This window comes from Candidatus Lokiarchaeum ossiferum (assembly GCA_025839675.1).
Classification (GTDB): Archaea; Asgardarchaeota; Lokiarchaeia; order Sigyniarchaeales; family Promethearchaeaceae; genus Lokiarchaeum; species Lokiarchaeum ossiferum.
In genome coordinates, this window is the sequence record CP104013.1 from 692,057 (window position 1) to 807,399 (window position 115,343).

Genomic DNA, 115,343 nt, shown 5'->3' on the forward strand with positions numbered 1-115,343 from the left:
GCTTGGTCAGCCAAAATTGCAATAAAACTACCATGAGAGCATTCATTGACATTAGTAATCCATATTGCTGATTAGTGAAGGATAAATCTTCGATTAGGAACACGGAAAGAGTGGAATTCATTTGCATATATGCTAAACCCATTAAAGCTGAAACAAAAACAAAAATCATAAATCGCCAATTTTTAAAAATCTCTCCATAACCAGATTTCGTTTTTTCAGCTTTCACTAAAGTTGATGCGACATCTGGTAAAATGTCATTTGTTTCTATCTTTGGAGGACGGGTTTCGGGGACTTTAAGTACAAAAATTATCGCTGTTATGAAACTAGAAACAGCATCACCGATAAATAACCATTTGAAATCAAAGGATGATAATAATCCTCCCAAAGCGGGGCCAATAGCCGCAGATAAGTTGAAAATTACGCGTAAAATGCTAAACCCTTCAGGTCTCTTTTCTACAGTCAGCACATCCGCTAACATTGCCTGCCGAGCAGGACCACCAATTGTACCCAATAAACCCATAATTCCAATTAGAATATAGATCATATTAACATTTGAAATAAATACAAAAGTTAAACTAAATATACCACTGGCCATTAGGCCAAAAAGCGCACATTTTTTTCTTCCTATTTTATCGGCAAGAGAACCTCCAATCATCCCACCAATTAAACTCCCAATTGCCGAGATGATGAAAACTATTCCTACACCTACCATAGAAAGTCCAAAAACTTGACTCATATAGATGTAAATGAAAGGTCCAAGCATATAACTACCAATTTGATCAATAAAAGTGGCGAAGGTAATTACCCAAAAGGATTCGGGAAACTCGTTGTAGGTTTTTTTTATATTAGCAAACATATTTTTATCCTTCATATAATTTTATATAATTATTCGAAAAAAGCAAAACAAATAATAGGATGACTCAGCGTTTTATTTGTTTCTATTACTTCTTAGAGTGATCTAACCCATGCGGGTTTTTTCTTTATTTTGGATAATATCCAAATTTTTCTGAGATTAATCGTTTTGTTAGTCTACATCATAGAATTCTATGTTTTTACAATCTACAAGTGTGGAAAGTAAAACTAATTTAGGGAGAATATTTGGAATTCTTACACCATGACAACCTACTATTTTGTTGATACATTTTTGAAAGGTTTCTTTATCGACATTGGGAGTAAAAGTAAGATTTTGAATACCGACAAAACTGATTTGGTTTTCGGGTTCTTCAAGATCTTCTTTTGAAATAGTTAGATCCACATGACCAACTATGGAAAGAGGCATTTTATTCACAGATCTCAAGGTTCCAGCGGAAATTTCTGGAAAATCTTCATCAAATGAGTAAACTACATCTTGCATTAATTTAGTGATTGCAATTCCAACATTCATATCTAATTTTTTTGTCTTATTTACAAATTGCTCATAGACATCCGCATTAACCCCTCGTATAGAGATAGATTTCAAGTTTTCTTCGTTGAAAAAATCATCTGTAGCAAAGGGTTCTCGAAAATTTTCATTTGAGTTTTCATCTGACATTTTGTTTCACCATTTTATTTGATTTCATGTAAGTGTGATTACATGTTTGCATGTATAACATGTAACCATTGTTAATCATCCTATTTAAATCTTTATTTCCTTCAGAGACACATCATCAAGCTATTTTAGTTTTTAGTTTAGATATACTATATATGACATCCAATTTCTAAAATATCCCGTAATAGATGCGCGATCTCTTAGTATTTGGAATATCCAAGACGTATCGGGAATTACTTGATGATGTTATTTCATTTTTATTATCATTCATTTTACCATCAAATCATTTTTTCTTATTAAGTCGCCATCCCAGCCCTTTTGATTACAGAATATAGACTCATTATGGGAATGATCTTTATTTCGGATAGCACTCATAGATAATGGTTGTTACCAGTATCAAAATAATCTATAGAGGTCTGATAAAATATTCAGAAAAAAAAAATATGAAAAATCAACATTTAAGCTAAAACATCAGTTTCGGCTATAGATTCACAATTCAAGTCATCATTTGATTTTTGATCATTCTTCATTTGTACAAAGTAATCTTTCGTCACAAAATAAAGAATAATGTAGCCAAAGGCAGCAATAAAAGTCAAGCTTGCTCCAAGATACCACAAAATTCTTCGATCCAGAGAATCCATAATATAACCCGCACCTATTGGCCCAATTAGCATAACAACCATCTCTAGAACCATATATACGGCATTATATCTTCCCCGTTCATTTTCTGGGGCAAAATTTGCAGTAACAGTTTGATTGAAAGGTTCAGCAATCATCTCCCCCACGGTAATAACAATCATGGCGATAAAAGCAAGTGGGATAGTTGTTATAAAGCCGTACATCCCAAAGCCAATCCCATATAAAGCACTACCGACCGCCATCATAATTAAGGCTGGAAACATCTTAATTTTTTTCGTTAACCAAAATTGGATCACCACTACAATGAGTGCATTCATGGAAATTAATAATCCAAATTGCTGTTCTGAAAAACTAAGATTTTCAAGAAGAAATATAGAAAGAGTTGAGGTAACTTGCATGTAAGTTAAACTCACTAAAGCAGACACAATGATGAAAAGTAGATAACGCCAATTTTTGAAAACTCTACCATGTCCAGATTTCGATCGGTTTTTTTCATCTGCAACGGAAGGAACTTTTGATGAGATTTTACGAATTTCTTTCTTGATCGGATGAGTCTCGGGAATTTTTATCACAAATATTATTGCCGTAATAAAACTTGTTATAGCATCCCCTATAAATAACCATTTGAAGTTGTAGGAAGATAACAACCCACCCAATGCAGGTCCTATTGTGGCAGCTAAATTGGCAACAATACGCAAGATACTAAATCCTTCAGGTCGTTTTTCTACCGTTAAAATATCTGCAAACATTGCTTGACGGGCAGGTTTTCCAATTGACCCCAAAAATCCCATTATTCCCACCAGTAAATAAACAAGTTTAGCACTAGAAAGGAAAACAAATGTTAAACTGTACATACCACTTACCAATAATCCGAAAAGGGCACATTTCTTTCGTCCAACTTTATCACTAAGAGATCCACCGACAATGCCCCCAAGAATGTTTCCAATTCCCAAAATAATATAAACAAAACCGACTTCTACCATCGATAAGCCAAAATTCCAACTCATGAAAATGTAAATGAAAGGCAATATCATGAAAGTCCCAATACTATCTATAAAACTGGCCAGAGTTATAATCCAAAAAGATTGGGGAAACCGTTGGTAGGTTTCTTTTAATTTTGAAGTCATAAACATATTATCTCCTAACTATATTGAGCATTAAATTTAGTTTAAGTTTTTTTTGTATGGGTAATTTTCCTGTGGTTAACTTCAACTTAAGAACTTGCAACCATGCAATCATATTTCTCTTTAAATGTGAAGGGAAAAAAAAAAATTTTAAGCTAAAACATCAGTTTCGGTTAAAGATTCACTATTCAAGTCATCAAGTGATTTTTGATCATTTTTCATTTGCTTAAAATGATCTTTCGTGACGAAGTGCAAAACAACGTAACCAAAGGCAGCAATAAATGTCAGTAGTCCGGCAATATACCACAATATCTTACGATCCAGATTATCCATAATTGCCCCTGCACCAATTGGCCCTAATAACAATGGAATCATCCCTACAAACATATAAACAGCATTATATCTCCCTCGTTGATCTTCAGGTGCAAAATTGGCAACCATTGTTTGATTGAAAGGCGCAACAACCATTTCTCCAATGGTTATTATCACCATAGCACCAAAAGCTAAGGGGATGGTTCCAATAAAACCATACATACCAAATCCAATTCCATAGAGTATATTTCCTACTGCCATCATTATAAGAGCGGGAAACATTTTTATTCTCTTAGTTAACCAAAATTGGATCATAACTACCATAAGAGCATTCATTGAAATGAGCAGACCATATTGCTGATTTGTAAATGATAAATCTTCAATAAGAAAAACAGAAAGGGTAGAATTCATTTGCATGTAAGTTAGACCCATTAAAGCTGAAACACAAACAAAGATCAAAAATCTCCAATTTTTGAAAACTATTCCATAACCAGTTTTTTTCTTTTCTGTAATCATTTCGTTTGTGGTTACTTCTGGCATAACTTCATTTACTTCCATCTTTGCAGGATGGGTTTCAGGAACTTTGATTACGAAGATGATTGCAGTAATGAAACTCGAGATAGCATCGCCAATAAAGAGCCATTTAAAATCAAAAGATGAGAGCAATCCCCCTAATGCAGGCCCAATTGTAGCTGATAAATTTGCCACAATTCGCAAAATACTAAATCCTTCAGGTCGTTTTTCAACAGTCAAGACATCTGCAAGCATAGCTTGTCGAGCAGGCCCACCTATTGAACCTAGCAGCCCCATTATTCCAACGAGAATGTAGATCGTATTAACATTAGATACAAATACAAAAGTTAAACTAAAACCGCCACTGACCAACAAGCCAAATAGTGCACATTTTTTTCGTCCCAATTTATCGGTAAGAGATCCACCAATCATCCCTCCAATCATGTTCCCGATTCCGACAATTATATAAATTAATCCAACTTCCATCATAGATAACCCAAAAACTTGACTCATATAGATGTAAATGAAAGGTCCAATCATAAAACTTCCAATATTGTCAATAAAACTGGAGAATGTAATCACCCAGAAGGTTTCAGGGAACTCGTGGTATGTTTGTTTCATTTTTGTAAACATATTATTATCCTTCATATTATTTTATTTGAAAAAGAAAAAAAAAACTAATAGAACCATCAATTAGCCAAAACATCAGTATTGATAGGTGATTCGATAGGTATTTCTCTACTATTTTCTTCTGTAGAAGTTTGTTCTTGATTTGACTGACTGAAATATTTTTTGGAGGTAATATAAAGGAAGAGATATCCTATTGCTGCAATAATGGATAAAATACCCGATAGATACCATAAAATCTTACTATCCATATTATCCATAATTGCACCAGAACCTACTATCCCAAACAACATAGGGAAGATACTCGACCAGCCATGAACTGCCATATACCTCCCACGTTTATCTTCAGGCGCGAGATTTGCAGCAATTGATTGAGAATAGGGGGCAACAACCATCTCACCAATTGTTATAATTACCATTGCCAAGAAAGCAAGAGGAATGGTCCCAATAAAGCCATACATCCCGAAACCAATTCCATATAAAATATTACCCGCAGCCATCATAATTAGCGCTTGAAATCCTTTGATTTTGTGAGTTAACCAAAATTGCATCACAACAACCATAAAAGCATTCATGGAAATCAGCAACCCATATATATTGAGGTTAAATCCCAATTCTGCAGTAAGAAATACGGGGAGAGTAGAAATCATTTGCATATAGACTAAGCTCATAATAGCAGAAATAAAAACAAAAATCATAAACCGCCAGTCCATGAATACTTCTTTATAACCCCTATCCGATTTTTTTTCTGGAGGGACTGAAGATTGATTTTCAGAGGTCTCAACATTCTGTTCATCCGAATTCCTTTTAGTTTCAGGAACTTTAAACACAAAGATTACTGCGGTTATGAATGATGTGATTGCATCTGCTAAAAATATGAATTTAAAGTTCGTTGCCGCGAGCAATCCACCTAAAGCAGGACCAATCGTGGCAGAAAGATTAACAATGACACGTAATATTGCAAAACCCTCAGCCCTTTGTTCTTTAGGAAGAATATCTGCAAGCATTGCCTGCCTAGCAGGTCCACCGATTGCCCCTAAAAGACCCATCATACCGACAAGAATGTAGAGTGCTGTCACCGTATGGATAAAAATGAATCCTATTGAAAAGAGTCCGCTAATTAGCAATCCAAATAGTGCACAAATCTTCCTTCCAATTTTATCAGTTAAAGCCCCTCCAATCATCCCTCCAAGCATATTCCCAACTCCAACAATGATAAAAACAAGACCAACTTCCACCATACTAATTCCAAATGCTTGAGTCATATAAATGGCGATAAATGGCATCATCATAAAACCTCCAATTTGATCAATAAAACTGGAGAATGTGATAACCCAAAATGTTTCCGGAAATTCTTGAAAAGTTTGTTTCATTTTTGTAAACATATTTAATTCTACCATATCATTTTTTCCCAAAATCCACTGTTTTGACAATAGAGTAATTGATTTACGAAATAGAAGAGATTTGAAGTAATAACTTCTGACAATTCAATAAATTTTAGTTTATGATATAATTAGGGTGTGTATAATATTTAAACATGTGTAATTCAGTGTGTATTATTTATGTCTTTTTTTAACACAATATAAAGTAAAAGGAGTCCAGTATTTGCCAAGGAAAAAATTCAAATTTCAGTTAGGTTTTTTAAACCTCTCTGAATATTGTTCATTTTTTTTAACCAAATATTCATTTCTCAAGTACTTCAACATTAAAGAAGAATGAATTTTAGCTTAACTGGAAAAGAAAAATGTATGACAAAAATCACTTTTTTTTCTACAAAATGGCTCATTAAACGACAATATTTTAGTTGTTCCGTGGCATAATTTATATTCATCATACACAAATTAATAGCATGGCTTTTGATCCAGTGTACTATAGCTTTATGGAATATTTTACCTTAGTTTTATCCATTATTTTTTTATTTTATACAATCATTCCCTTAGCAAAATATATACAACGCAGAAAAATTATGGCGCTGTATTTTGCGTTATCAAACCTTACTTACGTAATTACTCTTGCAGTCACGTATGTAGGGATAGTTACTTCTTTGGAAATGGATGATAAAAGTCCAAGTTTCATGGCAAGTATGTTTGTAATGAATATATGCATGATTTGTGGAGGGTTTTGTTTATATTTATTCTGTTCAAAACTTGCTTCCATAAACAAGAAAAAAGTTCTCACAGTAGGAATAATTGGGCTAGCATTTCTGGTCTTTTCAAGCTTACCTATTAATAATTGGATGGATCCGACTTCAAAAGGATTTCAGATCAAATACATATCATTCCTCTTGTTGACAATCTACAGTATAGGAGTATATTCTTCCATTATCCGCATTTTCGGTAAAGATCTAAAAAATTTGACCGAAATGAGAGGTCAATATCGTTCAATTGTTTATGGATCAATTTCATCAATGCTTTTCTTTGTTGGAATGTTAGTGAGATCCGCCGCTGCAATCAATTCAATATTATATAACGCAATAATCTGGTGTATTTTGGTTATTGGAGCCGGATTTTACTTCTTTGGGTTCATTCAACCAAGTTTAAAGAAAAAAGTAAAAGAATCAAAGGATGCTGATTTAGAAACAAAAAATATTGAGATAGTGAATTAATTTTTTTGATTAATTTTTTTGATTTCTATTTTTCTATTCATTTTTTGTTAGCCTTTTACTTCTTTAGTAGAATTTGAGACCTATTTAAAAAATTAGCTCTCAGATAATCAAAAAATAATCCAGAATTAAGAAATTAGAAGGTGTTTCATCGAAATAGGAAGATTCAAGACAATTATGTTTAAATTTGAACAGAATTCGTTAAAGAAAAAATACATTTCTCTTTACATATCGGAAGATGTGAACGCATCGAGCATCCTGAACATGGATATACTTTATTTTGATTTATATCTTTTGTGTCTTCGGAATTCATATTAATTCACTTCTATCTTATATATTGATTAAATGTACTTATCCAATTATATTGGAAATAATAATAAAAAAAAGTTAATATTTTTATCAAAATGATTATATCAAGGTAAGTAGGACTATAATCAGAATTTTATATCCTAATACTCATTATGTGATGTTAAACGAATAAATATCTTCTTTATTGGTTCAAAATGATTCAATTCGGATTTAATATGAAACTGTAGATACAAACCTTTTAAATTGAAACTACATTCAAAACTGTATAAACAAAATTATCTGAGGGATAAAAGATGGTATTTTTGAGGTTACAAGAAAATTTAAGTCAATTAATTGAAACACTGGAGAACAAATACACAAAAACAGAAGTTTTTCCAGTATATTCTCACATTAGTGGAGAGAAAGATAATACAGCGGAAATAACTTTTATTTTACATCCTAAAACACAAGAAAGTGTGAAGAACAAGTTAAAAATCAAAGATGTAAACAAATTTTTTAATACATGTGTCCAAAAAAAAAACCTACCAAATTTTGAAGACAAAATGTTCAAGAAGATGGTTAATTTTTTTACACAAAATAGGAAGGAATATGAGTTACCTCGGGAAAAATTATTATACCTTCTAAAGCGTCAAGATGCAGGGTTATCACTGAAAAAGTGGATTACTCAAAACGTGTTATATTCTTTTAATAATTTGGATTATCCAGTTGCAAGTATAATTCAAAACGATACGGAAGAAGCATACTGTGCCATAATTTGCTCCTACGATATGAAGGAAGATGGACTTCTTTTGATGTTAGAGGATAAACTTGCAGAAATTTTACAAGAAAAATATAAAGGAACAGAAGGAATCCCAGAAAAAATTGCTTCAGATGAAACAGAATCTATTTTAGAAAAGGAACCTCCAATTGAAAAAACCGAAAAAAATGTTGAGAAAATTCCAGATATAAAAAAATCGGAAGAAATTGGCGAAGACGTCAAAGAATCCAAAGAAGTTGAAGATGCTAAAAAGAGCCCAGAAGCAAAAATCAACGAAAAAAAGAAACCAGAAGCAAAAATCAGTGAGAAAAAGAAAGTAGTCACAAAAAAAATGGGGTTATTTGGGCCGATCTTGACTACTGTGAAGGATACTGAAGAACAGGAAAACGAAAATAAAACTATCGGGACTAAGGAAAAAGAACAAATTCCAGTTGAGGAACATTTAACTTCAGCAGAAAAACAAAAACTTGCTCGAAAAAGTTTGGCGCAAAGAAGAATGAAGCGAAACAAAAAATAATAGTATTAACTTGGTAGACGGGTCGTTAACACAAAGTAAAAAGAAGTCTTTTTTTTTTCCTATTTCATTAGATGGGACAGGGTTTTTAGCGATAATAATAAATCGAAATACTATGAACGTTTTTACCTAAACGAGATTGAATAAAAAAAAATCCTTTCATATTAAGATATTATTCACTTTTTGTTGAGATTTTGAGCGGACAATATAAAGGACAAAACCCAATTGCAGATGTTACTAACATAATTAATCCAAAGATTCCCAGTACGATAGGTAACCAATTTAGATTACTAATACCTATAATCACTGCAACTACAAGCAAAATCAAACCAAGAACTAATCGAATTAGTCTGTCAGTTTTTCCCATGTTTTTTTTCATGATAGATCACTTATTATATAGACTTAATGAAGCGATTACATATAGAATCCTCGCTTAAAATTTGTTTTCTTTTAATGAAAAAAACATTTCAAATATAACACAAAAGAGGTATTTCAATTATTTTTGTTAGCCTTCCGTTAGAGGTAAATTGATAGGATGTCTAAAAAAGAGAGGAAAAAGAAGAAGAGAGAGATTTATTTAAGTTGAACGATTTTTTTGAAGGTTTGAACAATTTCACGTTCAGAATGGTAAATCGGGATTTTAATTTCTTGAAAAATCTTTTCTGCTTCAATTAATTCATGATATTCACCAAATAACCAAATGAATATAGGTTTTTGGTGTCGAGCCATGATTTCTTTCAAAAGATTCCAATCGACTTTCCATGCAGTTGCATTATGATATGCTGCAACAAACGCAGCATTTATGCGAGGACTTGATAAACCAATATCAATGCAATCTAATAAGATTCGTTGATAATCTCCTTTAGCATTTTCAACGGCAGGCCAATAATCAATAAGAGCATACTTATTAGGGGCCATCCAAGGAGGATATAATTTGGCGAGGTTTGAGTAGGTTTCATCATCTAAAAGTGGAATTTTTACTCCATATTTTTCGCTCCAATCTGCCATAATTGCTCCCGCTGCCCCAGAAATAGTCACAACACATGCAGATGCATCATAGATTGGTTTGATATTGGTATCCTTCATGAATGATAATGTACGTGTGATATTAAACAAATCCCAAAAATCATCCGCTTGGATACAGTGGCTTTGCGCAATAACCGCTTTTATCAACTCGGACTTTTCCGCTAAAGCCCCGGTATGAGAAGTTGTTGCATTTGATCCAATGGATGATAATCCACTTCGTAACAGAACAATTCTTTTTCCATAGTTTTTATACGCTTCATTACAAAGTTTAATAAAACGCCTTACATCTCGGAAGGATTCAATATACATACCGATCGTGGAGAGATCTTTATCATGAATTAAATACTCTAAAATATCATTTTCATCCAAATCCATCTTATTGCCAATAGTTATGACATAGCGAACACCCAAGTTTGGATTTCGGCTTGTAAAATCGGGATAATATGCACCATTAATGAACCCTGATTGAGACACAATTGCCAATGAACCAGCTTTTGTTTTACCCATGGGTATAAAAGAAGAAAAGAAGCCTTCACCATCTTTTTCAACGAATGTGATACCAGTACAGTTCGGCCCTAAAACACGAATCTTTGTAAAATTTTCAGTCAGAGCTATGATTTGTTCTTTGAGTTTTTTCCCTTCTTCTCCAACTTCACCGAATCCAGCAGCCTCAATGATTGCTCCTTTTACCCCTTTTTGAATGCAATCTTTTAGCACTTGAATTGCCTTCGAACTGGGAATATACAATATCGCCAATTCTACAGAACCTTCTACTTCCGTTAAAGAAGTATATAATTTACGTCCAAGAATTTCTCCCCCTTTAGGGTTGATTGGGTAGATTTTTCCCTTGTAGTTATGATCAATTAAATTTTGAACAAGTTTATAGCCGCTTTTATTTGGATTGGTTGATGCTCCAAAAACAGCAACAGATCTTGAATGGAAAAAAACATCCAAGTCGGTTGATTTATTTTGATCGGTCATTATGATCTAGCTTTTTGTTGGCAATTTATAAAGTTTCTTGGAGAGGGATTTCTATCCCATCCATTTCATCGCATTTAATATGATAAGGAAGAAAAAAGGAACCATTTGAAAAAATTAAGATGTAAAAAATCCATTTTTGGTGTCAAACCATTTAGAAACTTGTTTTGGAGGTGAATAATCTTCAAGATAGGTAAAAATCTCCGAAACAGAGCTAACAATATGAAATAGCTCACGATAACTCGGTTTTGCAAAGTTTTTTTCCATAATAGATTGAAATTGAGCAAGCATTGGTCCGTAGAAATTATCTAAATTAAAAATAATGATTGGTTTGGAATGATAATTTAATTGTTTCAAGGTAATCACTTCTAAAAGCTCTTCTAATGTTCCAAAACCCCCAGGAAGAATTAGAAAAGCATCAGCTAAACTTTCCATCTTCGCTTTACGAGAATGCATATCATCAGTTACAAATAACTGGTCTAATTCATCAAAAGCAGGAACATTTTCATGAATAGATTTTGGAATTACTCCAATAACCTTTCCCCCATGATTTTTCACAGTTTGAGCCACTTTCGCCATCATACCGACTTTTCCACCGCCATATACAAGATTATAATCATTTTCAACCATTTTAATACCAATATCTTGCGAGAGAGAATAGTAAAATTGTGATAGGGCATCACTGGAAGAGCAATAAACAGCTATCCATTTTTCCATAAACAAAATAGATTTTGATTTTATTAGAAAATTTGGGTTTATCTCTAAATGGTGGATATCGTGGGATTAAAAAACATGAATATTTTTATAGGAAATTTCCTTTTACGGATTAAGTTAAATCTAAGTATTAGATTTGGGGAAATATATGTCAAATAGAAGTCAATTTTGTCCAGAATGTGGAAGACCACTTGGTATTAATGATGTCTGCGAAAATTGCGGTCATAATATCAATCTACAAGTAGAAACGCAAGAAAATCTTTCGTCTCCAGCTGAAAAGAAAGAGAACGAATCAATCACAAACCAAACCCATATAAATCCGCATAGACATCTGTGGAATCCAATTGAAAAAGTTGTAGTTATTTTGGGAACATATGGATGGATCTTTTCAGCAGCAATCTCATTGTTATTCCTTATACTATCATTTATTGGAGTAATTGCGAGTTTTTCGGCAAATTTTCTGATAGACTTGTTATTTTCGGGTTTTGCATTATTTTTGAGTGTTCAATATGGAAAAAAATTCGCAGAAAGAGTTAAAGCTCGTGATTGGTACTACATCGTAAATAATGTGTGGATTATTGGTAGCTTTCGGATTCCAAAAATGTTGGTAATCGGTTTAATTTTAGTACCTTTGTTAAATTGGTGGGGAGGATGGATTATTTTGCTTCCCGTAATCGCTATTACATTTATCGGACCGGTTCCAACGCAATGGTCCGTAACTAAAAAAAATAATTAATCCCTCTATCAGATAATGGAGAGATTTTTTTTTTTTAATTCTAATTTATGGGTTTTTATCAAATACTTACTTCTTTAAGATAAAAAGACACATGTGACATTAAAATTAAATATTCTATTTACAAATAAAATACAAATTAAAATGAGTAAACATGAGTCAAACAATTCAATTCTGCCCCGAATGCGGAGAACCCATTATTAATGCAGAAAATTGCAAAAAATGTGGATATAATAGCGGTAAATCTAAAACCGATATCTCCTACATTAGTGAGAAACGACTTAATCTGTGGAAAAAAATCAAACCATCAATAAAATGGATTGGCACATATTCTTGGTTTTTTACAAGCATATTTGCTTTTACGTTTTTAATTATTGGATTTATCCGAATCTTCACGAGAAATTCTCTTTGGAGTTTCATTTTCTGGGGTCTCGCCTTCGGATTATCACTATACTTCCTGAAGCCCTACTCAGAAAAGTACAAAGAAGAACAATGGTATTATTTAGTCAATGATGTCTGGGTTTTGGGAAATCTTAGATTACCTAAGCTGTTAATCCTATCTCTATCAATTGATATACTTTTGCTTGGATTTGGAGGGTTGATCACAGTAATCCCGATTGTTTTAGTTATATTTCTTGGTCCGACCCCATATCATTGGTTAACGGACACAATCCAAGGTGCCTCTAAACCTCCAAAAGAACCAAAACTCAAGAAAGAAAAAAAAGTAGTAACAAAAGAGAAACTGGTAAAAGCAGAACAAGAGCAACCTAAAGAAAAGAAGAAGAAACCAGTTGACAAAAAACCAAAAAAAGAACAAGAGATAAAAAAAAAAGTCCAGAAAAATTCATCAGAAAAGAATGATAAACAAGCCCTATATGATAAATTTAATGCGGAAACAGGTAAAAAGGCAATATGGAAAAATGCAGAAACTAAAGCATATATTGCTTGGGAAGAATCCCAAAATAATACAACGAACGAATAGTGGCCTTCTTTTGTTTCAAATTGTGAGTTGTACCAATTTTTTTCAATAATTTTTCAATGACATTAGGAGCATATTGAAAGAATATGGAATTCGAAATATTGCATTGTTCATCATTTAAATGATATATTGAGATATTTATCGAATAACGTAATATTTAGATAAGAGGAAGTTTCAATTTTAGTATAAGATCATATTCAGATATCACAAATTTTTAAGATAGCTTTGAAAAGCCCCTGAAGCATGAAAGTAGGATAAAACTGAAATTTTTTTTAGGTAGAAAGACTTTGTTTAATTATCTAACAATTGATTGGAATTATAATTTCTAACGATTAGGTGAAAATGCATGGCAAAATGTCCAGAATGTGGTGGGGAAATGATATCTAAGTCCAAAAGGAAAATTTGTGAAACTTGCGGATTGAGTTTAACTGGAAGTCAATACGATAGCGCATGGGATAAAATTCGAGATAGCGCCCGAGATGAAGAAGATACCTCAAGAAAACGTAATCGCGAATATCTGAATTGGTATGAAAGTTCGAAAAACTAATTCTTCCCGAAAATGCAATTATGATTCATAAGCACTTATCCTTTTTTTTAATCTATTTCTGTGCCATCAACCCCAACCATAGTATTTAAGAAATTAATTAAATAAGATTAAATATACCCTAAATGTTATTTTATGTAGAGCTTAAGAAGAAAATTGATCAGAACAATCGAATCAATGACATATTTATAAGTTCTATTTGAAAAATTTGCATTATGTGATAGGAATGGATGAGGATATCTTCGATAACATACTAAGAACAGAATCTGTGTTCAAGAATCAAAAATCATTGAACCAAGCATGGGTTCCTGAAAAAGATCAGAAACTTCTTTGTCGAGATGATGAAATTAAAAGGCTTTTGGCAATTCATCGTCCTATAATTGATGCAAAAGGAGAATTTTCTGTAAATACTCTGATTTTGGGTAAAGGGGGCATCGGAAAAACCTTAACAGCTCGATACTTTGGAAGGAATTTTCGTCGAGTTGCTTTAAAACATGAAGTAAAAATTACGGTAGAATATTACGACTGTCTCCAACATCGAACGAAAAGTTCCATTCTCCGAAATATTTCAGAGAGGTTACATTATAGCGCAGGACATGGTTATTCGGATAACGAAATAATGCAACAAATTCTAAAGGAATTAAAAAAACGCAATGAATCGCTACTTATCATTTTAGATGAAGCCCATAACCTTTCTTCCGAAGATATTCTTGCTTTATTGAATGCATCCATAGGATTTGGTGAAAGTAATTCACGATTTTGTATAATATGCGTATCCCGGCCAACAGATTGGTATAAAGTTGATAATGAAAAAATTTCAAGTCGAATGCAAGATAAAATTTCAATGGAACCCTATGCAAAAGAAGAAGCCCAAAAGGTTTTAAAATATCGGAAAAATTTGGCCTTTCGCGAGGGCATTATAGAAGATTTTGTTTTAGAATTAATTGCTGATATTGTAGTCGAAAATAAGAACATGCGCACAGGCATAGATATAATGAGGGCTTGTGGGATTCGTGCAGACGAAAAAAGATTATCCCAAATTGATTCGGATATGATATTGGAATCTCGAAATGATATAAATCCTACTTTCCGAGGGGATATTGTTGATCAATTGAAAATGCATGAAAAATTAACACTATGGGCAATTGCTCGCACTTTACAAATGTCTCAAAATCCATTTACCAAAGTTGAGGCCGCATATGAAAACTATCAGGTTTTATGTGAAGAATTAGAGACTAAAGCTCATGTTCCCATGAGTTTTCGAAAATATATTCGAAATTTAGCAGATGTGAAAGCGATCTACAAAGATTATCTAAATCCAACTAAAGACAAGAAAGGAAGACAATTGCAGATTAAATTAACCGATATTAGTGCTGAAAAATTGATCGAATACTTTGAAAAATCAGTCCCTCGCCCTGATTAGTTTATTGAATTTTTTCTCCTGTGATTTCATTTGTATCTGGATCCATAAAGAATTCGAAATCGAAATGTACATGCTGGATCTGGACTAATTCTTCTAACATTTTTATTACAACTTTCATATCCTTTGGTCGATCTGCGGGCTCATATTGAGACATCTTCTTAACAACTTCATTATATTCAGTCGGAATATACCAATTTATGCTTTTTGGACTTAAAACATAATCATCGTTATTTAAAATCTCAGAATCTTCTCGCATTATCCCGCCGGTGAAAACAAAATACATTAAGTGGGATAAATAATAAATATCTGAGGCGGCAGTAGGCATATATCCAAATTTAATTTCTGGAGGTGCTCCTTTTTGAGTAATGGGAATATCCATAGGCATTTTATCAGTCATGTATGGTTTGGGAGTATGAAAAATCCATTCTTCTCCAACATATTTTGATATTCCCCAATCGATTAAAACGGGCCAAAAATCATGAAGGTCATCTTCATCTTCTTCTTTAATGATGATTATGTTATTCAGAGAAAAATCGCGGTGGACAATAAATTCATGGGAATGACAATAATCTAAATGTTTAGCTAAGGGAATGAAAATATTTCTAACAATACTGGACAAATCAAGATTTTCCAACCCTCGAGATGACTGAATAAATTCGCGATAAAAATCCAAAAATGTAATCCCTTTGATCAAAGAGAGTACCACATAATATTCTGGAGTTTGCAAATCTTCTTTCTTTTCATAGTGCAAGACTTTAACACAATGATTTCCGCAATTGGCTTGAGCAATAGTATTTAAGACTTCATTATCAAAGAACTCAGCACAATCATTTTTTTTTGTATATGGATCATAATATTGCTGATAAACAAATTCTTTTATTGCCACTTCTTCACCTGTTTCGGCATATTCGGCGAGAAATACGGTGGAGAGTCCTCCCTTTCCTAAAATTTTTTTTACATTGAATGTGAATCCATCAATTTCTATAGATTTCCCAATCGTAATCGGCATTTAAATTCTCCATTTAGTTTACTCAGACAGAGTAATCCCACTCAGTGCGGCAAGCTTTGCAATAGTATTTTTTTGCATATTTTTTTACAGGAAAATAGGCGATAACTTTCTTTTTATTTTCTTGTTCAGCAAATTCTTGTTTGTCACATTTCGGACATTTAATTGCGCCATCAGATGGATATTCAATAGTTTGAATTCCATGAGTAGGGGCTTGAGATGAAGATATGGTAGATTTTGGAGATTTTGAATTTTCTGGTTTTGAATCTGAAGTTGAAATGGATTTTTCTTTTGTATCAGAGCGTGATTTCAAAATATCCGATGGTTTTCTGGAGACAACATCTTTAGGTGGTGATTGACGAGAAGAAATTTTTTCTTGAGACTGAGCTAATCCCGGGGAGATATAAGAAGATTTCGTAGTGGATGTGTTCGATCTAGTATCTTTATCTGGTAGTGTTTGCATGGAAATCGATTGTGAAGAAGATAATTGTTCAATTATCTGATCAATTTTAGTTTCGATGGAATGATTCTGTTTGCCCAAAGAAAACATACCATTTTTCAGTTGACCCATCAATTTTTCGGGGGATAAGGGGGCCGCTTTTTCTTTTTCAATTAAGTCATTTAGTTGTTTTTGAAGATCACTATTTTTTTGTTTTTCTTCAGCTAAGGTTAGTTTCATTCCTTCGATATCTGTTGCATAGCTTTTTGAAGATTCCTGCAGATTGGAAGCATTTTGTTGAGAATTCTCAAGTTCCTTTTGAAGCGTGATAATTTTTTGAGACAATTCTTCAATTTTTTGATCTTTTTCGATATTTTGTGAGGTAAGAATATCAATGGTTGTATTTGCTTCCATTTTCCCCGTTTGATCAGATGAAACAGAGGCGTTCTTTAGTTCATCAAGCTCTACTTGTAATGCATTTATTTCCTTTTTTTGCTTTAATACTTGTCCCCTCAATGCATCCTTCATTTTAGCGAGTTTTGCAATTTCATCTTCTTTGATTTTAATTAATTCTTCCATAATTTCTTCCTCAAACTCTTTAATCTTGAATAAAAATCGGTGTGAAAAAATAAATAGTTTTCCTAATCCTTTAATTATTTTGATTTAAATAAATATTGAAAATATTGTATAATTGCCACTCTTCATAAATTTCTTTCAAATTTCTTACCTCCGACAATTTTTGTTTATATCCTTAAGGATTTACAATCTATTGAATTTAATAGTCAAAATTAGATGGGTAAATCATCCCATTAAAAGAGATCTAGATAAGAAAGATTAAAAAGCGTCGAAAAATGCTTATTTCACAAAAAGTAATTTGTGATTCCATGACTAAACCCATAATGTCTGACCATTTTATAGACCGAAAGCCTTCAGATATCAGAGCCGCGCAGATTGAGTTTGCAAAAAGGACTGATAACGTGAAAGCCATTAATGTTGCCATCGGAAATGTAAGTTTACCTATGCATCCTGCATTATTCAAAAGAATGTCGAATTTAGCAGATGATTCTAGCCCATTTAATAAAGGAGTATTAAAATATACTGCTACGGTAGGGATGAAAGAAACAAATCAAGCAATTTTGAATATAATTGCAGCAAGTAATTTCAAAGTTGACAACTTGTATTCTCAAATTACAGATGGTGGGAGCCACGCTATGGAACTTGTAATAATTGGAACATGTGGTGCAGCCGGAACTTCGGAAAAGCCATTGATGTTAATTGATGCAGCCTATACAAACTACTTATCCATGGCAAAACGAACTGGAAGAGCTACAGTTTCCATCTCAAGAAAATTACAAGAAAATGGGAAATTTGCACTCCCCGACATTTCGGAAATCGAAAAAATGATTGAAACAGAAAAACCTGGTGCATTGGTAGTAATCCCTTATGATAATCCTACTGGACACTTCTATGATCACCAAACTATGATAGAACTTGGTAAATTATGTGTGAAATACAATCTTTGGATGATTAGCGATGAAGCATATCGGGAATTATATTACGTTGATACTCAAACTTCAAGTATTTGGGGTTTAACAAATGATAACGTTCCAGGAATAGAAGGAAGAAGAATCAGCATAGAAACTGCGAGTAAGGTTTGGAATGCATGCGGATTGCGCATTGGAGCATTAGTTACGGATAATTATGAATTCCATGAAAAATGTGTTTTTGAGCAAACAGCCAATCTTTGCGCCCCAGCTATTGCTCAATATATAATGGGAGGTTTAGCTCATGAAACAAAGGAAGATTTACAAGCTTGGTTTTTAAAACAGCGAACATATTACAAGGAAATTGGACAAGCTTTAATAGAAGAATTTCATGAATGGGTTCCAAGTGGAATTATTTCCAGCCCAGATGCATCACTTTATTCTGTAATTGATGTTCGAAATATTGCAAAACCAGGATTTGATTCATCCGATTTTGTGAAATATTGTACTAAAACAGGAAAAGTTGAGATTGACGGTACAGAATATACATTATTAGTTGCCCCAATGTCAGGATTTTATAAGGTAAAAGAAGGACAACCAAATCCAGGGAAAACACAAATGCGCGTAGCCTACGTAGAGACATTAGAAAAAATGCGCTTAATCCCAGAACTATTTGCAAATTTGTTTAATCAATTTGAATCACAACGTACTTAGGTTTCGTTTTTTCTTATTTCCTTTTTTTCCTAGAATATTAAGGAATTCTTTTTGGAATTTTTCCAATATATGGTCTATTTACTATTGCACTTTTTCTAATTATTTGAGCAATTTCAATAAAATTATGGATACATTCATATATGAACCAACCAAAAATCGCACTTATGGGTTTAGATAATGCAGGGAAGACATCAATAGTAAGGGTGTTAAGTAGAGAATTTGAAAATATAAGCAATTTATCGCCCACTACTGGTATTGAACGTCATTATTTAGAGTTGTTGGATACGAAAATAATGATCTGGGATTACGGAGGTCAAAAATATTATCGCGAACAATTTCTAAAATCCTCTAAGATTAACCTTTCACAAACAGATGTATTATTGTACGTGATTGATATTTTAGATAGTGAAAGATATGAAGAGTCATTAGATTATTTAAAGCACATTTTTCAAAGACTTTTTGAGAACAACCACCAGTTTCATTTTGGAATTTTATTTCATAAATTTGATAACATTGAAGATACAACTTTTCGTGACTACATGAAGAATTTGCTCCACGAAATAGTTAAAATGTTAGGAAAGTCTCCAATTCCAATCGAATTTCGGAAAACTACCATTAATAATCCTCTATCTATTATCGATTCCATATCAAAAATGATTTTTAAATTTGAAGGATTTACAAACCCAATATCAAATTCATTAACGATTTTTGCAAATAAATGGAATTTGAGCAGCATTCATTTATATGCAAGTAAAAAAATTGAATTGGGATCTTATTCAGTAAAGAAACCCCCTACTTCAGAAGTAAAAAAGGAATTACTTGCGTTTATAAAAAAGTATGATACAATTTTAGATGTCGTTTTTAAGTTAGAAAAAGAAATTAGACAAGAAACTTACCATTTCACCAAATTCTATTTGAATACAGGCAATATCCCTAATCCTATTTATTTAGTTTGGTGTTCAAAAGTTTCTATGTCAAAGAAATTCGAAAATGGATTATTTAGCCTTAAAGAATCGATTAAGACACTTTTATCAAATATTAACATAAATCAACCGATGTTAAATTAACAAATTTTATAATTTTTTTACTTGTAGCATTATTATTTAAAAAAATGACTCTATTTTGAGATATGAAAATTTGAATAGCATTACAAGTAGTATGATCCCTTGATATGATAAATTAATGAAAACACTAAAAACAGCAGAATTTTTTCTTAGATCATCTTAAAGAAAGAAATTTTAAGCTGAAACCAAGTTGCTTATCGAAATATATCTCAGAAAAAATAGCTATAGTGTCCCTTTTTAAATCATTCATTTTTTATTCTTTTTGCTCTATATAAACAAAATCGATTTTTTATACAAAGGTATTTAGAATCAAAAACACTACGTTTTTCATTATTCAAACAAAAAAAAAAAAAGTGATATAAATGAAGTTTAAAAAAATTTCTTCCCTTGCAATGCTTTCTTTAATATTTATACTTCCTGCATTAAATTCAATTACCCAGATCTCACCTCGCACAGAATTTTTTGAACCAGTCAGTATTTTACCAGATGAGAGATCAATTAATAATCCTTTATTAAAATCAGCAGCATCCGCATATCCGTGGTGGAATGACACCTACGAATACCGTATCCCGGTTGTGTTAAACCCTAATGGTGTATCACATGATAATGCACCGATAGAATTTCGTATAGATTTCGCTTCAATTTTAGACGTTTCAGGTAATCCCATCTCAGACGAACATGTTAATACAACAAATATCCAAGTTATAGAGCAGACGACATCAGGAGGTTTCACACAATATGTTAATCAATATGATCCACTACCACTTTCAAATGGTGACGAAGGAGAAATCGCCTGGATTATCGATCAAACAGGATTTAGCACCAATAAAACATTCTTTATTTATTTTTGTTTAGGAGATACTGATAAATATGGTGATCCAGTTTATGATTCGCCCTATTCCCGCAGTTTATCGGATGACCCTATTCGATTGTTCCATAATGGATTTGAAGAAGGAACTGTGGCGCCATTAGATCCATTTATGACATATAGTACGGATTATGGAGCAAGTACAGTAATTTTAAATGATTATACAACAGGAATTCAAGGAGAAGGTGCTTTAGAGATACAAGGTGATATATGGGCAATGCAAGCATTACCTGCATCAATAGATACGACAGATCCAACATATTCAAATCTTTTTTTAACCTATCAAGTTCAAGCTTATGGTTTAATCAATAAATTTGATTATATGGCCATGGGAGTAGCCGCTTCAGAAAATGATTTTTATTGGCGTGGATATCAACATTGGGGAGAAGATTCCCATGTAAATTTGTATTCTGACTCCATTTCAAGTGCTAATGTTTGGAATTATTTTGCTATGGATTTACAAACGACTGTTGATTATCCGGATGGATTGGTAAATTATGTTTTATTTATACTGGAAGATAGTGACATAAAGAGAAACGATGATAATCGATTTTATTTTGATGATATTTCAATCTGGAATCAAGAAGTTGGACAACATCAGACAACTGATGTAGAAGTAGATATTCAAGCACTTGAGATACCATTTGCGAGTATTAACCTTCTTGTTTTAGATTCTGATGGGAATGCGCTTCCAAATGCCAATGTTGAAATGAAAAAAAGCGGTGAAGAAATTTATTATTATGGAACTACTGATGAAAACGGTCAAATTTCATTTACTGATATAGATTCAAGTCAAGATTATGATTTTACTCTAAATTATTCCACCCAAGGCATTGAAGCTGCTGAAATTTTTAATATTGCATCGGAATCTTTCAATAGTGATTTACAAGATATTACTATCTTTGCCGATATATGGACGATGAATTACAGTGTCACGGATTATGATGGTGATATTTTCAATGACGGCTATGTTGTGCTCTACAATAATACTGCAGCTCAAGAACCAGTCGGTAATGTCACTTTAGATGGTAGTGGCAATTCAATAATTCGATACTCCAATAAAACGGACAGCTATAACTATAGCGTCTTTTATGATACGAATTTGTTCGACCAAGGAACCTATGCAACAAATCAACTTGAAATTGCCTCAGATCTCATCAGTTCAACCCAAAATGAATTAGTCAGCGCAAATATATCTACATTGACATTCAATGTATCTGGCTACACTTCAACAGATACAAGTTCCTTGGGATATGCGTCTTTAGAAATTACAAATGGTACTTATGGGGATTCAATTGCAAATATCACAACCGATTCTGCAGGATTTGTTGATTTTTTGTATTTTCGATCAAATAACTCAGTATTAAACAATTATACTATGCATCTTAAATTTTTAGGTGGAAATCAATCAATAAACGCAACAGATACACCTCAACGGTCGCCTAAACTTGGTGGTGAATGGCAAGATTACCTCAATTTTAGTCTTGATACAAAAATGACAAAAGATATTTTAGTTGATTTTCTCGATGATGTTGAATATTCAACGAACATCACAGCCGTATCATTTTCTTCAGGAGCCAATTTCAACCCAGATTGGGGAGAACTCTTAGAATTCCAGGTTAATTATACATCATACGATGGAGATTCTGTAATTTTAACAGATCCCGATACAATAGAATATGAAATGTATGATACAGCCTTGAATTTAGTGAAGAGTGGAACTTTAGTGAAGCATTTAGAAGGTATTTATAATTTAACTTTAGATTCATCCGAATTTATTGCAGGTTTCACATACAGGTTAGATTTTATTGCCTATAAGTCGGGTTATCCATCTCCAACAAATACTCCAAATGCCATTATTAAAATTGAAAAGTTAGGAACTACATTTGAAATATATGACGCATCAACAGGTTTAGCGATAGATGGACAAACAATAAATAAAACATGGGGGGAGATCTTTGATGTGGAAGTAGTTTATAAATTACAAAGTCCTGAAGAAGAATTATCAGGAGCAACTGCAATATTGGATTGGGATTATGATGTGGAAGCATCCATGGTTGAGCAAAACTATGCGGGATTTACCAATTATACATATTCCGTAAATACATCTAAATCTCCAACGACAGGTCTATTTGATTTCGATTTAACTGCAGATTTATTGAACCATACTTCTTTAGCTTCTTGGTTTAGATTAGAAATCCTTGAAATTCCCACTGCAATAAATCGGGATGCCTATACAGATCCGATTACCCTATATTGGGAAGAAAATTTCACGATGTCCTTGAATTATACCGATACTTTCAATAACGTGGGTATTGAGGAAGCTTATCTTTACTACAATATTGTTGGTGACCCAGATTTCAATGAATATCCAATACCGGAAACAGGAACATCAGGAATCTACGAGATAACTTTGAATTCCACATCTTTTGGAGAAGCTGGAACTTATACATTCCAAATTGTTGGGCAGAAAACGAACTATGAAAATCAACAATTATGGATTTCGGCAGTAATAAATATTGTCCCAACGATACTTACAGCAGAATCAATTGAATTAACACCCTATTGGAATCAAAATTTTACTTTGTCCTTGAATTCGACAGACACTTATTTTAATCGAGCGATTAATGATAGTTCAATTACCTATTCTGTTTCTGGTCCAGCGAGCTTTAGTGAATCAGGTGAGATAAATTTTGTAGGGAATGGAATCTATGAAAAAGAATTCAACACAACCCACTTTAACCAAGCGGGATTATATACTTTTCAACTTGAATCAACCAAAAATCAATATGAATCCCAACTACTGACAATCACCGTAGAGATTCAAATTGTTCCCACTACCTTATCTTCAAATCATAATGATGATAAAATAACAAAGCCATTAATTTCCGCACCATTTGACATTTCGGTGCATTTTGAGGATGTATTAAATTCTTTAAATATATCTGATGCCACTGTGTCATATAGTGCAACCGGCCCAGAAAATTTTGCTGATTCAGGAACAATGATACATGTTGGAAATGGAAATTACAATATTTCGGGCATAGATCCTGCTACTGATTATGGTTCAATAGGAACCTACTCATACCAGATAATCGCCACCAAAAATCAATTTGAAACACAATATATTACAATCACAATAAATATAGGGATAATTTCGACAAATCTTACATCCAACCATCAGAATAATGAAATAAGCGTGTATTGGGATGAAGATTTCACACTTAGCATAAATTTTCTGAAATATGATGACAGTACACCTATTAGTGGAGCAACAATCGCCTACGTGATAACAGGCCCGAGTAGTTATAGTAGTACAGGAATTTTAGATTATATTAGTGATGGTATCTATTCTCAAGATTTTGATACCAATGTTGTTTATTCGACCGCAGGTACCTATACATTTGTCATTTCAACGAATATATCAGGATATGAATCTCAGCAAATCACAATTTCCTTGACGATTGAAACAATTCCAATGAATTTATCCACAAGTAACACAGAATTGACTATTTTTTGGGAAGAAGATTTTACTCTTTCGGTAGATCTTGCCGATGGAAGAAATTCAAATGCAATCACATCGGCGTTAGTGAGTTATTCAGCTGCAGGAACAGGAAGTTATTCGGATATAGGAACACTCACTCATGATGTGGGAAATCCGGGCACATATCGAATCACATTTAGTACTCAAACATTTAATCAAGCCGGTATTTACACATTTAGTATTTCAGCAACAAACCAATATCATATTGAACAATCGCTAACGATTACTATCAACATAAATACTCGAGAAACAGCGATTTCAACACCTAGTACTGAAATTGGAATTTCATATGATGATAGTTTTTATTTGAATATTACATTCACAGATGTTTCATATCCAGCAAGTCCGACAGGTATAAGCGGTGCAACAGTTAGTTACAGTGCATCCGGACCAAGTAGTTATACAAGAGTTGGGATATTAACCTACAATATTAATGGAAACTATTTAATCCAATTTAACGCTTCTGAAGATTTCCCACAAGAAGGGACATATAATTTCTTAATTACTGCGACCAAAAATCAATATGAAACTCAACAAGTCTCGATAACAGTAAATATCAATATTATTAATACTACGCTGACGGCCACTGAAGATTATATTAATAAAATTGCAGGAGAATCATTCACACTTTCCGTTTTATACTATAATGTTACGAATGGAGAGACTCCAGTGAATGGCGCCACTGTATCATATACACTATCAGGATATTCTGGTGCATCATTAACTGAAGATGGAGCAACGGGAAATTATTCCATCCAATTGAATGCAGATGATTTCGGAACTGGCACATTCACTTTCCAGATTACAGCCACTAAAAATCAATTTGAAACTCAACAACTCCTGATAACCGTTGATATAGGGTTAAATGCAATGAACTTGACGGTTTCTCTAATTGAGAATCCAGCCCAGATATATTGGAATGACAATTTCACCCTGAGTGCAGAATTGAAAGAAGACGCAGACTTTGTTGATGAAGCTATTGTATCCTATTCGGTTATTAACTATCCAAATATTAATGGAACTTTTATGGAAGGTACCAATATATATACAATTGAGTTCAATTCTTCCTCTTTCCCCGAAGCAGGTTCGTATTCGTTTGAAATTGAAGCAACAAAAACAAATTACGGAACCAGAACAAAAACAATCATAGTCATTATTAAGATTGTTCCAACGAATTTCACCTCATTGCACGTGGAAGATACGATTAATGCCCATTGGGAAGAAGATATCACGATCTTTGTCAATCTGACAGATATTCAAGACACTAACAATGCCATCAACATAACGGATGCAAGCGTTACCTATACGGCAGCAAGTTTAGCCGCCTTTAGTGGCCCGTTGACACATTCGACAGGAGGTTTGTATTACCTTTCCTTTAATGCGAATGATTTTGGTGGAGCGGGATCCTACACAATTAAAATTACTGCCCAAAAAAATCAGTTTGAAACCCAACAACTCACCATTACGGTGATCGTTGAAATTTTGCCCACAATTTTGGTGAATGAAAATAGTGATTCGGTCGGCTATTGGAAAGACGAAGTCACCTTTTCATATAATTTTACCGAAACTTTTACTTCCACACAGATAACTGACGGTGTGATATTATATTCGGTGGAACAGATCCCATCTCTCACAGGGACATTAATACATCAAACAGAAGGTATCTACACCGTTTCATTAAATACAAGCCAATTTTTGAGTGCTGGAACCTATACAATTCACCTTGAAGCCACTAAATTCCAATATCAAACCCAAACTAAATCTCTCACTTTAACGATTTCCATTTTACCCACTAATGTTTCTATTATTGCGGAAAATGTTGTTGTTTATTGGGAAGAGAATTTCAGCCTCTTGGTAGGATATGCTGATACCCATAATGATATTAATGTAACCGATGCGATTGTTTCATCCAACTTAGTAGGAAGTACATTGTATAATAACTTATTAACCTACATTGGAAATGGATTGTACTTGTTAGAATACAACACAACAGAATTCCCAGATGCAGGGAACTATACGTTCCAAATAAATCTTGGAAAAAATCAATATGAATCCCAACAAACATGGATCTATGTGCAAATTAATATTCTTCCTACTCACATTTCCTCTGAAAATGAAAGTATTGTAATTTACTGGGAAGATTCCTTTACATTATCTGTTGACTATGTTGATACACACAATAATAATCGATCGATAAGCGGAGCAACTGTAGCATTCTTACAAAGTGGGGAATCTGTTTATAGAACTATGAATTATCAAGGAGATGGAACTTATACTTTTGTTTTGCAATCAGATATTGATTTTACAGAAGCGGGACCTTATGAATTTTTAATTGAAGCTAAAAAGGATCAATATCAAACGCAAATATTTTGGATCGATGTTGAAATTTTGATTGTCCCAACAAATGCGAGTTCTAACCACAATAATAATAAAATTAACAAAGAACTTGTCGATTCATTCCAAATCTCAATCAATATGGAACAAATAATTGAGGTGCTTAATCCGATAGGGATCCCTGATGCAACAGCGACATTCAGTGTATCAGGACCAGAGGGATATAGTGCTCAAGGATCCTTATCCCATATTGGATCGGGAATTTATAATAGTTCGATAATCCAAGCGAGTGCAGAATATGGCGGAATAAAAGGAACTTATGTCTACCAGATTACAATTACTAAGAATCAATATGAAACTCAATATTTGACAATTACTGTTAATATTGCAGTAACTCAAACAATTTTGACCACGAATCATCAAAATGATGAAATTAATGTGTATTGGGATGAAGATTTTGTCTTGAATGTAACTTTCTCAGTATTAGAAGATACAGTTCCTATTACGGAAGGTACAATATCTTTTACAATGACTGGACCTGGAAGCTATACAAATTCAGGTAGTTTAACCCATATGGGCTCAGGCGTCTATGAAAAGCCCTTTGATACAGATTCAGTATTTACATTAGCAGGTACATATACATTCTATCTCACTGCAACAAGGTTAGATCATGAAACCCAACAAAAATCAATATCTCTAACAATATCAATAATACCTACTAACTTAAGTTCGATTGTAGGTTCTTCCGTTTCCCTATTTTGGGAAGAATCGTTTACGATTGCTGCTAATCTAACAGATGGTAGGGACAATACACCTATCACAAGTGCATTACTGCAATATACTGTCACAGGTACGGGAGATTATTCAGATGTGAATATACTAATTCACCAAACAGATGTTCCAGGAACATATAATCTGACTTTTAACTCGATTAATTTTGGTCAAATTGGAACGTATAATTTTTTGGTGACTTCCACTAAATCCCATTATGTTTCCCATCAATTCACAGTGACTGTACATATTTTAATCCGAGAAACTGATTTTATGGCAGAAGAAACAGACATTGATATCACCTATGATGAAAGTTTCTTGATCAACACAACATATACAGATATTTCCCATCCAACAATTCCTCAAGGAATTTCTGGTGCAACTATAAGTTACACCGCGACGGGAGATAATAGTTATGTCATGGTGGGAGAATTGACTTATATTACAAACGGGCAATATGGATTTACTTTTATTGCAGATGTGGTTTTTCCTCAAGAAGGAACCTATTCATTCCAAATAGTTGCAGAAAAGGACAACTATGAAACAAAACAATTGACAATCACGGTAAATGTCATTGTAGTTTCCGCAAACTTGAGTGCATCTGAAGAATTGATTTCAAAGAGTTGGGAAGAAAACTTCACCTTAAGTATTTTGTATACAAATATCACAACTCCAGGAAGTCCATTGGGGATTGAAGGTGCCACAGTGTCTTATACAATTTCTGGATTGCCTGCATACTCAGGATCCCTTGAAGATGTGGGTTTGGGAAGATATGAACTGGAATTGAATACAAGCGATTTTACAGAATTTTCTGATTCAGGAACATATGTTTTTCAAATTACTGCTGAAAGAAATCAGTTCCAAACAAAACAAATCTTGATCTCCCTTGAAATGGATTTAAAACAAATGAATGTTACAATAACGCTTGTTCAAAATCCAACTCAGATATTTTGGGGGGATAACTTCACTCTAAATGCAGATCTTAAAGAAGAAGAAGGATTTGTTACAGGAGCAACTGTTTTTTACACTGTTTTGGATCATCCTACAATATTCGGAAATTTCTCTGAAGGTGGGAGTTTATATTCAATTCTGCTAAATTCGACTATTTTCCCAAATGTTGGTTCATATACCTTCGAAATTGAAGCATCAAATGACGGCTATGGAACACGGACTAAAACATTTGTTGTTGAAATTAAAATTGTACCAACGGAATTACTTTCTTTACACATAGACGATACAATCGAAGCATATTGGAATGATCCTATTACCATGAGTTTTCAATTCACCGATATTCAAGATGAAATATCTCCCACATTCATTACTGGAGCCAAAATTACATACACTGCTACTAAATTAACACCCTATACTGGCAATTTAACTTATCAGGGTGATGGAATTTATAGCTATTCATTCAATGCAAGTGATTTTGGTAAATCTGGAACCTATTCAATTCAAATTCGGGCAACTAAAAATCAGTATTTATCACAGCAACTTGTTTTAACTGTTGAGGTCAATATCCTTGAAACCAGTTTGGAAACTGATGCTTTGAATTTGGATGCATTTTGGTTAGACGAGGTGAATTTTACGGTTTCCTTCCAAGATGTTACAAACAGTGAAATGATAACAAATGGAAATATAACCTTTTCAGTATCTCAGGTTCAAGGGTTAAATGGAACAGTAACTCATATGAATTCTGGAATCTATTCCATAACATTGGATACAACACAATTTCTTAAAGCAGGGGAATATACCATTGTATTTGAAGCGAAAAAATTCCAATATGAAACCCAAACATTATCCTTCATATTGGACATAGTAATACTTCCAACAGCCTTTACTACTGATCAATACAATATTAATATTTTATGGGAAGAGAACTTTACCATAACAACTCATTATTCAGATACGGAATATGACAATAATATTAATGATGGAGAAGTAAAATTCACAGTGGGTCAAGTTTCAGGCCTTTCAGGAAATCTTACAGTAGAAGGAAATGGAAATTATAATATAGAATTAAGCTCTACGCAATTCCTTGGGGTGGGAACTTATTCCATTTTTATTCAAGCAACAAAATACCAACATCAAACAAGAGATATTTTAATTTATTTAACAATCAGTCGAATTGATACTACTATCAATCAATCGATTTTCTTACAAAGTGATGTTGTTATGAATGTTACTACTTCAAATGTATTCCATTTCAGTTATATTGATCAATATGATCGATTTATCGAGAATGCAACAATCGCTTATTACGAATTACAAAATGGTAATACGATAACTTCTGGCACACTTGAATACCTCGGAAATGGAATCTATGAACTCGATTTGGATCTTGAATTGAAACCGGTGGGGACTTATTTGATAGTTATTCATTTGGGAATTGAAAATTACTACGAACGAGCTGGGTCTATCAGTTTAAAAATCATCAATAAACAAATATCATTATATCTACCAGAAACATTAATTGATAAAAATATCGAACAGCCAGAAGGAGAAGATATTGTTATCGAATTTGAACTCTTTGATCCACTCGCGAATGGACCTCTAACAGGAGCAACGGTTTATATGGTTTACAGAAATCAAACATTTTCACTAGAAGAAATTGATAATACTGGAACATATCGCTATATCATTGATACATCATCAGCTGAATACAATGCATTCTTTGCTGCTGAAAATGACATAGCAACAATTTTTGTGGAGAAAGCCAATTACACAATGCCTTCATTCGATATAGGTATTTCTATTACTCCTCCAGAATACAACTTTGGAAATGTCGGAATTCCTAAGGTTTTTATAATCATTGGGAGTGCTGTAGGATTACTTGCAATAGCAGTTTATGGAACAACCAAATATGTAAAATATCTAACCATTCCTTTGATTGTGAAGCAATTAGCGAGTACACGTAAGGCCATTTCCGGAAATAAAGCAATTGAACGGATAGTAATAACCCATACGGCTGAAGAAGAAATCTATGAACTATTTGCCAAAGATTGGGAAATGTTGGATATAGATTTGAAAGAAGTATTGGAAATAAATAAAAAGGCATCAAATGAGTTAAAAAATCTAACTTCAGAAGATATGCCACAAGGAGGATATTAAAATGCCCTTAGGAATAGAAATCATGCACTGGGATGAACGATTAGGCGCAGAAGTGTACTGTACCTATCCTGATACATTGGATATTCAAGAAAAAACATTAATGCAATTGTATTCACAACATGAATTCACAGGTGATTCGGGGATGGTAAGTATAATGACGGGGTCAACCAATATCGCTTCTTATTATACCGGTCCAGAAACCGCAATTTATATCATTTTAGTTTTGAAAATTGAAGAAGATGGAGATACTTTTGAAGAAGGATTGGTAGAAATATCACGGCAAATAATGTCAAATCTTGATACTGAAACCCTACGATCTATACTTCCCCCGTTATTTCAACGATTATCGGTGTATCCATCTTTAAATCCAGAACAAAAACTCGCGTTAATATATAGTAGCGAAGTAAAACGGATGATTCTGAAACGAATGCATGAAGAAATAATACTGACAAAATCAGAATTAGCCATTTGGCTTAAAGATCAACATAAAGACATGTTTGTTGATTTAGATAATATAATTACGAGTTTGATAAAAGCTAATTTAGTGAAATCATCCTCAGTTAAAGGTATTTCATCAGATGTACTATTTTTAGCAAAGGATACTATGATGATTCGCAAACCTCCAGCTAATTTATTTAAAGATCCAGTTGATCACCACCTCCCAGAATCATTAAAAGCGGCCTATCAAGGAGAAGTAAGAGGATTCTTTCGAAATTACAAGCCTTCTGAGGATGATAACTTACTAATGATCGATAGAATCATCTTGAACCCCCAAATCTATGAAGTTTTGAAATTATTACGAGAAGCATTTGTAACAAAGAATGATATTGAAAAACTCCGGAAAAAAGGTGTGGATGATGTTGATGGAGTTTTACGGGATCTTTGGCAAACAAAAATGATGGGAGTATTTAAAGATGCCCAAGAGACTGAATATTATGGGTTAGTTTCCGATTTTTATATTGGTACTTATTATCCTCGCCATGCCCTTAACACAATTCGACATCAATATTCCCATAACGTTCAAAATCCAAATGCCTTATTGAAAGCTATTGAGATTATGCGAGAAGAATATCGTGCTATTGAAAAAGCAAAGAAGAAAAAAGAAAAGAAAAGTGAAGAAATAGTAATTTAACATTTTTTTTAAATTAACCTTCTATGTTTATTTATTTCCTTGATTCCAAGAATTTGCCATAATTATACAACTGTAGGATTATTTTAGGAATGTTTGTCGGTATTTCAATAACAGGTATTTTCGCTTTAATCATTTGTAATTGGAAATTATACCGAGTTTCATAAGCGTCAACTGTGTTACGATTGGGAGAAGGATTACAAAAAACAGGTTTATCAGTCGTTTGAATAATTTTTGTTAAGCTATCAATAGTCATTTGGCCGGCATCATCAATATCTAGCATTTTAGAGATAATATTGAAGCGTTCGGGTTCACGAACAAAAACAACACTACCAATGTTTCTATCCGCAAGAACGAGTTTAAATGCTTGGGCAAATAGACGAGGATCATAGCCATATTCACCCAGATCAATTGGATTGTTGAAGCTGGTGTTAACAGCAGGAAAAATCTGCCGCAATCCTTCAATAGTCTGAGGTTCAAAATCAGGAATAACTAAACCCATTTTTTCAAACATGTCAGTAAATTCCACTCCGATTCCACCTCCTGCCACTAAGATTGCCACGTTTAAATTTTGGGGAACATTTGGTCGTAATGCTGCAACTTTGACCAAGTCCTGAAAGAATTCAAAATGATCAGCTAACATAATTCCAGATTGTTTGCACATTGCCTTCCAAACATTATAAGATCCTGCTAATCCACCTGTATGAGATAACGTGGCTTGCACACCTCGATTACTTTGCCCCCCTTTCCAAAGAATAATCGGTTTTAAAGGAGTTATTGATTGTGCAATCTGCATGAACTCACGTCCATCCGGAATAGACTCTAGATACAAAGCAATTGTTTTGGTAATCGAATCATGCTGAAAATAAGTTAAAAGATCTGTAATGCTAATATCATAGGCATTTCCGATGGAAACCACATTATGGAACCCAATATTCATGGGGCCCAAAGTTAAATAGAGGCGCGCCATTGTTCCACCCGATTGAGCAACCCAAGAAATATTTCCTTTGCTTTGACACCAGTTAGGATAAATTGCGAGTTTTGAATAAGGATTTAACACACCAAGCCCATTAGGTCCAATAAATCGAGTATTAGATGATGCAATAGCATTTTTTAATTCAGTATCAAGATTTTTATTCCCTGATTCTCCAAAACCAGAAGTATAAATTACAGCAAATCTACAAATCTCATTGCATTGTTTCACTACCGTAGGAACAAACTTAGCACTAACTGCGATTATAGCTAAATCAATAGGTTTTGGAATCCTCGAATCCATTAAATCTGGGTATACAGGGAACCCAAATAATTCATCAAATTTCGGATTGATCAGATAAACATTTCCTCCCCCTTCAATATAACCAGAACTCTGTAAAGCTATTAAAAATTTGCTTCCTCCGAGTTTATTTTTAGAAGCACCTATTATTGCAATGGATTTCGGATAAAATAGTGCCGTAAAATCCTCATGGAGTTGGTCAAAGGTTTTAGAAGAGGTAGTCATTACTAGTACATATATTATCTTTCCATTTTTAAGCTTAATTTTACTAATTTCAAAAAAATTTAGCAAAATATTATAGAATTGTAAGAAAAAGGAATTGTAAATAACTCATTATCGATTCTTGTTAAAGAAAAAACGATAGCAATTTTTTTAATGCACGAAATAGACAAATAAATATGGAAAAAAACGAATTAATTTCAGATTACTTTGATATTGTTGCTGAAATTTCTTCGATATTAAAAGAAGAGAGAAGAAAATATGAACGTGATCCGGAATCATCTTTTTTTGATCCTTTTTCCATTGCAATTCATCACTTTTTAGGACAAATTCTCGCTTTCATGATTATTTATTTTTCATATTTTCCAAAAGGGGAAAAAAATAATGAAATTTTGAAATTAGAAGTTTTTAACCACCTTTTTCTAAAAAATGTCAGTTCGGATTCATATAATTTTAATCTTGAAGCCATGCACGCAATACTTACAAACGAAGTTGGGATAAAACCAACAGATTTACCGAAAATATTTCATGAAAAACAATATTTAATTCCAATCTATCGAATGCAGATATCTTCGAACTTAAAAGATTTAATTTTTAAGAAGATATGGGTAAAAACACAGATTTTTCCTAATGAATCATTTTGTAAAAACCAGCAAGCAAGCTATGAAAAATATCTAACACCAGCATTTTTAGGGGAAATATTTGAGTTACAACAACATAATTTGCAAAGAAAAACGATACAACAAGGAGTATTTTACAGTCCTATTTCAGAAATCCAATTCACGATCCTAAATCTCATTTATAAACATGTATCTCTAAATATCAGCAAGCCTCCAAAATATAATTCGCATGAGATTTCAAGTTGTCTTATAGCCATATTCACAGGGAAATTTGAAAAATCATCTGAAAATGAAGACCTCGTTGAAACATTATTTCAAAACTTCCAGAATATAAAGGTTTTAGATCCTGCATGTGGCTCAGGTTCCTTTTTGGTTCATTTTCAAGATTTTTGGCTTAAAATGTGGCAAGCAAGAAATAAAACAACCTCAAAGAGTATTTTACCCCCAAATTTTGTTGGATTTGATGTAAATCCATTAACCATTCTAATCGCAGACTTTCGGTTATGGATACGGTATTATTCCAATTTTCCCAAATATCTCCAAATTTGTTATCAGAGTATTAATTTTATGTGTGTTGATTTCCTAGTTAATGACTCAAAAACTCTTTTTTTAAATCAAAAATACGATTTCATCTTAGGAAATCCCCCATATATCCGCAATCGCGATATTAAGAATCCAAATTTATCTAAACCCATGAAAAATGAAGAATACCGCAATAAAATTCGTAAATCATTTCTCAATCTTGAATTATCGCACCCAATGGAAATCAATAGGTTTGATTATTACATCTATTTTTATTTACATTCCTTTGAAAAATTGGCCAAAAATGGCATTATTGGATTTATAGTATCAAATTCGTGGATGAGTGTCAAGTTTGGATATACTTTTCAGTCCTTTCTTTGTAAATATATGAAGATTCTAACCATTTCTGAAAATCTCTTTCGTTCTTTTTCTTCAGCCGAAATCAACACTGTTATTACGATTTTGCAGAAAAAACCTAAAGATTATCCTGCGGAATTATTAGAACGAAACCTTGCAGAATTTATTCAATGGAAACAACCTTATCAAACCTTGATTGTTAGTGAAAATATAAAAAAAATGTTTGACATACTTAACCAATCTGAGAAATTCGATCAGGATTATTCAATAGTTGATTCGACCAATTTCTATAAAATCAAAGAAAATTCAATCGGAAAATCATTTATTACCTCCCAAAAGACCCTATTTATAGGACCGGAACGAATTAATCAAAAAAGAATACAAAAGACCTATTTGGGCTACAATTGGACAAATTATTTCTTTAAAGCACCTCCAATTTATTATGAACTACTTTTAGCCTTAGGGAAAAAGACAATTTTTCTACAAGATTTAGTAAAAATTCGACGGGGTATTACCACCAATTGCAATGAGTATTTTATACTAACACATCTTCATGATCACCAGTATATCAATGGTTATGGGGATATTTTTGAATTACCCGATGATGTTATGGACCCCTTCTTAAATTCTCCCAAAGATTTGGTTCTTCCAGAAATTCACCTTCCAGAAATTAAGACATTTTTATTCAACACTCCATTTACAAAAACCCAGTTGAAAGCGAAAAAAATGACACAAGTTTTGAAGTATATCGAGTATGGTGAAACTAAGAAGATAAAAGTCAAACGGGGAGCAAAACGTGGTGAAAAACTTCAAGGAATTCACAATTTAGCATCATTTAAAAGCAAATATGATAAAAATCCGGACTCTTGGTACTCTTTCAAGGCATTTTCTCACAATGAATCTGTCAAATCTGAATTTTCAAAAGAAAAAAGAATAATTATACAAAAAATCTTTAATACCAGCTATAAAATAGCCTTAATAGATTCTGAAATCATTCCAAATAATACATTTTATGAACTTTCAGTCAAAAGGCCTCAAGAAAATAGCATAGATCTCATATTTTCAATTCTATTAAGTTCCTTGACATTTCTATCCATTGAATTACAAGGAAGAACTAATTTTGGAGGAGGTGCATTGGATACAGCAACATTTGACATTGGAAAAATCATAATTATTCATCCAAACCAATATTCAGAATCTGAACAAAGAAGTATCTTGAATGCTGCAAATTTAATTGCTAAAACAAAAATCCAAAATTCCAATATAGAATTCCAAAAACAAGTCCGGAGAAATTTGGATGAGATCATTTTAACCCCATTTAAAAATGAAACCACGATCCCCCAGTTATATGAATTAATTCTTGAGATACAGAATCAAAGAACCCAACGTTCTAAAACATTTAAGTAGGAATCCACCTTTACTCGAAATATAATAAAGAATTATTTTTAACTCAAACAACAAATAGCTATAACATAGTATGTTTTTCATAGATTTGCATTGAAATCTATTAAATAAAGTATTTTCAAAACTTCAAAATTAGTATGAATGGTGACAATATTGAACAAAAATCTTAAATTTCTAATGAAGCACCTGATTAAATACAATTTGTTTGATTATTATTATGTTTATTCGCAGAAATTCATAAAATTTTTCCATATCAAAGAAACAATGGATAGATGCACATATTGGATGGGCTGGAGAATATATCGCTTAATTGTCAAAAAATTATGGAAATGGGAATATCATGGATCAGCTAATTTTCCAAGCACTGGAGCATGCATTCTTATTGCAAATCATCATCATGCAATCGATCCTTACTTTGCGGGGTTGGGAATTTACCGCGAGGTTAATTTTTTAGCAAAAATATCACTTTTTAAAATACCCATAGTTCGTTCCTTAATAACAGCATTTAAAGCGATTCCATTAAGAAGAGGTGTTTCGGATCAAATTGCGATTCGAGTTTTAAAAGAGAAACTTGCTAATGGAGAAGTAATTGGAATGTTTCCTGAAGGATCTAGGACGAAGGATGGAACTTTGCAAAAATTTCACACAGGTACAGCAAGATTATGCTTAGAAATGAATGTTCCTTATTGCCCAGTAGTTATTTTTGGCAGTCAAGATTTGCATATTGGCAAAAAAGTTACAGCATTTGCAGGAAAACCGCGTTATCCCCCAGCAGGAATGTCATGTACGAAAGAAAATTGCAAGGTATTTACAGAAATCATGTATAACGACATGAAAAAACTTTTAGATGAAAAACAACTCATCATCGAAAAACAAAATCGGAATAATAGTCACCGTAAAAATAGAGATATTTTTCAACGAAATCTCTAAAAAATATTTTTATCTTCCCTTTTTGTCCATCACTCTCATCTTCCATGAATTTATATCTAACAGAATTATATCTAAGAGAATTTATTTCTTTTAAAAATCAGCAATTTTTGATTTCTATTAACATTCGTGGATACATTGAAACTTAGAGTGCACTACGAAGAATATCGGATAACCAATTCTAAAAAAAATTTATGGAAAAAAATTAAGATCCTCGCATGATCTTTTTAAGACGTTCGAGTTCTTTCAACATCTCTTCACGTAACCCTCCGAGACCTGCATTTCCTGTTGCTGCCGGAGGTCCACCTGCTGATGGAGCAGGGGGGGTTGCAGGACGGGTCGCAAATGAGGGTGCTTTTACAGCTCCAGGTGGCCCCGCAGGAGGTGCTCCAGGCATTGGAGGCATCTTTGGTGGAGGTGGAAGTGCCATTCCACCCGCAGGAGGAGTAGAAGGAGGTCCCGCTTTTGGTGGTCCCGAAGGTGGTCCTGATGGAGGTCCCGCTTTTGGAGGTCCCGAAGGTGGTCCTGATGGAGGTCCCGCTTTTGGAGGTCCCGAAGGTGGTCCTGCTTTTGGAGGTCCCGAAGGTGGTCCAGCTTTTGGAGGTCCTGATGGTGGCCCCGCTTTTGGAGGTCCTGAAGGTGGAGCTGGTTTTGCTGGAGTCGAAGAAGGTTTCACTTCTATTCCTGAAGCAGCAAAACTAGGCACGGATTCACCATTATCAGCCGTTTCAGTTGGTTTGCTTGTAGAAAGCATATTGAAAAGTAAAGAGGCAGCTTTTTCTCTAGCAGCACCCTTATTTGCAGAAACTGCTACAGGTGCAGCTTCAACAGAAACCGATGAAGTCCCAGTAGCTTCTTTGACTTCCCTCACACGTTTTAAATCTTTCTTAGCCTTGAATATAGATTTTTGAAATGATGTTAATGCTTTATTCGTACTTTCCAAAGTGTCTGAGAGCTCTTCAATTCCTTCTGTGAGAAACGCAATAATCTGAGTCAGTTTATCTTTAACCACATATAACATCTCGCTATTTTTGAAGTATTTTCTTGTAATTAAACGACTTGTTGGGATTCTTCCCAATAAATTCTATTCAAATATCAAAGAAATATTATAATTATGATTTGATTGTTTAAATTTATAAAATTTAGCCTTAGTTATCAATTTGAATTTAAATTTATAAAAATTAGCCTTAGTTATCAATTTATTAACAAATCTTAAATGAGATTTTCATTTTTATTGCTAGGGAAAAACTCATGTCAAACAAAAAAAATCAAGTAATAGTTGTTTCGGGCGCATCATGGGGTGATGAAGGAAAAGGAAAAGCAGTAGATTTCCTCTCATCCAAAGCAGATATTGTTGTTAGATTTCAAGGAGGAAATAATGCCGGACACACGGTGATAGTTGAAGGCAAAAAATATAAATTTCATCTTATCCCAAGTGGAGTTATCCAGAATAAAACAATCGTTATTGGAAACGGTGTAGTAATAGATCCAGAAGTGTTGTTTAAAGAAATTGAGATGTTGGAATCAGAAGGTTTCCATCCAGATTTGAAAGTAGCAGATACAGCACATGTAATATTCCCATTCCATAAGTTATTAGATGGATTAGAGGAAGATTCAAAAGGAAAATACGCCGCAGGAACCACTAAACGGGGAATCGGCCCAACCTATAGTGATAAAGCTTCTCGCTATGGAATTCGTGTCTTTGACATTCTAAATGAAAAAATCTTCCGACCGAAATTTGAAAGATTATATGAATTGAAATTAAAAATGTATAAAGTCCTTTCAGACACACCTAAAGACTGGGAATTAAACAAAGAAGAAATATTTAATCAATATATTGAATTTGGAAAAAGATTAAAACCATATGTTATTCAAACCGCATACTATTTAAACAAAGCCATTGATGAAGAAAAATACGTGCTTTTTGAAGGAGCGCAAGGGGCACTATTAGGAATAGATCATGGAATGTACCCTTATGGGACATCTTCAATCACATGGGCAGGCGGAGTTCCTGGAGGTGCAGGTGTTGGACCAACTCGAATAGATTATATTCTTGGAGTGATTAAAGCATATACATCAAGAGTTGGAACGGGACCAGTGCCTACAGAATTAGACGGGGATCTTGCACACCAAATTCGTGAACAAGGTCATGAATATGGAACAACCACAGGTCGACCGCGTCGGGTAGGATGGATCGATTTATTTAATTTAAAATACACATGTATGTTAAATAATTACGATGGACTAACCCTAACTCTTTTGGATGCATTGGCAGGAGTTGAAACCTTAAAAATTTGTACGGGATATAGACTTAATGGAGAATTACTGGATTCTTGGCCAATTCATTCGGAATTAATTGAAGAATGTGTTCCAGAATATATTGATATGCCAGGATGGGCCCCAAAAAGTGCTGAAGAATGGACAAAGATTGCAGAACAAGGATATGACGCCCTTCCCACGGAAATAAAAAACTATATTCAAAAAATTGAAGACATTTTGGGCCGGAAAATTGTAATTGTTTCAATCGGACCAGATCGAAAGGATACCATAATTCGTGAAGAAATTTGGTAAATAATGCCTTTTCTTCCTTTTTTTCCAATATATATCCATTTTAAATTATCTACTTCCCTTTTATCCCCATTGATCCATTAACAGGATAAAATTCAAATTCACAATCTTATAAGCCCATGCAATATTAGCTTAGATCATGGACACCAAAGAATATCACTTAGAACCATTGCCTTCATTTCGTGGGAGAAAAGGGCCTTTACTAGTGATTATCATGGATGGCGTTGGAATTGGCAAAAAAGATGCAGGAGATGCATTTTATCAGGCCCATCCAACAAATTTAAATACTTGGATGAGTGAAACAAAAGAAAAGGGATTATATACCGAATTACGTGCCCATGGTATTGCAGTAGGGCTACCTACCGATGGAGATATGGGTAATTCCGAAGTGGGACATAATGCATTAGGTGCAGGTCAAGTTTTCAGCCAAGGAGCAAGACTAGTTAATGATTCGTTAGAAACGGGTGAATTTTTTGAAACCGAAAATTGGGATAAAATTGTAGGTGAAACTGCTCGTACAAATCAAACAATTCATCTAATTGGATTACTTTCAGATGGTAATGTACATTCTCATATCGAACAATTATTTAAAATTCTGGACGGAATAGTTAAAACTGGTGTGAAAAAGATCCGGATCCACCCGCTCTTAGACGGAAGGGATGTACCGCCAGATTCTGGTTTACTTTTTATCAATCAATTGGAAGAAAAATTAAAATCTTTAGAAACTGACGGTAAAATTGATGCAAAGATTGGTTCTGGAGGCGGTCGGATGTATGTAACCATGGATCGATATGAATCCAATTGGGATATAGTAAAAAGAGGGTGGAATGCTCATGTCCGAGGTTTTGTTGATTCAATAGATATAACAAAGGATTACCCCGGTTATTTCACTTCAGCAACCAAAGCCATTGAAACTGCTCGAAAGGTCTATCCTGAAAAACAAGATCAATATAATCCGCCTTTTGTGATCGTTAATGATGAAAATAATCCCATTGGAAAGATGAACAATGGCGACGCTGTTATTAACTTCAATTTCCGAGGTGATCGAGCTATTGAAATCTCAAAAGCATTTATTTTTGAAGATTTCGCTTATTTCGACCGAATTTATACTCCCGATGTAAAATATTCCGGATTATTGGAGTATGATGGCGATGCCCATATTCCAACAATTTTCTTGGTCCCTCCCCCCAAAATCACGAACATTTCAGCGAAGTATTTTACAGCGATGAAAATTCCTTCTTTCGCTATTGCTGAAACCCATAAATTTGGCCATGTCACTTATTTCTGGAATGGAAATAACACAGGTTACATTAATTCGGGGTATGAATTGTATGAAGAAATAAAATCCGAACCAAATGAAATGATTGAATCTCATCCAGAAATGCGTGCAGATGAAGTCACGGAACGCTTATTGCAAATAATTCAGTCAAAAAAATATAAGTATATACGCGTCAATTATGCAAACGGAGACATGGTAGGGCATACGGGCAATATCAAGTCATGTATCCGAGCGGTAAAAAAGTTGGATGAATGTTTAAAAAAGGTGGTAGATGCGACATTAAGTGCAGATGGAATAGTTGTTATTACCGCCGATCATGGAAATGTGGAAGAAAAATTGGACAAAAAAGGAAATGTGAAGACGTCCCATACTTTGAATCCAGTTCCATTCTTTATTCTTGATTCAAATTACAAAGGTGAATATCAAGTCGATACATCAAAAATTGAAGAACCAGGTATTTCCAATGTTATTGCGACTGTTATGAATTTAATGGGATATCAGGCCCCAGGGTTTTATGAAAAATCACTAATAAACTTCAATTAATCTTTTATCAATTTTTTGATGAATATTTTTTTAAAGAGGACGGGTCTCAAGAGAAGTGGGTCGTTTTGTCACCCAAAAAGTGACTTTTTTATTTCTTTTGGTCTTTCATTTTTAGTGTTTATAGCTGTATCTTTGATTAAAATAGATTTGTTGGATAATCTACTTCACTATAAAAAAGAGCGGAAAAAAAAATGAATATGAAATTCAAAAAATTTCAGTTCTCTATTCATTTTGATTGGAGTATTTCTAATGTCCTAGTGTCAATCCTTTTGTCATTATAATTCGCATTTTTTTGAAATCGAAGGCTATTATCTATTAATCCAAAATGTAAATTTTTATAATTCCAATACGTGAAATTGATGTCATATTTTTTGATAAGGGTCATGATATCCCCTAACCACCGTGAGCGCACCTCGGGTTTTGCATACCCTATACATCCGAATTCACCGAGTAATACAGGAACTTGATGTTTCCTTTGAAAATCCAATACAGGTTGCCACATTGCTTCTATTCTTTGCAAATCCCATTTTCCCATTTGATTTTTAAAAATGAAGAAATCATGCTCAGATTCCTGTTTTTTCATTTCCCTTAAAATTGGGTCAAGATTAGGGATTTCTCCCGGATATTCTACATAGCCAGGATAATATTCTTGAATTAACCGAAACCATTCTGCTTTTTGATGGGTGACTAAAATTGGTTGATAAAAATGAAAACTATAGATGATTTTATCATCTTTAAATTTCTTTAAATCGGAAAATGTATCTACCTGACCCCACATATTGGATTCAACCACAATATAGTTATTCCTTGCATTCTTACGAATAATTGGGATGGTCTTTTCGACCAATTCATTCCATTGCTCGGGAAAAGGCGCTGTGGGTTCATTCATAACCTCAAACAGAACATTGTCAAATTTTCCAAATCTCTCAGAAAGTTTCTTCCAAATTTCAAAAAATTTTTGCTGTGATTCAGTCTTTGGATCCCATAAATCATTAGCATCGGATTCATTGTGATCAAAGCTATGACCCGGGGCTTTATGCAGGTTAAGAATGAGTTTTAACCCATATTCTTGAGCCCAGATAACACACTTATCCACAATATGGGCTTTTTTTTCAATCATAATTTCGTTTTGGGTGAAATCAAACAATTCAAAATAATCAATAGGAAGCCGAATAGTATTAAACCCCCACCGTTGGACGCGTTTAAAATCTTGCTCCGTTAGAAATGAAGCATAGTGATCTTCGCTCTTTTCTTCGATTTGGGACAAAAATCCCCCAAAATTTACACCATAAAATTTCATCATCATTCATTTAAATAGTTTTTGTATGACATAATGGAGGGTTTAATTTAAAATAATGGAAATTTGTGCCCTTACGGCTATTCCTTCGTTTCCCGATTTTCTATAGATAGATCCAATTTTTGATTCTGATTCGGAAATCCATATCAATGAAATTAAACTTGAAGATATCTCTGATTTAACTAAAAAACACAAAATTCAATGTTCTTATCAAGATAGTTCTCAATATTTAGAAAAATAAGCATCTCTAAATTAAATTATTTTACGGAAAATCAAATTTAACAGGTAATTATTGGCAGAAGAAAAGGGGCAATAGGTAAAAAATCTAAAAATGCTTAATTATTTTTCTCATTTTCCTTTTGAAAATCTTCGATCGTTGAAATAACGATTCCAGAATACATCATCGAAGGCCCTCCACCCATTAAACCAGTCACCATGCAAGCTTCTAACAGTTCATCACGGGTCGCCCCATAATCAAGAGCTTTTCGCGTATGATAAACAATGCACCACTCACATTGTTGAGCAACACTCACTGAAACCATAATGATCTGTTTTATTTTTGCAGATAATGCCCCATCTTTTTCGGCACTATGAATATACTGGGTAAATCCCTTTATTGCTTTGGGATTGAATGCATTTAATTGATTAAAAGTTTGTTTCGCTTCATCGTATAGAATTTTAGTGGACCTCATGAGGAATAAAGGAAAACATAAAAAATAAAACATTAGAAACTTAAGGCATTCTTTTGGCTAATATTGGAAAATCGTGGATAATTGATCACACTCATTGAAAATTAATTGGCTGTAATGTTCAAATCCTTCCAAAAATTTACAATACTTGTTCAAGAAAGATTTTATACGAAGAATCGCCTCTTGATTTGTGGTATCCATAGTCATAGATTCCACTTCTTCTAAAAGAGCGCGAATTTTTGGAAATTGGTTGATTTGAGATTTCATAAAAAATCTAAAATAGCGATGGAAGGAATATAAAATAGACTGCATGATGTATATGTTCTGGCGAGTGGATTTCTGCGCTTTAGGTAATTTGGTTATAAATCCTCTATCAATTAATATTTTCAAGTTTTGGGAAATAATTCCAGAAGAGAATTGAGTCAATTCTTGAAGATTGGCTTGAGTCAAAGATCTTCGAGTGATGAAATAGGCTAAAATTGTAGAATATATAGGCTTATCTTCATCAAGCAAGGTGGAATTTAATTGCATATTAATTATTTCTTGTTCAAGTTCAAGTATTTTAGGTGATAGGTTTTTTTGATGACCATCAAAAACAGGAAGATCTTTAACGGGAATTGTGATATTCTGAATATATTCTTTCCGATCTTTCCTTTTCATGATTTGATATCCAATATAATCATTGAATTCATTTATTCGTGTCAGAAAAACACCTTCATCTTCAGTTTTTTGATTGACTATTTCATTTAAATGTTGGACTAGAGAATCCATTTTTTTTTTAAATGTACTATATTCAGCAAAATAATCTGGAGCTATGTTATAACTTAATCGAAAATTGGGATCTTTTAGAAAATATTCATACGCATGAGTTTTTGGTTTTAATTTTTTTTGAGTGATTCCAATTTCACACAAAAAAGGAAGTAACATAGAAACGGTTCCTTTTGAAAAACCGGTTAACTTTTGGAATTCTAGTTGGGTTAATTTTCCATAAAGAAGAAGATATGTGAAGATTTCGTTAAATTTGACATTTTTCCCTCCAAACTTGGCATTTTTAACCATAATAGAAACTATTTCTTTTTCTATGGTATTCAGCCGTCTTTGTTTGGAGGATGAAGATTTTGACATAAAACTCAATAGTAATAAAAGTAATTCATCCTTAAATATTTTTCAAAACCCAAACTTAATGAAATTTTTTTTGTAAGAATTCAAGAAATGGGGAAAACTATCTCTTATGCTTTAAATATAGCAGTACCTAATAAATACTTAACTAATAAAAAGTGAAAAGTGTTTGCAAACTCATAAAAATCTTGTAATATTTGGAATACTTGGAATAATTGCACTAGGCATAAGTGGACTACTAAATCAGAATTATTTTACAAATTCCGCCTCAATCTTTGAGAAAACTCAATATAATGAAGAAGTAGATTCAGGAGATTTTTTCTATAAAGATGTTGAAGAACCAACATCCATCTTTTCGCAAGAAAATACACCAAATAATACAGGAACGCAAGGAAATGGCAATCCAACAAATTTTACACATGGAAATATGGGGAATCAAATCAATAATACATCAAATTTCCAATTTAAATTTGCAAACAATTTTGCTATAAAGGGAACTGCGAATCAAAATATCAGTTTAACCACCCAATATGATTCAGAACTTTCAAACAGGTTCTTTGGATTCCACCTCAATAATGAAGAATATGTCGATATGTCATTGTATGCTCAATCAAGCTTTCTCTATAGTCAACAATCACAAATAGCTAAACCTTCTATACTCTTCAATTTAGAAATACCTCAAATACCTATGAAAATGGCCCCAGTTCTTTCAGTCTCAGAAGATGAGGCAAAGGAATATAATGTAGATTATTCCTATTCTGCATTTTATTCTCTGGATTTTGATGGGTCATATGAATCAATCCAAATTTATTCTATACTCGATCCAAATCTCGGGATACAACCTGCAGAAAATCAAGATATTTCGTGGGCAATCTTTGATAATTCTACGAATCAATGGAACCTTATCGACACTTCCATATCAGATGGTAATATTTCAGCATTAATTTATGGAAATTCTGTTGAATCAAGCCAATTAATTCTAACATTAGTATATATATCACCAGTATCTATCGCTGAAAATTTCTGGACATCAACTCTGGGATTGATAATTATTGGTTTAGCCATTTTAACAATTGTATTTGGATCCTTAATGTCTCAGCAAGAATATCGAGATTATTTACTGAATAGGTTTCTTCCAATAAACAAGGGGCCACACCGATTGACCATGGAAGAAGTGTTGGAAAATGAAAATCGGAATAATATAATATCTGCAATTTTGGATAAACCGGGAATTCATTTTAACGAGCTTTTAAGAGAAATTAATATATCAGCAGGGACCTTAGCCTGGCATTTGGATATATTAGACACATTCAAAGTTATACGCAAGGAACGTGTGGGGCAATATCTTCTCTATTTTTCATTTCTTGATACAAATCCAATATCCAAATTAGATTCTAAACTCCAAAAAAGCCGAACGACTTTAGAAATTATGCAGATCGTTAAAGACAACCCTGGAATATATCAAAATAAGATTGCTAAAAGGTTGGATTTAGATCATAAAACGGTTAAATATCATCTTGATAAACTTAAAGAAGCAGATATCGTCATCTCTAAAAAATCAGGTCGTAGGAATTTATTTTATCCAACAGATTTTGAAAGTATAATTTCGGAATAAATTCAGAGAAAAAATAAAAAAAAAGGAATTATTCTTCATCCATTAAAGATAGAGCATCATTAACCAAATTTTGATATGTTTTATCCGATAACATCTCAAAATACGCTTGACGGATGTTTCTCGAGATTGTTCGTTTCGTCTTGTTAAAAATAAATTTAATCAACGATAAGCGACTCATGAACAATATTTCCGTCCTTGATATTTGCTTGGGATGTGTCGAATCGAGATAGATTTGATTTCGACGTTTTTTCTTGTCAAATTGCTTGAAATTCGCGATGAATCTCCCCAGATCTTGTTCTTGGATTTCATCTTCCCTACTTTTTTGATAGATTTCCATTTAATCACCACGCGTTAATTTTTTTTTTTTCCCTATCTTTAATAATTCCGTTTTTTTAATCGATAACAAGTGAGAGATTATACTAACAAAAATTTTTAATTTGGTTAAACAAAGAAAGATTAACATTTTTACTATGGAAGCGAAAAAAATAACATCGGGAACTTACATATTATGGATAGATTTGGCTCAATTGAGTCACATAAAAATTGGAAAACTCGGAAATATTAAATTTCAACAAGGAAATTACGTATATATAGGGTCAGCGATGAATTCACAATTAAAAAATCGAGTGCTCCGTCATTTAAAACCCTCCACGATGAAAAAAAACCATTGGCACATTGATTTCTTTTTAGCTTCCAATTTTACCCAAATCAAAAAAATCACGCTGATTCCATCACATCAAAAAGAAGAGTGTAGTGTTTCTCAGCAAATGAGGCAAAAAATGGATTATGAGGTTACTAACTTTGGATCATCGGATTGTAAATGCTCCAGCCATCTATATTTTATGGGAGATCATCTCGAATTCTAACCGTCTGGATGAAAAAGAAAATTCCTATCCTAATAAATGAATCTCGAGGATATTTTGGAGTCAATACACAAAAAAGGACTTTTCGCTAAATGAAAAATTTTTGTTTTACAAACGAAAAATATATTTGAGCTTCCCGCACTAAGTTTAAACGAATTTAATTTTAAAAAGTTGAATGCAAATGGTAAGTTATAAAGAATTAGGCTTAGTGAACACAAAAGATATGTTTGCTAAAGCCATTGCGGGAAAATATGCTATTCCAGGCTATAATTTTAATAATATGGAACAGTTACAAGCCATAATCCGTGCTTGTGTTGAATCGGAATCACCAGTAATCCTTCAAGTTTCAAAAGGAGCGCGCAATTATGCCAACCAAACACTCTTACGCTATATGGCACAAGGTGCCGTTGAATATGCCAAGGAATTAAATAAAGATGGAAAAGCCATCCCTATTGCACTTCACTTGGACCATGGAGCAGATTTTGAAATTTGCAAATCTTGTATTGATATGGGATTCAGTTCTGTCATGTATGATGGCAGCCACCTCCCTTTTGAAGAAAATATTGCCATTTCTAAGAAAGTTGTGGAATATGCTCATTCTCGAGATGATTATATTACAGTAGAATGTGAATTAGGTGTATTAGCAGGAGTTGAAGATGATGTTTCTGCAGAAGTAAGCCATTATACCAAACCCGAAGAAGTAATCGAGTTCAAAGAAAAAACGGGATGTGACAGTTTGGCAATTTCCATCGGAACTTCCCACGGAGCCAATAAGTTCAAACCAGAACAATGCACTAGAAATGATGAGGGTATTTTGGTTCCACCACCCTTAGCTTTTGAAATACTTGAAGAAATCGAGAAGAAACTTCCGGGTTTTCCAATAGTGTTGCATGGTTCTTCTTCCGTCCCACAAGAATATGTTGCAACAATTAATGCCAACGGGGGGGGGTTGAAAGATGCAGTGGGAATTCCAGAAGCCCAATTACGGAAGGCGGCTCAGTATAATGTCTGCAAAATCAATATTGATTCTGATGGTAGACTAGCCATGACAGCAAAAATTAGAGAAGTATTAAAAAACAAACCAGCGGAATTTGATCCAAGAAAATATATTGGACCTGCTCGAGATGAACTCAGTAAAATGTATGCTCGAAAAAATCGAGAAGTCTTAGGATCCGCAAATCACGCTTTTGATTAAATTTTGAGTGTTCTAAATTTTTTTTTTATTTATAGCCAATTTTTAATTACATTATGTAAAATAAGCCCATTTTGGGGGGAAGAATGATGCGATCACTTTCGATCATTTGATTTAATTTTTCAAATATAATCCAGTAAAATATCACGTTAAACAACCATTTAAGTATTGCAAATTCAAGAATTTCTCTATCTTATGAGCTTTAAAAGAATCAGGTTGTGAAGTTATAGTGCAAAACCTTTTACTCAAAATTTCCCTTTGAAGGATTGAAAATCATGTCAGCAAAAAAAGTAATAATTATTGGAGGAGTTGCTGGAGGCGCTTCTTGCGCTGTACGATTACGAAGATTGGACGAACATGCAAACATTGTATTGTTAGAACGCGGTAATCATATTTCATTTGCAAATTGTGGACTTCCCTACTACATTGGAGGTGTTATAAAAGACGAATCCAAATTGTTAGTAGAAACTCCCGAAAAAATGCACGCAAGTTTTAATATTGATGTGCGGATAAAATCTGAAGCATTGAAAATTAATCGAGAAACGAAAACTGTAGAAATCCATGATATATCAAACAACAACATTTATACCGAATCTTATGATAAACTCGTACTATCTCCTGGAGCATCTCCTTTTCGACCTCCAATTCCAGGTATAAATTTATCTAAAATCTTTACATTACGAAATATTCCAGATACTGATGCAATCAAAAATTATGTAGATCAAAATCACCCCCAACATGCCGTAGTTGTGGGAGGAGGATTCATAGGTCTAGAAATGGCTGAAAATCTCGCCGAACGAGGAATAAAAGTCACTGTTAATGAACTGGCAGATCAAGTAATGGCCCCGCTTGACTATGAAATGGCAGCTTATGTCCACCAGCATTTGAAATCCCATGAGATTGAGCTATATCTCAATGATGGAGTAAAATCCTTCGAGGAACTTGATAAGGATATAATCATCGTCACATTAAATAGCGGTACCAAAATTCGCACAAACATGGTGATTTTTGGGATCGGAGTAAAGCCAGAAAACAAACTGGCAAAAGAAGCAGATCTAGATCTTGGAGAACGAGGAGGAATCAAAGTAAATGAAAAATTAGAAACAAACGATCCAGATATCTATGCAATTGGAGATGCCATTGAAGTTATTGATTTTGTTAATAAAAATTCCGTTTTAATTCCATTAGCGGGTCCTGCCAATAAACAAGGAAGAATTGTTGCTAATAATATTGCCGGTAAAGAAGAAAAATTCTTTGGAACTCAAGGAACTTCAATTGCAAAAATCTTTGATCTCACTATTGCAACCACAGGAAACAATGAGAAAACTCTTATCCGCTATGGAATTCCCTATTTAAAATCATTCACTCAAAATTCATCCCATGCAGGTTATTATCCCGGAGCCATTCCTATGGCGATGAAACTGATTTTCACTCCAGATACTGGAAAAATACTTGGTGCCCAAATCGTTGGATATGATGGAGTAGACAAAAGAATTGACGTATTGGCTACAGCTTTAAGAGCAAATATGACAGTATTTGATTTAGAGCAACTTGAATTAGCGTATGCACCACCTTACTCTTCTGCCAAAGATCCAGTCAATATTGCGGGTTTTGTTGCTTCTAATATTCTTAAGGGGGATATGGAAGTAATCTTTTGGGATGAAATCGCAAAAATTGACCCTAAAAAATCAATATTGCTGGATATTCGTACCAATTTGGAGACTAAACTTGGAAAACTACCTAATTCATTGCATATTCCTTTGGATAATCTTCGAGAACGCATTAAAGAGATTCCAATGGGCAAAGAACTCATTGTTTATTGTCAAGCAGGACAACGGGGATATTATGCTGCACGAATTTTAATGCAACATGGATTCAAAGTCAAAAATTTGAGCGGGGGATATAAAGCATATAAAATTGTAACCGAAAAACAATCAAATGAAGATGTGTTTGCCGATTTAGGGATTAAAACCGATGATGTGATTCATGCGGTTCCAACTCAAGAATATTCTGATAACGATATCACCGCAGCAATTGAAATAGATGCGTGTGGTTTAGCATGTCCTGGTCCAATAATGAAAGTCGCAGACGGAATGAATTCTCTTAATGCAGGAGAGGTTTTAAAAATTTCCTCTACTGATCCAGGTTTTTTTTCAGATGTCAAAGTCTGGGCAAAGACGACTAACAATACAATAATGAATATAACTCGAGAAAAACGAGAAATTATCGCGTTGATTAAGAAAAATAAACCCGAGAAAGCTTCCACGGCTAATATTGGTTCTTTACCTACGGGAAAAAATCTTATTGTCTTCAGTGCGGATCTCGATAAAGCCATCGCAGCTTTTATCATTGCAAATGGAGCAGCTGCTATGGGAAGGGAAGTTAATATCTTCTTTACCTTCTGGGGGTTAAATATTCTCCGCAAACCTAAAAAAGTCAAAGTAAAGAAAAATTTCATTGAACGTGTGTTTGGAAAAATGATGCCCCGAGGAGCAGATAAACTTGAGATATCCCAAATGAAAATGCTCGGTATGGGCACAAAAATGATCAAAGGCATCATGAAGAAGCATAATATTTCATCACTTCACGAATTGATGCAATCGGCACTAGCTAATGGAGTAAAATTAGTTGCTTGTCAAATGACAATGGATTTAATGGGAATCAAGGAAGAGGAACTTATCGACGGTGTTTCGCTCGGTGGAGTTGCCACCATGCTAGGGGCTAGCGATGACTCCAATATGAGCCTATTTATTTAAACAAATAGATACGAGTTGTTTCATTTTTTTCTATCATAATGTATTTTTCCCTATCTTTCAATTTTATAGTATCATTTATAAATAAAAAGTATCATATAGTAGCATTTAAATATATAAACTACTAATGTAATAATAAAGTTAATCATTAATTTCTAGCAAGATCAACTTAATTGCAACGTATTCATTTCACTTCAAAACGGAATCACAGTGATATTTATGGGAAAATCAAGTAAAGAAAAAATTAATTACGCTGTTGAACTTTTGAAGCAAGGAAAGACCTATCGAGAAATACAAAAGGAATTGAAAACGCAATTTGGCTCCACTATGTCATTTTCAACCTTACAAAAGTTGAATCAAGTCCAAGAAAAAGTAATCGGAGAAAACTCACGAATTCAGGAGTTGGAACAAGAACTGGCACTCTTTAAGCGTTTATACTTTGAATTGCTAAAAAAATATGACAGTTTGCATGAACAGGAGGATAACCAAAATGGAAAATCTAAAAAGACAAAGTAAAATTCATTCTATTAAGCATATTTTGAAGAGAACGATCCTAATTTCGATCCTGGCTATTTGTATTTGTAGTACCAACGAATTTCTTGGAAAGAATGAAATGGTGACGACTAATTGTATACCTCATACAGCTTCCTTAAGATATATTGAAATTGATGATTCAATTCCTGAAAAAAGTTTAGCAAACAACAACTATATTGGAGGTAATGGGACTAAAAAAGACCCTTATGTCCTATCTAATTATAATTTTTATCGCGATGATTGGTATCCAATTATCTCTATCAAGAACACTCGAGCATTTTTGGTCATTGAAAATTGCAAGTTGCGTGCAAATTATGAAAACAGTGGAATATTCATCAAATATGAGAGTAATGGTATCCAAATTGAAAATAGTTCAAACATAGTTATAAATAATTGCACGTTCGAGTCTTCAGGCTATGGATCAGGCTGTTCGTTTTCAAACTCATCGAATATTCTAGTGAAAAATTGTCAGTTCGATTGTCTTACATGGGGGATTTATTGTGAATATTCTTCATTGATCTCAATTACTGACAACGAGATCATTGGGAAAGATTGTGGAGTGGCAATATTGGGATCTTCATCTATCTTTGTAGAAAAAAACACAATTAAAGAAGGATATCATGGAATTTTATCCTCCAATTCCACCATGAATAATTATACTGACAACTTAATTTCAGATAACTATATCGGGATGTCTGTGAAATTTTCTGTTCAAGCTTTAATTACTGCAAATAGGATTTTTTCAAATCAATATGGATTGGATATCGTTAATAGCATCAAAACAACGATTATTGGAAATGTGATTAAAAAAAATAAAGAAGTAGGAATTATTTTGCATTCTTGTTTGCAAAACGATATTCTTGATAATCAAATTTCTTATTCCAAATGGGGAATAATCTTCCAACCTAAGGAAGAAGAGCCAATTTATGCCCATCTTTCAATTAAATATGAAAATATAGATAATTTAGTCAAAAATAACACTTTGACGGAAATATATCGTCGAGGAATAGTAGATTCCTCAGGAAAAAATGAATTAGTTGAAAATTCAGTAATATTATCCTTGTGGTGGTTAATAGGTCTCCCATTAGCAACAATTTTGATAATTGCAAGTTCTATTTTGGCTCTAAGATCGATACGCAAGCACATTGAAGAATTGCAAGAAATTAAACTTTATGAGAAAAATAGTATTCAAAATGAACGGATCAAAGAATTAGAAGAAGAACTTAAGAAATACAAAGAGCTTTATGATACGCTGATCAAATCAGATAAAAAATAAGATCCAAATCAATCAAATGGAAACTGAAGATTTAATAACGACCTTTTTTTTACAGGAGGAGCATAAGATGGCGAAGACAAAATCATCAATAGTAGTCGTGGTAATCATTATTAGCGGAGTTTTCCAGACTTGTTTGTGTTCAGCACAAGATAAACCATTTGAAGAACGTCCTTTTGTGTATGGAGCACAATTAGACAACCTCATACCTTTGAATATTGATCCACATCAAGCTTACGCTTCAAATTCGTTTGATTTCATTGATCAAATTTGTGAAGGTCTTTTCTCATATGATTTGACCAGTCCGAACATGACTATCCAGCCCCAACTGGCTAAAAATTTTGGTAGATGGCAACAAAAAGAAGGAGGTGTTTATGGAAGTCAATGGACTTACACAGTTGAATTGAAAAACAACATCAAATTTCATGATAATACTCCTTTCGATGCCTATGATGTAGAATTTTCTTTCAATCGATTACATTATTTACTACAACAAAACCAATCTTCCGATTTAGAATTCTTCTATTACTTCCGATATGGGTCTACTTCCCCATTGAATTATGAATATCAACCCCTAAAATCGCTATACCCATCAACCCCCTATGTGATAAATGCGACTAAAGCTCTAAATGCAACATGGATTGAATTCACACTAAATTATCAATATAGTCCCTTTGAAGCATTGCTTTGCTGCACGGGCTCATATATTTTACCGAAGCCACTTGAAATATCCCCTGAATTCAAATACTATAATGACTCAACAGATCTTCTTGTTGGAACTGGCCCATATTCTCATGTGAGCACATCTCCATCTCAATTGAAATTGGAATTTTATCCAGATTATTATGGAGAGCTTAATCCCGATATCAAAGAGATTCATTGGAAGTTCTATAAGGATATTATATCAATGAATGAGGGATTTTTAGAAGGAAAAAACGATTATATCAAAAATATTGATTTGTCGTTTATCAAACAATATAATGAAAGTAAATATCATCAGATTGAGGAGCCAATTCAAGGAACAACCATTAACTATTTGGGTTTTGATTGTACGACTATACTTGTTAATACTAGAAAGGCAATGCAGGATGCATTAAATTATACATTTCTTATTGAAGAATTTGGTCAAGATGAAATTACCGAAATGACATCTATTATTCCAAAAGGTATCCTTTTTCATGATAATTCTATTTCACAACCGATTACAAATATATCAACAGCAAGATTGCATGTTTTAGATGCAATCGAAACTGGTGAATTAGTAGCCCCAGATGGATTTGATTTGAATGAGAATTCCTCTGATGAAGCATGGAAATCAATAGTATTGGCTTCTTATACATATGGTTATAATAGCGGCAACCACATAAGAGAGGGAATTGGTGAATTAATAAAAGAAAATTTTGCGAAAATTGGGATACAAATAATAATTAACGGTTTACCGGTGGGTCATCTATATGAAAACATACAAAATGGAATTTATCAAGTTTATTCACTCAGTTGGTCACCCCTTAACCATGATCCCAGCAGTTACACAAATTTTATGATAAACAATTCAATTTTCAATTTTATTAATATAAATGATTCGTGGCTAGAAAAAAAACTGTCTATTGCAGTTCAGGAAAGAAATATAACAATGCGACATTTATACTACGATCAAATTCAACACTACATCTTCAAGGATTTGGTTCCAATTCTTTTCTTATATACCCCCTACAATCGAGATATTTATCCCACTAGTGTTTCTAATATGTACAAAAATTCTATGGGAAAACTATATTTTTATCTCTGGGATTTTGACTATTCCAAAATTCCTTCCAAAATTCCAAGTTTCCCATTATTGAGCATATTTGGGGCTACATTTATAACAGTTTCATTAATAGTAAAAAAAAACAGTTCAATTGTATAAAATCAGTGTAAATCCTGATAATTGAGGAAGAAAAATGAAAAAATATTCAAAAAGAATTATAGTGTTCATATTAATGATGTGGTTACAATATCCAATCAGTTTGGTGCAAGCAGAAGTTTACGCAGAACGCCCTTTTGTATATGGATTTAGATTGGACACCCATTCACCATGGAATATCGATCCCCATCTAGCTTTTGATCACCAATCACATAATTTCATAGATCAGATCTGTGAAGGACTGTTTTCATACGATTTGACCAGCCCCAACATGGCCATCCAACCGCAACTTGCTAAAAATTTTGGAAAATGGCAAGAAAAAGAGGATGGATTTTATGGAAATCAATGGACCTACACAGTTGAATTGAAGAATAATATTAAATTTCATGATAATACTCCTTTCGATGCTTATGATGTAGAATTCTCATTTAATCGACTACGTTATTTTTGTCAACAAGAACCTTCCACACTTTTGAATAAATTTAATCAACCCATCTACACCCAACGTTCAGAAACCCCTTTAAAAGAGATTTATCAGCCTTTAAAAAACCTATATCCAGCAACACCATATTTGATAAACACGACCAAGGCCTTGAATGAAACTTATATTGAATTCACGCTCAATTATCAGTATATTCCTTTAGAAGCTTTGCTTTGTTTTTCTGGATCATATATTTTATCAAATAGTGTTGATAGTACTCCAAAACAAAAGTATTATAATTCATCAACAGATATTTTGGTTGGAACGGGTCCATATTTTCATGTTAGTTCCTCATCATCCCAACTTAATCTGAAATTTTATAAAGACTATTATCAAAATGATGTCCCTGATATTAAAGAAATCCACTGGACATTTTATGATGAAATTGAACTGATGAATGAAGAAATTCTAGAAGGAAAAATTGATTTTATTAAAAATATAGATTTAAATTTCATAGAGCAATTTTTAGAAAGCAATTATCATTATAGGGGTAAAAAAATACCTGGAACAGCAATATTTTATCTCGGATTTGATTGTAATAAAATTGATATCAATACAAGAAAAGCGATGCAAAATGCAATAAACTATACTTATGTGGTTGAAGATTTGGGTCAAAATCAAATGACTTCAAAAATCCCCAAGGGAATTCGTTATCATGATGAGGCTATCTTGGAACCCAAAATGAATTTAACTGCAGCTAGATTATATATGATCCAAGCAATTGAAACTGGAGAACAAGGTCTTTCAAAACCATCTAATTGGGAATTCTTAAAAAAAAGTGATGATGATGAGGATTGGGAGGCAATTACTATTGTTACCTATAATTATAGCTACTTCATAGGAAGAGGAATTCGAGAAAGTGTTTTAGAATTAGCAAAACTTAATTTCAAAAAAATTGGGATCAAAATAGATATAAATCAATGGTATAGTGAGGGTTTTGGAGATATAGAAACGGATATTTTTATGTCTGGTTGGAATGCAAATTATAATGATCCAAGTATCTATATCAATCCTCTATTGTCAAATACATCAATTTCAAATCTAGCTCATGTGAATGATTCCATTTTACAAAATTTGATGATTGAAGGAATAAATGAAGAAAATTTAACCAAGCGACAAGAATTATACTATGAAATGCAACAATATATTATAGATTTGGCCCCATGGGCATTTCTTTATACTTCATATACCCAACATATCTTTTATTCAGGATGTAATGATACTGCTCAAAATCCCATGGGGAAACTTTATTTTTATCTTTGGGAGTTTGACTATTCCACCATTCCTTCTAGAATCCCAAGTTTTCCTATAATAGGTATTTTGAGTATAATGAGCATAACAATCTCATTATTATTAAATAAACAGTTCAAGTCTATGAACGTCGAACAAATTACTAAAAATTGTGGTAAATAAATGAAAAAAACTCCAAAATCTATCATTGCGCTAATTATCATAAATTGCTTTGTAAACCCGTTCAACCTCGTTCAAGGCGAAATATATGAAGAACGCCCAATGATCTACGGAACGACTTCATTAGTTGTGGATATAGATCCCCATTATGCATGGGACAGTGCTTCCATCAATCACATTGACCAGGTGATGGAGGGACTATTCTCCTATAATCTGAAAGATCCGAATATGGCCATTCAACCCCAACTTGCGGCAGATTTTGGCACTTGGGAAGAAGGAAAAGAAGGACTGTATGGAACTCTATGGAATTATACAGTTGAGCTAAAGACAGGAATAAAGTTTCACGATGAGACCACTTTTGGTCCTGAGGATGTGGTCTGGAGTTTTAATCGATTAAACCATTTTGTTGCCAATGAAACACCAACCCAAATTGCAGAATTATATATGCCTTTAGAGAACTTATATCCTGCTACACCTCTATTAATCAACAAAACAATTTCTATAAATTCAACCCATATTAGATTTGTGTGTAACTACATGTATGCAGCCTTGGAAGCCTTACTTTGTTTTTCTGGGTCGGTTATAATGCCTGAAGATAAATATCCTACCGATGAATACATAGATACTGCAACTGATGTTCTCATCGGAACTGGCCCTTATAGGCAGCATTCCAATTCAGATCGTCTAACTGAATTTATATATTGGGAGAATTATTATGGCGGATATGGAATAGAATTCCCATCCATACAGGAAATGCATTGGGTGTTATATGATGATACTACTACCTTAAATCAAGCATTTCTCGCTGGTGATATTGATGTTATTAACGGAATTAGTATGGAATTCATGGACGAATATGAAGAGAGCGACTATCACGATGTAGGCGCCCGGATGCCAGGTACAGTCATCATTTATATTGGTTTTAACTGCGAACAGATAGATCTTAACACAAGGAGAGCGATGCAAGACGCAATTAATTATTCCCACATTATAGATGAATATGGAAAAGGGGAAATCACTCAAATGACTTCAATAGTTCCAAATGGAATCAGGTACCATGATAGATCCATACCCGCTCCAATTATGAATATTACTGCGGCACGCATACATATGATTGAGGCAATTGAAGTAGGGGAACAAGGTCTTGAAAAACCCTCCAATTGGGAGTTTTTAAAAAATAACAGCATAGATGAAGAGTGGGAAGCGGTTTCAATTGCAACTTACACATATACTTATAATTCAGGAGCATATCGCCCAAATCCTGTTGAAGAAGAATTAAAAAAGAACTTTGCAAAAATTGGAATTAATTTAGAACTCAATGGACTGACCTGGGGACAATTTTTAGATTCTTTAGATGATGGAACGTGTCAAGTTTTTATGCTCGGATGGGGACCTGATTTCAATGACCCAAGCAATTTTATAAATCCATTGATGTTTTCAAATTCATCGGACAATCGAGCCCATATAAATGACTCAAAATTAGACACTTATATTATTTCTGGATTAAATGAAATAAACTGGAGTAAACGAGAAGAAATCTATAAAGAATTGCAACATTATATCATAGATTTAGCCCCATGGGCATATTTATATACAAGTAATGCGAGATCGGTCTACTATACAGGATGTGTTAATACAGCTCGTAATCCTATGGGAAAATTGTATTTCTATTTGTGGGATTTTGATTATTCCAAAATCAAAGCGGATTTGTTTTCATTTTCCAATATTCTATATTTTATTGGGGGGGTCGGAATTTTGATCGGAACAATAATGTTATTAAAATCGCAAAAAGAATGGCGAGAGAAACAAAGGGAGAAACGGTTACAAAGAAAAGTTCAACAGTTTTTTGCGGAAAAGAATGATGTCAATAAATTCATTGATGATTTAGATGAAAACTTTACGCACTGGGATAAAAATAAGAAGCTTGAATAATTGAGGAATCCATGTTTGAGAAAATTCACTTCCTTCTGTTAATTAGCTTACTCATTAAAGAGAATAAAAAAAAAATTTTCCCTTGGGGATAATATCTCCAGAATATCAAAATAACAACTCATTTCAATAAGTAAAGTGATCGTAATTTAATTACACACTGAGTTTCACACACTCTACTTTTTTCCCTCAGAAGGAACATCACACACTCCTTCTTTCTTCCCTTCACTTTTGAGATTTTATACATTAATTTAATGCAAGATAATTAAAACCATGTGAAGTAGGTCTTTAATTCATTGACTAAATCCAGAAATCAACTTTATTGCAAATAAGAAGAAAAAATTCTAATCAAAGACAATTTTTTGACCGGACCGGGGATCAATATAAGGCGTTTTTTTATCAAAGAAGACATAAACACCTACATCCACCATTTGTCGCTCTTGATCAATTTTTAATACTTCAACCGAGATGCGTCCACCATAAATAGGAGTAATCGTTGCAGAAATCGCAGCTTCCGTTATCCCCGCAATAATATAATAATGTCCAAATCCATTTTCTTCCACAGGATCACTTGCCACATAACCACCTTCAAATTCCACAATCGCAGCCAAATGAGTTGCAGGATTTGGAAAACCATCGCTAGTTAAATGTGAAATATAGCGTGATTTTTCCACAGTACTCGCTTCCTTTAAGAGTTTTAACAAGTATTTAATAACATCATCTAATTGATGAGGTTGTTCCTTCAATCGCAGAATATTAGGTTCGGGAATTTTCAATTTGGGATAAACATACCTTCCAATCTTCTTGAAATTTTCTTTTCCTTCAGGTTTATCAATATCCCAAATCCCTCCACCAATTTCCTTTAAACCTTGCAAAATTGCTTGGTATTGATAACCAAGAATGGTTTGAGGTTTTAATGGTTCTTTTAACTGCCAGGTTTTATCATTGTTTTTTTGGACTAATCCACTAAGTTGTAGTACTTCGAGGTATCGATAAACAGAATTACGAGAAACATCAAGTAATTTTTGAAGGGATCCAATCCTTAATCCATCAGGATTACGCTCCAATAAATATAGGATTTTTTCTTTGATTTCTTCTCCTTTTTTTGTCACTTACAATAATCTCCTCAATAAAGTACTTTAGAAAAAAGAGACAAATATATTTAAAAATTATGCAAAAAAGTTCTAAAATTAAGTAAAAAGTTCAAAAAAAAGTTCAATTTTTAATTAAGAAAATCTTTTTTTTAAGAGAGATAAGAAGGTCTGAAACAGATTTCTCCAAGGGAATTTGTTTAGAAAATATGAATCCTAAAGACATTCATTATTTTAAATTTGATTCATATAAATAATATAAAAAATATAGAGCTGAAACCCATACTCATTCGAAAACAACATGTTACTAATTTGGAAATGATTTCCTTTGATGTTTATACAAAATAATCAATTGATCAGAAATTGGTATAAATTGATTTATAATATTAGGAAAAAATTTAATTTCCTTTCCTTTCTTCTTGTTAGATGTTGTATTTTGATTTTTACAGATCAGCAATATGGGTTGAAAATTTTTATTAAAATTTCTGAAAAGATATTTTTTTTGATTCATAAACCTCTTCCAACGCATAAATGAAATCGACTTTAAATATTCCTACAAGCGAAGACTGATTATTTTCTCCAAAATTGATATAAAGAAATTAAAAAAATTTTGATATGAAAGCAAAAAAAAAAAAAGGAAAAGTTAAAAACTGGAAAAATCTTCAATGAGTTTTTTCAAGGAGATCAATATCAAATTTCTCAGAAATCAAATAAATAATAAAGGAATCTGCCAAAATTCTAAATATCATACAAAATATGAAGCAAATCGATTCACTTTAAAATTTCTTAGATCATTTTAAATGCAGTTTTTAAATTTAAAATAGTGTCACAATGCTTATAATCTCTCCAAAACCCTTTTATATATTGACACATAACAGTATAGTATATTAAATATCAATTTGTAATAATCCAAATTAAGGCTGAGATTGTACGCAAATTTTCATCAATGAAGATAGATCTAATCTAGTTGAATTTCTCCAATTTTTTTATAGTCTCTAGAATACTTGTTTAAGAAAGAATTGACTTTATATAAAATTGGTTCTACTTGGATAAAATTCCATTGTAGAAAGGTTCCATTAAGAAATGATCAAGTTTGGTTGAAGATAGATGGGATACTTTCAAAGTTTTCGTGAGGTCGACAAATGATGAAAAAAAAAACTCATAACTTGAAATCTGATTTTATTTCTAAGTTTACACATAAAATTGCCTCATTTGGAGGCATCTGTGCAATATTATTATTGATAATAGTTTCTGCACCTCTTGAAAATCCTACTGCATCAGAATCAGTAGTATATAACCCTAGTAGTTCTACCTACCAGTATAATTATGGGGAAAGACCTCCAATTATTGCATGGAATATTACATCTTTAAAAATGGGGGATTTTTCCTACCTTATTCGAAATGAAACATCTGTCCTCCAGACAGGACGACTATCCAAATTAGGAGTTCTTAGATTTCAAACCCCTTCGGTTCCTTGTGGCATCTATAATTATACTTTGGATATTTATGAACATGAGAAAATAATTTCTTCTCACACAATTTGGGTCTCAGTTATAAATGATCTTCCAACATTTGAAAATGTAGTATATGAAGACCAATATGAATTCGGAAGTAAATTTAACATGATTCAATGGAATTTAATTGATCGATTCATCGATAGAGGTTATTATGAAATTTTTGACGGATTTGGCTCGAAATCAACTCGGAAATTGGCTCGATATGATTTAATTTCTCCAAATGCAACAATTAACTACTATTTTCCAGATTTAGAAATTGGTGATCATCTTATTCGATTAGAATATTATGATGGATTAGGCGGGTCAAAAATTTCTCAAATACCGATCTCGATTTTACCTGATTTAGATCCGAGAATTACTGCAAAAATACCTAACGATATTGAACAAGGACATAATTTTACTGCCACATATACCCTCAAAGATTATATTTATGGAGATGGAAGTTACAACCTTTATTTAAACGGAACACTCCAAGAACAGGGAAATTGGAACCAGTCGCTTCATATTACACCCGAAATTAATAGTTCAGACCTTGGGCTAGGCACGACTCAATTAATATTTGAATATACTACCCGTGTGGAAAATCGAACAGATCCATTCAATTTGACTTATTTTACTGAAATTTATTACCACAAATCCTTCATCACGATTCATAATAATCTTTGTCCTGAAATATCAGGTGAAATTGACACCACCAAAGAATCAACTACCTTTGTTTGGACTATTTACGATGCAAAATTTGGACCCTCCGCAAATTATCGAATTACCTACCAAGGAACGGAGATGGCGTGGGGAAATATAACAGATATCAACTTGTTCACTGATAAAGAAGGTTGCATAGTAAAGTATGTATTACCACACTATCTCACAGCCAAAACGAATCTTGGTTTGGAATTAGTGGTTGAAGATGGTTTTGGAAATTCTACATCAAATTACTTGGAAATATTATCAAACTATGAAGAAAAGACACCTATTTATTTATCTTCCTCAATTAAATTGGATAAACCTCCTTCCGATTCGGGGATACCTCTTTTGATTTTGGCAATTGCCATAGGAGCACTTATTTGTTCTGAAATATGGGGTAAAATGCAAAAAAAAACCCGACGCTTGGTCATGTCCATTGCTGCCATGGGTTTATTGGGATTTAACTTAGATTTAATCACAGGAAGTGCTTTTTTTGGAGGAGCTTCTCCCATTTCTTTCTTTGAAATTTCCCCTGGATATTCAGAAGATGCTGCAAGTGGTTGGGACACTAATCAGACCGAATTTACTATCCGAGTATTCGATACTCTTCACTATGAATTTTATTTGCCCGAAGATGCAATTGTAGAACCAATTATCACAAATGAGTTGGGTTACGATATCCCCATTCCTTCTCAGTTTTATGAAGCAGGAATGCAATCAGGCGAAATTTATATGGATCCCAAGCGATATATCAATATAACTTCTGGGTTTGAAAATGTGACTGAAATCCAAAACTCTTTAAATTTCTTACCAAATCATCAATATACAATTACATTAAACACCTATCGTCCAGATGAATTGTACGATGTATTATCGGGATGGTCAGACACCTATACTTTCACAGTAATGAAAGCCAAAAGTGCCATCACTTTTGAAAAAATAGGCGGATATGATAAAGGATTATCGATGGTCGATTATACTAATGATCCGCTAAATAGTCGAGTGCTTTATCGTTATGAATGTACATTGAGCAATGCCTTTTCCAATGATGCTTTATATAATGAACTCGTGCATATATATCAATTAAACCACAATTCAGAATTATATGAATCCCTTGATGAAATCTCCACGAATTTAGAAGGAAAAATCTCCATTGGAGAAACTCGCTATGCAAAGGATATTGACGCAGCCGAATTCTATTACCCAGGGAATGAATTCTATGAATCAGATTTGGAACAAGATTCAATTGATGTGAATCATATTCTGAGTCCGTTCGATTATACCCATCCAGAAGAAGAGTTATTGACCGAAGGAGAATCATCCCATATGTTCGATGATAGCTCCACTTCTACTTCCTATACGGGAGTGAATAAAAAAGTTTCATGGGGGCAAAATATTACCGATACTCAAGGATTTTTACTCACGGAGCCCACATTTCAAGCACCTCAGCCTCAGTTTGGAGTAATTCCGAATGTTGGAATGTATGTTGGAACAGTATCGAACTATTCCGGGAGTTGTATTATAATGTCAAGTAGCATTTATGTATATTCCGATTCCGTTGATTATGCTAACCTCACCCTTCGATTTCAAAATATTTGGCAACGAAATGGTTTAAGTGATGATCTTTCTGAAGGAAATGTTCAACTCAGGGCTATTTTATTTGATGATCTACTCAATATTCAAGAAATTGTTCCCTTATACGATGGTTTTCTGAAATCCTACCAAACTCAGACAATATCTTTTAATCCCGACAATTTTCAAGAAGTAAGTCAGATCTATATCGGAATTTGGGTGGAGATTATCGCCCCAACGTGCCATATTGGATATGATTCCGCCGATGAAGTCTATGTCATTTTCAGTGATTTTGAATTGGATATCCGATACCCACCTGCGATTGGATCCGCAGGTCATCTAACCAACTGGGAGACTTATTATTTAGAAGCGAACACTAAGGGCATGGATGTCTTTGTAGGAGAGCACGATTTGACTTTTACAACCACTTCTGGGAGAGCTGATGAAGGTACATTAGGTCAGTTAGCAGCTATCGGTGAGATGAAATTACAAAACCCTATAGATTTTACATCCACGTCAGTGGAGTCTTCTATCATCCAATTTACCTCGGATGGAGTGATTCGCCAAATGATTTTCGATGGTGATGATGGATCTTCCTCCTATAATTTATATTTGACTCCAGTCTATTCCGACGGTAGTCGAGGGTCAGTTATGTCACTCCAATCCGCCACCATTGAATCTAATTCATCCACAATTTCTGTGATTCTGTCATTAAATGACTATATTGGGGAAGTAATTTCCCATTGGATTTTAACGGGCGAATTTAATATTCCGAGTACTTCTCACGGCCTTCCAGATTTGGTAGAAATCTTTCTTTCTAATCCTCAAATTCAAGTTAATGGGGTTGCAATTAACCTTGTTGATGTATCAGATCCCGACCCTGTTCCAGATTATTACTTGAGTCGCACAGTTGAACCGATTCCTAGTGATCCCCCCCAATATTTGCCCGATTCAGAGGGTTTCTTACGGGATCATTGTGTTGCAGGACCATTTTTTGTCACCACTCAAGTTTGGGAAGAATATGAGACAATTACAGGCGAATTTATCGATCCTACCCGAGATTATCAACCAGGAGAATTCACTGTTCCGAATACTCCAGCATTACCAAATAGTGACCCAAAATTGTGGGAATATGTGCATAGTAATAAAATGCACATGAAATATAATTCCTATTATAATATAAACGATTTTTGTGTCGCTTACAGCTCCTTTTATGTATATATTTCTGAATTTACGCCAAATCTATATATTCGAGGAGGTTCCGATGAATCAAGCCGATATTATTGGGATTCCGAAGAAATATATTATAGTCATGAACGTCGTACCTTAGACATCAAGACATCAGAAGAAGAACATGATATCATCCATTTAACTAATATAACTCAGGGGTACCACAAAGTGTTGATAATGACAGAGGAATATGACTCTTTGTGGCGCTATAGAGTGAGATTTTCATTAACGCCAGGATCTGGAGATGCTACATATACACCTGTTCACAATATACATTTTACCCACGAACGCCCTGAATCGGATCCTCGTTTTACTTCTATTACAATGGATACTCAAATTCAAAAATCCCCCCGAATCACTCCAAATCGTGATAGTCTGATATTTTCTCCTAACCCGCAGCGAGTGAAGGAAGGAACCTATGCAGAAATGACAGTAAAATCATTCATCGCTAATGGAACCGCCCTATCAGGAACTCTTTTTAATGGAAGCTTGGCCATGAATCTTCAAGGATTTGTTGATTTAGCGGAATGGACCGCCGATTCCGTAGGAGTAAATGCTTCTCTTACTTTTGAATTATTTGCGAAAAACGATTTGGGAAATTATGTGCGAGAATTTGATACGCTTTTATGGACCGATCTCCTTTCGGATATAACGGCTCTTTCCCTCACCGTTGAAAATATCACGGTCGAGTTAGCTCCCGTTTTTGCGAATTTTTCCAGCCCCGATAGACTTCTCCAAGAATATTTTATCCGGTTTAAAATGATTATGGTTGCTGAAGATGATGGAACCATTCCTGCTAATTTAGGTGTGGAAATCAGCAAACTTAGTCTTGTTCTAAATGATCTTGAACCGGTGGCCGATTGGATAAATATTAATGATGGTGAGTTATTATCGGGAATCAAAAATCTATCTGTAGTAGGAGTTTCTAGGGATATTGATATGGTTCGATTTTTAGGGTCTTACGATAATGGCCTCACTACTTATCCAATTGGGGAAGTCTATTATAATCCCGCAACCATGGCTGATTGGGTGTTTACCTATGCTTTCGATACCGACCACCATCCTATTTTTCATAACGATACGGAAAATTTCACACTCATTGCTGAATTAATGGACGATTATTATTCTGTGGAACTGACAATGATAACAGGATTGAAAATAGACAACACCCCCCCTGATTTACAGATCCGAAATGTAAATAGCAATGATCTTTTAACTGAACCCGTGTGGATTGAAATTGATACTGAAGCAACGGATATCGAATATATTGATCTTTATTTGGATTCATATAACGATACAGAGTTAATCGAATCACAATTACTTACCACCTTGACCGATGGGACCGGTGGATGGTTGTATTATTTAGATCCTTCATTATACCCATCGAGGGAATATAATATAAAAGCAGTTGCAACAGATCGCACATTTGAGGAATCTTTACAAGGAAATGCCGAATTAACTAATGTGGAATTTGCTCGAGTATCTCCCTTCTTTATTGGAACATCGCCTCTAAATGGATCTGAAATTTCTGATAGCGTTACTTTTGAATTTCAAGCATCTACCACCTTAATTAGTCACATTGACATTGCAGTATCGACCACTGCTACTCAAGATCTTTCCCAAACGGATTTCATGCCTCAAACAACTTTAAATGGAGATGCGAGTGATCTTTATTCTTATATTTTCGATTCGACCACCGTATATGGAGAAGATTGTGAAGCGTGGCATTATCTACAGTTTGATTTTTGGATTGATGCTTACAAAGAGACCTATTACTATTTACTCTTTATTAATAATCAACCACCCCTAATTAGCATGGATTTTGAGCCTTCCACAAATTTCCTCGCCCAAACTTATTCTTACGAATTATTAAATAATGTGGTTGATGGCTTATTGACTCACGAAATTTTGACGATTTTTAACCAATCCACTCTTCAATTGGATATTGATCATAGTTTTACGGAGGATATTGCCGTTTTGGAATATTATGTCAATGTTTTTGATCAAACCTACCAAAATCTCAGCGATCCTTTAGCCAATCAATTGAACTATGATATGATTACAACAGATTTACAATTTTCCCCATCTATCGAAGGATATGGCTTGGAAGATGGCTATTCCTACTTCCGAGATCTCAGTCAAGGGATATTATGGACCCTTACCCAACTTCAAGAAAACATTGAAAATGATACAATCTATGATGCAGGAGATATTTTTGATCGGGCTTCGGAATGTGCGTATTTAGGATATGTCGAGCAATTTACTACCATGATTCCGGCCCATTATATAAAGGATGCCGATCACGCGATTGTTGCTCAATTTGAAGCCCTATTTTCAACGCTCTATAATGATTTAACCTACATTGATACTTTAGCCGCTCTTGTAGATGCGAAAGAGCAAAATATCATAGATAAAGAAATTGAAATCCTATCTGCTGAACTTGCGTTAGCAAATGCCATCGATGATTTATCTATATTAAATAGTGAATTAGCAGCATTGAATGCTCAATTGGCTTCAAATCAAACCCTTCTATCATCAACTCAAGATTATCTCAGTCAAAAACAAGCAGACTTAGTCGCGGCTGAGGTGGCTCGAGATGATCCCTTGACGGGAGTAGATGCCTTATGGGAACTCATTGTCTTAAAGGAATCGTATTACGATTCGAATGCCTCCCGGGCGACGGCTATCACGAACTCCGATTCCACAGGATTACGAGGAATTGCTAAAAATGAGTGGGATAGCGCTGAAGCAATGTTGGCTTTATGGCAAGACTATTATAATTGGAACGATTCGCGCCAGCTTGCGATAAGTGATTCCGATTTCACCGGGTTGCGAGGACTCGCCTATGATGAATGGCAAACCGCTCAAACCACCTTAGATCTGTGGCAAGGCTATTATGCAGCCAATATGTCTCTCCAAACCGAGTTAGGGGATGATCAGGTAGGATTAATTGCCGATGCATTAAATGACTGGAACGCTTTGGAAAATGAACTAACCCTTTGGCAAACATATCAGAGTTGGAATATTTCACGGTTGAATGAAATCGGCAGTGATGATTATCAAGGTGATCGAGGAACAATGTGGTTAATTATTCAGAGTATCGAAGATGATCTTAATTTCTGGATAAGTGAACGGGATAATTATTACGATCGAGCAGTGAACCAAATTACTGATTCTGATTCCTCCGGAGAGCGAGGTGCGGCCAAAGATGTCTGGGATGCTGCCCTTCTTGCCTTGTCAAATAAGGAAGCAGAACTTGTCTCATGGGAAGCAAATCTTGCGACCTATGGCGATAATGAATCTGGACTTATTGGAGATAAAAAAACAGAATGGGATGCAGCCATAGCAGAAGTGATTTATTGGCAAGGAGAAGTCAATGCTCAGGCAATCATTGTGAATACTGAAATTGCTGAGCGAGATCAATTATATGATGATGTGCAAAATCGATTATCAATAGCATCTTCTATTCTTAGCACAATTAATGCATGGGAAGCATCGCTTACGGCCTTGGAAGCCGACTTAGTTGATTTAATCCAAATTTGTGATGATCTACAAGATCTCGCTGATTATTATCTTCAGAGGCGAAATGATTTTACACCTGGTTCCAGCGGATGGAATTACTGGGAAGATATGTGGTTTGACACCCTTTTTGAGTTATATAGGGCCCAGAGAGATGTTACTGATTGTGAAAATTCAATAACTGCTTTAGAAAATGCAATAGGTGTCGATACAGGGTATTATGCCACTTCAACAGCGAAATGGAAGGAATACCGATATTATAAAGGAGACATTAATCTTTTGAATCCTGTTCAAGTCTATGAAGATTATATTTATCAAGCTAATACTGTAGTCCCAAATGTTCAAATCGTCCTATCATCCTATCAAAATTCCTTGGATTCAAGTATAGCAAGTGCAACAATTAAAGAAATGGAATATGATGCATTAGTTGCCTATCGAGATAATACAATCTTAATTAATATTGCTTCAATTCAAGCTGAAATAAATGATACTTCTGAAGGAAGCTTGCAAGATGCGATTAATGACGCAGCTGCGGCCTATAATGCTTTAATTGACGAGTATAACAGTATCATGGATCAACCAGACGGCTTTTATTGGATATGTGTAGCAACTATCGGAGATGAATCAATTGGTCTGGTGAAGGATCTAAATGATGCATATGATTATCGACAGTCGCTAATTGATGAATATGATTACATCTATAATATTGCTTTACCCTTATGCGATGATACTATCAATAATCCTTCAACAGGATTGATAACACTAGCGAGTACCGCTGAAACCTATTATAATTCTTTGAATGCGACTCTTGTAGGGGTGAATGCTGATATTGCATATTGTGTCACCATTATTGGAGGTACCAGTTCAGGTCTTATTCAAGATCGGGATCAAAAGTTTGCCTTCTATAATTCACTCGTGGCCGAATATTTGGCCATTACCGAAAATGGGGGCAATTTGGATATCTGTACGGCTCAAATTGTAGCTTATATTGTCTTGAGCGATCAAGAAGAGCAAAAATATCTCGATTTAATTGCGGAATACAATTTGATTATGACTGTGATACTTCCGACATTAGATGATGAAATCAATAATCCAACTACAGGTCTTTATGCCCTTCGTCAAGCTTTATTCGATACCATTTCGGTATTAAATGGAGAAATAGCAGGGATCTTGGCAGATATTTCAACCCTTGAAGGTATTATTTATAGCATTGAAAATGACATTACAATTAAAACTAGCGAGATTTCTGCCCAAGAAGGTGTGCAAGCTTCCATCGAAGCCGACATCATAGGATTGTATAGTGATTTAGATGTTTTAAATTCGGAATTAAACACTCTCGAGGATCAGTATAAGCAAGAGTCGCTCTTAAAATTGGACCATGCATATAACTTCATGTATTTAGTTCTCCAGCCCAAACTTACAGGCTTAAATTATAACATTTTGGATGATTCGTTAGCTTCATTTACCTCCCAATCGTTACTGACCTATACAGGAGGAACACCTAATTGGAATCCAACTCTCGATATCTCCTCAATTCCCGATGGATTTATTGCAATCGGTATTTATGCCGAAGATACTGCAGGAAACTCGATCAACATAACTACACCGACCTATTTCCTCGATAAAGGATCTCCCGATGTAAGCTTGTTTTATCCAATAAGCGATTCCCAAGTAGAAGTTGAGAAAAATTTAGGAGTTGATGAGTATAATATGTTGACCTTTGCCTTCTGGGTCCAAGATCAAGATGTCAAAAAAATCAATCTACAATCCATGGTGATTTTTAATGAATTTATGGCTCAAGATTTAAGTGATTATATCTGCCGCATCAATCCCGGAGAAATCTCACAAATCACGTTATTTTTCAATCAAAGTGAGTCGAATCTATTATTTGATCAATTTGTTGAATCCCCATGGATTGAAGTTACCGTCGAATGTGAAGATTACTTTGGCAAAAAAACCACCTTTACAACTCAATTCCAAGCAGTAGAACAAGTAGATACAAAAAATCCTGTTATCAATGAAATAATTTTACCCGATTCTCAGAACATTTATACTGGAGGTTTTGACGTTTGGATAAATGCTACGGATCCCAATAATGGTACAGGGGTCAGATTTGTAGATTTGTGGATGGATAAGATGGACTCTGATCTCACTCCCGAAAGTTTGGTCTTTTTAATTGATCAATGGCAGCAAGACCAATTGCCAGAAGATCATATGTTGTTAACCAACTATTTAGGAATGATCACCGATCCAGAAGTGTCAGGGTTATATTATCTGAATCCCTTCGAGATGAGCGGACGATTTGCCAACTTAACCTCAGGCGAACATACCTTCTATATTCGGGTATTCGACTACAATTATAACTATGTGACCTATTCATTTAGCCGCACCATTATTATGCCTGAAATTAATATTTCACCGAATGAAATCATTTGTACCGAAGGGGAAAATAAAGAACTTTCCATTTTTCTCAAGAACTTCGGCAATCAAATCGCCAATGTCACTTTTGAATTAATGTTTGCAGATGCGTTGGATCAAAACCCTGAAAATGGGTTTATCCCCTTGTGGAGTTTGACCGATGTGAATGGCACGGATGGTTGGAATGTCACCTTTGCGCTAATTCCAGAACAAGATTTCTACTTGAATTATCGCATTGTACAGATGGATAACTCCATTATTTCTTCTGTCACCCATCAAGAATTTTTAACTCAAATTGCGCGGGTACTATTTCCAGAATACAGCGGAAATGAAACCTATATTGACTCTGCGTATGCTAAACATCGATTTACCGTCGATGATACCACCCCCCATGATATTACGATAAATTTAGGTGACGATATGATTTTAAATGATGAATGGACGCTCGAATCCTTCTGGTTTGGGAATTACACTACCCAAAAAGTGGAAGTTTTTCTGGATGATGAAATTGTAGGGGAATTTAATGCCACGGAAGATATTTTAGATAAATCGACGCCCTTATATAAAGATACGACACCGATTGACAGTCAAACGGGGGAGACCTTCGTGTTAAACCCATATGATGAAACCACTGGGGAATATCTCATCGACGATGGAGAATATGAAATGGTTGTCAAGGTCACCTTCCTCAACGGAAAATCCGCCACCAGCAACCCCATTTCCATCATCATTGATACCAGCAGTCCCGAGTTCCAAGAAGACGGCATTTATCTCAATGGTGGATCCACAACGGATTATGAATGGGTTGATGATACTTATTTAGTGTTCACCAATGAAACCGTAGATATCGTCATTCATGCTCGAGACGATGTCACCGATATTACTGCCATCAATTTAACTTTGGGAACCAGTTTAGATCCTGCAGATGATGTTGTCACCATGGAAATCTTTGGCACGGATCTCAATCTCTGGTGGGATGGGTCAGTGCAAGAACAATTGCGGGTGAATATGTCCGCCTTGGGATTAGCGGATGGCAAATATTATCTCCGTGTTGAAATTTTCTCCGGTGGGGGAGTACAAATGGATCAATCCTTTGCAATTGCCTATGATACCGATGCACCACTGGGGTATTTTAGTAATCCTGCTCAATATACCATCTATACCCAAGATCATATCGAGCTGTTCTACACGTGTGCTACGGAAAGTCCTTTTGGGACCGCCCACATTCAATCCGTTACCTTTTATATGCAATTGATGGATACACATGAAAATATCACTCTGGGAACCAGTTCCGTTCCAATTCAAATACATACGGATGGAAGTCAGACTTTCGCTACTCTGTTTACCAATCCTCAAGCATATCAAGAAACGATAACCTTTTGGGTTTCGATACACGATGAAGCGGGAAATGCTCAATGGAATATTACCACAACCGAGCATGAAATTTCTACGTATCAGATTATGTTAGATGGATTTACCAATGTTCTCCCAATGATACCAAATGAGGCCATCACAGGGTCCTTAAATGGATACTTCGAGTTTCAAACCGATCCTCAAAAATTGGATGTGTCCATGGAATTATTGGTGAATGATGTCCCAATTGAAGATTTGGTCACTTTTGATCCAAAGGGGCTTGATGAGGATGAAGACTTTGCAATTGAGTGGAATGCTAGATTAATTCCAGAACAATTAAAAGAAGTCAAAATCCCATTTAACTTCCTCGAGTATTCCTCTGCTTCCTTAAATCCAGATCCCTCGACAGATAAGCAAGCTTGGGGATTTTTCAATTCTTCGGATCGACCTTCTGTCGCCTATGTTTCGCAACAGCAACTCCACATCTTTATTCCTGAATTATTGGAAGAATCCGTGAATTTCTTTAACTGGGTTCATCTTTCGCTTCCCATCCCCTTAGATCCAGTTCTTCAAATGGAAGCTTTTGATTGGAATGCGGATGGCCAAGATGAAATAGCCATTTTAACTGCAACCTCATTAATTATGGTCTGGAATGAAGATGAAATATGGGCATATATTCCTCTAGATCTATCCCTCCAAAATGTGGATCAATTTTGCATAGGTGGTGCTAATATCTATTTAGCTAATCAAAATGAGTTGCTTATCTACACCAAGGATACTGATTCATCGTTAAATTTGATAGATACGATTCTCTTAGATGGATCGGCTAAAATAAACGGTCTCACATTTGGATCTATTGCTCCAACAAATCTGTATTATCCGGTAATCACCACCAGCGAGAAACATCTCCAATATTATGATGGAACCAAGTGGCTTACTATGTTTACTTCTGCTTTTCCCTTTACATCTCACCTTTTCTGTGAAAATTTAGACTTGACACCTGCCCATGAACTATTATTTGCTATCGAAATACCTGCAGGAACCATCCCTGAAACGGATGTCATTCGAGCGCAGTGGGATGAGGTTGATCTTAAATGGAGAGTTGTAAGCACGGGTGATTTCTCCGAAATTAAAGAAGTGTTTGATATTCAAACAGGCCATTTAGCTGCCGATAATTATGGACGAGTGATTGTGGCTCGGGGGGATGAACTGGCGATCCAGCGGTTGGGTGAAAAAGATCTTACATTCCTCTATTCGGATTTTTCCTATGACCCGTATACATCAAGTAGTCCATTCCAAGCTGGAACTTTAACGGAAGATGTAGAATTAAGTAGTTCTTCGCTACTTGAAGCAAGGCTGGAAAATTCTAACTCAGATGTAAGCTTCAGTTCGGATTCAAGCTCAGCCTACAATATTGAATTTGACAGTATTGAGGATCCTGTCCCTACAACCGCATATTCTACAGTTAGTGCCAGTGAATTGCTCCAAAATCCTCTCTCATCGCAGCAATTAACCACCGGTAATCAAGACGCTCTTAGTACATCTCGGATTCTCGCTCCTTTTACTGGTGGATTTATTAATGATACGGCCGAGACGAAAGCTACGGGATTAGAGATGACGGATTTCCGGTATGATTTCCGATCGGGATCGAACTATGATCTGGATCCCACCTTAAATCAAATTGGATATGATGTACTAGCGGATGGAGGAGTATCTGAAGGATATACATATTCAGATATTGGAATTGAAAATATCCAATCTTCAGGTATTCTGAAAAATTTCGCATTTTATCAAAATTTTGATATAAATTGTGGTGATTATGAAACAGATATAGATTATGATGCCAATGGCCAATCCTCCTATTCAGTCACTTCTGAGCCCTTTGATGCTCACAGCAGGTTGGACGCTTTCCGGTATACACGATCAAATCCCGATGGTGGGTATATAGGGCATGGAAATAGTTATCCTCTCCATAAGGAAGACTATCCTATATTTGCTTATGACCGCTGCCTCCCTGCATATGGAGAAAAATTACCAGTCGGTAATAATTTTCTTAAAGATGATTTATCAATGACTATCCCCTTGAAATTAAATATTGATGTAAAAAACTTCGATGTAGGAGAAGTTCGATTCCAACTTTCTTTAGCAGCTTATTCACATGTATTCTATTCGATTTACACCACTAATGGAGCAACCGATGGCAGATCAAATATGTATTCGGCAAATTTTGATTTATATTTAGTCTCGGGAGGAAATCGCTTGGAAATCACAGATACGTCATATTGGGCGACTGTGGGACACTATACAGACAGATTAGTCAGTGGGATAGAATGTTTACCCGTCCAATATTGGGATTTTAATTCACCCAATGTTTGGAAGGGTGTGGATGTACATATCCCTATTGGAGTCTGGACTGATTATGGGATTGATCCAAATGATTGTAAATTAGAAATTGTCATGACTGACCCCTATTTAAATCATTGCTATCCTCAATACAGTACTGGAGAAGGGATCTATGATACGAGTTCCTATGAAATTTACAGTATGGTCCGGACATTGATGTATCGGAGTATGATTTTGAAATATTTCCGAGTCTCATACTATCAAAATCCAAAATCTATAATGAATGGATTTATGACAGACTATGAGCAATTTAGTATATCTAATGGCATCCCAATAAATTTTGTTGCAGGTGAAGGTGATGATCCTACTGTCTCAGGAGGTCCGATTCAAATTAAGAAAGGAAATACGCTTCCTGAACCAGAGGAAAACGTGGGAAACTTCCAGACAGAATTGGGTGATTTCGAAAACTTACGGGTGAGTTTGAAAATTAAACCAGTATCTCAACTTTGGTTATCCGATGCGGATACAAGCCCTTTATCAGCACTGCTTAATCCTTTCTCATCTACATCACTTTATTCGAACGACTTTCAAATTTCGAGTATTGTCTCGAGCACCCCTTCGTTAGTATCTTTAACAATTAAGTACTATACACCGAGCGGAGATTCTACTCAAATCCTATATCCCACAGACTGGGAGATGGTTGGAGATTATTTGCAAGGAGATGTTCTCCTTTGGATAGATGATGTATCGACTGAAAAAATTGAGATTGTTCCGACTCTTCAGTGGTCCGTCACGACATCGATTACTCGTTTAGATTTAGGAGATTATTTCTATCCAAAAACACCCTTAGTGGCAATTCAACGTACAATTCCAGCATCCTCAATTCTCGTAGGCACAGCAGGTCAATTGCGAGAAAAAGCACAACTTTCAGATACCCTCATGAGTAAATGGGAATTAGCTCAGGATGATAGCTACACTGCATTCTCCACCTTAGAATTTGCAACCGATATGCTGCTTGAAATTCCAAGTATTTTTCCATTGAATCAGCCTCAACAGTTAGAAGTCGCAATTCCAATAACTCCCGCTTTTAAAGTCTATAATCTTCAAAGTCAGATAATTACTGGAACTACATCCGCTTCAGATATCACCATTAACCCATTTATTGAGTACACATTGAATGGTATAGAATATATACCTCTTGAAGCGTCAACTCCAGCATCCATCAATGAAGGTATATTGTTATTCCGAATTGATACAATTGATTATGGGACTTATTTCGATTTCCGAGAAGGGTATGAGTCACAAGGTTCCACGTTTTTGAATTTCCGGCTAAATATCGATTTAATCTTCCATGATCCTGCTGAAATGACGATTGCAGGATCCACTGAGTCGTCTATAAAAGCATCCATCACTTTCGGTACCCCTCAGACGACTTTGTTGATGTATAATGCCTATCCTCTAGCGACTGCGGGAGAAAATAATCTCATATATTCTCAGACAATCGAGCTGGAATGCGACACGCAAAGTTCTCTCTTTAATTCAGGAGACGGAAGTTATCGAGGAGAAATGATTTCAGAATTTTCTGTCGATGCTTCTGAAATAACCAGTTTTGATGGACAACCTTTGCTTAATTTCCCACTGAAGATGGAAATCTCGCGGATTACAACCGAAATCACTGCTACCACGACCTATGAAGTTATGTATGATAGCAACGGAGATGGGGATTACCTTGACGCCGATGAATTTCTCTTCTCCAATGAGGATGGATCTTTTGATGGATATTATCACTTTGCCTTGAAAGAAGAGCGGGGGCAGACGGATCTTTACCGCACTCAGTTTGAAATCCGTATAACTTCGGTCTATCAAACCTATGTTGAGACTTCCTCTTTTGTGAATGAATTTAAATTGAATTATTATATTGATAATAATGCAATAATTACTCGAGACGATTTGAATTGGATATCGGATCAAGATATCCTAGGAGGAACTTTCCTATTTGATTTTGGTCTCCAAAGTACCTCTCAATCTTTTGAACATATTTTACAGTCTAACAATGCCTTAGAAGATGGAGAAATCGATTTCACCCATTGGGGCGAGTTAGCCTGTGAATTTGCAGTTAATTTACCGATAGATTACACCCAAGAAGATTTGGATGCGATCACCATGCTCAATCTGGAAATTGCACCATCCAGTACCATTGTGGCAGAAATATGGACTCATGATGATCCAACCAATATGGTGGATTTAATGGATAATCCTTGGGAAACATGGGAAAGCGAATTCAATGGAGGTACTCAAATCTTCCAAATTAGGGATAGTGGCCTAACAACATGGACGAATTTAGGTCCCGCAGAAGATCCCGAACTAGACGCTCTCTGTTGGGACGAGATGGTAGAATATTGGCTTTCACCCACCACATCCTTAAGTGAATTTGTCCAAGATGGAGGAGGTGTCGATTACTTAGATTTCAGGGTAATTTTAGATACGACTAACTTTGGAGAAACCCATGTACCAGACCCCTATGACTCAAGTCGATATTCCATAGATCTCTCGGATGTTCGAGTACGGCTATTTACCGAGGATCCCAAAGACGCAATGATTTACACCGCATCGCAAGATCTTGCATGCACTCCAAACGATTATGAGTTTTCCAGCTTAACCGTGGGAATTGATTCATCCTTGGAGATTGCAGGAAAGTTCGGTATTGGAACAGATGTTTTATTAGAGGATCTTCCAGAAGGAGCCATTATATATTCAAACATTCAGGCTTCCTTAGCGATTAAACACGATGGAGTTTATGTTGCCTATGGGGAATATACACTCACCCCATTCACAAACACGCAATCGATATTTGCAAACGCCTTGATAGAAGCAGAAATCCCCTCGATGGCCCAATATAATGCATTTACCAATGATAAAACGACTCCCTTAGAATTTCGAATTACTTGGACTTGGGAATTGGAGAACACCTATCTCTACCCTGTGCAATTTACCAATACTCAAAATTATCAAATTGATGCTGAAGGTTATTCATGGGATCAAAATAGTACTACACTCGCCCTTAGTAGCCACGTGTTAAATGTCCATGATTTAGATTTGGACAATGATTTTGATTTGCTGTTAGATGGCGGAAATGGGCTTTTGTTCCAAGAAAACACGGGATATTATCCTATGACACTTAGGGCTTATGATGGCTATGATGAATTAATTTGTGAGCAATCCTTCTTCGGTACCCTTGATTCAGGAAGTCCGCATCCAGAACTCACGTCTTTGGAAGACCGGATCGGAGATCATTTAATCCCCGAATTCAATACCCTGATGGACTTAGTTATTGTAGATTATTCTCCAGATTTAATGCATTTGGATATCTTCTTTTCGGAAGATGGAACGTTTGTGGATATAGATCATGTGGATTATGAAACATCCCATATATTCGGCAACGGGGATTCACTTCCTGTACCAATTAATGATTATTTCTATCCGATTTCGCTGGATACAAGCAGTTTTGGAGCCGATGGAATGAAATATTTGAAAATAGTCGGAATTGATAGTGTCGGGAATTTTGGAGAATATTTTATGGAATTTTGGTATGATCGTCAAGATCCTCTTACCTCGATTAGTTTTTCGCATTCCGATGCATCCAAAGTCTCTTTACAGACCGAGGTCACCTTACAAATTTCGGATTCAGGCAATGTGGATGAAGCGGGTTCAGTTAAAGAAACCCACTTGAAAATCTGGAATGAAGATCAAACCGTTAGTTATCTCCATGAGATAATTTCAAAGGAAGAGATTGAAGCTGGAAGTCTTTCCCTTTCCCTATATGAGGATATAATCGTCCCATATAATCTGCAGGCGGATCATTTAATGATGGAATATTGGAGTATTGATTTCGCCAGCAATGAAGAAGTGCACCAATGGGAAGATATCATAATTGATGATAGCTACTCTATCCGACTTTACTCGGATGAAACCTATTCCACAATCTTAGAGGGAGAAGTATCAGTCCAATATTTAGATCAACTCTTTGGAAAAATCTTGGATACTTTTGATCAGCCCCTACCGTTCGGATTTGAAGTTGACTTGCACTTAGATGGGTTGAAATATTCAACTATTCACATCTGGAATAATGAAGGGAATTTCAACACCACAATCATCTCAAGTGAAATTCAAGGTGAGGATTTACGAACTCTTCCAGGCACCATTATCAACCATAATGGATGGTCTGAGGATCAATATCATGCAGATCGCATAATTGATTTACCAGTTAGGGGTGAAATCCAAAAAATTGAAACCCAAGGATTATCCCGGTTCTATTATCAAGATGTCAATGATATGGAACTATCCTATTCGAACTTAGATCTTGAAAATCTCGCAGTTGGGCAAAATTACGAAGGAATTCACTTGGATCTCTTTATTCCTTGGCAATTTAATGATAATGTCGGCACCACTTTTGAGAAAATTCAAATAACTTTTATCAATCAATCCGAAGAAGATGATTCCCTTAATATTGAATGGAAATATACCCTTGATCAGAACGATTTAGCAGAGTTGTTTGTTGCGAATCAACAACCCTTGGTATGGGGAAATAACTTAGTGAATTATATTCCCGTTGATATAAACTTTGCAGAATTGATGGCCTATGGAATGTTCTATGAGATACCCTTTGATTTTGCAACAGTGGATGAAATTGTTATAACAGGTTATCGCAACCCTACTCATCCCTCGTTCTCACTCACCGATCCAACTTCCAGTTCGCTTACATTAATTTGTGGAGAAATTCGATTAGTGGATTTACTAAATGATGCAACCACATATTATCAAGAAAATCCCTTAGGGATAGAACGCCCCTATATTTATAACGGGCAAATCGCTGGAAATTTCTTTAATTCCTTAAGTATTTCAAGCCCTAACACTTTACGATTTAACCATAAAGATCTCCCTGTAATGAGTGCCGTGCTTGAAGAAGGAGATGCCATTTACAGTGATTCCATCACCGTCTCAGCAATTTCGTTTGGAGGAGAAAATTTGCCTGAAACAACCCACATGATTAGCGATTACTTGAAATTGACTGCCCGTAATGCTAGTATGGATATGATAGATGTCGGAATGCCGACTCATGATGGAGCACCTTCTAGTTTGGCCTTCACACTCGTTCAAAAACCAGATAATTATACACATCTGACTTTGAACTACAGTGGAAACAGTCTCTTTAACAGTATTGCCAGCCAAATTAACGCATCCTTAGTGCTTCAAAAAGAAAATTTAGTCCTTGATTTTGAAAATGTTCCCCTAACTGACGCCTACACGATGCATATTCTCCGAAATACGACCAGATCCTTTAATGGAATAATTAAAGATGATGATGAAAGCGTTCCGATCTATTTTGTCCCCCATAGTCAACTCATTTCCTATCCGTTATATAGCTTTGATTCTTCCTCATGGGTATGGAAGCAAGACATCACAGTGGAAGATACCTCGATTCGCCTAGGTGCCAAGACGGGAATCAATACCTATCAATGGTTTGATTATCAAGAAGGTAATATTGCTTCGTTTAATTTTACCATGGATAACCAAGAAGGTGGAAACATTCCATTCACTCCCCAGACTATAATCTGTGCGGTAAATTATCCTGGAAACGATTTCTACAAAAATACTACCCGAGAATTCAATATTGAAATTCACCCCTTAGAAGTTCAGCTCGTTCCTAATGCCATTACTTTTGATTTGTCAGAAGAGAAATTATCGATTGATGAAGATGGACGAATAAGCGATGCGACTTGGACTTTCACAGATGATAATCTGTATAGTTTTAGCTTGAAGGACCAATATAGCACACCTCTCCAAGAAAAACCAGTGTGGATGTCCATAGGAGTCTTACCCAAAGGCGCAAGTCTCCCCTATGACTTTACGAATCCAGCGGACAGTTATGTAGCACAATATTTAGGATCAGCCGGCAATCCTTCCCAAGAACTTTTAAACCTCATGATTTACCAAGATTATACCGGAGTGCCTCAAATTTATCCATTTGTCGATGAGCAAGATAATGACGCCATCAAGATGTTTGCTCCCTTATACTATCAAATGGGATTAACAGATGAAAACGGGAGTGTAAGCTTCTTACTGGAAGGAAACATATTTGCACAAGTCTTGGATAATTGGAATCGCTATATTTTTGCAGGGGGTTCCTTGGAAGATGTTAATTTATATATGCGAGTCTTCTATGACAACCAATTTAATAGCGAATCCATGAAAATTGCAACCGAATATATGTTAGATCAAGAATATGAAGTCGTATTCGGCGGCAATGAGGAATTTGTCTATAATCAAAATACGACGCAATGGGGAACCTACGAAATTGAAGGCAATGCTGAATATTTCGATTCAAATTATGCATCCACCTATGCTCATGGTATTGTGAACTTCCGAAAAGAAGATCTGGTCTTAGTGTCGGGGTATTTCGAGCCAAAAAACCCCGATGATTTTACCGTTGGAGTTCAATTAATGGAAGCGGATATTGTGGGATCAGACGACACAGGATTTAGTCTCATACCAGAGGAAGAGGGAAAATCATCGAATTTACTTGATCTAACAGGAATCACTTTTCCAGATGAATTTTCTATCTTGATGGAAATCTTTGATCAAAGTGGCACCTCAAAAGTCATCGATGGGCGTTATCAGTTAGGAGAATATGTGGATAACATTCAGCTCATGGATCCAGAAGGTTCGGCTTTATTTAACGTAAATGAAGATATTTTTGGGCCTCAATTCCAACGACTGGTCCCGAATGTGTACACCATTCAATATTCATTGTCAAGCTTGGAAAGTTATTCAAAAATGTATAACTTACCGAATAGTACGACTTGTCAATTAGTCATAAAATCTCCTTATACCTATACTTTAGATTATCCATCCCATATTTACTCACTGCCTAATATGGTAATGAGCGATACTGAGATGAATGTTGCGTATGGAAACGGGACAGAATATTGGAGTCACATGAACTTTGATCATGGCTATCCGATCATTACCGCAGATTTACTCATTCGAAATACTACGGATTACATTCCCAATTATAATCTCACGGATGTCATTAATGTGCAATTTAATATTAATGGAATGGAATATGAGTATTACTTCAGCTTGAACACATCAGAATATATTGATGAGGAAGGAATCTACCATGCAGGAGATGATTATACTTTTGAGATTCCAGTGAAATTTTTAGATGGAATGCGTCCCAATATTTCCGTCTACACGTCTTTGGAATTTACTCCTGAAAATAATATCAATTGGTCGCAAGTAGAAATGGATTATATTGACCAATACATTGATCAAGAAACGGGAATTGTAGATTGGGCAGAGTGGGAAGAGTGGGAGGAAAGTAACATGACCAAAGCCTATGAAGAATATAGGTTAGGGGCGAGTTATGAAGTGATTATGGAAAATTTTACTCTTCACGAATCCACTTTACGCACCGATGGCCAATCATGGCAATTTTCTCAAGAATTTGCCGATGGTGATAGTAATAATGATCATCAATGGCAATATAATGATGAAACAATGCCCACCTTCGAGACGGACATCAGTACCGATCAATATACCACCACACTGGGAGAACATACCGCTCTCGATTTCGATGAGGACAGTATCCCCGATGAATTTGTGTCTATCGCAGTCAGTGAAAACCAAGTCTGCACTACATTCGATAGTAGTGACACAATCATTGATTGGCAGGAAGATCGCATAGAGTTTATGCAAAACATGACCTTTAATACGACTTTTACCTTGAATAATTTCTTTACGGTGGAACAAAAGACCAAAAATCTCACCCAACCATTCAATTTGCGGAGCGAAACCTATCAAACGTATGAAGGATTTCTCTTCCCTTCGCTTGACGAAGAGTCAGAAATCATTACATGGGACCACAGCCTTCGTTCGGGAGCGTATTGGACAGATGTGGCCCATATTGAGGATAAAGATCTCATAAGTGTAGGTCTTCACGAAGGGGAATCCACATGTTTGATTCGAGACAATCTATATATGCCCTATAATGGAGCCGTCGACTGGGATTTCCGAATTCCCAATGTAAATAATTATGATTTAGGATCTTTACCTTCATCGGATCTTGAATTTATAATAAATTTCACCTTGGTTAAAAATATGCAAAATGGACCAATTCAATGGACTCAAATCCTCGAACTTTCCCCCTTAACCGGCATTATTGAAGGAAACAACTTGGCCTTTAAAGAAGTCGGGTTTGATATTCCGGATCTATATTGCAGTGAATGGATAGATCTTGAACTCAATATCACCTTGAAAAATGCACCTTCTACCAACTTGGAAAAAGTGATGCTTCTAAAAGGGATGATTACGGGGGATGAAACCATCTATCGTATCAGTAATGAATTTCCGACCAAATTACGGGCAAAATTATTTAGTGCGAATTTTCTTTACTTCTTTACCCAACGAGCTTTAACAGAAGAAATAGGAGCCACCCGTAATACTTATGAATTTTATTCTGGAGATCCCGAAAATCGACCTGCCGATGATATTTTCTTTTCCTTAGAACAATGTGATGAACCCTATGCCAAAGATTTGGTCTCCATGGTGGAAGTGTGGGATTGGGATATATATCAAGCCAATCCCGATCGCTACATTCAAGTAGAAAATTGGGAATTTGATGAAGAGACTCGAACCTATACGGAAATAGAAGAATTGTTCGCCCCTCAAAGTACAAGCACCTATGCCGAATTCGGATTGGATGATCCGTTTGGGGTTTCTATGTTAAAACTTCGATTAGATGATACCTTTTTGGAGACCTTGACAAGCTTTGAGAAATATTCCATGTTTGTAGATCTTCATAATGTCCCCGGTGATTTATATGCCAGTCGGCCAATTCCCTCAATAATTGTCAATGATCCAGCGAATTTCTTAGCCCGTCAAAAAATTACTTTGTTGGTTCAGCCAAGTACTTGGGATCAAACACCCCAACGTTCGATTTTATCTTCTGAAAACAGCGGAAGTTCCATCTCAACTGATGTTTCAAGTAAAAATATCAATATGTCTGCAGAAGAAAATACTGTATTTGAATCCCAGCTAATATATTACATGGATGAACAATCATCGGACATTGCCATTAATGATTGGAGTCAAACTCATGTAAAGAGCGACAGTACTGTTGATCCTTCGGAATTAACCGATGATTTAGACCGTCTTATGTATGATGATAACGAAACAATTTCCTATGTTGAGGAGATTGACTTTAGCCATGAACCTCTTCTGGTAGATATGCACCCCTATTTCACTTTGGGCGATCGGTTGTATAGTGCGGAAATGCAGGCCCGATTTTCAATGAATATCTCCCAAATCTATCGGGGAAATCCTTGGTTTGATTGGTTGGAAATTCCATTTCTATTAGATTCGGTAGCATTTGTAGACTGGATTGAAGTAAGCTATGTGACTACCAGTGGAACCACCCGTACTTTAATCACCTATAGCGATTTAGAATCAATACAATTTACCGGCGATGATTTAACTTATGCCATTCCCGATGGAGATATTATTGACACAGTTATGTTTAAGTTTCAACTTGCGATGCATCTGGATAAGTCGCTAGTGCCCAATATGACCTTAATGGGATTAGGACTATTCCGAGATTCTTCCGTAGGGGAATTAACTATAGAAGTAGAAGCGGAAGATGAGACCACGGAGATACAACGTATTGATCTTCTTCCAACTTTTTGCTATAGTCCAATGCTTCCAAAAGGAGACAGAATACCCTTTTCCTTTACTGATAATGGTCAAAATAAGATACTGAAGTCGATTTCGATATCCACACCCGTGGTCAGTAATACGGATATGTATTTGTACGGGCTTAATCTCATCAAAATGACCGAGACGGATGATTCATGGGAAGCAGATCCCATTTATACCTATTCATTTGACAAAAGATCCCGTGATTACCAAAATATGATGCTCAGTTTTTATGCCAACGATGTTGGGTTGCCTACGTGGAATGATCCTGCAGGTGCTTTGCGAGTTGAAAACATACCATGGGTTTCTCAAGTAAGTTATGATATCGACGGAGATATGATCTACGATCTCACCATCACACAATCCGATGGAGAAGGCAAGGGAGATGAGCTTGCGGGCTATTATGGACAACAGATCATCTTTGAAAAAATTGTAGATTTAGATGGGTCCATGACTTTGCATCAAACCCTCAGTAGCGGCACCCCCTATACTTACTTTGAAAATGGGGTAAAGGATACCATCACCTACGATTTTGGAGCTGATGGCACCGATGAACTCATGCGAAAATGGGATACCGAAATTGTCACATATAATATCACAGAAGAAAATTCCTATGAGACGCCCTATCATTTTATTTCCCGCACTCAAATTGTCTCTTTTGAAGAATTAATCGACCAGACGGGTGATGGCAAATTTAATTTTCGCCAAAGAGCCTATCAAAGCCGCACATTCCAGCAGTATGATTGGGATGAGATTAATGTCCATACCAGCATTCCAAGTTATGATGAATTCTTTATTGATAAAGATGGGGAAGAGCAAAACTATTTCCTGACTAACACAACCGTCTTCGATTGGAGTGAGTGGACTACGGGTTATACCACGTCCTATGATCAAGAAGGTGATGGAGCATGGGAAAAAGTGATAGATCGTCAAGATCTCTTCCAGAATGATGAATATTACTTGGAAGAGGGATATGACAACTATATTTTCGAAACCTATTCAACCCGATCTGCGAGTTCCTATGATGTCTATAACGTGACAAATCCTTCGGAAATTTTAGAGACGAAACTCAACGTAACAATCGATTATGGGAATACATTGGTCGAAGACGCCACCTTCTATCTCTTAGGGGCTGATTCTCCCGATGAATGGCTGACCACAGGCAAGTGTTTGAATAATATCACCGGATCTTTTGTGGTAGAGTACAATGTGCCGGTCCCAATCGATCCTCGGATTGAAGTGCCAGAATCCATGCGAATTCAAGAAAATGGTCTTATCTATTGGTATAACAGTAATCCCGAAGAAGACAATTACTATGAAACTGCGTTTATTATGACCGAAGAGAGTGCTAAGGATAATATTGCAGTTGCGGTTTATATCAGTCGCAGCGGTCGTCAGCAAGTATTAACCGATCCCCTTGAATATAAATTGAGTGGTGATGACATCATCGCTTCCCATTGGTTGAATGATGAATATGGCTACGAAGATATCATGGATATTGCGTGGGATAATGCCTGGACCAATTATTTAGCCATGCTTGAAACGGAAGAATATATGACCATGAATGTTATTGATACGGCCGCATCCGCAGTACTTCTAGCAGGAACGGCATTCGCAGGCAAGTTCATAGCATCAGCAGTCATACTATCGGGGCCCGTAGGTTTGATGGTTGGATTCGGTTTAGCCATTGGCTATGTTGCGGGAATGTTAATCTATACAAATTATGTTAGACCTGCCATTGAAGATCTTTTAATTGAGCGAGGTGTGATTGGAGATCGTGCCACCGAAATCGGAAAGAATCCCGATGTGCGGTTTTGGCAAGATTTTAAAACATTCATCGGTGATGGAACGGAAAATTTGGTTGAATCCTTCTCTATTTTCGCATTACGGGATCCAACTCCTTACTATACCGAAAAGGCCTACTTCATGGATACCGATCCCTTCACTTTGGATCTGAATCCTGGCATCGCCAATGAAACGTGGAATTATGCTATTGAATATAACGTCCCTCAATTCTGGGCCCCTCGGGCACGAGATGATTATAAAGGACCCCTTCCTTGGTGGGATAATGTAGCAGCAGCCTTAGATTTAGGAGAGGCAATTAAAAATACGGGATTCTTCACCGCTCCGCAATCAACGGAACTTGCCGCCCTTGGAATTAGTCTCGGAGTCGATGATGATGAACGATCCGAAGTTGTGGCCCAACTGTGGGCTCGAGCGGCCACTTACCGATACCAAGCAGATATGGGATCGGGATATATCGTCAATTCTGAAGCCGAAGCGCTAGAATACTGGATGGTCAAGGCTTTAGAATATCAAGCCTATCACCGCCGCACTTTGCATCAGTTCTTTTATCGAGATGCTCCATGGGGTAAGGAAGGACTTTGGGATATTGAAGAACATCCTACATGGAATACTATCAATCATATTGGACATGTTGAATCGACTTTAGCCAGCCATTCATTCTCCAATATGACCCGTCTTGAATATCAAACAGGAGCCTTAGGAGAACCGACATTGGTCGCTCGCAAAGATACCACCCTCAATTATAATGATTCGAATATCTACGAAGTCGATTATCAAATCATGTGTTTGCTGTCCAAGTATCAAACGGGCTATGCATCGGCCGAAAACTATGATCCTCGCATCTTCTGGAATAATTTAAAGACCCGAGCCATACAAGTGGCCATTGGAATTGCTTCGGCTTGGTGTGGAGGTGCCCTCGGATTAGCAGTTGGAACCAAACTTGGTTCAACTATTGCCCTCAATTCTTACGTCCAGCAATATTTCGCCGGAACCGTATCTCAACAGACCTTAGATCGAATGGTTTCTATTACATTTACCGATGCGTTCCGCCAGACCACAGCTACTATGGCTGCAAATAGTATATTCGGTAAATACTGGTTTGCGGAACAGATGATCGAAGAATTGGTCTTAGAAAATATTGTTGCTCAAACTGCTTTATTATTTGGCTGTGGAGAAGGTCTTGCTGAACAATTGGGAGAAATATTTGGCCAAGTTAATATGCTATCATCCTTCTCAGACATATATATGAATGTGAAGCAAGGAATCGGTTTGTTTGGCCAATTAGGTCAGCGTATTTTCAATTCCCAGCAGAATTCACTCATGGCTTACCGTGCCTCCCAATCCATTGGGCATTCCTTGACCAATATTAAAGGATTATTGGGGATTTCGCAAGATTCCCAGGGTCATATTATCATCCAGAAAAATTTGAAAGCCAGTCAAGATGGCGCCATTTCGACCTTGCAAACCGCGCTTCAGGAGAAACTTCTTCAACAACTGCCCTATGCCAGCGGTGATTTGCTGTGTGAAGATATTCTTCTTGCTATTATGGAAAGATCCATCGATGCCGCCATGCAAGGACCAAATATGGCTACCCATTCGCAAATTTTGGACACGGTGCAGGCCAGCATTACGAAGGATTTCCCCCAAGTTCAAATTAGTATGCGTCAATTCACGCAGCTCTTTAAGCTGAAGGTCGTCAATAGTATCTTGAGTGGATCGAATGACTTGATGAATGTATTGAACGATCAAGATCTCTGGGAACTTGGAGGAGTGGATCTAAACCAAGGCACCTATACCAAGATGCGGCTAGCCAACCACGGATCGAACGTAGAATTCCATGTGAAATATGATGGCCAAGTAGACAAATATGTTGATGGAGCGCTCGTGGGCACCTACTTTGTGAACGATCTTACGGGCTTGGGGGTGGATCTGCGGAGCTTAGGGCAGGTCTTCACCGAGTTCGACATTGTGGAGATGATTGATCCAAAGGATAATGGTGATTTGGATCATGTTATTCAAGTTTTAAAACCGTCCAAAATTTTTGCTCGATTTAGTAGAGATCAAGAAACAACTTCTGTTTACAATCAAGAAATCATTCTCGCAGATGGGGCTTCTGATAGGAATGTCCAATTATTTGCAGAAAAAACCATCCATGATGTGATGACCAATAAAGAATTAATCTCTAAAATTTTGTCCGAAGAAGTATCAATAAATCCGGATCAAAGTGTGTTAATTGATGAATTTAATCATATTAAGGTCAAAGAATTGATCGAACGGACTCAAAATGTCTGGCGAAAAATGTTTATAGCTTGTGATCAACTCCTGTTCAAAGAAGGTAAATCGACTCTCGATGCTAGTAATGAACCTATAAATCAAATAGAATTTGCTAAACAATTCTCCGACTTATTTGGAGATAAATTAAAATATGATGCAAATATAATCCAGACATTGCTTGATTTAAGTCAGATTGGAAGAAAAACGATAAGTTCCAATCACATGAAAGCCTATCGGGCTGATGAGTTTGTTCTACTTCATAATGAAATGCTTTCTTTTCTGGGAAATGCAAATCCTGATTCTCCGCTAAAACTGACTCGCGACCGATTAGATTATATTAGACAAAAGGACACTTTTTCGAGTTCCCTTACCATTTTTGAGGCTCTCATGTTGGATCAAATGAATCGCTATCTTGGTAACATGTTTATATCAGAAGGTGCCTTCTATGACTGGATGAGCACAGGTTGGGTGGAGTTAAAAAGTGATTTTAATTATCGGCAATGGAATGCGCGCAGTGCCCCTCTCTTCCTCAACCATTACCAAGAAATGATCTTCTATGATGCTACCAAGGCAAAAACCGCCACCCTGACTCTAACGATCAATGGGCAACCCGTCCCTGTGAAAGTGGAGTGTGATTCCTATTTCGAAAAGAGGTTAGTCGATACTATTGGGGACCTAATGAAGACCTATCCAGCCGCCAATGAACGCTTTTCACGGGTGTTTGGTAGTGAAATTTTCAAGCATTTGCCCCATAACCTTTTGGCGACGGTGCAAAAACAAGTTATTACGCGCGGAGGTATCAGGATGGCACGATATGATCCTGATATAATTGCTGCTTACACGGGTGAATCAGTTTTCGGAATATTGCAATCCATTGGAACACTTGCGTTTACTACCTCCTCAGAATTGAAAGAGGGAAAAATCTATCTGGATTTAGGGCTCGTGTTTGGGGCCGTGGATGAATTTCGGGGAGTAATGATCGAAGCCTTAGGGTATGACGACTATGATCAATATGGGCAGCATTATGGGGAGAAAAAGGATAACTCGGCTCTGGCCTTGTTGGACGCCCACTTCGCCCAGATCTATGTGGCGCGGGAACAGGCCCGTGATGGCGATCCTGAATCACTCTATACATGGTATCAGAAAAATGCGAAATATATTGGGAAGAATGCGCCATTGCTCACCGAAAGCCAATATAAGCTGTTGATGGAACTCATAATGAAGAATCCGAATGTACCCTTTGAAGAGCTGATGTTAAATCTAGCAGATAATTTTGAAGCTTATGGATTTCAGGATATTGAATCTGCCAAAGCATTTCAAAAAATATTTGGAATTGAAAAAGGTCCTCTTGGATATAAGAGTAATGAAAAAATGGATCCATGGTGGACTAATTATCAGAATTCCAAGCAAGGGATGATAGATGGGAGAATTAATTTGATTAATTCCCAATTGCATTACTTTTGGAGGAAATAATTTTTTTTGTATATATAACGGAATGAGAAGACATGAATCAACACAATTTAAAAGGGATTTTACCCCCATATAATGAGGTATCAGAAGAAAAACAAAAATTCCTTGTATCTATTAAGGATATTATCTTAGATGCTTGGGAAATTTCAAAAAATGGACATCTGATGGTCTATATTGATGAGGAAAAAATCATCAGGCAATTGACAATCGAAATGAAAGAATCATCCAAACAAGCGGAAATTGCCACTTTAATTGATAAAATCCCCCATCATTTCAAACATCTTAATAAATTAATCCTAAATGTTGTTGGGATGGAAAAAATTCCCTTATGGCTTTCTGAACTTCACAATCTTCAACTTCTATCAATTGGAAATGAATCCTTAGGAAAAATAGATATCGAGATTTTTTCATCGTTTCCTAACTTAAGAAGTTTATATTTAAAGGGAAGTTTCTTTTTTATACCAGAAACTATAAAAAATCTAACCGGTTTGAAGATATTAAGTATATCTAGTGTCCCAAATCTAAAATTTTTTCCAGAAGCAATAGGCAAATTAAGTACGTTAACCAATTTATATCTTTCAAAAATTCAAGTTAGAAATTTGCCTGATTCTATTGGACAACTCGAAAATCTTTCCCAGTTATCTATTCAAGAAGCTACTCTCAAAAATCTGCCTGAATCTTTTGGATACTTGCAAAATCTCCAAAAACTCACTCTTCATGAAGTTGCTTTAGAAGAACTCCCCGAATCCATTGGAGATTGCTATCGGCTGAAGGAACTAGATATTAAGGATTGTAACAATCTCACCACCTTACCCAATTCCTTAGGAGATCTGCACAATTTGGAAAGCATTCATATCTATGGGTGTTTGAATTTGGAATCTATCCCTGATTGCATTGCAAATCTTCCTCAGCTCAAGTATGTTTATTTAATTGAAAATCACAAGTTGGAAATCCCCGTATGGACGCAAGCTCTTTTACTAAAGAAATTGGAGACTTTCAATGTAGATGGTTGTAAAACCAAGTGGATGAATCCATAAATTTATGTTTTACCTCTTTTTTAACCGTTTGTAAAGAAAGGCTAGGATTAAAGATGATAAGTTGCCACTCCATCTCCGATTTTTATAAAAATTTGGTGGATGAATTTCAGGGAATGATGATCGAAGCCCTCGGGTATGACGACTATGATCAATATGGGCAGCATTATGGGGAGAAAAAGGATAACTCAGCTCTGGCCTTGTTGGACGCCCACTTCGCCCAGATCTATGTGGCGCGGGAACAGGCCCGTGATGGCGATCCCGAATCACTTTATACGTGGTATCAGAAGAATGCGAAGTATATTGGGAAGAATGCGCCGTTGCTCACCGAGACGCAGTATGGGGTGTTAATGGAACTGTTGATGACCAAACCAGGGAAATCTTTTGAGTTAATGATGAAAGATTTAGCGGTAAATTTTGACTTTTATGGGTTCAAAGATAGAAATGATGCAATTAAATTCCAAGAATTATTTGGAATTGAAATAGATAGAAACTACCTATTTACTGGTTATGGTGAAATGACCCAATGGTGGACTAATTATCGCAATTCTAAGTTTGAAATAATTAATGATAAAATCAATCTTTTCAAATCTGAATTAGATTTCTAAAGCAAGACAGTTTTTTTTTTCTATAACAAAAAATGGTGACATCGTGAAAACAGAAGAATTGAAACAAATTACTTTTCCATTTTCAGAAATATCTGAAAATGAAAGAAATTTCCTAATAAAACTAGATGAAATTATAGAAAAAGCATGGAAAATCAAAAAAAAATCTGGTATGATGATACGAATAAATAATTCAGGAATATTACGAACTTTAGAAATTGATGTAGTTGAAAATGTCGATAATGTGAAATTGATTCATCTTATTTATCAAATTCCAACCTTCTTTCCTGATCTTTTTAATTTGGGATTAAATATTTATGGATTAAAAACACTTCCCAAGTCGTTTAATATTTTTCGACAACTGAAACAAATTTATTTGGGAAATGAATATTTAGAAGAAATAAATAAGGATTTTTTTTCTAATTTCTCTCAATTAAAGAGTTTTGCAATCCGAGGGTTAATGAAATCAATACCGGTGTCGATAGGAAGATTATCAAATCTTGAAAGATTGCAAATCTCGAAATCACCCCATCTACATTCATTACCACCTTCAATTGGGAATTTATCTACTCTTTTTAGTATGACAATTAAGGAAGTCTCTTTAAAAAATCTTCCCGAAACGTTGGGTCATTTGCACAATCTTCAAAAACTCACCCTTCATGATGTTTCCCTTGAAGTTCTTCCCGAATCCTTGGGTGATTGTTATCGATTGAAGGAGTTGGATATTCGGAATTGTAATAATCTTACAACCTTGCCTGATTCGATTGGTGATCTCCATAATTTAGAATCCTTAAAAATATATGGCTGTTTGAATTTAGAATCCATTCCAGATTGTATTACCGACCTCCCACAACTCAAATATGTCTATTTTGTAGAAAATCCCAAACTGGACATCCCTGTGCGGACTCAAGCCCTTTTGCTGAAAAAATTGGAGACTTTTAATGTGGATGGCTGCAAAACCAAGTGGATGAATCCATAAATTTATTTTTTTCACTTGAATTTAACTGGGATGAGAAGATCAAATATTAGCAAAAATACATGGTCTCACCCCATCTCATCCCAGATTTAAATATAATCGATGTAAACAATTTTTTTTTGGGTGGTGAGCAAAACCAATAGTTATGATGTGTTGACCAATTTAATAATCGTCAGATAGGGAAAAAAAGGAATGCGCTCAAAATTATCAGTGATACACTTCTAGAGAATTATCGAAATATGTTAAGTAATAAAGAAGGAGAATGATTTCTTTTTCAAAGATAGGTATCTTTTTTATTGATTTTACATCCAATTCAAAAAATGGTAATTTTATCCTCTTTTTCAATGAAAATTGAACGAAATTCACGATATTTCCCGAGAAATGATCTAATAATGATGCAAAAAAAATTTTTAGATACAATTATATTTCAGTGGTTTTTTGTTTTAACACGCGGATAAAGGTAGAAATAGATTCTAATTGCAATTCTTTTTTGTAAATCAATCCAAAATATAATGGTAATTTCGATGAAACTTCATCTAAATAGAATCGGGTACTATAGATATTTAAGCCTTCGAATTGAAGGTTTATCACCGGCATGATGTTATACATCTGTTCAAATTTGGTGAAAAACTTGATGAAAAGATCCCGAATTTCGATCGCATTAAATTTTGGAGATATATGATAACCCAGCCCAAAACCTTCAGGAGTGAAAACAATTGCAGCATCCAAATCATGAGTTTCTGAAAAAACCCCCAATTGAGAAGATATTTCGTCAAAAATCTGAGGATTGTCAAGCATGCTTTTTGAGAATGCTGTAATGACCCAAACTGGAACATCTTTAGAAGTTCGATACGCTTGATAGCCAAAACCTTTGCAATTCAAGATTTTATGAGCCTGTTCTTTGAATTGGGACATATTTTTCTCAATTATGTCTTGATTGGGAAAATCGGGATCAATCTTGTTATAAAGTATTGTAATATTAGCATCTGGACTAAATTTTTTTACAGCCTCGACAACATTTTTAAAATAAGTAAGACTTTTCTCAATCCAATCTGAATTCTGACAATCCACAACATAAAATAATTGAGCAATTTTTTTGAAATAAAGATCGGGGGACTCGAGGTATTTCAATGTGTATCGATCTTGACCTCCAAAATCCCAAAGAGCTAATTTATGATGTAAAAATTCAGTTACTGAACGTTCCACCTTTCGTGTTGGAGTGATATTCAGAACTGCATCAAATTGACGGAACAGAGTCTTTAAAAGCGATGTTTTTCCCGCTGCCATTAAACCTACTACGGCGATTTTTTTGGGATCATCGGGAATATCTTGTGCCTTCTTTTGGATTTCAGTTTTTTTTTTTTCATTCATCCTATGTTCATAAGTCTTAGGGCGGGTGAACCTAATAACTCATTGGCGAGACTTTTTTATACACGATGTGTATAAAAATATAATAATGGGGGAACAAATCCAGATTAATATCGGAAGATTTTCTAAAATCTGTCAATTGACGCCCAAAGCACTCCGAATTTATGAAAAAAAAGGAATTTTAAAACCCAAAATAGTAGATGACTTAACAGGATATCGATATTATTCTAATGATCAGATTCATCGGGGAATAATTCTATCGAAATTAGCATGGGCCAAGTTTTCATTAAAAGAAATGGAAGAATATTTGGATTTTTATCAAGAAGAAGATTTTCAATCTGCAGAATCAATTTTGAAGAAAAAAATCAATGAATTGGAAGAACAACAAGCTCAAATCTCATTAGCTAAACGTTTTTTATCCAAGATAGTCGAAAAAGATTATTTCACAATTCAGGATGAACGAATTCAGATTAAAATGATCCCTGAATTACGAGTTGTGTCAAAACATGCAATCGGAATATATGGGGACACAATTCCTAGATTGATAGGTGAGATCTATAAATATATTTTCCAGCAACCAAATCAAGAACTAATTCGAATCTCGGGACCCACGATTTTTTTGAGCTTTGATGAGGAATTCAAAGAATTTGATGCAGATATTGAAATTGCGATCCCAGTTACAGGTCCAATTAAATCGTCGGATGAAATAAAGGTCAAAAAATTACAGACAGCAATGATGGCAACAATACTGCATACGGGACCTTATGAGGAGGTAAATGAAGCCTATGGAAAAATATTACTTTATATTCAAAAAAAGAAATGGAAAATAGTTGGGCCAAGTCGCGAAGTATATTTAAATAGTCCTCAAACGGCTTCACCGGAAGAATTATTGACGGAAATTCAATTTCCAGTTGAAATAAACCCAAAGGAACAAAAAAAATAGAAAAGATTCAAGAAAGAAGGAGGCTTTTTTTCTAAGAGAGGAATTTATCCACTTCTAAAAACCCGCTCTCTTTAATGGCTTGATAAAAATTACGAATTTCTTCAACCGGTTGAGGTTTCGACCATTTGTCAAAATATAAACTTAGAGCATGATCATATCCTTCCTTAATCCTTTGAGCTTCCGAGACAAACCCTAAATTATTTTTATCATCATCATGTTCAGCAATGATTTCATCCATTTCAGCAGAAGTTAAGCGCGAATAACTTCCATAATGAATTACACCTTTTTTAATCCGCCCTTTTAGGGGTTTTTCTTTTTCCTCTGAATATCCCAAGCATAATGAAAGATAAGGGAAACAATATTTCGTGGGAAAATTTAAGATTTTATAAACCTCTTTCATATCTTCACGATGCAAACTCGTTGTGAAAAGGGATCCAATTCCAAGGGATTGTGCGGCCAAGGCGGCATTTTGAGCCGCTAACATAGCATCCATACTACTAATAGTGAACCCGCGCAATCCATCAATCGAATCAGCTATTTTATATCCCAACTTTTTAGCAAGATGGAGCCAGCGATAAAAATCGATCACAAAAACTAACGCTTTATTCCCCCCATAGAAATATTTTTTTAATAGCTTCGGATCTTCTATAACAATTATTGAGTAGACTTGTCGGTTCCCCGAATTCCCTGCACGTAACGCAGCATTTAAAATCGTATCAAGAATTGCACATGGAATTTCTTTTTTTGCGAATTTACGGGTAGATTTCAGAGTAAATATTGAGTTTAGTGTTCCATTTTCCATTTTCAAATCACCATGATAATTTTACTTTTCTTCGGAATATTTTCGAAGATTCGTGAACAAACGTTCAAGATACGCCTCAAATTCATCAATTTCAGCATTTTTAAAACCTTTATAATACAGAGCATTCATTTCTGCAGATATTTGCTGATATCCCGCTTCAATTTCTTTACTACGTTCCAAAACATAAACTAACTTCTTTCGCTCGTTACCAACAGGATGTTCAATTTTGAGATATCCATCGTTTCGCATGCGTTTTAGCATAGCAGAAAGTGTAGATTTACCGAGAGACGTACGTTTTGCTAAATCTCGAATAGAAATCCCGTCTTGTTCCCACAATGCGAACAAAATTCGCCCTTGTCCGGGATTGATTTCGATATTGTATTCTTTTAACTTTTTTGAGAAAATCCTGCCTGAAATTTGATGTATTCGTGAGATCAAGAACCCACCTTTGCGTACGACCTTCATTTTCCTTTCCAAATAACTGTTCTTTGAAGAATTGTTCTATGTCGAACAATACCATATAACATATAAATACTTTTTCTTATTAAAACTTTAGCCAGTTATAAAAAAATGATTAGAAGATAAAGAAAAAAATATAATTTTTGATAATAGAAAAGAGATTAGACTCGTCCAACAACTAAAATTGATTTATTTTTCTCTAGCACTTTCTTCAATTCTATGCAAATATCTTTAGAATTGCTTATTTTAAATCTTTCCAATCTAGGTGCTAAAAAGTCTGAAAAAATAATAATCCAATCTTCAAACTCCATTTTTTCATGCTTAACACTCTCATGGTAATCCTTGATCGCAAATCTCAATATGCCTTTAGAAGCTAATATGGGTTTATTTATCATATTTGCTAGAACACTTCCAAAGAGGGTTAATGCATCCATTAATTTCCTTCCTCCATCATAGTGTTTAATTCTTCTTCTGAAAGTTCTTTAGTTGGTTTATTATACCTTTTGTCACATAAGAATACCCAAGCATAATAATTCCCAACTGCGAAAAGGACTGCACAAACTATTGAAATGACAGTAAAAATTGCAGTAACTTGTGTACTTAAAAAGTAGGTAATCCCAGATGCAATTCCTTGAATAGAAAAAATAAATGCTGATAGAGTTATAATATTATAGCGCTTCTCGAGCCAACTCTCAATTGCATATTCTTTCAAGGAAAGTAAAGATAGGTGGGAAGAATAAGCAAAGAATAGAGATACTGTGATTTTACCCAAAGAATCCAAGATATTAAATGCAATATGAAGTTCACTCCCATCATCAGACAATCTGAAAACTCCGAGAATAAAAGTAGCGACATAAAGTAGAATTATAGACCCAATAAATATTTTCGATAACATGAGGCTACTTCTATAATAAGTTTTTATAACGAATAATAAAAGAAAAATCGTTCCAATGCCCTCAACAAGAGCAAATAAAACATATACCTGAGAGGCACTAGCCATTCCAACCAATCCAAAGGCTGAAATTGAGACTATAAGATATTTAAGGCTCTGAAGTTGGACTTCTTTTTGTCGAATCAGGAGTTTTACAGCTGTGCCTTCCATTATGAGCAATAGCGTTATTGAAGCTATGATGTAAAAGATAACTATTGGTTCCATAGCTAACCAAATTTGAGAAAACATTAATAGTTCAGGATTAAAAAAGAAACTTACATTGATTCTAAGAAGATTTCCAAAAAAATATTTGTTAGAAGTTAGGTATGAGGAAACTGCAAAAAGAAAAAAAGACAGTAAATTTAAGAATTCATCCAAAAAGTAAAATAAAAAAAATGTTGATTAAAACTAAGAGAAATTTTTTAAATCTCTGCAAAAAAGAATTAAAAATTTATACAACAAGGCAACAGACTCAATATTCACTCGTTCTTCAGGAGTGTGGGGATTTTCCACCGTCGGACCTAGAGATACCATCTGAATTCCGGGAATTTTTGCCCCAATTACACCACATTCCAGCCCAGCGTGTATTGCTTCAACCACAATTTCCTTGTTAAGAATTTCTTGATAATTTTGGGTCACAAATTTTAAGAAAGGATTATTTGGTTCAGGATTCCATCCTGGATAGGATTTTTGAATGTCGACCTGCCAATTTAAAAGATACCCTAATTGAGCCATTGTTCGTCGGAAGGCTATCAAATCTGCATCTACACTACTGCGTGCGGAAATTTGGATTGAAACTTCCGATTCGGTTGTCGAAATTACAGCCAAATTATTGGATGTTTCAACTAGACCATGAATCGAAGGTGAAAACTGTAAGGGTCCACTAGGAATTAAATTCACGAGATGAATTAGATCTGAGCTATCGGAATTGCTTAAGAGAGAAAATGGATCGCTTTCCTTAAAATTTATAACCAATTTGGGTTCATGAGGTAAATAATATTTTAAAATAGCTTCTTTTTCATTATTTAACAATTGCTCCATCTTATCACTTTGATCTTCTGAAATCGCAAAAACAACTTTGGATTCACGTGTGATTGCATTTCTTTTACTTCCACCATTCCAAAGGGCAATATATACATTAAAATAGTCTATAATTGCCGACATACAACGTGCAACTAGTTTATTAGCATTTGCACGTGGAAGTGCAATATCTACACCAGAATGCCCTCCGAAGAGCCCCGCAATTTTTAATTCAAAGAATTTTAAACCTTGAATTTCTTCGGATTGAAATTTCTCAATGTTCTTCCGGAAGATCATATCTCCACCTCCTGCAGAACCAATTGTTATCGCTCCCAGATCTTCCGAATCAATGTTCATAAGCAATTTGCTTGTAATTCCCAAAGCTTCAACATCAAGGTTAAAAGCACCCGTCAATCCTGTTTCTTCATCAACGGTAATTAGCAATTCAAGGGGTCCATGTTCAATATCGGGATTTTTATCAAACATAAAAGCGAGAGCTATTGAAAGGGCAATTCCATTATCAGCTCCAAGAGTAGTATGATCTGCTTCAACCCACTCACCATTACTCTGAATTTGAGCAGTTATTGGCATAGTGTCAAAATCAAACCCTTCGGGTTTATCGGTTTCACAAACCATATCCATATGCCCTTGCATCAGGAGAGCTGGGACATTTTCCATTCCAGAAGTTGCGGACTTTTTAATTAAAATATTTCCAATAGCATCTTCAGTAATTTGGAGATTAACTCCTTCGATTTTGGCACGTTCTGACACCCATTGAACAATTTTTTTTCGAATCTTTCCTTCCTTTTTGGACTCTCTTGGAGTACTGTTAAATACTTCCTCGAAAATTTGCCAAACCAATTTCGGTTCTAGACTTGTTAAAGCCATATCTATCATGAAAAGTAGGAAGACTTCATTAAAAAAGATATATTTGGAGTTAAATATAAGAGTAAACTTAACTTTCCAAGTGTTTTTTTTCTTCCCATTCTGAGATGATAGTGTCCAAAGTAGAATTAAAGAGTGCCAGATTAGTGATATTCAAAAAATTCCCTTGAATTTGCATTGGTAGTCTCATTTTCCAAATTATAATTTTTTGAATTAATTGATCCTCTGTTAAATGCAGTTGATGAGCGATTTCATAAAGAGGGATTTGTTTGATTTCGGCAAAAAGAGCTTTAAATTTCAACAAATAAAGACGTTCAGCATAAATTTTGTTATGAATTTCATTGGTTGAAATAGGATTTGCAGATTCTTTCATAAGACGTTTTGCCATCTTTTTCTCTTTTCGAATAAAGGCATGATCTTTAATACGAGCTAACTTCAGAGCAAAATTCCACCTTATTCTTGAGAATAGACCCACTTTTTCTTGCGATTTAGAGGTATCAGATCTTCTAGACCTTATTTCCAATGGCTTCTTTTGAGATTTCTTTCTCAACCAAAAAGCAATACATAATCCCGTTATAAATCCAAAAATATGAGCCCAATTACTTGGACCTATGAAAAAGGAAGAAATAAGAAAATAAACCATATAAAAAATCACAAAAAGATTATTTTTGGGAATAAACACAATCACAACACCCATAAGCCCATAGATTGCCCCAGAAGCACCCAATCCAATAGAATCAGACGGCAGTAAAAGAAAGGAGAATAGACTTCCAATTAAACCAGAGAAGAAATAAGTAATTAAATACTGACGTTTTGTGAACATTTTTTCCAAGGTAGTTCCAAATATTAGTAAAGCGATCATATTATTCAGTAGATGTTGGGGTCCAGCATGCATAAACATGGAAGTAAAAAGTGTCCAAAGCGTTCTACCTTCCCAAATGAGGTAATTTTTCTGAGCAAAGAAAAGGACTGAATCCATCCCTAAAACAAGATCTAAAAGAATATTTAACAAAAGAAAAAGAAATGTATTGAGACCTATCAACACCAATGTAATCTTAGCATGCTTAAAATCAGTCAAATCTAGTTCAAAGGAAATTTCGCTGCACCTCTAATCAAATAAAATTGTGCGACTTTATAGATTTATGCATTTCAAAAATAAACCTCGCCTAGCTTTTTATGAATAAACTGACTTCTAAGCGTTATGATAAAAAAAGTAGCGATGATTCGATTTGGAAGCTTAGGAATCAATTTTGGAGAGATTCCATCCCATGAATTGTATAAATTCAAAAAACAATTAGGAATCTGCGGAGAATCATCGGTAACACTCCTCCAAACAGATCAAAAAAATATTCTAATTGATACAGGATTTAAAAATGAGGGAATGCTAAGCCCTAAAAACATTGCGATGAATCAACGGGAAATGATACATTTATTGGGCTATCATAGCCTAACACCCGAAAAAATTGATGAAATTTTCATTACACATTGGCATCATGATCATTTCGGAAATCTACCTATATTCCCAAATGCATCATTATTTTTTGCGGGAGTATCAGAAAAATATGTAATGCAAAGATTAGCAAAAATTGGAATGACTATGGATATTTTTCAACTAAAGTCAAATGCCGAGTGGCATGAAGGGATTAGCACTTTGGCCACTCCAGGTCATAACAAATCGCATCATTCCATTATCATAAATTATAATGAGAAATGCCTTATTTCCGCAGGAGATGCGATCGTGGCGAAAGGATACTATGATTTTGATGAGATCTACCCTTATAATGGAGATTTTTATTCAAAAAAGATAGCTCTTCAATCGATGCATGCGATGATCCAACGAGCAGATATAATAATCCCAGGTCACGACCAACCCTTTCAAAATTGGCGAAAAAAGAATATTGATGAAGCGTAGACCTGATTAACATCCCTATGAATATTCAATTTCAAAGCTCGTAGGTTGAAGTACATTGATGTTTTGAATTTTTCTGATTATAAGCATAACTTCTTGTCGTGTTATCACAGGAAAATTGTAATAATCGTTCATATATTTTGTAGGTCCTTTCTTTTCAACTCTATCTGCGATGAAAGATCGATGTTTTTCAATTCTATTTTCAATATATTCATTTATCTGTGAAGCTGAAGATTTGATGGTTTCTTGAATAATTTCACGAAATTTTTCATCGATTTCATAGCCAATAGAGTTTCTTTCTGAAGCAATTGCCGCAAGCATGGTAGTCCCTGTTCCTAAGAATGGATCCAAAATAGTGTCATCTTTTACCGAAAACATGTTGATTAATCGATAAGCGAGTTCAAAAGGATAGGCGGCGCTTCTTTCCCTTGTTTTTGAATTGTTAATACCTTGTGAAATTCCTTTAAAATCCCAAATATCTGAAAACCACACATTACGTTCTTCCCAGAAATAGGCACTTTCTCTTCGGTTTTGCTTTTCCGAATCAGATTTGAATTCCTTTTTATTTCCCTTCCGAAATATAAGAATATACTCGTGTTCTAAAGTCACATATGCCCCAGGGGGAAGCATTCCCGAACCCATGAATTTGTTTGGGGCATTTGTTTGTTTCCGCCATAATATTTCGGGTAATGATTGGAATCCAAGGTTTATAAAACACTCAATAATTTTTGAGTGAGAGGGATATAATTGAAACCGTTTAGCTATGGTTCGGGTAGTATCTCCTATGTTAATACAAACAATTCCACCTGGTGTAAGAATTCTTGATATTTCCATCCAAATTTTATCCAATTCCAAATGCATTAAAGAAAAGGCAAGATTTCCATCTTTTTTTTCTAATGCCTCAGTTATTTTTGGATTCTGATTGGCAAAAATCTCATCCCACATCTCAATCATAGGATACGGGGGAGATGTAATTACAAGATCCACTGATTCAGGGGCAATTTCACTCATATTTTGAGCTGCTTTAAATAAAATTCTATGCTTTGTGTTCATTCTGGGATTTTTCCTCATCTAAGTGTTTTTGTACTCGATCATTTAAGTATTTCAATTCTAAAAACTTAAAATATTGCCCATACTGGAAAAAAGAGTGCCTTATTTGTTCTAAAATATCGACAAGAGCATCTCTTTTATCAGATTGAAGTTCTTCATTAGCTTTTTCTATCAATGATATAATTTTTTGAGATAAATCGTCAGCGTATTTCTTATTAATTCTTAATCTATTTATCATTCTAACATCCCATGATTGATTCATCAAATAATAATTCTTTCTATCATGAGGTTTTTTAATTACTTGAATCATTTTCCAATTCAAAAGAAGAGCTAAGACATCTGAAATTAAACTTCGTGCAAAATGAGTCGATTTTTCAATATCTTCTTGGGTCAATGGTCTATTTTCCAGTAATAGCTCCGTAGCTATCATTCTCCGTGCAGACATGAATTGTGATTCATTTAAAGTTAGATTGGCACTTAGTTGTTGATAAAACCTATTTTTTATACTGAAGAATATTTCAGATAATTCTTCAGAGAGAATAGGATTTTCTGCAATGGAATTTGAAGGTTGAGGAGGTTTCATTATTTCTTGTAAATATTTGAGATTTTCTGGGGAACTCATTAAATTATTATTAAGTAAAGAAGTGCCTTGAATTTGACCTGTATATATTAAATCTTCTAATTCTTTTGAAGTTTCAACAATAAGGTTGATGTACAGTGCTGATGATGCATAGAGTTTTTTTAGGAATACATAAAAATTTCTGAATCTGATGTGTTTATCTACATAGGGTAAAATTTCTTCAATTAAGGGAGGGACAAAATCTGCTCTATTCTGATAGGAATCCATAATCCTTCGCAAAAATTTCAGCATAAATTCACGAGGTGGGGTTTCTATAGAATAAAACTTCTTGCGTATTTTTGGTTTTTTTAGTTTTTCTAATTGAATATTCATTTGGATTAATTTGATGATTTGAGAAATAGTCGTTTTGGAGTATCCAGTCAATTCTTCAATTCGATCTTGAGTTACTGGCTCTTGTTCAATAAATATTGCCATCATGCACCCAAAATAATTTTTTGGAAATAATAATCCTTGATGGGCTTCTTCCATTAATAGAATGAATTCCTTTTTTATTTCCTCTATACCCATTTTTTCTAATCAACCTGAGATATGCTAAACTATATCAAATCAATTTTTTAAATTTTTCAGAAAATTAATGTTAATAATAGCTTCTATAATTGGTAAGGAAAATTAAATATATATAAGTTTCTGAATTTTCTAAAAATATAGAAAATATTTAAATATTCTAATTGTCTTAATTAAATTATAACATAAATATTTTTTGATAACTAAAACCCGCGAGGATTAAAAAAATGAACCACACACAATTAGATCACCATTATACCCGGCCATTAACAAGCTGGGAACGCATGTTAAATTTGTCACCTTATTCTATTGTATCAATGGTTGCACGAATTAATGGAAAAGTTACAGAAGAGATGGTCAACAATGCAGTCAAGAAAGTTCAGCAACGACACACACTTTTGAGAACAAAAATTTTGATTGATAAAAAGAATACTCCATGGTTTTCTTCTAAGGATGTTGAAGATATTCCTATTGAAGTAATTGATCGATCGAATGATGAAACTTGGATTAAAGTTTATGATGATGCCTGTAGATTTCCATTTGATTTTGATAAACGCCCTGCAATTAGATTTTACTTGTTAAAGTCTGAAGATGTGTCGGATTTATTAATATTTTGTCATCATATTATATGTGATGGCATATCTTTAGCATATCTCGCAAGAGATTTAATGGAATGTTTAGGAAATCCAACATCCGATTTATCAATCTTACCAGATCCAATACCTCTCACTAAGGAAAATATCCCAGAAGATCAACAATTGAGTGGGTTTATTCAAAAAATCATGACAAAAATCAACTTGAAATGGGAAGCAGAAAAAATTGGTTTTGATCAAGAAGACTATCTAAATGTCCATAAAGTTTACTGGGAAAACTACCACCACAAATCAATTTCCATTGAACTTGATGAAGCACAGACAGCATTACTCATTAAAAAGTGTAAACAAGAAAACGTATCCGTAAATTCAGCCTTAAGTGCAGCTTTTATTGGAGCTCAAAGTAATTATAAAGAATTAAAATCTGGATTATCTATAACCGGAGTGGGAGTAAATTTGCGAAATAAGCTCACCCCTCCAGAGGGTGAAGGAATGGGCTTTTACGCTGGAGCAGTGAATATCAAATTTAAATATAATTCAAAGAAAAATTTTTGGGAAAATGCTCGTACATTTCATAAAACTGCTAAAAAAATGTATACCACCAAAAATTTCTTTAAAGATCCTAAAACTTTTGCAGTTCTGGAACCAAGTTTGATGGAAGCACGCCATATGAAATTATTAGGAGGATTAGTTCCTGCGGATTTTTCAAGATATGAGAAATTATCAGATTTCCACAAGCGTGAAGACACGCTCCAAAAACTCTTAAAACGGAGTAAAGCGGACACTCTAGACAAGATAGTAATGGGAACAGCAGTCACTAATCTCACTCGATTGAATTTTCCTCAAAAATATGGAGATTTGGAGTTAGATCGTTTAATAATGCAACCAGGTGGGGCTTTCCCTTTAGCAACAGTTAATCTCGTTATTGGAGTTGTAACTTGTTCTAATAAGATGAGTATATTATTGGAATTTGCAGAGGAGCAACTAGCCACAAAAATCGCTCTAGATATTAAAAAAATGGCTTTGAAGAATCTATTAGCATGAAATTTTTTTTTCCAATTTTTGGCTTTGAGGATATGATGATTCCCGAAATTAACAAAGAAATCAAAAAAAATAGCGGAAAAGGCTAAAATTAGTCCATTTTTCCACGTTTCTTATTTATATCTGAGTCTTCTAATTCGAATATCTCTTCAATAATTACACCTAAGATTTTAGCCAGTTGCATCGCTAATGTTAATGAGGGTACATATTTTCCTTGTTCAAGATAAATAATGGTTTGGCGAGTCACATTGCATTTGTCCGCAAGTTCTGCTTGTGTTAAATTTTTTTTTTTCCGTAATTCTTTAATTTTTGATTTCATTTTACCACTTTCCTGCAATTTTGACAGCACGTAGGCAATGAATTGATCAAAAGCGAGATTGTTATTTTCAAAAACAATTCCGCCATATTTGGAGGTGTTCTCCGAGATCTTTTCAACAATATCATGAACAGAAGTTTTCTCTGTTATTGCTCTTACCATTTCTTCAGGATTTTTCAACCCCATTAGCCTTCCTTCTGAAGTTTGAGCGGAAGAGCCAGCAGTTTCGATTTGAATCCTATAAAACCCGAGCATTTTTTCTAAAAACGATTGAACGAGGTTTACATTCTGGATTCTTTCATAATCAATTCGAGCTAAATGACTAGTAAAAACACCTCGCTTGACAAACAATTTTTTTTCTCCTAAAACCCACCAATGATTTTCGACAAATTTTCTATTATACCATTTCATAAATGGGTAAAAGGGAAGGGTAATTCCAATGTAAGTTATTGGTAAACTTAGGATGGTCCATAAAATTGCCCCTTCGGTCAGAGTAAGGAAGAAAATATAGGAAAATACGCAAGCCCATATAAAAAGGGCCCACCATATACTTATAAAAAGCCATTTTTTCATTAAAAAATCAGGATACATTGGATCAGGTCGATTTTTCTGTGTTTCATCTAAAATTGGATTTGTTATCATTTTTTTTTCTCTTTTTTTTCTGAATTTTTGCAAAATGTAAGGTATTTCTTACATCAATCTAATTTAAAAACTTCGATTATAAAAATGTAAGGTATTTCTAACATTTAGTTAAATTTTCAAAAAAGTTCCAGAATACCCAATATGAATAACCACTAAAATTTCACTACTTTAGTTATCAAAGTAATATGATTTTAATTAAAATGGTGATATTATATGTTTTTTCAAGCACTTTTTTAGTTCTAAGAAATTTGAAAAGCTGTTTTCAAAATGGGAATTGAGAAAACTGCTCTTAACAGCAAAAACTACATCTGCTTGCAAAGCTCCTTGTAAATCGGAATTTCCATCTCCAATAAATATCACTTTCTTTTTCTGAGTTTGATAAAATTTAACTTGATCAGCTTTAAAATCTATGGAATCAGGATAATGTAAAGCGGGAAATTCAAGGTTAAATCTTTCATCTACTACTTTCGCGGATACAACAGGTAGATCAAGATTATTTTCCAATAACACTGATTTGATGATGAAATCCAAGCCAGCACTCACAATTACGAATTCAATTCCTTCTGAAAGACTAAAGGAAACAAACTCAGCAAATCCAGATCGAATTGGAACTGATCCTAATGTTCTTAAAATAGTAGAGATATCCGCTCGGATCATTCCAAATTGTTTTCGCATACATTCATGCAAGTCTATCTGCCCCTTACTTAAAAGGTCATCATACAATTCCCAATCCCCATCAGCAAATTGCTCTAAGATAGGGACACACGTATCTTGAAGTGAAATGGTACCATCAAAATCACATAATATAATATAGTCTGACATCAGCGATATTATCAATAATATAACATTAAATTTCAATCATTCAATATCTAAAATGAAGCTAAATCCCTCAGTAACTTTACTGTGATCCTAAAAAACAATGAATTCTTAAGGTAGAATTAAGGAGAAGAAAGTGTTTTATGACAAAACGAAGTATTTTTAATGATGTAATTGGACCCTTAACCCGAGGTCCATCCAGTTCTCATACTGGAGCATCCTATTTTATTGGAACTATTTCTCGATATTTAATCGGGGATGAAATTGACTCCGTGGAGATATTTTTTGATGAGAATGGTTCATTTGGAAAAGTCTATAAATATCAGAATTCCGAATTTGGTTTCATAGCAGGATTACTAAACATTTCGATGGATTCTCACGAATTTCTTGAAGTCAAAAGAATAGCTAGAAGCAAAAATATAGCAGTTCATTTTCAAACTAAACGTTTACCTGAGGCGAATCACCCAAACTACATGGAATTAAAACTTTCTTCAAGACATGGAGAGAAAATCGAGTTAACTGCACGATCTACAGGTGGTGGAACTATTGCCATAGATAGTGTGAATGGATGGAAGACTTCCATTGATGGCCAAACCTATGATCTTCTAATAAGGTTTCCAACTGAACAAGAAGCAGAGATAAGAAATTATCTTGATATCCAATCAAAAAAGCTGGGAATGAACATAATGAATTTTCAAAAGCAAAAAAAATCAGAAATCCAGCAAAATGCACAATTTCTTCAAGTAAAATTAGATTACAAAACCCCTATAACTTGGATCACACACCTAACATCTCTTCCAAATGTAAAAATCTGGACTTCCGAGCCTACATTCAAAGTTATGAAAGGAAGCCAAATATTTAACTCAGCGAAGAAAATGAGAGAATATGCCGAAGCAGAAAGTTTATCACTTGGAGAAGCTGCTCTTGAGTATGAAATGAATTTATTACAAACTTCCAAGGAGAATATATTGAAGGAAATGGAAAAGAGAGTCGTAATTATGTTGAAATCGGTAGAAGCAGGATTAGAATCTAAAATTGCAGGAATGAAGACTTTAGATAGCTCCGCTTCCAAGTTAGCCAACCAAAGTAATAAAAACGCACTCTTCAGTAATTCTCATAACACCTTAGCAGCAATTCGTGCAATGGCAACTATGGAAATTGCATCTTCCGGAGGATATGTTTGTGCAGCTCCAACAGGAGGATCTTCAGGCGTTATTCCCGCAACGTTATACACCCTATACCATGATTTTAATATAAACTTGAAGGACTTGGTATATTGTGCCTTCGCAGCAGGAGGGGTAGGATTAATTCATGCCATTCGATCAACCTTTGCCGCTGAGGTGGCAGGATGTCAAGTGGAAATTGGAATTGCTGGAGCGATGGCAGCTGCAGCAGTAGTTGAAGCCGCAAGTGGATCAGTTAATAATGCTTTGGATGCTGCCGCCATTTGTCTACAAAATACAATGGGCTTAGTGTGCGACTTAGTTGCTGGATTTTGTGAAATACCCTGTCATACCCGAAATGCGGTAGCCGCATCAAATGCATTCGTTTGTTGCGATTTAGTACTAGGGGGGTATTCAAACCATATCACCCTCGATGATTCAATTGATGCTTCCGATAGCTCAGGAAAGATGTTACCCTCCGAATTGCGATGTACCGCATTAGGAGGTATTGCTATCACGCCTTCCGCCCAAAGATTATTTAAGAAAGAACCAGAAGATGATATATAATGGAAGGAAAAAATCTACTCTATCTCTCTCGATCGGACATTGAAAAGATCAACATTCCCATGTCCGAAATCATTTCAACATTGGAAAAAATGTTTTTTGAGAAGGGTCAAGGGAGAGTTGAGATGCCTCCAAAGCCAGGTATTCATTTTTCAGAGGATTCATATATCCATGCAATGCCCGCTTACATTCCAGCTTTCCAATCAGCAGGTATTAAATGGGTCTCAGCTTTCCCAGAAAACCATAAAAAAAACCTCCCCTTCATTTCTGGACTGTTAATTTTAAATGATGCTACAACCGGATTTCCGATAGCTGTGATGGATTGTACGTGGATAACAGCTATGAGAACCGGAGCCGCAACAGCCGTAGCAGCGAAATATTTAGCGAACCCCAACAGTTCTCAAGTCGGAATATTGGCTTGTGGAGTCCAAGGCCGAAGTAATTTAGAAGCCTTATCTTGCGTATTTAATATCAAGAAGGTAAACGTCTATGATATTTTTGCACAATCTGCCCAGAAATATGCCGATGAAATGGGAAAAAAACTCGATCTTCCTATAGAAGTCATGAAAGATCCGCGATCTGCGGTATTAGGCAGTGATATCATAGTCACAAGCGGTCCCATTCTAAAAAATCCTCACCCAACTATAGAAAAAGGATGGATGAAGGAAGGAGCTTTTGGAAGTGCAGTTGATTTTGATTCTTATTGGACAGGAGAAGCATTAGGTGAAGTTGATGGATTATTTACAGACGACACCCATCAAATGGACTATTATCGTTCTTTAGGATATTTTACAAACACTCCCCCCGTCAGTGCTGATTTGGGAGAATTATGTGTAGGAACAAAAAGTGGAAGAACCAATGCATCAGACCGAATAATTACAATGAATTTAGGCTTAGCCCTGGAAGATATGGTCGTGGCATCACTAATTTATAAAAAAGCACAAAAACTTGAAGTCGGACACATTTTACCTCTATAAAACCCGATTATTTTTTGTTTAATTTATGGTAATTTCGCTAAATTTACATTTTTCTTCAAGAGATGTTCTTTGATAGGAAAATGAAGCAAGGAAAATTTCAGAAAAAGATCAATTTTATAATAAAAAAAAAAAAATACAAGTATTTTTTTGCAAACCTTTAAATAAGGGTAAAAACATGTAATAATTGTATTACACGTAAAACATGTATTTTGGTGAAATCAATGTCTGAAGAACAGAATGAAAAATTGAAATCAATTTCAATACGCGGTGTGGATGCTGAAATCTACAATCAGTTTTCCAATAAAATAAAGATGATGGACATTAGCATGGGAGATGCAGTCTCAAAACTAATGCAAGAAGTTGTTGATACATATGATGACAAGTTTCCGGACTTTTCTGCAAAATCACTTCGATTAAGTAGTTTAGCTCAATTAAAAATAAGTCATCAAAACAAATTGATGATTGCAAATGAAGATTTAGAAGAAACAGGTAGAGCTTTCAAGATATCTCATTGTGAAAATGTTGAATTTGCGAGTGATGTTAGCAAAGAAACTTTCTTAGCACATGTTCTAAAAATAACTCATTGTGAAACAGTTAGGTTTCCAAAAACGCTCCCACGTTTGCTAATTCTATCAAAAGTTGCTTTTTGCGAGAATGTTGAATTTTATGATGTGAAAGAGGAGAATTAACATGGAAATTCGAACTTACAATATGGATGAATTAGTGAAATCTGCGAAACAAGAATTGTCCCAGCTCGAATTAAATCAACAATTGGATGAAAATTCCCTGGCACAAATAACAACATTTTTGGAGAGTTATTTGCTAGTCCAAAACACACATCATTATAGCAATCGCCAATCCATGGGCATTGTAATTGATAAAGTTCCTGAAGAATTATTCCAAAAATATTCCCAGATCCTACAAAACTTGCATGTTTCATCTTCTGACATGATTAATATTCTCATGCAGCATGTTATTGAAAACGAAAGTGTAGAGAACATTTCTTCTGAATTGACAAATTACTTTCCCCTCCCTCCTGAAGCAAAGATAAGTCATCTTAACGAAGTAATTGTTTCTGCAGAAGATCTGGAACAAATTTCTGGAAATATTGCTATCTCACATGTCGGACGAGTTGTTATCTCGGATGATGTCAAAGAAATTCCATTTTTACAAAAAATTTATAAAATCACACATTGCGACATGGTCAATCTCCCTGCTAGTTTTTCAAAGATCGGATGCTTGAGCAAAATTCGCTTTTGCAGTCAAATAGAATTCAGTGTCTAACGAAGTATCATTTTACTCACACTTTTTTTACAATTTCCTATCTGGAGAAAAAAAATTATGCAAAAAACAGATGACAATAGAAAAAATCAAAAACATTTCTCAAAAGTATTACCTTACATAACAAAACATCGATTCTGGCTTATTTTACTTATATTCTGTGCAATTTTGGGAGGATTCATGGAAGTTATATTCCCATTTTTCCTTCTGAATTTGACAAATACTGCCATCAATAATCAATTCGCTGAATTTCAATCACTTTTGTTATGGGCCGTGTTATTCATGTTCATGAAATTGTTTCACAAATTTTTATACGAACAATCCTCTAATAGATATGAAATTCTCACAATTCGAGATTTTCGCAATTTGATTTCCACACGGATTCAAAAATTGCCTATTTCTTTCATTGAAACATTTCATTCGGGAGATTTAGTATCTCGTTTGAATAATGATGTTGATAAGATAACTGAACTACTAAGAAAGATCTATATTCTTATAATGCAACCAATAGTATTCATTCTGGGATTTATATATATGGCACTCATCTCATGGAAATTACTTCTTGCTACAATCATCCTTATTCCAATTTCAGCAATTTTATTTAACAAAGTAATCAAGCCAATAGGAAAAAATTCGAAAAAAGAGTTGGAAGAAATTGCCAAAGCGAATATAATTACTCAAGATGCAATTCGTGGTAACAATATAATTAAAGCGTTTAACTTAGAAAACACCTTTATAAAAAAATTTAGAAAGACGGTTAAAAAAGCACAAGAAGCGGGATTGGAAATCGAGAAAAGCAACGCAATCTCAGTAGCTCTTTTCATTGGATTAAGGTATATCCCTCAACTGGTTTGTCCACTTTATGGAGGTTATTTGGCGTATACAGGAGAAATCACAGTAGGAGGATTGCTCGCAAGTATGAGTTTAATATGGCTGGTATTCCTCCCAATCGAAAATATATTAGATTCTCTAAAAGTTTTTCGCGAAGTTACTCCTGCTATTAACCGAATCTTTGAAATCCTTGAACACTCTAAGGAAAATTCCCAAGTTCAATCGATAACATTTGATCATTTGCAGCATCCGATTGAAATAAAGAATTTAGTGTTCAATTATAGCAAAGAAAGGATGCTCCTTGATAATTTGAATCTCCAAATTAAGGAAGGAGAAACAACTGCCTTAGTTGGTCCATCCGGTTGTGGTAAAAGTACGATTTTAAAAATTCTTTGCGGTTTTTACGAACCTCAAGAGGGCGAAATAAGAATATATGGAAACAATTTATTTCTATCCAATCTCTCTCAGATTCGATCCAAAATTTCCTTGGTTTCCCAAGAATCCTACTTATTTCCAACAACAATAAAGGAAAATATTGGATATGGCAAAATAGGAGCAACCGATGATGAAATTATATCAGCAGCCAAGTACGCTAATGCCCATAATTTTATAATGCAATTGCCAAATGGTTATGAAACCGAAGTCGGAGAATGGGGATCAAAACTCTCCGGGGGAGAAAAGCAACGGATTGCACTTGCAAGAGCAATTTTAAAGGATGCCCCGATCTTGCTTCTTGATGAACCCACTTCTGCTTTGGATAATGTATCAGAAGCAATTATTCAAAATATCCTCGAAAAATATATGAAAAATAAAACAGTTATTATCGTCGCTCATCGTTTATCGTCATTAAAAAATGTTGATAACATAGTTGTTCTAAATAATGGAAAAATCGTAGAAAAAGGAACACACGATGAACTATTGGGGTCCGACGGACTTTACAAACGGTTATATCTTAAGCAAATGAATGATATGAATTCCAAAAGTAAAAAAATGGAGGGGGCGATCATAAATGCACAATAATCAAAATAAAAGTGAAACCGCTCGCATATTTTCAATGTTAGGATCAAAAATATGGTTTTATGTTATCATAGTGATCATTTACAGCATCAATATCGCTTTTGGGTTCAATATGGTTTTAGCGTTCATTCAAAAAAATGTATTCGATGCTGCCATAACAGGGAATTTCAGTTTTATAAATAAAGCGATTCTATTAGCTGTAGTTACGTTTGTTATTGGTGTTCCATTGTGGATGATCACACAATATACTTTGAGATCTATAAATAAGAAAGTCATTTCTCAAACCAGAATTAATTTATTCCAGAAAATCGTTTGCTTACCAACATCAAATTTTGAAAATAAGCATAGCGGTGATTTGATTTCTCGGAGTACGAATGATATTAAAGTAATTGAACCAATCTTCCGTTTTTGGATTGCTGATCTCGTTGTTGCACTCTTTTTTGGTGTGGGTGCGATTGGAGCCATATTTGTAATGGATTGGCGCTTTGGATTTCTCGCCCTTGGAATTGGGGTTTTGATCGTAATAATTAGCTTCAAGTTTGCAAAACCCCTAAGAAATCGGAGTAATTTAATCCAAAAATCTTTGGGAAATTCCACCGAACGACTTATCGATGTGATACAAGGTATACATGTCACAAAAATGTTTCAGCTTGAACAAAATGCTCACAAGTTTTATGAAAAATCAAATTCTGATTGGGCTGACAATAAAATACAACATACTAACATCATTTCAATATATAATACTTTCCACTCGCTGTTTGAAGGAATACGAACCTTGGGAACTTTAATTTTAGGATTATATTTATTAACTGAAGGACAAATATCGATTGGAATTATTGTTGCTGCAATCCACTTGCAAGAAAATGCCGGATATTTCTTCAGCAATTTGGCAAATAAGGTGACAGGAATTCAAACATCTTTTTCAGGAGCAAAACGAATATTTGAAATAATGGATAAAGACGTTGAAAGAGATGCCATAACTCCATCTGAGTCTCTTGAATTACCTGAATTGACTTCTAATGTGAATGATAATCAAATGATTAGGATTGAAAACGTAAATTTCAGTTACGATAACTCGCATAACTTAATTCAGCACCTCAATATGCAAGTATCAGAAGGGCAGTTGATAGCATTTGTTGGAGAAAGTGGAGGAGGTAAGAGTACATTAATAAAATTGCTGTTAGGGCTATATCCGATTTCTCAAGGCAAGATTTTCATAAATAATAAACCCATAGACAACTTCACAAAAAAACTGCTCCGGGAAATGATTGCATATGTTCCTCAAAATGCTTTCTTATTTAATGGCACTATAGCTGAGAATATTCAATATGGAAATTCAAGCGCAACCACTGAAGAAATAATGGAAGCAGCAAAGGCAGCATACGCTCATAATTTCATAACAAAGCAAAAGGATGGATATAACACATTAGTAGGAGAACGAGGAACACACCTTTCAGGTGGTCAACGCCAACGTATAGCTATCGCACGAGCAATTCTTAAGAATGCCCCTATATTACTTTTAGATGAAGCCACATCTGCACTCGATTCGGAATCTGAACAAGTAGTTCAAAAAGCACTTGACTCTCTTATGAACGGGAGAACCACCCTTGCGGTCGCACATCGTCTTTCAACCATTCAACATGCGGATAAAATTTACGTTATTGGAAATGGAAAAATAGTAGAACAGGGAACTCATGCTGAATTGATAAATCAAGAAGGTATTTATAAAAATCTTCAAAGCTTACAATATGAAGCTTAGTCCATCTCAAATTCACCTTAGATTATGGACTACTTAAGGATTCAAAGCAAATTTAACATTTTTTTTAATTATCCTCTTCATTTACTTAGATATGCCATTTTCAGAAGTTTTTGAGTGGGTTAGAAAATCAGAATCTAAAATTAAGGATTCAAATATTTGTTTTACTTTTTGTGAGAATTTAGATGCAATCGGATTCCACCAGACTGAAAATGTTTGGAATCTATTAGAGCTAATAAATGGTCTTCATCTAAAAACCCTAACACCGTTTTACCTTCTTTAAATATCACCGGATGAAGATAAAGTTGATATTCGTCGATCAAATCCCACCTTATAAAGGATTGAGCAATTCCTGCGCCACCAACAACCGCAATATTTTTACCTGGTGTGTTTTTAAGTTGATGGATTTCGTTAGGGATATCCTTACTGATTATGCGTGAATTTTGCCACGTAGTGGATTGCAATGTAGTTGAAATGGCGATTTTTTGAAGTTCATTAGTGATTTCTGAAAATTTTTTTTGAAAATCGGAGCTGGATGGATCACTAGCCCGCGATGGCCAATAACTTTCCCACATCTGAAAGGTAACACGCCCAATAATTAAAGTATCGACGGATTTAAGAATATTCCAGATATCTTCAACCATCTCATCAAACTGAGATTTTGTATCAAATGGAGGAATCCACCCTCCAGCACTGATACCATTTAATCCCATACCCATTAGTAGGATAATTTTCCGAGTTGAACCATTTGTTGTTTTTTCATTCATGATTTTCACGCCATAAAATACTCAATTTAAAAAAATAATAAGCTTTCTTCTTCAAATAATTAAGAAGTAATATTACTCATTTTTGATCAAAAGACTTTATCGATAAACATCAATTTTTAATAATTTCCAATGTTGTTATCGTGATACTTTAGAAAATTAACAGAAGGTTCATCTTTTATACTGGAATCTTCCTATCATACATATACTCATGGTAAATTACGAACCGAAATATGCTAAGTCTATTTTAAATAAAATGAAATACATCGATTCGTGGTTTTGGTGTCGTTATACGCTTAATGCATATAATGGGTGCGAACATGCTTGTACCTATTGTGATGCTCGGAGTGATCGCTACTATTTACATCAAGATTTTGACAAGAAAATTTATATTAAGACCAATGCTGCGAATTTATTAGATTCAAAGCTCAAAAATGCCCGATCACTTGAAAAAGATGTTATAGCAATGGCAGGGACATCCGATGGATATCAACCTGCGGAAAAGACTGCTGAGAATACAAAAAAAATACTTCAAGTCATTTTAAAACATGGTTTTCCGGTCAATATTTCAACCAAAAATAAATTAATTGTGCGTGATTTAGATATTTTCAGTGAAATTGCCAAAAAATCCTGGGCAAATATTGCATTTACAATTACGAGCGTAGATCAAGATCTCACAAGTTTTTTAGAACCACGCGCATCTACTATAGAAGAACGATTTTCGGCAATTAAGAATATTTCTCATCAATTTCCAGATATCAAGATAGGAATTAATTTAATGCCGATTATTCCCTTGCTCCATGATGATCATAATGATTTGGAAGAATTAATTAAGAAAGGAAAAGAAGCAGGAGCACAATATATCTTATTTGC

At 34.7% G+C, this 115,343-nt stretch carries 66 protein-coding genes (2 of these 66 running past the window's edge); 37 read left to right on the forward strand and 29 right to left on the reverse strand.

Features of this window, described 5'->3' with window-relative positions:
- The 5 genes from NEF87_RS02945 to NEF87_RS02965 all read right to left on the reverse strand — a co-directional run.
- Positions 1 to 871, reverse strand: the 5' portion of a protein-coding gene (locus NEF87_RS02945; RefSeq protein ID WP_457918572.1) for an MDR family MFS transporter. It extends 452 nt beyond the left edge of the window; only the first 871 of its 1,323 coding nucleotides appear in the window; the start codon lies at positions 869 to 871; the stop codon falls past the left edge of the window.
- Between the two features lie 153 nt (positions 872 to 1,024).
- Positions 1,025 to 1,531, reverse strand: coding sequence for a hypothetical protein (locus NEF87_RS02950; RefSeq protein WP_457918573.1), 507 nt, complete (start codon positions 1,529 to 1,531; stop codon positions 1,025 to 1,027).
- 455 nt (positions 1,532 to 1,986) lie between these two features.
- Positions 1,987 to 3,294 carry an MDR family MFS transporter gene (locus tag NEF87_RS02955; protein WP_457918574.1) on the reverse strand — a complete coding sequence of 436 codons (1,308 nt, stop codon included), beginning with the start codon at positions 3,292 to 3,294 and terminating at the stop codon, positions 1,987 to 1,989.
- Positions 3,295 to 3,441: 147 nt separating this feature from the next.
- Entirely contained in the window at positions 3,442 to 4,764 is a 1,323-nt protein-coding gene (locus tag NEF87_RS02960) for an MDR family MFS transporter (RefSeq protein ID WP_457918575.1), read from the reverse strand.
- A 41-nt stretch (positions 4,765 to 4,805) separates the two neighbouring features.
- Complete coding sequence (locus NEF87_RS02965) at positions 4,806 to 6,143, reverse strand: MDR family MFS transporter (protein WP_457918576.1); 1,338 nt, start codon at positions 6,141 to 6,143, stop codon at positions 4,806 to 4,808.
- A gap of 449 nt (positions 6,144 to 6,592) precedes the next feature.
- On the opposite strand from NEF87_RS02965, the gene NEF87_RS02970 reads away from it, so the two are divergent.
- Both NEF87_RS02970 and NEF87_RS02975 read left to right on the forward strand, forming a co-directional pair.
- A complete protein-coding gene (locus NEF87_RS02970; protein WP_457918577.1) occupies positions 6,593 to 7,348 on the forward strand; it encodes a hypothetical protein in 756 nt (251 codons plus the stop codon).
- Positions 7,349 to 7,947: 599 nt separating this feature from the next.
- Positions 7,948 to 8,928 carry a hypothetical protein gene (locus NEF87_RS02975; RefSeq protein WP_457918578.1) on the forward strand — a complete coding sequence of 327 codons (981 nt, stop codon included), beginning with the start codon at positions 7,948 to 7,950 and terminating at the stop codon, positions 8,926 to 8,928.
- Between the two features lie 169 nt (positions 8,929 to 9,097).
- On the opposite strand, the gene NEF87_RS02980 is transcribed toward NEF87_RS02975, so the two are convergent.
- From NEF87_RS02980 to NEF87_RS02990, 3 genes are all read right to left on the reverse strand, one after another.
- Positions 9,098 to 9,304: a YgaP family membrane protein gene (locus tag NEF87_RS02980; protein WP_457918579.1), complete on the reverse strand. Its 207-nt coding sequence runs from the start codon at positions 9,302 to 9,304 to the stop codon at positions 9,098 to 9,100.
- A 194-nt stretch (positions 9,305 to 9,498) separates the two neighbouring features.
- Positions 9,499 to 10,932: a CoA-binding protein gene (locus tag NEF87_RS02985; RefSeq protein ID WP_457918580.1), complete on the reverse strand. Its 1,434-nt coding sequence runs from the start codon at positions 10,930 to 10,932 to the stop codon at positions 9,499 to 9,501.
- Positions 10,933 to 11,046: 114 nt separating this feature from the next.
- Positions 11,047 to 11,646 carry an LOG family protein gene (locus tag NEF87_RS02990; RefSeq protein ID WP_457918581.1) on the reverse strand — a complete coding sequence of 200 codons (600 nt, stop codon included), beginning with the start codon at positions 11,644 to 11,646 and terminating at the stop codon, positions 11,047 to 11,049.
- Between the two features lie 145 nt (positions 11,647 to 11,791).
- Here NEF87_RS02990 and NEF87_RS02995 point away from each other — a divergent pair, with 145 nt between their 5' ends.
- The 4 genes from NEF87_RS02995 to NEF87_RS03010 all read left to right on the forward strand — a co-directional run bounded on the left by NEF87_RS02995 (position 11,792) and on the right by NEF87_RS03010 (position 15,322).
- Positions 11,792 to 12,379, forward strand: coding sequence for a hypothetical protein (locus tag NEF87_RS02995; protein WP_457918582.1), 588 nt, complete (start codon positions 11,792 to 11,794; stop codon positions 12,377 to 12,379).
- Positions 12,380 to 12,530: 151 nt separating this feature from the next.
- Positions 12,531 to 13,358, forward strand: coding sequence for a hypothetical protein (locus tag NEF87_RS03000; protein WP_457918583.1), 828 nt, complete (start codon positions 12,531 to 12,533; stop codon positions 13,356 to 13,358).
- A gap of 343 nt (positions 13,359 to 13,701) precedes the next feature.
- Entirely contained in the window at positions 13,702 to 13,902 is a 201-nt protein-coding gene (locus tag NEF87_RS03005) for a hypothetical protein (protein WP_371804911.1), read from the forward strand.
- A 223-nt stretch (positions 13,903 to 14,125) separates the two neighbouring features.
- Positions 14,126 to 15,322, forward strand: coding sequence for a Cdc6/Cdc18 family protein (locus NEF87_RS03010; protein ID WP_371804912.1), 1,197 nt, complete (start codon positions 14,126 to 14,128; stop codon positions 15,320 to 15,322).
- Between the two features lies 1 nt (position 15,323).
- Here the strand turns inward: NEF87_RS03010 and NEF87_RS03015 are convergent, their stop codons facing one another.
- A complete protein-coding gene (locus tag NEF87_RS03015; RefSeq protein ID WP_457918584.1) occupies positions 15,324 to 16,331 on the reverse strand; it encodes a protein kinase domain-containing protein in 1,008 nt (335 codons plus the stop codon).
- Between the two features lie 22 nt (positions 16,332 to 16,353).
- Positions 16,354 to 17,346, reverse strand: coding sequence for a hypothetical protein (locus NEF87_RS03020; RefSeq protein ID WP_457918585.1), 993 nt, complete (start codon positions 17,344 to 17,346; stop codon positions 16,354 to 16,356).
- A gap of 305 nt (positions 17,347 to 17,651) precedes the next feature.
- Here NEF87_RS03020 and NEF87_RS03025 point away from each other — a divergent pair, with 305 nt between their 5' ends.
- The 4 genes from NEF87_RS03025 to NEF87_RS03040 all read left to right on the forward strand — a co-directional run bounded on the left by NEF87_RS03025 (position 17,652) and on the right by NEF87_RS03040 (position 31,786).
- On the forward strand, positions 17,652 to 18,965 hold the full coding sequence (locus NEF87_RS03025) for a pyridoxal phosphate-dependent aminotransferase (protein ID WP_457918586.1): 1,314 nt from the start codon (positions 17,652 to 17,654) through the stop codon (positions 18,963 to 18,965).
- 140 nt (positions 18,966 to 19,105) lie between these two features.
- Positions 19,106 to 20,032 carry an ADP-ribosylation factor-like protein gene (locus NEF87_RS03030; protein ID WP_457918587.1) on the forward strand — a complete coding sequence of 309 codons (927 nt, stop codon included), beginning with the start codon at positions 19,106 to 19,108 and terminating at the stop codon, positions 20,030 to 20,032.
- A gap of 359 nt (positions 20,033 to 20,391) precedes the next feature.
- Positions 20,392 to 30,654: a hypothetical protein gene (locus NEF87_RS03035; protein ID WP_457918588.1), complete on the forward strand. Its 10,263-nt coding sequence runs from the start codon at positions 20,392 to 20,394 to the stop codon at positions 30,652 to 30,654.
- Position 30,655: 1 nt separating this feature from the next.
- Positions 30,656 to 31,786: a hypothetical protein gene (locus tag NEF87_RS03040; protein ID WP_457918589.1), complete on the forward strand. Its 1,131-nt coding sequence runs from the start codon at positions 30,656 to 30,658 to the stop codon at positions 31,784 to 31,786.
- A 31-nt stretch (positions 31,787 to 31,817) separates the two neighbouring features.
- On the opposite strand, the gene NEF87_RS03045 is transcribed toward NEF87_RS03040, so the two are convergent.
- Complete coding sequence (locus NEF87_RS03045; RefSeq protein ID WP_457918590.1) at positions 31,818 to 33,281, reverse strand: CoA-binding protein; 1,464 nt, start codon at positions 33,279 to 33,281, stop codon at positions 31,818 to 31,820.
- A gap of 173 nt (positions 33,282 to 33,454) precedes the next feature.
- On the opposite strand from NEF87_RS03045, the gene NEF87_RS03050 reads away from it, so the two are divergent.
- Positions 33,455 to 36,181, forward strand: coding sequence for an Eco57I restriction-modification methylase domain-containing protein (locus NEF87_RS03050; protein ID WP_457918591.1), 2,727 nt, complete (start codon positions 33,455 to 33,457; stop codon positions 36,179 to 36,181).
- Between the two features lie 261 nt (positions 36,182 to 36,442).
- Positions 36,443 to 37,108, forward strand: coding sequence for a lysophospholipid acyltransferase family protein (locus tag NEF87_RS03055; protein ID WP_457918592.1), 666 nt, complete (start codon positions 36,443 to 36,445; stop codon positions 37,106 to 37,108).
- Between the two features lie 202 nt (positions 37,109 to 37,310).
- On the opposite strand, the gene NEF87_RS03060 is transcribed toward NEF87_RS03055, so the two are convergent.
- Positions 37,311 to 38,117, reverse strand: coding sequence for a hypothetical protein (locus NEF87_RS03060; protein WP_457918593.1), 807 nt, complete (start codon positions 38,115 to 38,117; stop codon positions 37,311 to 37,313).
- A 239-nt stretch (positions 38,118 to 38,356) separates the two neighbouring features.
- Here NEF87_RS03060 and NEF87_RS03065 point away from each other — a divergent pair, with 239 nt between their 5' ends.
- A complete protein-coding gene (locus tag NEF87_RS03065) occupies positions 38,357 to 39,676 on the forward strand; it encodes an adenylosuccinate synthase (protein WP_457918594.1) in 1,320 nt (439 codons plus the stop codon).
- 136 nt (positions 39,677 to 39,812) lie between these two features.
- Entirely contained in the window at positions 39,813 to 41,495 is a 1,683-nt protein-coding gene (gpmI, locus tag NEF87_RS03070; protein ID WP_457918595.1) for a 2,3-bisphosphoglycerate-independent phosphoglycerate mutase, read from the forward strand.
- A gap of 226 nt (positions 41,496 to 41,721) precedes the next feature.
- Here the strand turns inward: gpmI and NEF87_RS03075 are convergent, their stop codons facing one another.
- The 3 genes from NEF87_RS03075 to NEF87_RS03085 form a co-directional block, all read right to left on the reverse strand.
- Positions 41,722 to 42,762: a glycoside hydrolase family 5 protein gene (locus tag NEF87_RS03075; RefSeq protein WP_457918596.1), complete on the reverse strand. Its 1,041-nt coding sequence runs from the start codon at positions 42,760 to 42,762 to the stop codon at positions 41,722 to 41,724.
- 365 nt (positions 42,763 to 43,127) lie between these two features.
- Positions 43,128 to 43,484 carry a carboxymuconolactone decarboxylase family protein gene (locus NEF87_RS03080; protein WP_457918597.1) on the reverse strand — a complete coding sequence of 119 codons (357 nt, stop codon included), beginning with the start codon at positions 43,482 to 43,484 and terminating at the stop codon, positions 43,128 to 43,130.
- Positions 43,485 to 43,541: 57 nt separating this feature from the next.
- Positions 43,542 to 44,606 carry a hypothetical protein gene (locus NEF87_RS03085; protein WP_457918598.1) on the reverse strand — a complete coding sequence of 355 codons (1,065 nt, stop codon included), beginning with the start codon at positions 44,604 to 44,606 and terminating at the stop codon, positions 43,542 to 43,544.
- A 163-nt stretch (positions 44,607 to 44,769) separates the two neighbouring features.
- Here NEF87_RS03085 and NEF87_RS03090 point away from each other — a divergent pair, with 163 nt between their 5' ends.
- The gene (locus NEF87_RS03090) at positions 44,770 to 46,215 is read left to right on the forward strand and encodes a winged helix-turn-helix transcriptional regulator (RefSeq protein ID WP_457918599.1); all 1,446 of its coding nucleotides are present in this window, start codon (positions 44,770 to 44,772) and stop codon (positions 46,213 to 46,215) included.
- 28 nt (positions 46,216 to 46,243) lie between these two features.
- Here NEF87_RS03090 and NEF87_RS03095 read toward each other — a convergent pair whose 3' ends face one another.
- The gene (locus NEF87_RS03095; RefSeq protein ID WP_457918600.1) at positions 46,244 to 46,552 is read right to left on the reverse strand and encodes a hypothetical protein; all 309 of its coding nucleotides are present in this window, start codon (positions 46,550 to 46,552) and stop codon (positions 46,244 to 46,246) included.
- A 133-nt stretch (positions 46,553 to 46,685) separates the two neighbouring features.
- Here NEF87_RS03095 and NEF87_RS03100 point away from each other — a divergent pair, with 133 nt between their 5' ends.
- The 8 genes from NEF87_RS03100 (at position 46,686) to NEF87_RS03135 (ending at position 58,556) form a co-directional block, all read left to right on the forward strand.
- Positions 46,686 to 47,081: a GIY-YIG nuclease family protein gene (locus NEF87_RS03100; protein WP_457918601.1), complete on the forward strand. Its 396-nt coding sequence runs from the start codon at positions 46,686 to 46,688 to the stop codon at positions 47,079 to 47,081.
- Positions 47,082 to 47,259: 178 nt separating this feature from the next.
- On the forward strand, positions 47,260 to 48,273 hold the full coding sequence (locus NEF87_RS03105; RefSeq protein ID WP_371804933.1) for a class II fructose-bisphosphate aldolase: 1,014 nt from the start codon (positions 47,260 to 47,262) through the stop codon (positions 48,271 to 48,273).
- A 272-nt stretch (positions 48,274 to 48,545) separates the two neighbouring features.
- Positions 48,546 to 51,026, forward strand: a complete 2,481-nt coding sequence (locus tag NEF87_RS03110; RefSeq protein ID WP_457918602.1) for a CoA-disulfide reductase — start codon at positions 48,546 to 48,548, stop codon at positions 51,024 to 51,026.
- A gap of 216 nt (positions 51,027 to 51,242) precedes the next feature.
- Entirely contained in the window at positions 51,243 to 51,539 is a 297-nt protein-coding gene (locus tag NEF87_RS03115) for a hypothetical protein (RefSeq protein ID WP_457918603.1), read from the forward strand.
- Complete coding sequence (locus tag NEF87_RS03120) at positions 51,514 to 52,833, forward strand: NosD domain-containing protein (protein ID WP_457918604.1); 1,320 nt, start codon at positions 51,514 to 51,516, stop codon at positions 52,831 to 52,833. Before NEF87_RS03115 ends, NEF87_RS03120 begins: the two co-directional genes overlap by 26 nt.
- A gap of 67 nt (positions 52,834 to 52,900) precedes the next feature.
- On the forward strand, positions 52,901 to 54,736 hold the full coding sequence (locus tag NEF87_RS03125) for an ABC transporter substrate-binding protein (protein ID WP_457918605.1): 1,836 nt from the start codon (positions 52,901 to 52,903) through the stop codon (positions 54,734 to 54,736).
- 34 nt (positions 54,737 to 54,770) lie between these two features.
- Complete coding sequence (locus NEF87_RS03130) at positions 54,771 to 56,627, forward strand: ABC transporter substrate-binding protein (RefSeq protein WP_457918606.1); 1,857 nt, start codon at positions 54,771 to 54,773, stop codon at positions 56,625 to 56,627.
- On the forward strand, positions 56,628 to 58,556 hold the full coding sequence (locus NEF87_RS03135) for an ABC transporter substrate-binding protein (protein WP_457918607.1): 1,929 nt from the start codon (positions 56,628 to 56,630) through the stop codon (positions 58,554 to 58,556). It begins immediately after the preceding gene.
- Between the two features lie 341 nt (positions 58,557 to 58,897).
- Here NEF87_RS03135 and NEF87_RS03140 read toward each other — a convergent pair whose 3' ends face one another.
- The gene (locus NEF87_RS03140) at positions 58,898 to 59,665 is read right to left on the reverse strand and encodes a helix-turn-helix domain-containing protein (protein ID WP_371804942.1); all 768 of its coding nucleotides are present in this window, start codon (positions 59,663 to 59,665) and stop codon (positions 58,898 to 58,900) included.
- Between the two features lie 1,121 nt (positions 59,666 to 60,786).
- Here NEF87_RS03140 and NEF87_RS03145 point away from each other — a divergent pair.
- The 4 genes from NEF87_RS03145 (at position 60,787) to NEF87_RS03160 (ending at position 92,201) form a co-directional block, all read left to right on the forward strand.
- On the forward strand, positions 60,787 to 89,586 hold the full coding sequence (locus tag NEF87_RS03145) for a hypothetical protein (protein ID WP_457918608.1): 28,800 nt from the start codon (positions 60,787 to 60,789) through the stop codon (positions 89,584 to 89,586).
- A gap of 32 nt (positions 89,587 to 89,618) precedes the next feature.
- Positions 89,619 to 90,620, forward strand: a complete 1,002-nt coding sequence (locus tag NEF87_RS03150; RefSeq protein ID WP_457918609.1) for a leucine-rich repeat domain-containing protein — start codon at positions 89,619 to 89,621, stop codon at positions 90,618 to 90,620.
- A 113-nt stretch (positions 90,621 to 90,733) separates the two neighbouring features.
- Positions 90,734 to 91,225 (forward strand): hypothetical protein, encoded by a 492-nt coding sequence (locus NEF87_RS03155; protein ID WP_457918610.1) that lies wholly within the window; start codon positions 90,734 to 90,736, stop codon positions 91,223 to 91,225.
- A gap of 43 nt (positions 91,226 to 91,268) precedes the next feature.
- The gene (locus tag NEF87_RS03160; protein WP_457918611.1) at positions 91,269 to 92,201 is read left to right on the forward strand and encodes a leucine-rich repeat domain-containing protein; all 933 of its coding nucleotides are present in this window, start codon (positions 91,269 to 91,271) and stop codon (positions 92,199 to 92,201) included.
- A gap of 417 nt (positions 92,202 to 92,618) precedes the next feature.
- Here NEF87_RS03160 and NEF87_RS03165 read toward each other — a convergent pair whose 3' ends face one another.
- Entirely contained in the window at positions 92,619 to 93,569 is a 951-nt protein-coding gene (locus tag NEF87_RS03165) for an ADP-ribosylation factor-like protein (RefSeq protein ID WP_457918612.1), read from the reverse strand.
- 85 nt (positions 93,570 to 93,654) lie between these two features.
- On the opposite strand from NEF87_RS03165, the gene NEF87_RS03170 reads away from it, so the two are divergent.
- Entirely contained in the window at positions 93,655 to 94,509 is an 855-nt protein-coding gene (locus NEF87_RS03170; protein ID WP_457918613.1) for a MerR family transcriptional regulator, read from the forward strand.
- 31 nt (positions 94,510 to 94,540) lie between these two features.
- Here NEF87_RS03170 and NEF87_RS03175 read toward each other — a convergent pair whose 3' ends face one another.
- From NEF87_RS03175 to NEF87_RS03200, 6 genes are all read right to left on the reverse strand, one after another.
- On the reverse strand, positions 94,541 to 95,311 hold the full coding sequence (locus NEF87_RS03175) for a nitroreductase family protein (RefSeq protein WP_457918614.1): 771 nt from the start codon (positions 95,309 to 95,311) through the stop codon (positions 94,541 to 94,543).
- Positions 95,312 to 95,332: 21 nt separating this feature from the next.
- Entirely contained in the window at positions 95,333 to 95,776 is a 444-nt protein-coding gene (locus tag NEF87_RS03180) for a MarR family winged helix-turn-helix transcriptional regulator (RefSeq protein ID WP_457918615.1), read from the reverse strand.
- 155 nt (positions 95,777 to 95,931) lie between these two features.
- Entirely contained in the window at positions 95,932 to 96,204 is a 273-nt protein-coding gene (locus NEF87_RS03185) for a hypothetical protein (RefSeq protein ID WP_457918616.1), read from the reverse strand.
- Positions 96,204 to 96,926 (reverse strand): hypothetical protein, encoded by a 723-nt coding sequence (locus NEF87_RS03190; protein WP_457918617.1) that lies wholly within the window; start codon positions 96,924 to 96,926, stop codon positions 96,204 to 96,206. Before NEF87_RS03190 ends, NEF87_RS03185 begins: the two co-directional genes overlap by 1 nt.
- Before the next feature lie 183 nt (positions 96,927 to 97,109).
- Entirely contained in the window at positions 97,110 to 98,609 is a 1,500-nt protein-coding gene (gene pepD / locus NEF87_RS03195; RefSeq protein ID WP_457918618.1) for a beta-Ala-His dipeptidase, read from the reverse strand.
- 67 nt (positions 98,610 to 98,676) lie between these two features.
- Positions 98,677 to 99,684 carry a rhomboid family intramembrane serine protease gene (locus NEF87_RS03200; RefSeq protein ID WP_457918619.1) on the reverse strand — a complete coding sequence of 336 codons (1,008 nt, stop codon included), beginning with the start codon at positions 99,682 to 99,684 and terminating at the stop codon, positions 98,677 to 98,679.
- Between the two features lie 123 nt (positions 99,685 to 99,807).
- Here NEF87_RS03200 and NEF87_RS03205 point away from each other — a divergent pair, with 123 nt between their 5' ends.
- Positions 99,808 to 100,518, forward strand: a complete 711-nt coding sequence (locus NEF87_RS03205) for an MBL fold metallo-hydrolase (RefSeq protein ID WP_457918620.1) — start codon at positions 99,808 to 99,810, stop codon at positions 100,516 to 100,518.
- A 15-nt stretch (positions 100,519 to 100,533) separates the two neighbouring features.
- Here NEF87_RS03205 and NEF87_RS03210 read toward each other — a convergent pair whose 3' ends face one another.
- The gene (locus tag NEF87_RS03210) at positions 100,534 to 101,568 is read right to left on the reverse strand and encodes a DNA-methyltransferase (RefSeq protein WP_457918621.1); all 1,035 of its coding nucleotides are present in this window, start codon (positions 101,566 to 101,568) and stop codon (positions 100,534 to 100,536) included.
- Positions 101,552 to 102,712 (reverse strand): hypothetical protein, encoded by a 1,161-nt coding sequence (locus tag NEF87_RS03215; protein WP_457918622.1) that lies wholly within the window; start codon positions 102,710 to 102,712, stop codon positions 101,552 to 101,554. Before NEF87_RS03215 ends, NEF87_RS03210 begins: the two co-directional genes overlap by 17 nt.
- A gap of 224 nt (positions 102,713 to 102,936) precedes the next feature.
- On the opposite strand from NEF87_RS03215, the gene NEF87_RS03220 reads away from it, so the two are divergent.
- Entirely contained in the window at positions 102,937 to 104,346 is a 1,410-nt protein-coding gene (locus NEF87_RS03220) for a condensation domain-containing protein (RefSeq protein ID WP_457918623.1), read from the forward strand.
- An 88-nt stretch (positions 104,347 to 104,434) separates the two neighbouring features.
- Here NEF87_RS03220 and NEF87_RS03225 read toward each other — a convergent pair whose 3' ends face one another.
- Together NEF87_RS03225 and NEF87_RS03230 are read right to left on the reverse strand one after the other, a co-directional pair.
- Positions 104,435 to 105,301 carry a helix-turn-helix domain-containing protein gene (locus tag NEF87_RS03225; RefSeq protein ID WP_457918624.1) on the reverse strand — a complete coding sequence of 289 codons (867 nt, stop codon included), beginning with the start codon at positions 105,299 to 105,301 and terminating at the stop codon, positions 104,435 to 104,437.
- 195 nt (positions 105,302 to 105,496) lie between these two features.
- Positions 105,497 to 106,123 carry an MtnX-like HAD-IB family phosphatase gene (locus tag NEF87_RS03230; protein ID WP_457918625.1) on the reverse strand — a complete coding sequence of 209 codons (627 nt, stop codon included), beginning with the start codon at positions 106,121 to 106,123 and terminating at the stop codon, positions 105,497 to 105,499.
- 137 nt (positions 106,124 to 106,260) lie between these two features.
- Here NEF87_RS03230 and NEF87_RS03235 point away from each other — a divergent pair, with 137 nt between their 5' ends.
- From NEF87_RS03235 to NEF87_RS03260, 6 genes are all read left to right on the forward strand, one after another.
- Complete coding sequence (locus tag NEF87_RS03235; protein ID WP_457918626.1) at positions 106,261 to 107,847, forward strand: L-serine ammonia-lyase, iron-sulfur-dependent, subunit alpha; 1,587 nt, start codon at positions 106,261 to 106,263, stop codon at positions 107,845 to 107,847.
- A complete protein-coding gene (locus tag NEF87_RS03240) occupies positions 107,847 to 108,821 on the forward strand; it encodes an ornithine cyclodeaminase family protein (RefSeq protein WP_457918627.1) in 975 nt (324 codons plus the stop codon). The genes NEF87_RS03235 and NEF87_RS03240 overlap by 1 nt, the downstream gene beginning before the upstream one ends.
- A gap of 221 nt (positions 108,822 to 109,042) precedes the next feature.
- A complete protein-coding gene (locus NEF87_RS03245) occupies positions 109,043 to 109,510 on the forward strand; it encodes a hypothetical protein (RefSeq protein WP_457918628.1) in 468 nt (155 codons plus the stop codon).
- 1 nt (position 109,511) lies between these two features.
- Entirely contained in the window at positions 109,512 to 110,105 is a 594-nt protein-coding gene (locus NEF87_RS03250; protein ID WP_457918629.1) for a hypothetical protein, read from the forward strand.
- 57 nt (positions 110,106 to 110,162) lie between these two features.
- Positions 110,163 to 111,953 (forward strand): ABC transporter ATP-binding protein, encoded by a 1,791-nt coding sequence (locus tag NEF87_RS03255; protein WP_457918630.1) that lies wholly within the window; start codon positions 110,163 to 110,165, stop codon positions 111,951 to 111,953.
- Positions 111,943 to 113,709 (forward strand): ABC transporter ATP-binding protein, encoded by a 1,767-nt coding sequence (locus tag NEF87_RS03260; RefSeq protein ID WP_457918631.1) that lies wholly within the window; start codon positions 111,943 to 111,945, stop codon positions 113,707 to 113,709. Before NEF87_RS03255 ends, NEF87_RS03260 begins: the two co-directional genes overlap by 11 nt.
- Positions 113,710 to 113,870: 161 nt before the next feature.
- Here NEF87_RS03260 and NEF87_RS03265 read toward each other — a convergent pair whose 3' ends face one another.
- On the reverse strand, positions 113,871 to 114,473 hold the full coding sequence (locus tag NEF87_RS03265; protein ID WP_371804965.1) for a dihydrofolate reductase family protein: 603 nt from the start codon (positions 114,471 to 114,473) through the stop codon (positions 113,871 to 113,873).
- Between the two features lie 208 nt (positions 114,474 to 114,681).
- Between NEF87_RS03265 and NEF87_RS03270 the strand changes: the two genes are divergently transcribed.
- Positions 114,682 to 115,343 carry the 5' portion of a radical SAM protein gene (locus NEF87_RS03270; protein WP_457918632.1) on the forward strand. It continues 469 nt past the right edge of the window, so 662 of the gene's 1,131 nt are visible here — the first part of the coding sequence; the start codon lies at positions 114,682 to 114,684; its stop codon lies beyond the right edge, outside the window.

What these genes read in the sequence shown, in the direction of transcription:
- NEF87_RS02950 (WP_457918573.1), bottom strand. Translation starts at nt 1,531, where the DNA reads ATGTCAGATGAAAACTCAAATGAAAATTTTCGAGAACCCTTTGCTACA.
- NEF87_RS02955 (WP_457918574.1), bottom strand. Translation starts at nt 3,294, where the DNA reads ATGACTTCAAAATTAAAAGAAACCTACCAACGGTTTCCCCAATCTTTT.
- NEF87_RS02960 (WP_457918575.1), bottom strand. Translation starts at nt 4,764, where the DNA reads ATGAAGGATAATAATATGTTTACAAAAATGAAACAAACATACCACGAG.
- NEF87_RS02965 (WP_457918576.1), bottom strand. Translation starts at nt 6,143, where the DNA reads ATGGTAGAATTAAATATGTTTACAAAAATGAAACAAACTTTTCAAGAA.
- NEF87_RS02970 (WP_457918577.1), top strand. Translation starts at nt 6,593, where the DNA reads ATGGCTTTTGATCCAGTGTACTATAGCTTTATGGAATATTTTACCTTA.
- NEF87_RS02975 (WP_457918578.1), top strand. Translation starts at nt 7,948, where the DNA reads ATGGTATTTTTGAGGTTACAAGAAAATTTAAGTCAATTAATTGAAACA.
- NEF87_RS02980 (WP_457918579.1), bottom strand. Translation starts at nt 9,304, where the DNA reads ATGAAAAAAAACATGGGAAAAACTGACAGACTAATTCGATTAGTTCTT.
- NEF87_RS02985 (WP_457918580.1), bottom strand. Translation starts at nt 10,932, where the DNA reads ATGACCGATCAAAATAAATCAACCGACTTGGATGTTTTTTTCCATTCA.
- NEF87_RS02990 (WP_457918581.1), bottom strand. Translation starts at nt 11,646, where the DNA reads ATGGAAAAATGGATAGCTGTTTATTGCTCTTCCAGTGATGCCCTATCA.
- NEF87_RS02995 (WP_457918582.1), top strand. Translation starts at nt 11,792, where the DNA reads ATGTCAAATAGAAGTCAATTTTGTCCAGAATGTGGAAGACCACTTGGT.
- NEF87_RS03000 (WP_457918583.1), top strand. Translation starts at nt 12,531, where the DNA reads ATGAGTCAAACAATTCAATTCTGCCCCGAATGCGGAGAACCCATTATT.
- NEF87_RS03005 (WP_371804911.1), top strand. Translation starts at nt 13,702, where the DNA reads ATGGCAAAATGTCCAGAATGTGGTGGGGAAATGATATCTAAGTCCAAA.
- NEF87_RS03010 (WP_371804912.1), top strand. Translation starts at nt 14,126, where the DNA reads ATGGATGAGGATATCTTCGATAACATACTAAGAACAGAATCTGTGTTC.
- NEF87_RS03015 (WP_457918584.1), bottom strand. Translation starts at nt 16,331, where the DNA reads ATGCCGATTACGATTGGGAAATCTATAGAAATTGATGGATTCACATTC.
- NEF87_RS03020 (WP_457918585.1), bottom strand. Translation starts at nt 17,346, where the DNA reads ATGGAAGAATTAATTAAAATCAAAGAAGATGAAATTGCAAAACTCGCT.
- NEF87_RS03025 (WP_457918586.1), top strand. Translation starts at nt 17,652, where the DNA reads ATGACTAAACCCATAATGTCTGACCATTTTATAGACCGAAAGCCTTCA.
- NEF87_RS03030 (WP_457918587.1), top strand. Translation starts at nt 19,106, where the DNA reads ATGAACCAACCAAAAATCGCACTTATGGGTTTAGATAATGCAGGGAAG.
- NEF87_RS03035 (WP_457918588.1), top strand. Translation starts at nt 20,392, where the DNA reads ATGAAGTTTAAAAAAATTTCTTCCCTTGCAATGCTTTCTTTAATATTT.
- NEF87_RS03040 (WP_457918589.1), top strand. Translation starts at nt 30,656, where the DNA reads ATGCCCTTAGGAATAGAAATCATGCACTGGGATGAACGATTAGGCGCA.
- NEF87_RS03045 (WP_457918590.1), bottom strand. Translation starts at nt 33,281, where the DNA reads ATGACTACCTCTTCTAAAACCTTTGACCAACTCCATGAGGATTTTACG.
- NEF87_RS03050 (WP_457918591.1), top strand. Translation starts at nt 33,455, where the DNA reads ATGGAAAAAAACGAATTAATTTCAGATTACTTTGATATTGTTGCTGAA.
- NEF87_RS03055 (WP_457918592.1), top strand. Translation starts at nt 36,443, where the DNA reads ATGGATAGATGCACATATTGGATGGGCTGGAGAATATATCGCTTAATT.
- NEF87_RS03065 (WP_457918594.1), top strand. Translation starts at nt 38,357, where the DNA reads ATGTCAAACAAAAAAAATCAAGTAATAGTTGTTTCGGGCGCATCATGG.
- gpmI (WP_457918595.1), top strand. Translation starts at nt 39,813, where the DNA reads ATGGACACCAAAGAATATCACTTAGAACCATTGCCTTCATTTCGTGGG.
- NEF87_RS03080 (WP_457918597.1), bottom strand. Translation starts at nt 43,484, where the DNA reads ATGAGGTCCACTAAAATTCTATACGATGAAGCGAAACAAACTTTTAAT.
- NEF87_RS03085 (WP_457918598.1), bottom strand. Translation starts at nt 44,606, where the DNA reads ATGTCAAAATCTTCATCCTCCAAACAAAGACGGCTGAATACCATAGAA.
- NEF87_RS03095 (WP_457918600.1), bottom strand. Translation starts at nt 46,552, where the DNA reads ATGGAAATCTATCAAAAAAGTAGGGAAGATGAAATCCAAGAACAAGAT.
- NEF87_RS03100 (WP_457918601.1), top strand. Translation starts at nt 46,686, where the DNA reads ATGGAAGCGAAAAAAATAACATCGGGAACTTACATATTATGGATAGAT.
- NEF87_RS03105 (WP_371804933.1), top strand. Translation starts at nt 47,260, where the DNA reads ATGGTAAGTTATAAAGAATTAGGCTTAGTGAACACAAAAGATATGTTT.
- NEF87_RS03110 (WP_457918602.1), top strand. Translation starts at nt 48,546, where the DNA reads ATGTCAGCAAAAAAAGTAATAATTATTGGAGGAGTTGCTGGAGGCGCT.
- NEF87_RS03115 (WP_457918603.1), top strand. Translation starts at nt 51,243, where the DNA reads ATGGGAAAATCAAGTAAAGAAAAAATTAATTACGCTGTTGAACTTTTG.
- NEF87_RS03120 (WP_457918604.1), top strand. Translation starts at nt 51,514, where the DNA reads ATGGAAAATCTAAAAAGACAAAGTAAAATTCATTCTATTAAGCATATT.
- NEF87_RS03125 (WP_457918605.1), top strand. Translation starts at nt 52,901, where the DNA reads ATGGCGAAGACAAAATCATCAATAGTAGTCGTGGTAATCATTATTAGC.
- NEF87_RS03130 (WP_457918606.1), top strand. Translation starts at nt 54,771, where the DNA reads ATGAAAAAATATTCAAAAAGAATTATAGTGTTCATATTAATGATGTGG.
- NEF87_RS03135 (WP_457918607.1), top strand. Translation starts at nt 56,628, where the DNA reads ATGAAAAAAACTCCAAAATCTATCATTGCGCTAATTATCATAAATTGC.
- NEF87_RS03145 (WP_457918608.1), top strand. Translation starts at nt 60,787, where the DNA reads ATGATGAAAAAAAAAACTCATAACTTGAAATCTGATTTTATTTCTAAG.
- NEF87_RS03150 (WP_457918609.1), top strand. Translation starts at nt 89,619, where the DNA reads ATGAATCAACACAATTTAAAAGGGATTTTACCCCCATATAATGAGGTA.
- NEF87_RS03155 (WP_457918610.1), top strand. Translation starts at nt 90,734, where the DNA reads ATGATGATCGAAGCCCTCGGGTATGACGACTATGATCAATATGGGCAG.
- NEF87_RS03165 (WP_457918612.1), bottom strand. Translation starts at nt 93,569, where the DNA reads ATGAATGAAAAAAAAAAAACTGAAATCCAAAAGAAGGCACAAGATATT.
- NEF87_RS03170 (WP_457918613.1), top strand. Translation starts at nt 93,655, where the DNA reads ATGGGGGAACAAATCCAGATTAATATCGGAAGATTTTCTAAAATCTGT.
- NEF87_RS03175 (WP_457918614.1), bottom strand. Translation starts at nt 95,311, where the DNA reads ATGGAAAATGGAACACTAAACTCAATATTTACTCTGAAATCTACCCGT.
- NEF87_RS03180 (WP_457918615.1), bottom strand. Translation starts at nt 95,776, where the DNA reads ATGAAGGTCGTACGCAAAGGTGGGTTCTTGATCTCACGAATACATCAA.
- NEF87_RS03185 (WP_457918616.1), bottom strand. Translation starts at nt 96,204, where the DNA reads ATGGATGCATTAACCCTCTTTGGAAGTGTTCTAGCAAATATGATAAAT.
- NEF87_RS03190 (WP_457918617.1), bottom strand. Translation starts at nt 96,926, where the DNA reads ATGGAACCAATAGTTATCTTTTACATCATAGCTTCAATAACGCTATTG.
- pepD (WP_457918618.1), bottom strand. Translation starts at nt 98,609, where the DNA reads ATGGCTTTAACAAGTCTAGAACCGAAATTGGTTTGGCAAATTTTCGAG.
- NEF87_RS03205 (WP_457918620.1), top strand. Translation starts at nt 99,808, where the DNA reads ATGATAAAAAAAGTAGCGATGATTCGATTTGGAAGCTTAGGAATCAAT.
- NEF87_RS03210 (WP_457918621.1), bottom strand. Translation starts at nt 101,568, where the DNA reads ATGAACACAAAGCATAGAATTTTATTTAAAGCAGCTCAAAATATGAGT.
- NEF87_RS03215 (WP_457918622.1), bottom strand. Translation starts at nt 102,712, where the DNA reads ATGGGTATAGAGGAAATAAAAAAGGAATTCATTCTATTAATGGAAGAA.
- NEF87_RS03220 (WP_457918623.1), top strand. Translation starts at nt 102,937, where the DNA reads ATGAACCACACACAATTAGATCACCATTATACCCGGCCATTAACAAGC.
- NEF87_RS03225 (WP_457918624.1), bottom strand. Translation starts at nt 105,301, where the DNA reads ATGATAACAAATCCAATTTTAGATGAAACACAGAAAAATCGACCTGAT.
- NEF87_RS03230 (WP_457918625.1), bottom strand. Translation starts at nt 106,123, where the DNA reads ATGTCAGACTATATTATATTATGTGATTTTGATGGTACCATTTCACTT.
- NEF87_RS03235 (WP_457918626.1), top strand. Translation starts at nt 106,261, where the DNA reads ATGACAAAACGAAGTATTTTTAATGATGTAATTGGACCCTTAACCCGA.
- NEF87_RS03240 (WP_457918627.1), top strand. Translation starts at nt 107,847, where the DNA reads ATGGAAGGAAAAAATCTACTCTATCTCTCTCGATCGGACATTGAAAAG.
- NEF87_RS03245 (WP_457918628.1), top strand. Translation starts at nt 109,043, where the DNA reads ATGTCTGAAGAACAGAATGAAAAATTGAAATCAATTTCAATACGCGGT.
- NEF87_RS03250 (WP_457918629.1), top strand. Translation starts at nt 109,512, where the DNA reads ATGGAAATTCGAACTTACAATATGGATGAATTAGTGAAATCTGCGAAA.
- NEF87_RS03255 (WP_457918630.1), top strand. Translation starts at nt 110,163, where the DNA reads ATGCAAAAAACAGATGACAATAGAAAAAATCAAAAACATTTCTCAAAA.
- NEF87_RS03260 (WP_457918631.1), top strand. Translation starts at nt 111,943, where the DNA reads ATGCACAATAATCAAAATAAAAGTGAAACCGCTCGCATATTTTCAATG.
- NEF87_RS03265 (WP_371804965.1), bottom strand. Translation starts at nt 114,473, where the DNA reads ATGAATGAAAAAACAACAAATGGTTCAACTCGGAAAATTATCCTACTA.